The organism is Kitasatospora sp. NPDC001603, assembly GCF_040298365.1.
Lineage (GTDB): Bacteria > Actinomycetota > Actinomycetes > Streptomycetales > Streptomycetaceae > Kitasatospora.
Genome location: NZ_JBEPAA010000021.1, coordinates 1 through 112,573, shown reverse-complemented (window position 1 = coordinate 112,573; position 112,573 = coordinate 1). Strand labels below are relative to the sequence as shown.

The window sequence follows — 112,573 nt, the reverse complement described above, 5'->3', positions numbered from 1 at the left end:
CCGTGTTCTCGGGGTAGCGCACCGGGTCGTACTGCGACGGGTTCTGCACCATGCCGGCCAGCGTGGCGGCCTCGGCGACGGTGAGGTCCTTGTTGTTCTTGCTGAAGTAGCGCTGGGCCGCGGCCTCGACCCCGTAGGCCTGGTGGCCGTAGAAGGTGATGTTGAGGTAGTTGGTGAGGATCTGGTCCTTGGTCAGGTCCTCCTCCAACTTGATCGCGACCTTCAGCTCCTGGACCTTGCGCCCGAGCGTCTTGCGCTGCGCGTCGAGGACGGCGGCCTGGTCGTCGCCGGCCTTCTCCACGTTGACGTTCTTCACGTACTGCTGGGTCAGCGTCGAGGCGCCCTGGGAGGCGGTGCCGCTCTCCGCGTTCTTGCTGACCGCGCGCAGCACGCCCTTGAGGTCGACGGCGCCGTGCTCGTAGAAGCGCGCGTCCTCGATGTCGACCTGCGCCTGGCGCATGTAGGGGGACATCTGGTCCGCCGTGAGCACCGTGCGGTCGCGCTCGTAGACCTTGGCGATCAGCCCGCCCTTGGCGTCGAAGATCTGCGTGGCCTGCGTCAGCGGCGGGGTCTTGAAGTCGTCGGGGATGTCGTCGAAGCTCTCCGCCGTGCTCTTGGCGGTCAGCCCGAGCGCGCCGACGGCGGGCAGGGCCATGCCGGCCAGCAGTACTCCGGAGAGCACGCTGACCCCCAGGAACTTCACTCCGTGTCCCGCGAAGTCGAGCGGTGACCCGCGGCGCCGGCCGCTCGGAGCTCCGGGGTTGCCTGGGGGCTGGGGTGCCTGGGGGCGCTTCGGTGCCATGGGGAGAACCCTACGTCGCCGAATCCCGTACATAGGGGCAGGTGTTCGCCTAGGCTTGTCACAAGCTTGCGACAGCTTCGGTGCGTCAGCATCACTCACTCTTGTGAGTGATGAGGATTGCCCGAATTGCCCCTCTCTGGCCGGTTTTTGAGGCAGCTGTTGGCAGCTGTCCACCCCCTTTTGGTGGCTCTCCGTAACGGCTCGCGTGGCGAGAGTTCCCCCGGGTTTCTTGGCAAGGCTTGCGACCTGCGATCACTCCAACGAGTGAGCTGACCGATACCCATAGTCCGATCGGGTCATTCGAGATTGAGCCCGAAGGGGCTGTTGCAAGCTGTCGTTCTTCCGTAACGTCCTCAACTGGCAACGGTGAATATGCCGTTGCCGCCGTGGGGGAGCCTCGATTCGGGAGAGGACGGCGCCGGCATGGGCTGGGTAGACGACTGGAGTGCGCAGGCCGCCTGCCGCACTAGTGATCCGGACGAACTGTTCGTCCAGGGGGCGGCGCAGAACCGCGCCAAGGCGGTGTGCAGCGGGTGTCCCGTTCGCACGGAGTGCCTGGCGGACGCACTGGACAACCGGGTGGAGTTCGGGGTCTGGGGCGGGATGACGGAGCGCGAGCGGCGGGCGCTGCTGCGCCGGCGGCCGACCGTGATGTCGTGGCGGCGGCTGCTGGAGACGGCCCGTACCGAGTACGAGGAGTCCCTCGCCACCGGTGTGATACTGACGGACTACGCCCAGGCGGGCTGAGCGACCTATCCGGCGCTGAGCGGCCCGCACGGCCGGGTACGGAGCCGGCGCCCCACGGGGGCCGGCAGGTTACGGAGCCGACGGGCGCGACAGCCACCCGACGGCGGTTCACGAGCTGGACGGCAACGGTCCGGGAGCGACGCCACGGGGGAGCGGCGTCGCGGGGGCCGGTGCCGGAGCGCTACACGGCGCCGCTGAGGCGGTCGCCGATCGCGCGCAGCCCGTCCAGGTCGTGCACGTCCCCGGGCAGCGCGGCGACCTCGACGATCGGCACGTCCGGGTAGACCGAGACGAAGCGGTCACGGGTGCGGCGCTCCCGCGACATGATCTGCATCCGCTCGGCGTGTAGCCGCAGCAGTCCGGCCGCGAGCAGCTCCGCCTCGGGTGACGTGTGCTCCGAGCCGTTCTCCTCCAGGGCCTCGGCCGCCGCCAGCGCACGTTCGGCGGTGAGCTGCGGGGCGCCCGTGCGGTGCACCCGGTTGAGGACCAGCCCGGCCAGCGGCATCCGGTCGGCGGCCAGCCGGTCGACGAAGTAGGCCGCCTCGCGCAGCGCGTCCCGCTCCGGCGCGGCCACCACCAGGAACGCCGTCCCCGGTGCCTTGAGCAGCTGGTACGTCCGGTCGGCGCGCTCGCGGAAGCCGCCGAACATCGAGTCCATCGCACTGACGAAGGTCTGTACGTCGGTCAGCAGCTGGGCACCGAAGATCTTGCCCAGGGTGCCGGTGAGCAGGCCCATCCCGACGTTGAGGAACTTCATCGCGCTGCGCCCGCCGACCTTGGCCGGGGCGGTCAGGATCCGGATCACCTTGCCGTCGAGGAAGGACCCGAGCCGGTTCGGCGCGTCCAGGAAGTCCAGCGCGGAGCGGGACGGCGGGGTGTCGACGATGATGAGGTCCCACTCCTCGGCAGCGCGGAGCTGGCCGAGCTTCTCCATCGCCATGTACTCCTGCGTACCCGCGAAGCCGGCCGACAGGGACTGGTAGAACGGGTTCTCCATGATCGCCCGGGCCCGCTCGGGCTCGGCGTGGGCCAGCACGACCTCGTCGAAGGTCCGCTTCATGTCGAGCATCATGGCCTGGAGTTCGCCCTCGCCCGTGACGCCCTTGACGACGCGGGGGGTGTTGTCCAGCTCGGTCAGGCCCATCGACTGGGCCAGCCGGCGGGCCGGGTCGATGGTCAGCACGACGACCTTGCGGCCGCGCTCGGCCGCCCGCAGTCCGAGCGCCGCGGCGGTGGTGGTCTTGCCGACGCCGCCCGAGCCGCAGCAGACGATGATCCTGGTCCCCGGGTCGTCGATCAGCCGGTCCATGTCGAGGTGGCTGCCCCGCTCGGTGCCGGTGTCCTGCCCGCTGCCCGCGCCCTGCTTGTCACCCACGCCCTGCCCGTCCTGCCCGCCGTTCCCGCTCGCACCGCCGCTCGCGCTCCCGCTCGCACCACCGCTCGCACCACCGCTCGCACTCCCGCTCCCGCTCCCGCTCGCACTCCCGCTCACGCCGCCCCCTGACGCTTCAGTTCGCCCGCCAGCCGGTACAGCCCGGCGAGGTCCACACCCTCGCCCAGCAGCGGGAGTTCGTAGCTCGGGAGCTTCAGCTGCTGCAGGTCGGCGCGCTGCTCGCGCTCCAGCTCCACCCGCTCGGCGTGCTCCCGGGCCTGTTCCAGCAGCGGGTCGAGCAGCGGGTCGACCGCCGCCCGGACGGTGTCCGGCTTGCGCGAGCGCCCGCCGAGGCCCGCCTCGCCGAGGGCCAGCGCGACCTCCTCGCGGTGGTCCCCGTCCACCGCGGCCACGGCCGCCGCGTCCAGCACCGGTGGCCGGACCATGTTCACCATCACCCCGCCGACCGGGAGGCCGGCCTCGCGCAGCTCGGTGAAGCCGTCGACGGTCTCCTGCACCGGCATCTCCTCCAGCAGGGTGACCAGGTGCACCGCGGTCTCCGGCGACTTCAGCACCCGCATCACGGCCTGCGCCTGGGTGTGGATCGGCCCGAACCGGGCCAGCCCGGCGACCTCGGAGTTCACGTTCAGGAAGCGGGTGAGCCGGCCGGTCGGCGGCGCGTCCATCACCACCGCGTCGTACGTGCGGCGCCCGTCCGGTGCCTTGCGCCGGGCCGCCTCGCAGGCCTTGCCGGTGAGCAGCACGTCCCGGACGCCGGGGGCGACGGTGGTGGCGAAGTCGACGAAGCCGACCTTCTGGAGCGCCTTCCCGGCCCGTCCGAGCTTGTAGAACATGTCGAGGTACTCCAGCAGCGCCTGCTCGGTGTCGATGGCCAGCGCGTACACCTCGCCGCTGCCGGACCCGTCGCCGCCGCCCCTGCCGGGCAGCCCCAGCTGGGCGCGCGTGACGGACGCGATCCGGCGTTCCTCGTACGGCAGTGCGGCGATCCCGAACAGTTCGGCGATCCCCTGCCGGCCCTCCACTTCGATCAGCAGCGTCCGCCGCCCCTCGGCCGCGAGGGCCAGCGCCAACGCCGCGGCGAGGCTGGTCTTCCCGGTGCCGCCCTTGCCGCTGACCACGTGCAGCCGGACGCCCTCCCAGTCGGGATCACGCCGGGCCGCCTGGCCGGGGGTGCGTGCCACGCTCCGTCTCCGTCCGTCTCCGAGGGCCGAGGGGCCGTTCCGAGGGCCGCCACCGCGCAGGTGCCCTCCCGCGAGGGTAACCAGGGACCGCGCCGGATGCCGGGAGCATCGGGGAGGCCGGGCCTGAATCATGCCCGGATTGTGGGCCACCTCACACGCCGGTCCGCAGGCCGCCCCGTTCGCCCCCGCCGCTCGTCTAGAGTCTGGCCATGACCAAGTGGGAATACATGACGGCGCCCCTGCTCGTGCACGCCACCAAGCAGATCCTGGACAACTTCGGCGAGGACGGCTGGGAGCTCGTCCAGGTCGTGCCCGGCCCGAACCCGGAGCAGCTGGTGGCCTACTTCAAGCGGGAGAAGAACGCATGAGCAAGGTCGAGGAGAAGCTCGCCGAGCTCGGTCTGACCCTGCCGCCGGTGGCCGCGCCGGTCGCCGCCTACGTGCCGGCCCTGCGCTCGGGCGAGTTCGTCTTCACCTCCGGCCAGCTGCCGATGGTGGGCGGCAAGCTGCCGACCACCGGCAAGGTCGGCGCCGAGGTCACCCCGGAGGAGGCCAAGGAGCTCGCGCAGATCTGCGCGCTCAACGCGCTGGCCGCGGTGAAGTCGGTGGTCGGTGACCTGGACCTGATCGAGCGGGTCGTGAAGGTGGTCGGCTTCGTCGCCTCCGCCGCCGACTTCACCGGTCAGCCCGGCGTCATCAACGGCGCCAGCGAGCTGCTCGGCCAGGTGCTCGGCGAGGCCGGTGTGCACGCCCGCAGCGCGGTCGGCGTCACCGTCCTGCCGCTGGACGCCCCGGTCGAGGTCGAGCTGCAGGTCCGGGTCAAGGCCTGAGACCGATCACGAGGGTGGGGTCGGCCCTGTCCAACCCCGCCCTCGTGCGCTTAGCATCCGGGCATGGACCAGCGAGCAACGACGCTCCCGATGCCGCCCGGCTGGCCTGCCCGGATCCGGGCGGTCGAGTCCGGCGAGGTGATCCCGCCGGAGCCCCGGCCCTCCGCCACCGTGGTGCTGCTGAGGGACACGGCGACCGGGCCGGAGGCCTATCTGCTGCGCAGGCGCAGCTCGATGGCGTTCGCGGCGGGCATGTACGCCTATCCGGGTGGCGGGGTGGACCCGCGCGACGCCGAGGCCGAGCTCGGCTGGGCCGGGCCCGGCCTGCGGGAGTGGGCCGAGCGGCTCGGTGTGGACGCCCGGACCGCGCAGGCGGTGGTCTGCGCCGCCGTCCGCGAGACGTTCGAGGAGGCCGGCGTCCTGCTGGCCGGCCCGGACGCCGACAGCACCGCCGAACCCCGGGACTGGAGCGCGGAGCGCGCCGCGCTGGAGGCCCACGAGCTCTCCTTCGCCGACTTCCTCCGTGAGCACGGCCTGCTGCTCCGCAGCGACCTGCTGGCCGGCTGGGCCCGCTGGGTCACCCCGGCGTTCGAGGAGCGCCGGTACGACACCTGGTTCTTCGTCGCGGCCCTGCCGCCCGGTCAGCGGGCCGCGCTGGAGGTCGGCGAGGCCGACCGGGTCGCCTGGCTCTCTCCGGCCGAGGCCGTCCGGGGCCACGAGGACGGCGTGTTCGGGATGCTGCCGCCCACCGTGACCGTGCTGCGGGAGCTGCTGCCGGTGCGCAGCGCCGCGCAGGCGCTGGAGGCCGCGGCGGGGCGTTCGCTGCACCCGATCCTCGGCACCGCCGAGGTCCGGGGGGATCGAATGACGGTTCGATGGTCGGGGTATGAAGAGCTGACCATCGATGGAGACTTTCCCGAAGACCGCTGAGGACCCGGCCTCGGGGCACCCGGGGCCCGGCCCCCGGATCCCCGGCCTCCGGAACCTCCGAGCCGATGAACCGATGAACCGATACATCCGATGAACCGACACCGCCCGAGGAAGGATCGACGCCCGATGACCCACAACGACGTGGCTCGCCGGACGGCGCGCGCGATGCCCGCCCGCAGCCTGACCCCCCGCCCGCTCGCCTGCGAGGGCGCAGTCGTCGACGACGGCATACCGGGGCTGCGCGCCCTCGTCCGGGCACTGCCCGGACGCGTGCTCGACCGGATCTGCGAGGGCGGCCGACTCGGCGGGAGCGGCCGGTGAGCGGAATCCTCCCGGGTGACCCCGCCGCCGGCATCGGCGGCGAGGCCACCCCCCGGGCAGTCTGCGTGCTGGCGCCCAACCCGTCGCCGATGACGCTGGACGGCACCAACACCTGGCTGCTCTCCGAGCCCGGCTCGGACCTCGCGGTGGTCGTCGACCCGGGCCCGCTACACGAGGGGCACCTGCGCCGGGTGATCGACACCGTCGAGCAGCAGGGCAAGCGCGTCGCGCTCACCCTGCTCACCCACGGCCACGCCGACCACTCCGAGGGCGCCGCGCGGTTCGCCGAGCTGACCGGTACCGACGTCCGCGCCCTGGACCCGGCGTACCGGCTCGGCTCCGAGGGCCTGACGCACGGCCAGCGGCTGGAGGTCGGCGGCCTCGACCTGCGGGTGGTCGCCACCCCCGGGCACACCTCGGACTCGCTGACCTTCCACCTGCCGGCCGACGGCGCGGTCCTCACCGGCGACACCGTCCTCGGCCGGGGCACCACGATGGTGGCCCACCCCGACGGCAGGCTCGGCGACTACCTGGACTCGCTGCGCCACCTGCAGAACATGGCGACCGAGCACGGCGTGCGCACGGTGCTGCCCGGCCACGGGCCGGTGCTCGCGGACGCGCTCGGCGCCGTCGAGTACTACCTGGCGCACCGGGCCGGGCGGCTCGCCCAGGTGGAGACCGCGGTCGAGGCCGGCTGCCGGACGGCGGACGAGGTGGTGGCCCGGGTCTACGCGGACGTGGACCGCGCGCTCTGGCCCGCGGCCGAGCTGTCGGTCCGGGCCCAGCTCCAGTACCTGGAGGACCACGGGCTGATCTGACCGCCGGCCGGGCCGACCGCCCGGAGCCGCACCGGACACGCGCGAGGGCCCGTCCACCGCATCGGTGGACGGGCCCTCGTCGTCGGTGGGACCGATGGCGCGCCGGGCGGGCCGGAGCGGAGGCCCCGGCCGGCCGGGTCAGCGCGAGCGGCGGGAGAGCCGCTCGACGTCCATCAGGACCACGGCGCGGGCCTCCAGCTTCAGCCAGCCGCGGCCGGCGAAGTCGGCGAGCGCCTTGTTGACCGTCTCGCGGGAGGCGCCGACCAGCTGGGCCAGCTCCTCCTGGGTGAGGTCGTGGGCGACGTGGATGCCCTCGTCGGACTGCACGCCGAAGCGGCGCGAGAGGTCCAGCAGGGCCTTGGCGACGCGCCCGGGCACGTCGGAGAAGACCAGGTCGGACATCACGTCGTTGGTCCGGCGCAGTCGGCGGGCGATGGCGCGCAGGAGTGCGATCGAGACCTCGGGGCGGGCGTGCAGCCAGGGCTGGAGGTCGCCGTGGCCGAGGCCCAGCAGCTTGACCTCGGTCAGCGCGCTCGCGGTGGCGGTGCGCGGGCCCGGGTCGAAGAGCGACAGCTCGCCGATCATCTCGCTGGGGCCGAGGACGGCGAGCATGTTCTCGCGGCCGTCCGGCGAGGCGCGGTGTAGCTTGACCTTGCCCTCGGCGACGACGTACAGCCGGTCGCCCGGGTCGCCCTCGTGGAACAGCGACTCACCGCGGGCGAGGGTCACCTCGGTCATGGAAGCGCGCAGCTCGCCGGCCTGTTCGTCGTCGAGTGCCGCGAAGAGTGCGGCGCGCCGCAGAACGTCGTCCACGTGCTTCCTCCTTCTCGGCCGCCCGGCGATCAAGCCGGTCGGCGCAAGTTCCGTACAGTGCTCTGCATCACCAAGCATGGCGCATGTCGCTCCGATCATATGAGGAGGGGGTGCGCCGAGGTGTGCTGCGCGGGGCCATTCGTACCGCCGGAGCGGCCTGCGGGCGGCTCGTGCGGGCGTGTGGAGCGGCGTGGCGGGCGGTGCCGGTGACGCGTGCGGCCGGTGTCCGGGGCCGGCGCGGTGTTCCCGCGGTGTTCGCAGGTCGGCCGGGGCGCGCGCGGTCCGGTGCGCGGGGGCGCCCGGGACGGGGGGCGCCGAGGTCCATCAGGGGGTCGGGGCGGTCGCGGGCCGCCAGGATTCGGCTCCGGCTTAATCAGTGGAGCACGGGCGGCCGGGCGCGCAGGATCCGGTCCTGACGAGTCCATGAGTCCACGAGTCCACGGCCCGAAAGACGGTGACCCCGCATGTCCGCCTCCCAGTCCACCGGCACCACCACCCCCGAGCTTCGCGAGCGGGCCCTGCGGCTGCGGGCGCTCGTGGCCGACGGGGTGCTCGTCCTGCCGAACGCGTGGGACGCCGGCAGCGCCGCCGTGATCGCCTCCGCCGGGGCCGCGGCGATCGCCACCACCAGCGGCGGCGTCTCCTGGTCGCTCGGTCGCGGCGACGGCCAGCAGCTCGGCCGGGCGGACATGGCCGAGGCCGCCCGCCGGATCGCCTCCGTGGTCGACCTGCCGGTCACGGTCGATGCCGAGGGCGGCTACGGGGCGGCCCCCGCCGAGGTGGCCGAAACCGTGCGGGCGCTGGTCGGGGCCGGCGCGGCCGGGGTCAACCTGGAGGACTCGGCGGCGGCCGGCGGCCCGCTCTTCCCGGTGGCCGAGCAGGCCGCGCGGCTGGCCGCCGCCCGGGCGGCGGCCGCGGCGGCGGGCCTGCCCGAGCTGCTGGTCAACGCCCGGACGGACGTCTTCCTGTTCGGGATCGGCCCGGAGGAGGGCCGGCTGGACGAGGTGCTGGTTCGCGCGGCGGCGTACGCGCGGGCGGGTGCGGACGGCCTCTTCGTCCCCGGCCTGCTGGACCTCGACGTGCTGGCCCGGCTCTGCGCCGCGTCCCCGCTGCCGGTGAACGCGATGACGGGGCCGGGCGGGCCGACGGTCGCCGAGCTCGCCGCCACCGGCGTCCGGCGGATCAGCGTCGGCACCGGGCTGGCCGAGGCCGCGTACAGCGCCGCCCACCGCGCCGCCGCCGAACTGCTCGGCACGGGCGCCGTGACCGGGGCGCCCGGCGCGCTGGGCTACGGGGAGCTGGACGCGCTGTACCAGCGCTGACCGGCAGGAGCTCACCGGCACGCACAGGGGAGGTGCCGGTGGCCCGGGCCGGGCGGCCTCAGTGGTCGTCCGGCTCCGGGAGCGGGGCCAGCTCGGGCGGCCCGTCGACCGCGGCGGGCAGCCCGAGCAGGCGCCGCATCGCCCGCCGGGTGCGGGCGGCCGCGGCCGCGTCCCGGTAGAGCCGGCGGGCGTGGTTGAGCGCCAGGACCTGCCCGGTCAGTTCGAAGACCACCTGCTCGGCGTCCGGCTCGGCGGGCAGCTGGCCGGCGGCGATCGCCAGCTCGGTCTGCCGGCGCAGCTCGCGCTGCCAGACGGCGTTCCGGGCGGCCACCGCCGACCGGACCGGCCCGCGCTCCCGGTCGTCGAACTCGGAGGTCACGGCGGTGAAGAAGCACCCGCCGGGCAGCAGGTCGCGTTCCAGGTAGGAGACCCAGGCCTCGCACTGGACGAGCAGCCGCGGCAGCCCGGGCTGCGCGCCGGCGGCCGCCGCGCGCTGCACCACCTCGCGGACGAACAGGGCGACGGCCTCGTCGACCACGGCGAGCTGCAGGGCCTCCTTGGTGCCGAAGTGGCCGAGGACGCCGGACTTGCTCATCGACAGGTCGGTGGCGAGCCGGCCGATGGTCAGCCCCTCCAGGCCCTCGACCGAGGCGAGGTCCAGCCCCCGGCGCAGGATCGCGGTGCGGGTCCGGCGGGCGTCGGCGACGGATCTTCTCGGGCTCACCGGGCCAGTGTAGCCAGCCTCGGGCCTATAGAGTCCGACCGTTCGGACGCTATAGGCCCGGCGTGACACCCCCTCACGGAGGAGCAGACATGTCGGGATCCCGGATCGCGGCCCTGGGCCACCACCAGCCCGCCCGAGTCCTCACCAACGACGACCTCGCCCGGCTGGTCGACACCAGCGACGCATGGATCCGGCAGCGCACCGGCATCGTCACCCGGCGCATCGCCGACACGGAGTCCGTCACCGACCTCGCCTCCGCCGCCGCCGGCAAGGCCCTCGCCTCGGCGGGCCTGGCGCCGGAGGAGATCGACATGGTGGTGGTCGCCACCTGCTCGGCCAGGGACCGCTGCCCGAGCATCGCCACCCAGGTCGCCGGCCGGCTGGGCATTCCCTCGGCCGTCGGCTTCGACGTCAACAACGGCTGCGCGGGCTTCTGCACCGCGCTGGCCACCGCCGACCACGCCGTCCGGGCCGGGGCCGCCCGGCACGCCCTGGTGATCGGCGCCGAGCGGATGAGCGACGTCACCGACTGGACGGACCGCTCCAACTGCGTCCTGCTCGGTGACGGCGCCGGTGCGGCGGTCCTCAGCCACGATCCGACCGGGCGGGGCGTCGGGCCGGTGGTCTGGGGCTCCGACCCGACCCGGGGCCACGCCGTCCGGCTGGACGACGGCTGGCAGCCGAAGTTCCGTCAGGAGGGCCAGACCGTCTACCGCTGGGCCACCACCGCGCTGGCCCCGATCGCCGAGGAGGCCTGCCGGCGGGCCGGGATCACCCCCGCGGACCTCGGCGCGGTGGTCACCCACCAGGCCAACCTGCGCATCATCGAGGCGGTGGTGGACCGGCTCGGCGTGCCCGGCGCGGTGGTCGCCCGCGATGTCGTCGAGTCCGGCAACACCTCGGCCGCCTCCGTCCCGCTCGCGCTGTCCAAGCTGGTCGAGCGCGGCGAGGTGCCCGCGGGCACCCCCACCCTGCTGCTCGGTTTCGGCGGCGGCCTCTCCTGGGCCGGCCAGGTCGTCGGCTGCCCCTGACCGCGATGGTGGCGGCCGTCCGGAGCGGCCGGTACGGATCTTACGAACCGGCCGGTTCGGGCCTACGGTCCGTCATATGACCTCGACGGCACCCTCCCGGACCGCGCCCGGCACCCGCCCCCGGCTGGTCACCCGGCCGCTGCTGCTGCGCTTCGTGTCGATCCTCGGCGCTTCGACCGGGTTCAACCTGCTGCTCTCCGTCGTCCCGCTCTACGCCGAGGAGTCCACCGGGGGCGGCAACGCGGCCGGGCTCGCGACCGGCGCGCTGATGCTGACGACCGTCCTGGGCGAACTGGCCACACCCCGGCTGGTGGTCCGCTTCGGCTACCGCTCGGTGCTGGCGGTCGGCCTGTTGCTGCTCGGGGCGCCCGCGTTGGTGCTGACCGCCGTCGACGGCGGCCTCGTCTGGATCACGGCGGTCTGCCTGGTGCGCGGGCTGGGCTTCGCCTTCACCATCGTCGCCGGCGGCGCGCTGACGGCGGCCCTGATCCCGGCCGAGCGGCGCGGCGAGGGGCTGGCGCTGGTCGGCGTGGTCTCGGGCGTGCCCTCGCTGCTGGGCCTGCCGCTGGGCGTCTGGCTGGCGGCCCACGTGGGCTACACCCCGGTGGCCGTGACCGCCGGCGCCGTGGCGCTGGCCGCGATCGCCGCCGTCCCCGGGCTGCCGGACCGCGAACCGTCCGCCGAGCCGGCGGTGGGGGTGGTGGCCGGCTTCCGGTCGGCCGGGCTGCGCCGCCCGACCGTGGTCTTCGGCGCCACCGCGCTGGCCGCCGGGATCATCGTGACCTTCCTGCCGCTGGCCGTCCCGACCGGGTCCGCGGGCCTCGCCGCGGTGGCCCTGTTCGTCCAGCCGGCCTCGGCGACGGCGGCCCGCTGGGCGGCGGGCCGGTACGGCGACCGGCACGGACCGGAGCGGCTCGTGCTGCCCGCGCTGCTGCTCTGCGCCGCGGGCACCCTGCTGATCGCGCTGACCGGCAGCGCGGTCGCCGTGGTGGCCGGCGCGGCGGTGTTCGGCATCGGCTTCGGCGCGGCCCAGAACGCCACCCTGACCCTGATGTACGCGAGGGTCTCCAAGGCCGGCTTCGGCGCCGTCACGGCGTTGTGGAACGTCGCCTTCGACGCGGGGATGGGCGTCGGCGCGGTGGCCTTCGGCGTCCTCGCCGGTCCGCTGGGCTACCCGTCCGCCTTCGCCGTGACGGCCGCGGTGATGCTCGGCGCCCTCGCCCCCGCCCGCCGCGACCGCCGCGCCGCACCGGCCGTGGCGGCCGCACCGGCGGGGCCCGCGGTGCCTCCCGCGCCCACGGCGCCGCCGGCGCCGCGCACGCCGGCGGACCAGCCCTGCGGGCCGTCCTGACCGGGCGCCGCGCAGGGGGCGTCCGAACCGTCCGCGGCCCCGCGTCGAGGGCTGATCGCCCGCGGGGTCAGGGCTGTTCGGCGTAGCCTTCCTGCATGGCAGAGAGCAAGGTCCGGAAGGCCGCAGCCAAGCCGGCGGTGAAGGTGGCTGTGAAGCCGAGGAAGCCGGAGTCGCGGCTGGCGATGGTGCGGCGGGCCCGGAGGATCAACCGGGAACTGGCGGAGCTGTACCCCTACGCGCACCCCGAGCTGGACTTCGACAACCCGTTCGAGCTGCTGGTGGCCACCGTGCTGTCGGCGCAGACGACGGACCTGCGGGTGAACCAGACGACGCCCGCGCTGTTCGCGAAGTACCCGACGCCGGAGGACATGGCGGCGGCGGTGCCGGAGGAGCTGGAGGAGGTCATCCGGCCGACCGGGTTCTTCCGCAACAAGGCGAAGTCGCTGATCGGGCTCTCGATCGCGCTGCGGGACGAGTTCGGCGGCGAGGTCCCGGGCCGGCTGGCCGACCTGGTCACCCTCCCCGGGGTGGGGCGCAAGACGGCGAACGTGGTGCTCGGCAACGCGTTCGGCGTGCCCGGGATCACCGTGGACACCCACTTCGGGCGGCTGGCCCGGCGGTTCGGGTGGACGGCGGAGGAGGACCCGGTCAAGGTCGAGGCGGCCGTCGCGGAGATCTTCCCGAAGTCGGAGTGGACGATGCTCTCGCACCGGGTGGTCTTCCACGGGCGGCGGATCTGCCACTCCCAGAAGCCGGCCTGCGGGGCCTGCCCGATCGCGCCGCTCTGCCCCTCCTACGGGGAGGGCGAGACGGATCCGGAGAAGGCGAAGAAGCTGCTCAAGTACGAGATGGGCGGCCACCCCGGCCAGCGGCTGAGGCCGCCCGCGGACTACCCGGGCGAGGCGGCGGCACGGGCCGACGCCGCCGCCCACCAGGGCGAGGTCGCGGACCTGGCGGTGGCCGAGTGACGGCGCACGGCCACGACCGGGGGCCCGGGCAGGCCCTGCCGGGACGGATCGAGCGGGACGGCCTGCCGTCCTGGCTGGAGCCGGTCCGGGACGCCGCCGAGCGGGTGCTGCCCGAGCAGCTGAGCCGCTTCCTGCCGCCCGCCGAGGGCGGTCGCGCCGCGGCCGTCCTGATGCTCTTCGGCGAGGGCGGGACCGGCCCCGACGTGCTGCTGATCGAACGGGCCCGGTCGCTGCGCTCGCACGCCGGGCAGCCCTCCTTCCCCGGGGGCGCGCTGGATCCGGAGGACGGCGACCCCGAGGGCTCCGGCCCGGTCGTGGCGGCGCTGCGGGAGGCCTGGGAGGAGACCGGCCTGGACCCGTCCGGGGTGCAGGTCTTCGCCGCCCTGCCCGCCCTCTACATCCCGGTCAGCCGCTTCGTGGTCACCCCCGTGCTCGGCTGGTGGCGCGAGGAGTCACCGGTCCGTCCGGTGGACGCGGGCGAGACCGGCGCGGTGTTCCGGGTGCCGATCGCCGAGCTGACCGACCCGGCCAACCGGGTCCGGCTGCGCCACCCGTCCGGACACCTGGGGCCGGCCTTCGCGGTCGGCGGCCGGCTGGTCTGGGGCTTCACCGCCGGGGTGATCGACCGGGTGCTGCACCACAGCGGCCTGGAGCTGCCCTGGGACCAGACCCGGATCGTCGACCTCTCGGACGAGGCGCTGGCGCTGGTGCAGGGTGACCGCGACCGCTCCCGGGCGCTGCTGAGCGGCGACGCCAGGACCACGTGAACGCCCGACTGTGTGGCCCCGGCGCCCGCCGTGGGAGGGTGTCGGAGTGAACGTCCTGGATCTGCTGCTGATCGCCGCCGCCGTGGGATTCGCCGTGTCGGGCTACCGGCAGGGCTTCGTGGTCGGCGTGATGTCGGTCCTCGGCTTCCTCGGCGGCGGCCTGATCGCCGTCCAGCTGCTCCCGCTGCTGCTCGACCACCTCAGCCCCGGCACCACCGCCTCGGTGGTGGCCGTCGTGGTGGTCATCGTGCTCGCGGCGGTCGGCCAGGCGGTCACCACCCACTTCGGCTGGAAGCTGCGCGGCCACATCGACCGCCGGCCGGCGAAGGCGCTGGACGCCGCCGGCGGCGCGGTGGTCAACGTGATCTCGATGCTGCTGGTGGCCTGGCTGATCGGCTCGGCGCTCGCCGGCACCTCCCTGCCCACGGTCTCCAAGCAGGTCCGCACCTCGGCGATCCTCGGCGGCGTCCAGGACACGCTGCCCTCGGACGCGCCGAACTGGTTCTCCGACTTCTCCAAGGTGCTCGCCCGCAACGGCTTCCCGCAGGTCTTCAACCCCTTCGAGCACGAGCCGATCACCCAGGTCGACACCCCCGATCCGGCGCTGGCCGCCAGCCCGGCCGTGGCCAAGGCCAAGCAGAGCCTGGTCAAGGTGGTCGGCACCGCCACCGCCTGCAGCAAGACGCTGGAGGGCAGCGGCTTCGTGTTCGCGCCGCACCGGGTGATGACCAACGCCCACGTGGTCGGCGGGGTCGACGAGCCCACCGTGCAGATCGGCGGCGTCGGCCAGCTCTACGACGCCACCGTCGTCCGCTACGACTGGCAGCGCGACATCGCGATCCTGGACGTGCCGAAGCTGAACGCCCCCGCGCTCTCCTTCGCGGGCGAGGCGAAGACCAACGACAGCGCGATCGTGGCCGGCTTCCCCGAGAACGGCGCCTTCAACGTCCAGCCGGCCCGTATCCGCGGCCGGATCCAGGCCAACGGCCCGGACATCTACCACCGCGGCCAGGTCGTCCGCGACGTCTACTCGGTGCGCTCGCTGGTCCGCCAGGGCAACAGCGGCGGCCCGCTGCTCACCCCGGACGGCCAGGTCTTCGGCGTGGTCTTCGCCAAGTCGCTGGACAGCGCGGACACCGGGTACGTGCTGACCGCGGCCGAGGTGCGCGAGGACGCCGAGAAGGGCAGCACCGCGGCGACCCGGGTGGACACGCAGGGCTGCGCGCTCTGACGCGGCCGGCCGTCGCTCTCGTGTCGGCCGGCCAGGACCTGCCCGCTCCGATCCGGCCGCTGCGACCCGGCCGCGCGGATTTGGCTGGACCGCCCGACCCGCCCGACCCGCCCGATCCGACCTGGCCGTGGGCCACCGGTGTGTCCGATGTCCGCCGCGTTGTCGGCCCCGGCTGGTAGCGTCGGCCGCGCTCACCCGTTCGGCTCAACCGGGGGCCGTCCCGGGGTGGGCCGAGCGGAGGTCGGCGGCGTCCGATGATGGGTCACTCGCACGCGGTCAGCGGGGCGATGCTGTACGCGGCCTCGGCACCGTTCCTGCCGCCACTGCTGCTCGACACCACCCTGCAGCCGGCGGACATCCTGATGGGCACGGTGCTCTGCGCCGGCGCCGCCCTGCTCCCGGACCTCGACCACCACGACGGGACGATCGCCAACTTCCTCGGTCCGGTCTCCCGGCTGCTCTGCCGCCTGGTGTCCTGGATCTCCGGCGGACACCGGCACGCCACCCACTCGCTGCTGTTCGTCGCGCTGATGGGGGGCGGCACCTGGGCCGGCGTCACCTACCTGGGCCGGAACTTCACCCTGGGCATGACGTTCTTCCTCCTGGCGCTCGCGATCCGCGCCCTGCGGCTGCACCCGCCGGGCGACGGCCCGACGGCGTGGATCACCATCATCGGCCTCGCCGCGCTGGGCACCGCCGGGATGAACAGCTGGATGCCGAACGCCCCCGGCTGGCTGCCGTACGCGGTGGCGCTGGGCGCGCTGGCGCACCTGCTGGGCGACTGCCTGACGAAGAAGGGCGCGCCGCTGCTCTGGCCGCACAAGGAGCGCTACGAGGTGGTGCTGATCAAGCGCAGCGGCAACAGCGTCGAGACGAAGGTGCTGGTGCCGATCATGTCGGTGGCGACCTTCGTGCTGCTCTGGTTCACCGCGGTGTCACCGACGTGGGTGAACTGACCCGGGCGGGCCGACCGCCGCGCCGGTCCGGTCGCTGAACCGGACCGGCCGCGGGGTCGCCGGTCGCTCGGACTGTCGGGTCGGGCCGGGCCGCGCCCGGCCCCGGTTCTCGTTCGCGCCGCCCCGGCGCGGAGGCTCAGCTCTCGCGCCGTAGCCGCGCGCCCACCCAGCGGGCGCGGCGGCCGAGGATGCGCGGGATGCCGAGCTGCCGCTGCGCCGTGCTCCGGCGGCGGTCGGTGCCGTCGTGACCCAGGTCGTCCGCCCAGTCGGGGCGGTGGCCGGACCTCTGCGAGCTGTTGTGGCGTCGGCTGCGCGGAGCGCTGCCGTGATCGGGCATCCAGGTCATACCGCAATGGATGCCCCTGGGTCGGCCGGGATAACCGCCCGGGGTGTCGTCAACATGGCCTATGCGTTTGTCATATGAGCGCAATATGAAGGGAGTTGGGCTCCGCTTCCGTGCCCGGATGCGGAGGCTCTCAGTCCTTGTGGCGGCCGATCCAGTCCAGCAGCTCGGCGGTGAACTGCTCCGGCGCCTCCTCGTGCGGGAAGTGCCCGATCCCGGGCAGCAGCCGCCACCGGTACGGAGCGGCCACGTACTCGCCGCCGCCCAGCGCGGTGTGCGACAGCAGCACCGGGTCGGCGGCGCCCTGGACGTGCAGGGTGGGCGCGGTGATCGGCTTCTTCATCCGGCGGGCGAACTGGATGCCGTCCGGGCGGGCCATCGACCGCAGCAGCCAGCGGTACGGCTCGATCGAGCAGTGCGCGGTGCTGGGGATCTGGATCGCCTGCCGGTACGCGGCCACCGCCGCCCGGTCCAGCTGGTTCGGTCCCGTCCAGGCGTCCAGGTAGCGGCCCACCAGCGCGGCGTCGTCGGCGACCAGGCGGCGTTCCGGTATCCACGGCCGCTGGAAGCCCAGCACGTGCTCGAAGGCGGCCATCTGGCGGCGGTCCGTCAGCAGCGCCCGGCGGAGGTCCCGGGGGTGCGCGGCGGAGACCACGGTGAGGCTCTGGATCACCGACGGCCGCATCACCGCCGCCACCCAGGACAGCGTGCCGCCGGAGGCGTGGCCCACCAGGTGCGCTCGGCGCTCGCCTAGCGAGCGGATCACGCCGGTGATGTCCAGCGCGAGGTTGCCCGGGTCGTAGCCGCGGGGGGTGCGGTCGCTGCCGCCGATGCCCCGCAGGTCCAGCGCGACGGCCCGGTAGCCGGCCTCGGCGAGCGCGGTCAGCTGGTGGCGCCAGGCCCACCAGTACTCGGGCCAGCCGTGCACCAGCAGGACCAGCGGGCCCTCGCCCAGCTCGGCGATGTGGAACCGGGCACCGTTGGCCGCCAGGTCGCGGTGCTTCCACGGACCCGCCTGCCGGACGTCCCAGGGCGCCGCGGGCACGACCCCGGTGGAGCCGTCCTCGCCCGCCCCTGGCGCCTCGACGGCCCCCTCGGCGGCGTCCTGACCGTGGTCGACGCCGTCCTGACCGGGCGTGCGGTCGGGGCCGGAGCTGGCGGACGGCTGCGCGGGCACGGGCTTCTGGTCGAGCGGCATACCGAGAGCGTGTCACATCGGCGCGCCGGGTACGTGCTCGGCACTCGCTCCCGGGGCGTCCCGACCGCACCGGACGGGACCGGAGCGGACCGCACCGGACGCGCCCCGGCCACCGGGCGCGGGGTGGATGAGCGCGAGGTGGCCGGGGGCGTGGGGCGTTTCGGTCGGTGCCTACGGGATGCGGCCGAGGGCCCGGTCGATCTCCTCCTGGGTGGCCGGGCGGGGGCGGGCGTTCTTGAGCACGTCCGCGGTCTTCTGGGCGCCCTCGATGGTGCGGTGCGGCTTCTCGATCCGCTTGAACGAACGCAGCGCCAGCAGCCCGAGCAGCAGCGCCAGCAGCAGGTACGCGCCGGCCACGATCAGGAACGACCAGCCGAGCGACAGGCCCAGGGCGTGGATCCCGTACGCCGCCGCCGCGCTCAGCATCGGCACCGCGGCCAGCGCCACCACGCCGGCGACCGTCAGCGACACACCCCCGGAGACGCCGCGCTTGACGTCCGCGCGGAGCTCCGCTTTCGCGAGCGCGATCTCGTCGTGGACCAGGGCGGACAGGTCGGTGGTGGCCGCCGCGAACAGCTGCCCCACCGAACGCTCGCCCTCGTAGGGCGCCCGGCCGTTGCTGGACGGGTCTGCGGCTCCTGCGGGCATCAGCGGTTCTCCTCTGCGGCTGTGCGGCACGACGCCGCCGGGCGGTGCGGCTCCCGGTCGTTCCGGGGGCCGTCATCGGGGACCGCTCCGGGGATCGGGGCGGCCGGCGGCGTCTGTGGACTGTCGACAGCTCAGAATCATGCCCCTACCGGTCAGTCGCACACCACTCCGGGGCCCCGCCCGGGGTACGTGTCCCGTTCGGGGGGAGCGCGCCCGGCCGTGGCGGGCGCGCTCCGTCGGGCGGGGCGGGCCGCCGGGGGTGATGCCGGGGGCCGCCGCCTTCGGCCGCCCGCCGCCTCGTACCCGCCGGCGGGCCGTCAGCGGGCGGCGCCGGAGCCGGGTCCCGGTCCGGTGCCGCCGGGGCCGCCGGGGTCGCTCTCGGCCGACCGGCGGGCCGCCTCCGCCACCCGGGCCTGCCAGGCCGGATCGTCCTGCTGGTAGACGTCGGGGATGCCGTCGCCGTCCACGTCGCGGTCCTCCTCCTCGCAGAGCTCCCGGTAGTGCCGGTTGCGCAGCTTCAGCAGCACGGTGGCGACCAGCGCGCAGAGCAGCGAGCCCACCAGCACGGCGGCCTTGGAGAGGTCGGCGAGGTCGGCGTCGTCGGGGAAGGCCAACTCGCTGATCAGCAGGGACACGGTGAAGCCGATCCCCGCGAGCACCGAGACCGCGAACATGTCGGCCCACTTGAGCTGCGGATTCAGCTCGGCGCGGGTGAAGCGGGCGGCCAGCCAGGTGCCGCCGAAGATGCCGACGGTCTTGCCGACCAGCAGACCGAGGACGATCCCGAGCGGGGTGGCCTGCGTGAACACGTCGGCGAGCGCCGACCCGGAGATCGCCACCCCGGCCGCGAACAGCGCGAACACGGGGACGGCGAACCCGGCCGAGAGCGGTCGGACGAGGTGCTCGATGTGCTCGCCGGGGGAGTACTTCTCGTCGCCCACCCGGTGGCAGCGCAGGATCAGGCCCATCGCGACGCCCGCCACCGTGGCGTGCACGCCGCTCTCGTGCATCAGCGCCCAGATCACGAAGGCGAGCGGGACGAACAGGTACCAGCCGTGCACACCGCGCCGGTGCAGGAACCAGAACAGGACCAGGCCGGCGAAGGCCAGCCCCAGCGCCCAGAACTTGATGCCGGAGCTGTAGAAGACGGCGATGATCAGGATCGCGATCAGGTCGTCCACCACGGCGAGGGTGAGCAGGAAGGCCCGCAGCGCGGAGGGCAGATGGGTGCCGACCACGGCCAGCACGCCGAGTGCGAAGGCGATGTCGGTCGCGGTCGGGATCGCCCAGCCGCCCGGGTGGCCGCCACTGCCGGAGTTGGCGAGGGCGAAGATGATCGCGGGCAGGGCGACGCCGCAGACCGCGGCTATGACCGGCAGCATCGCGGCACTGGGACTGCGCAGCTCGCCCGCCACGAACTCGCGCTTGAGCTCGATGCCGGCGACGAAGAAGAAGATGGTCAGCAGACCGTCCTTGGCCCAGGAACCCAGGCTGAGGTCCAGGTGGAGCGGCGTGGACGGCCCGATCGTGTAGTCGAGGACGCTCTCGTACGCGGCCGGCCAGACGTTGGCCCAGATCAGTGCGACGACGGCAGCGATCAGCAGCAGCACGCCACCGACGGTCTCGGTGCGCAGGGCGTCGGCTATGTAGGTCCGCTCGGGGAGGGGAAGTCTGCCGAGGAACTGGCGTCGCCGGGTCGGCTCGTTGACGGGCTGCTGGTCGGTCACGCGGGGACCTCCTCGGGCGGGGGAACGGTGTACGGATGCACCTGTGGTGCAGTGCCGACCAGACTTCCCGGCGCGCCCTGTGACGCGACCGATTCCCGGAGGAGATCTTGTTGCGTCTTTGACAGTCTAGCCGGAACCGGAGTGGGATATCCGCATTGTCATAATTCAGGACGTACGCCTTGGTGTCCCGTGCTGCACTCGGCCGCGGCACCCGAATGGAGTCGGCCGCGTGCAGACGGGTGAACGCCTCCCTATCGTCGATCGCAGTGCCACCCGATCGGGTGGCGCGATTCCCCGTTGCCCTCCTGTGGAGACCTGACGATGCCCAGACCGCCCCTCTTACTGGCCCCTGCCGTCCGACCGACCGCTCCGCAGGAGCGCTGACCGGTGAACGGCTCCACGTACGCCCCCGCCGCCGCCGACCCCGTTGTCGCCGCCGCTGCTCCGGCCACCGCCACCGCCACCGCCACCGCCACCGCGACCGCGACCGCCACCGAGCCCGGCCCCGAACTCGGTCGTCTGCTCCGCCCGTTGTTCCGTGCCGCCGCTCCGGGCAGCGGCTCCGCCGTCGTGGTGATCCGCGGCGATGAACGGACCGTCGCCTGCCGCGGCCACTCCGACCGCTCCAGCGAGCGCCCCGTCCGCGCCGACACCCGGTTCGCGCTCGGCTCCGTCACCAAGACCTTCACCGGACTGCTGCTCGCCGAGATGGCCGCCCGCGGCGAGGTCGGCTACGACGACCCGATCGACCGTTACCTCCCCGCCGGCGCCGCGCCCGGGTACCCGCGCGAGCGGCCGATCACCCTGCTCCACCTGGCCACCCACACCTCGGGACTGCCCCGGCTGCCGGTCGGACTGCTGCCGGCGATGGCCCCCCGGTGGTTCACCAGCCCCTACGCCACGTTCGGCCCGGCCCACCTGCTCGGGGCGCTGCCCCGCACCCCGGTCCGCGGTACTCCGGGCACGCAGGTGCGCTACTCGAACCTCGGCTTCGGGCTGCTCGGACTGCTGCTGGCCAACGCGGCCGGGCAGCGCTACGAGGACTTGCTGGAGGCCAGGGTCTGCGGGCCGCTCGGCCTGGTGGACACCTCCTGCGGCCCGGGCCGCGAGGACGCCGCCGGATACCGGCGCGGCCGGCGCGTCCCGTCCTTCCGGCTGCCCGCGCTGCCCGGCGCCTCGGCGCTGCGCTCCACGGCGGACGACATACTCCGCTATCTGCAGGCGCATCTGGCGCTGGACGCCGTCCCGCTGCCCGCCCGGGCCGACGCTTCGGTGCTGCGGACGGCGCTGGGCGAGGTCCGGCGCCCGCGAGTGGATCGGCGGCGGGGAGGGGCACGGATCTGCCTGGGCTGGAACCACCGCTCGGTCCCGACGGCTCCGGAAGCGGGCCGCCCGGCGGCCGAACCGGCCGGCAGCCCGCTGGGCGACGACCCACGTGGCGGTTCGGGCGACGACCTGCGTGACGGTCCGCGCGGCGTCACGGGTGGTGGCGTCGGTGGTGTCGGTGGTGGCGTCGGTGGTGTCGGTGGTGTCGGTGGTGGTGTCGGTGGTGTCGGTGGTGTCGGCGACGGTATCGGTGCCATGGTGGCCGCTGCCTCGGGTGGCACCGACCGGGAGTTCGACGACGAGGTGGTCTACCACGCCGGATTCACCCGGGGGTTCACCACCTTCGTCGGATTCAGCCCGCGTGCGCAGGTGGGGCTGGCGGTGATGGCCGGCACGCTGCCGCTGCGCAGCCGGAGCTTCGCCCAGAGCGCGTACGACACCCTGCGCACGCTGGTCACCGAGCGCCGGTCGCAGGGGGAGTGATCATGCCGAAGCGGATCCGCGCGAAGCGCCGTGAGGTGCGGGGGGTTCCACGCCGCCGGTAGCGGACAGCGGTGCCCCGGGCGGTCACGACCGCCCGGGGCACCGCGTCGTTCGACGGGGTGTCAGCCCTCGCTGCCCGCGGGCGGCAGCTGGGACTGGATCAGGCTCATCACCGAGCTGTCGGCCAGCGTGGTGGTGTCGCCGACCTCGCGGCCCTCGGCGATGTCGCGCAGCAGGCGGCGCATGATCTTGCCGGAGCGGGTCTTCGGCAGCTCGCCGACGACCTTGATCTGCTTCGGCTTGGCGATCGGGCCGAGCGTGCGGCCGACGTGCGCGCGCAGTTCCTCGACCAGTTCGGGGCTGTCGGTGGCGGTGCCGCGCAGGATGACGAAGGCGACGATGGCCTGGCCGGTGGTGGCGTCGGCGGCGCCGACCACGGCGGACTCGGCAACGGCCGGGTGGCCGACCAGGGCCGACTCGACCTCGGTGGTCGAGATGTTGTGGCCGGAGACGAGCATGACGTCGTCGACCCGGCCGAGCAGCCAGATGTCGCCGTCCTCGTCCTTCTTGGCACCGTCACCGGCGAAGTACCGGCCCTGGAAGCGCGACCAGTAGGTGTCGATGTAGCGCTGGTCGTCGCCCCAGATGGTGCGCAGCATGGACGGCCACGGCTCGGTGAGCACCAGGTAGCCGCCGGAGCCGTTGGGGACCTCGTTGGCCTCGTCGTCGACGACGGTGGCGGCGATGCCCGGCAGGGCGCGCTGGGCGGAGCCCGGCTTGGTCTCGGTGACGCCCGGCAGCGGGCTGATCATCATGGCGCCGGTCTCGGTCTGCCACCAGGTGTCCACGATGGGGGCCTTGCCGCCGCCGATGTGCTCGCGGTACCAGACCCACGCCTCGGGGTTGATCGGCTCGCCGACGCTGCCCAGCACCCGCAGCGAGGAGAGGTCGAACTTCGCGGGGATGTCGTCGCCCCACTTCATGAAGGTCCGGATCGCGGTGGGCGCGGTGTAGAGGATGGTCACGCCGTACTTCTGGACGATCTCCCAGAACCGGCCCTGGTGGGGGGTGTCCGGGGTGCCCTCGTAGATGACCTGGGTGGCGCCGTTGGAGAGCGGGCCGTAGACGATGTAGGAGTGTCCGGTGACCCAGCCGATGTCGGCGGTGCACCAGTAGACGTCGGTCTCCGGCTTGAGGTCGAAGACGGCGTGGTGGGTGTAGCTGGCCTGGGTGAGGTAGCCGCCCGAGGTGTGCAGGATGCCCTTGGGCTTCCCGGTGGTGCCCGAGGTGTAGAGGATGAAGAGCGGGTGCTCGGCGTCGTGCGCCTCGGGGGTGTGCTCGGTGGACTGACGCCCGGTGATCTCGTGCCACCAGACGTCGCGGCCCTCGGTCCAGGAGACCTCCTGGCCGGTGCGGCGGATCACCAGGACGTGCTCGACGCCGTCGGCCTTGGTCAGCGCCTCGTCGATGGCGGGCTTGAGCGCGGACGGCTTGCCGCGGCGGTAGCCGCCGTCGGCGGTGATGACCAGCTTGGCCTGGGCGTCCTGGATCCGGGAGGCGACGGCGTCGGCCGAGAAGCCGCCGAAGACCACGGAGTGGGTGGCGCCGATCCGGGCGCAGGCCAGGATCGCGACGACCGCCTCGGCGATCATCGGCAGGTAGATCGCCACCCGGTCGCCCTTGGCGACGCCGAGCTCCAGCAGCGCGTTGGCGGCCTGCGAGACCTCGTCCTTGAGCTGGGCGTAGGTGATCGAGCGGCTGTCGCCGGGCTCGCCCTCGAAGTGGATCGCGACCCGGTCGCCGTTGCCCGCCTCGACGTGACGGTCGACGCAGTTGTACGCGACGTTGAGCTTGCCGTCCGCGAACCACTTGGCGAACGGCGGGTTGGACCAGTCGAGCGTCTCGGTGGGCTCCACGGCCCAGGTGAGGCGGCGGGCCTGCTCGGCCCAGAAGCCCAGGCGGTCCTCGGAGGCCTGCGCGTACGCGGCCGCGGTGACGTTGGCGGCTGCGGCGAGCTCTGCCGGCGGGGCGAAGCGCCGCTCCTCCTTGAGCAGGTTGGCCAGGCTCTCGTTGCTCAACGCGCACTCCTCATCGAGTCATGATCGGGGTCAATCCCGTGCGTGGGGATTGTCCCGTGTGTCCCAGCGCACAGCTCACCAGGCGAAGTGGTCGGTTGACAAGAGGCGCCGGGTAATTGGTGTAGACCTTTGACCGAGAGTCGAACGGCAGGCCGAGGGAGGAGAGCCTCGGTGGCGGTACGGAGAACCGGGCCCGTGCCCCGGCCCGCCCCGGCGGGACACGGGCCCGGCTCTCAGGCGGCCAGCCGGGGGTCGCCCCCGGTGGCGGCTGCCGTGGCGAGGTCCGCGCCGGCGGCGGAGACCTCTTCGATTTCACTCATTCGCCCGGGCGTGTCGCAGGGTGCCGGGCCCGCCGTGCCGCCCAGCGCCTCGACCGGACTGAACCGGCCGCTCTCCCGGTCGAGCACGTAGGCCTGGGCGGTGGCGAAGTCGAAGTACATCCCCACCAGCCGCAGGCTCCCCTCGGTGACCCGGCGCTCCACGGCGGGGTTCGCCATCAGCTGGTCCAGCTGCTGGACCACGTTGGTGATGCAGAGCTGCTCCACCACGTCGGCCGCCGGGCGGGTGGCGAACTCGGCGGGCACGCGGCGCAGCCGGTCGAGCGAGCCGCGGCCGTTGCGCAGCCAGCGGGTGAGCGCGGTCGGCGGCCCGGGGCGGTCGTGGACGCCGTCCAGCAGGGCCTTCATGGCCCCGCAGCCGGAGTGCCCGCAGATCGTGATGGAGCGCACCTCCAGTACCTCGACGGCGTACTGCACCGCGGCGGCCACCGAGTCGTCGGCGGCGCCCGGCTCGAACGGCGCCGGTACGAGGTTGCCCACGTTGCGAACGGTGAACAGGTCGCCCGGCCCACTGTTGGTGATCATGCTGGTGACCAGGCGCGAGTCGGAGCAGGTCAGGAACAGCTGGGAGGGCGTCTGCCCCTCCCGGGCGAGCCGGGCGAGCTCGGGGCGGACCAGCGGAGCGGTGTGCAGCTGGAACACCCGGACGCCGTCCAGGAGCCGGCCGTGCGGATCCTCCTGCTGGTCGATGCAGTGGTGGCCGACCCAGGGCGTCCAGGCGCGGCAGCGGTGCGGGCCGGAGGAACTGCCCGCCCGGACGGTGCCGTCGGGATCGAGGACCTCGTCGTCCTGGCGCCGCGTCACCATGGACACCTGGCCGCCGGCCGCCTGGCGGCCCGTCCGCCAGCTGTGCAGCGTCTCGTACGCGGCGTGGTCCAGGAAGGAGCCGTCGTGGACGACCGCCACGTCGGCGGCGGCGGGGATGCCGGCCAGCGCGCGGCTCAGCCGGGGCACGGCGGTGAAGGTGAGCGGCCCGTGCGTCTGCACCGTGAAGGAGCCGTCGGGGCCGGCCAGGACGTCCACATGGGCGCGGGTCAGGCGGTAGAGCGCGAGCAGGACGGCCGTCGCGGCGCCCAGCGCCACCCCGAGCAGGACGCCGAGCAGCACCACGCCGAGCACGGTGGCGAGGTAGACCGGGAACTCGCGGTGCCGGTGCACCTTGCGGATGTGCGCGAAGCTGACCATCTGCAGACCGACCACCAGCACGAGCGCGGCCAGCGCGGCGAGCGGGATCCGGCGGAGCCCGCCGGTGAGCGCCAGCGCGGCCGCGAGCACCCAGACGCCGTGCAGGATCGAGGACCACCTGGTCTGGGCGCCGGCCCGGACGTTGGCCGTGCTGCGCACCGCGCCGCCGGCGATCGGCAGCCCGCCGAGCAGGCCGCTGATCATGTTGGCGAGGCCCTGGCCCCGCAGCTCGCGGTCGAGGTCCCCGGTGCGGTGGGCCATCCGGTCGATGGCGACGGCGGAGAGCAGCGACTCGACGCTCGCCACGGCGGTGACGGTCAGCACGGCGGCCAGGATCGCGGCGAGCGGCCCGTGCGGCAGGTCGGGGACGAGATCGTGCGGCTCCCAGGCGGGCAGTTCGACCCGGGCGAGCTGCAGTCCGAGGGTCATCGCGAGCGCGGTGGCGGCGCCGACGGCGACCAGCGGGCCCGGCACCTTGGTCAGCCGGGAACCGAACGCCCCGGCCCTGCCGGGGAGTCGGCCGAGCCTGGGCCAGCCGAGCAGGACGGCGGCGGTGACCGTGCCGACGACCAGCGCGGACGGGTGCGGGCCGGCCAACTGGCTCGGCAGCGCGCGCAGATTGGCCAGTGCGGAGCTCTGCGGGGATCCCCCGAGGACGACGTGCAACTGGGCGATGGCGATGGTGAGGCCGACGCCGGCCAGCATGCCGTGCACGATGGCGGGCGAGACGGCGAGCGCCGTCCGGGCCACCCGGCGGACGCCGAGCAGGAGCTGGAGCAGCCCGGCGGCGAGCGTGATGGCGCAGGTGGCCTGCCAGCCGTACTGGGTGATCAGCCCGGCGGTGATCACGGTCAGCGCCGCGGAGGGGCCGCTGACCTGGAGGGGAGTGCCACCGAAGAAGCCGACCACGATACCGCCGACGGCGGCCGCGGCGAGCCCGGCGGTGAGCGGGGCGCCGGTGGCCAGGGCGATGCCGAGGGAGAACGGCACCGCGATCAGGAAGACCACCAGGGAGGCGGAGAGGTCCTGCACCCAGTGACCGCGAGAGGGGCGTCCGGGCGGGGCGTGGTCGTTGGTGTCGGAGGCGATGGGTGCGCTGGAGATGTCGAGGGTCATTGTCTTCCCGTCTGTCCGGGGGAACGAACGCAGTCAGGTCCGGTGGTGAGTCCGGTTGTGGGGGCTCGGGGAGTCGGATCGGCTGTCGTGGGTCGCGACGGTGTGGCGGGATGGCGTGGGGCGCGGCGGGGATTGCGGGTGTCACCGGCCGGGCCGTGGACCATCAAGGGGCCTCGAAGAAGCCGGGGAGGACCGGGCCGCAGAGAGGACCATCAAGACTCGGTAAACCGAGGGTAATGAAAGCTTTGCACAGCGTCATCTCGGGCGGTAGGTCCAACGCCCTCGATTCACCCCATTGGGTGGTGTTCGAACGGATGGAAATCTGCTGGTGGCACCCGTGGCGGCGTCGAACACGCGCAAATGGGCCGTGGCTTCCCCGGAGCGGGGAAGCCACGGCCCATGGGCGGCGGCGGGGCGGGCGTGCGACCGGGAGGCGCTCCGGCGCGGCGTCCGGGGGTGGGCGATCGGCCGTCAGGCGTGGGCGCCGGCCGGGGCGGGCCGCTGGCCGCCGAGCACGAAGGCGCGGTCCACCTGGGTGGCGAGGTCGATGCCGACCTTGGCGTTGGCCCAGCTCTCCGCGTTGCGGAGGTGGAAGAGGACGGCCTGCTCGGTGTAGCGGAGGGCGTCCCGCCGCTCGTGGGCGGCGTCGGCCTCGGCGCGCAGCTGCTCCAGCACGGCGCGGTTGCCCGGTTCCAGGGCGCGCAGCGGAGGCTCGGCGCCGCGCTCCAGCCGGCGCACCCAGTCGGACTGCCCGAAGGTGGTCAGCAGGTCGTCGCCGACCTCGGCGCGCAGGAACTCCAGGTCCTCGGCGCTCTGCACCTTGTTGCCGACCACGCGCAGCCGGACGCCGAAGTCCCGGGCGTAGTCCTTGTACTGGCGGTACACCGAGACGCCCTTGCGGGTCGGCTCGGCCACCAGGAAGGTCAGGTCGAAGCGGGTGAACAGCCCGGAGGCGAACGAGTCCGAGCCCGCCGTCATATCGGTGACCAGGTACTCGTCCCGGCCGTCCACCAGGTGGTTGAGCAGCAGCTCGACCGCGCCGACCTTGGAGTGGTAGCAGGCCACCCCGAGGTCCTCCTCCGTGAAGGCGCCGGTGGCCAGCAGTCGTACGGACCCCTCGTCGAGCGCGATCGGACGGGCGCAGGCCGCGTACACCGGGTTCTCCTCGACGATCCGCAGCAGGCGCGAACCGCGGCCGGGCGGCGTGGTTTTGATCATCTCCTCGGCGGACCGGATCAGCGGATTGTCGCCGCGCAGGTACTCCTTGATCTCCGGCAGGTGGGCGCCGAGCGACGGCAGCTCCGCCGCCTGAGCGTCCGTCAGTCCGAGGGCCGGCCCGAGGTGCTGGTTGATGTCGGCGTCGACGGCGATGACCGGGCGCCCCGCGGCGGCCAAGTGGCGGATGAACAGCGAGGACAGCGTGGTCTTGCCGCTGCCGCCCTTGCCGACGAAGGCGATCTTCAACTGGGACTCCCGCTCTCGCTCTGGGGCCCGATCTCGGGGCCGCCTGCTCGGGGCCTCTGCCGGGCCGCTCCGCGCACCCCTTCCGGGTCGCGTCCGCGCTGCGCCGAGGCCGACGATCTCCTGAATTGGAAATCGTTATCGTCTCCGATAGTGGCCATGCTATCCGTGGTTTCGGGTTCACCGGGGGAGGGAAGTGAGGATTGCCTCTAACGGGTGATGCGGGGTTGCTGTTCCGGGAGGGGGCCCTCGTTCATTACTCTCGGGTAGGTGAGCACAGGAACAGATCCCCTCGCCCCGCTGGCCCAGCTCCCCGGGGTGCCCGACGCGGTGGCCGAGGTGCGCAAGGCCGTCGACCGGCTCTACGGCCACCGGGTGATGCGCCGCCGCGCGGCCGAGGTCACCTCCGAAGCCGCGCTGCGCGGGGCCCGCGCCTCGGCGGCGCTGGCCGGGGCGGACTGGCCGCTGGAGGAGGTCCGGCGCCGCAGCGACTTCAGCGCCGACGAGGAGTCCCGCACCGTCGGCGCCGCGCTGCGGATCGCGGCCGAGGCCGGTCAGCTGCTGAGCATCTGGCGGCACTCGCCGCTCCAGGTGCTGGCCCGGCTGCACCTGCTGGCGGTCGGGGACGCCGACCCCGCGGCTGGTCGGCCGAGGCGGGCCGGGGAGGGTGTGGAAGACCTGTTCCCGCTGGAACTCAAGCCGGTGGAGAGCGTCGAGGTGGAGGCGGCTCCGGCCGGGCCGGCGGTCGAACCGCCACCGGCACCCGGGGCCGAGGAGGTCGCCGCCCGGCTGGACCAGCTCTCCCGGCTGCTGATCGCCCGCGCCGAGGGCCAGGGCGTCGGGACGCCGGCCCTGGTGGTGGCCTCGGTGGTGCACGGGGAGCTGTTGGCGCTGCGTCCGTTCGGCTCGCACAACGGTGTGATCGCGCGTGCCGCGCAGCGGATCGTCCTGATCGCCGAGGGGCTCGACCCGAAGTCGATCTGCCCTGCCGAGGTCGGTTTCGCGGAACTCGGCACGGACACCTACCGGCGCGCGCTGGCCGGCTACCTGGCGGGCACGCCGGACGGCCTGGCGGCCTGGATCGGCCACTGCGGCCGGGCGCTGCGGCTGGGCGTGCGGGAGAGCACGGCGGTCTGCGAGGCGATGCAGCGCGGCATGGTCTGACCGGTCCGGGGGCGCGGTCCGGCCGGGCGCGCGTCCTGGGCCGGACCCGGCGGGGTCGGGCGGCTTCGGCGACGCGGGCGGTTCGGCGGGCGGTGAGAGCAAGGATGCGGCGGCACCCGATCCTGCCTGGGTGCCGCCGCTGGTACAGGTGCCGGGTGACCATGCATGCACCGGAAGTGCCCATCAGACGGGGATCCTGCCCGTTCGTCTGGTGCGGCGGCCCGACAGCGGGTCGGCTGCATGTGGGTGCCCGACTATCTGTACGTGCGGTCCGTGGGGCCTGAACTGCGTTGTCGGTTTGACCTCTTCGGTCCTGTACCGGGTCTCGCGGGCCGTGCTTCCTTTGTATCGCGTTTCGGGGGAAAGGGGAACCCGAATCGAGAAGTCTTCGGCTTTTGCCCGTTCTATCCGAAGGGCCCGGTTAAGTACCTCTTTGGGGGGAGCTGCCTTCGGCAGGCCAAGGGACGGCGCGAGCGGCAGGCGCCCGGCGCAAGGGCCGAGTGTCAGCCCACCCGGTGCGCCGGCCGCCGGCCACGCGCCCTCAGGCTGCCGGACGGCGGCGGCGCGCCACGTACCAGATCACACCTGCGGTCAGTGCCGCGGCGCCGACCGCCACCGCCGTCAGCACCGAGCCGCTGGGGGCGGAGAATTCCGGGAGCCGGCGCCGCAGTTCCACCGGACGGTCGAAGACCAGCACCGGCCACTCGCGGGCCACCGCCTCCTTGCGCAGTGCCCGGTCCGGGTTGACGGCGGACGGGTGGCCCACGGCCTCCAAAAGCGGCAGGTCCGTCGAGGAGTCGCTGTAGGCGTAGCACTGGGCGAGGTCGTACCCCTCGACCTCGGCCAACTCCCGGATGGCGGCGGCCTTGTTCTCGGCATAGGCGTAGTAGTCGATCTCGCCGGTGTACCGGCCGTCCTCGATCTTCAGCCGGGTGGCGATCACGTGGTCCGCGCCGAGCAGTGCGCCGATCGGCTCGACCACCTCGGAGCCGGAGCTGCTGACGATGACCACGTCGCGCCCGGCGGCATGGTGCTGCTCGATCAGCGAGGCGGCCTCGTCGTAGATGATCGGATCGATGAGGTTGTGCAGGGTCTCGGCGACGATCTCGCGGACCTGCTGGACGTTCCAGCCCCGGGTGAGCGCGGAGAGGTACTCGCGCATCTTCTCCATCTGGTCGTGGTCCGCGCCGCCGACCAGGAAGACGAACTGGGCGTAAGCACTGCGCAGGACGGCCCGACGGTTGATCAGACCGCCCTGGTAGAAGGGCCGGCTGAAGGCCAGGGCGCTCGACTTGGCGATGATGGTCTTGTCGAGGTCGAAGAAGGCGGCAGTCCTGGGGCCTGCCGGGCGCGTGCGGTTGACCGGCAGGCCGGTCGCCGCGGGAGTGCCGGGCTCCTCGGCCGCGGTGGCGCCGTCCTGCTCGGCCGCCGCGGAATCCGGGAGGGCGCCGGAGTTCCCGCGATTCCCCTCCGCCGCCTTCCCGTCCGCCGCGGGGTTGTCGCTGCTCTCGACAGCCGCCCCCTTGGTCCCGGTGGCCGCCGACGACTTCGAGGACGCCGCGGTCCCGGTCGTCCCGGCGGACTCCGCGGTCTCGATGGTCTCGGCGATCTCGGCGATCTCGGCAGTCTCGGCAGTCTCGGCGGTGGAGTCCGGGGACTCGTCGGCGTACTCGTCGGCGTTCTCGGTGGTGTCCACGGGAACCGAGGATAGAGGGCGCTGGAAAACAGCCCGCCATTCGGCGTACGCATGGCCGCGCGGGTTTGTGTTTCTGGCCGCTCGGGTACACCATGGAAGTCACGGATCGTTCGCGACCGTGCTAACCCGGTCCGGCTCCTCCCCCCCGAGTCGGGCTGTGGATAGACGACCCCCGCTCTCCCCCCCGGCGGGGGTCGTCGCACGTCCGGGGCCATTTTCAGGGCTTGAACGGCTGCTGCGGAGGATTCCGCGCCCGGCCCGGTGGCGATCTACAAGGGGTGTCGGATCGAGGATGCACCGGTCCGCTCTCATCACTCCCGGTAGTCAGTTGCTCAGGGTTGCCATGAGCTGGCCCTGCCTCTGAAGACGCCCTCGGGACGCTTCGAAGAGCGCGCGAAGAACCCCGGAGCGTGTTCGGGAGGCCTCGGTGGAGGCCGGGTCGATCAGCCTCGGCGTGATGTCCCGACTCTTCTCGGTGAGCCCGTTTCGTCAATTCATTGCTCAATACCCCCCTGTCCGAGTGAACGAAGTTATCCACAGCCCCGAGTTGTCCACAGGGAATCGGAACGGGGCTGACGGAATCCGGATCACCCCCCACCGTGATGCACGGCAGCGGTTGCCGGTCGGGCCCCACGGGGCCGGCCGCGCGGTCGCCCGCCGCGTCCATCCGGATGCGCGCCCGTACCGCTCAGCGCGAGCGGTACGGGCGCCGTAGAGGGGAGACCGTCATGTCGACACCACTCACCGACCACGCCGCCGCGGACGGCCCGGCGACCACCGGCCCGCTCGTCGTCACCGAGGACGACGGCCTGGCCGAGCACCTGCTGCGGCTGTGCGCGGCCGCCGGTACCGAGCCGCAGCTGATCCGGGGTGCCCCGCCGACGCGCGGGCTCTGGGAGAGCACACCGCTCGTACTCGTCGGGGACGACCAGGCCGAGCGCTGTGCCGGGCTCCCCCGCCGCACCGGGGTACTGCTGCTCGGGCTCGACCTGGACGACCCGGGCATCTGGGTCAGGGCCGTCCAACTCGGCGCCGAGCACGTGCTGTTCCTGCCGGACGCCGAGGCCTGGCTGCTCGACCGGATCGCGGACGCCACCGAGGGCATCGGCACCTCGGCGCTCACCGTCGCCGTCCTCGGCGGCCGGGGTGGGGCCGGTGCCTCCACCCTGGCCTGCGCGCTCGCGGTCACGGCCGCCCGCACGGGCCGGCGGACCATACTCGTCGACGGCGATCCGCTGGGCGGAGGGCTCGACATCCTGCTCGGCGGTGAGACGGCCGGCGGCCTGCGCTGGCCCGACCTGGCCGGTTCGCGGGGCCGGGTCAGCGGCGCCGAACTCGCGAAGGCGCTTCCGGTGCTCAAACGGCTGACCTCGCTCTCCTGCCTGTCCTGGGACCGCGGCGACACGCTCGCCGTGCCACCCGAGGCCATGCGCAGCGTGCTGGCCGCCGCCCGGCGCAGGGGCGGACTGGTCGTGGTCGACGTGCCGCGCCGGCTCGACCCGGCCGCCGGTCAGGCGCTGGAGCAGTCCGACCTGGCGCTCCTGGTGGTGCCGGCCGAACTGCGCGCGGTCGCGGCCGCCGACCGGGTCGCGGCATCCGTTCGGATGCGCCTCCACGACGTACGGGCCGTGGTGCGCCCGCTGCGGCCCTTCGGGCTCCCGGCCCACCGGATCGCGCAGGGGCTGCGGCTCCACCTGGCGGGGGAGTTGGAGCCGGAGCACGGGCTGGCCGCCGACGCCGAGCAGGGCGTACCGCCGGGGATCCGTACGGAGGGCCCGCTGGCGCGTTTCTGCGAGACCTTCCTGGACGAGGTGCTGCCGCCCGTGCCGGCGGTGGGCGGAGGTGTGTACTGATGGTTCGTCTCGGAGGTACGGGAAGGGCGAACGCCACCGGGCGGATCCTCGGTGCGCGGGAGCGCCGGCCGCTGCGCAGCGTGGTGACGGCGGCCGGGCCGGCGGAGACCGGCCGGCAGCCCGAGCCGCCCCCCTACGGGCGGACGGCTCGGGAGGAGCGGACGGCGGCGCTGGTCGACGCGGTGCGGCTCAGGTTGGCCGAGTCGGGCGCCGCGCCGACCGCCGGGTCCGTCGCGGCGGTGCTCCGGGCGACCCGGCCGCCGCTCGGCGGCGACGAAGTCCTCGACACCGTGCGCTCGCTGCGCGCCGAGCTGGTGGGTGCGGGCCCGCTGGACCGGCTGCTGTCGGCGCCCGATGTCACGGACGTACTCGTCAACGGGCCGGACGAGGTCTGGGTCGACCGGGGCGGCGGTCTGCGCAGGGCCACCGGTGTCCGCTTCGCCGACGCCGAAGCGGTCCGTCGGCTGGCCCACCGGCTCGCCACGGCGGCCGGGCGCAGGCTCGACGACGCGCGGCCCTGGGTGGACGCCCGCTTGCCGGACGGCACCCGGTTGCACGCGGTGCTGCCGCCGATCGCGGCCGGGTGCACCCACATCTCGCTGCGGGTCTGCCGGCCCCGCCCGTTCACGCTCGACGAGTTGGTGGCCGGTGGCGCGCTTCCCGCCGCCGGGGCCGAACTGCTGGCAGGCATCCTGCGGGCCCGGCTCTCCCTGCTGATCAGCGGCGGAACCGGCACGGGCAAGACCACGCTGCTGGCGGCGTTGCTCGGGCTGGCGGGGCCCGGCGAGCGCATCGTCGTCGTCGAGGACTCCGCCGAGCTGCGACCGGCCCATCCCCATGTGGTCCGGCTGCAGAGCCGGCCGCCCAACCAGGAGGGGCTCGGTGAGCTGACCCTGCGGGATCTGGTCCGCCAGGCGTTGCGGATGCGGCCCGACCGACTGGTGGTGGGGGAGGTGCGCGGAGCCGAAGTGTCCGACCTGCTGGCCGCCTTGAACACCGGACACGAAGGCGGCTGCGGCACTGTGCACGCGAACGCCGCGGCGGACGTCCCGGTCAGGCTGGAGGCGCTCGGCTCGCTCGCGGGGCTGGACCGGGCGGCGCTGCACAGCCAACTCCGGGCCGCGCTGGACGTGGTGGTGCACCTGGTGCGGGAGCCGGCCTCCGGGAGGCGCCGGGTCGCCGAGATCCACACGCTGTCCGGTGACCGCGACGGGCTGGCCGTCACGACTGCGGCGGTGGCGTTCACGGCGGGCGGGGCCACCGTGCCCGGGGCCGGCTGGGACCGGCTTCTGCGGCTGCTCGCGGCCCGCGGGGTGGCGGTGGGCGCGGCGCTCCCGGGAGGACCGTCGTGATCCCGGGGGCGGTCGAGGTGGCGTTCGGCCTGTTGGTCTGCGGCTGCGCGGTGGGTGCGGCCGGGCTGCTGGGGTTGTGGCGCGGCAAGGGCGAACGGCGAAAGGGGTGAGCGGGATGACGAGAGATCAGGTCGAGCTGTGCTGGGTGGCGATGCTCTGTGTGGTGGCCACGGTGGGGTGGAGCGCTCTCCAGCGCCAGGTGGTGGGAGTCAGACGGTCCAGGCTCCTGTTCGTCGGTGGGACGGGTGGGGGAGGGGGTGGGAGCGATGGCGTGCCGATGCCCCGGTGGCGGTGGCCCTGGTCGAGCCCCGAGGCGGTCGGATCCGGTTCGGCCGCGCGGCCGCGACGGCCGGAGTGGCTGACGCCGGAGTTGCTCCTCCTGCCCGGCGGGCTGGGAGTCGCCCAGGTGTCGGCTTCGCCCGTGCCGGTGCTGGCCGCGGGCTTGGCCTTCCTTCCCTTGCGGCGCCGACGGCTGCGTCGCGCGGTGGAGGCGGAGGCCGGTCGGCGGGCCGCCGCAGTGGTGGACCTCTGCGCGGCACTGGCCGGGGAGTTGCGCAGCGGCGCCACGCCCGAGCAGGCGCTCCACCTGGTGACCACGCGTTTCGCCGAGGACGGCGAGGCCCTGCGCCGGATCGGCCTGGAGCCGGTGGCCCGGCTCGCGGCCGGCCGGTACGGCGGAGATGTGCCCGGTGCCTTCGAGTCGCTGGCGGAGTTGCCGGGGGGCCGCGGGGCGACCGCGATCGCCGCCTGCTGGCGCGTCACGTCCGACGGCGGCGCGGGGCTGGCCGCCGGGCTGGACGGGGTCGCCGAGGCACTGCGGGCCGAACGGGCGCTGGCGGAGGAGATCGCGGCCGAGCTGGCCGCGCCGAGGACGACGATCGCCGTCCTGGCGGCGCTGCCCGTCGCCGGGCTGCTGCTCGGCGCGGCGCTCGGGGCCCGGCCGCTGACCGTCCTGCTGCACACTCCGGCCGGGCTCGCCTGCCTGGCGGGCGGAGCGGCGCTGGAGGGGCTCGGCGCGGCCTGGACGGCCCGGATCGTCCGGGCTGCCTCCCGGGGTGCCCTGGAGGGTCCTCTGGGCGGCGGAGGCTCGGCCGCCGGGGCCACGGTCGGGTCCGGGGTCGTGGCCGAGCCCGGAGGCGGCGGCGCAGTCGGCGACCGGTCGGACGGTGGGTGGCGGTGCGGCATCTCCCGTACGCGGGCCCGGCCCGGTCGGCCGAGCGGTTCGTTCCGTGCCGAGGCGGCTTCGGCGTGACGCCCGGTACCGAGCGGCTCGCTCTCCTGGCAGGGCTGGGAGCGGGAGCGCTGCTCCTGCGGCGGTGGTCGAGGGGCCGGACCGGCCGCCGGAGGGCGGTCGCGCTGCTCCGTTCCTGCGGCTTCCGGTCCAGTGCTCGCTCCCGGCCCCGTCGACCGGGCCGGCCCACGGCGCTGGGGCGTCGGCCGACCTTGCCCGGGCGCCCGGCCGACGGGGGAGAGGGCCACCTCCGGAGCGCCGGGTCCGCCGCACCGGGCATCGCCGCACCGGGCATCGCCGCGATGGGGCGTGCGCAACGGGCCGTGGTGGCGGCCTGCGCCGGGGCGGCCATGGCCGCCGTGCTCGGCGGTGGGCCAGGCCTGGGGGCGGGCGTCCTGCTGGCCGTGGGTCTGCACCGGTGGCTGACCAGGGCGCGGTCCCCGGCGGAGCGGCGGTCCGCGTGGGAGGAGGACCAGCTCGCCCGGCAACTCCCGTTCGCCGCAGAGCTGCTCGCGGCATGCCTCGGGTCGGCCGCCTCGCCCGCCGCGGCGGTGGCGGCGGTCGGCCGGAGCGTCGCCGCGCCGATGGGGCCACGACTGGTGACGATCGCGGCCGAACTGGCTCTGGGGGCACCGCCGGAGCTCTGCTGGAGACGATTGGGTGAGGAGCACCCGGCCCTGGCGCCGCTGGCGCGCTGCCTGATCCGGACGAGTCTGAGCGGGACCCCGGCGGCCGGTCCGCTGGTCGGGCTGGCGCAGGCCCGTCGGACCGCCGCCGCCCGCACGGCGCACGCCCGCGTCCGCCGTGCCGGAGTGCTCGCCACGGCGCCGCTGGGGCTCTGCTTCCTCCCCGCGTTCGTACTGATCAGCGTCGTCCCGGTGGTCATGGGGCTCACCGCCGGCTTCGCTCGGTCGATCTGAATCGACGACCTCAAAACCTCCGCTGTCGAACTCGAAGCACCGCCCGGGCCGCGAGTCGGTCCTGAGCGGCAAGGAACCCAAGGAGAGAACCCATGACTGCAGTGATCGCGCACCGGCCCGCCGACAACGGCCGACCGTACCGGCGCCTGCTCGGGGTGTGTCGCCGGCGGAGTCGCTGGGCGGCCGTCCGGATCCGACGCGCAGCTCGCGCCCGGGGCAGGTCGGACGCCGGAATGACCACCGCCGAATACGCCGTGGGCACGGTCGCCGCGTGCGCGCTGGCCGCCGTGCTGTACAAGGTGGTGACCAGCACGGCCATCGTCGAAGCGCTGACCGAGGTCATCACCCGGGCGCTCCATGCGTCGTGACGGCCGGTGGGCCGTCAGCCTGCCCGGGGCATTCGGGGCAGCCAGGGCATTCGGGGCAGCCGGGGCAGCCGGGGTGACCCGGCTCCGTCGCCGGGACGCGGGCTTCGTCACCGCCGAGACGGCGGTGGCGATGCCGGCCCTGGTCCTGCTCGCCGTGATGCTGATCTGGGGAGTGCTCGCGGCGGCCGCGCAGATCCGCTGCGTCGACGCGGCGCGGGTGGGTGCCCGGGCGGCCGCGCGTGGCGAGGTGGACGCTGCCGCGATCGCCCAGGCGGCGGCCCCGCCCGGGGCGGCTGTACGGGTGGCCGTCGAGGCGGACACGGTTCGGGTCACGGTGGACGCGCCCTCGGCGGCCCCGGGCCGGCTCGCCGGCCTGCTCTCGGTACGGCTCGGCGCGGCCGCGGTGGCGGCGCGGGAGGACACCCTGACGGGCGGCGGGGGTGCGGGTCCATGGCCCTCCTGATCCCCGGGGCGGCCGTGATGGGCAGGGTGGCCAGGGCCCGGGGCGCCCGTGCGGCGGTCGGGCGCCCGACCGACGGCGGATCCGCGACGGTCTGGCTGGTCGCGTTCGCGGTGCTCGGCTGCACGACGTTCGCCGCGGTCCTCTCGGTCGGCGCGGTGGTGGGCGCCCGCCACCGCGCCGAGTCCGCCGCCGACCTGGCGGCCCTCGCGGCGGCCGACCGGCTGCTGCTGGACCTGGACGGCGGCTGCGCCCGGGCCGCCGGGATCGCACGGGCACAGGCGGCCGCCCTGGTGTCCTGCACGGTGGACCGGGAGGCGGACACCGTCGAGGTGGTGGCGGAGGTGTCGATCGGCCGCCTTCCGGTGGATCTGCCGATCGGGCCGGCGCGGGCCCGTTCCCGAGCCGGGCCGATCCGTGCCGCGGCTGCTGCTACGGCTGCTGCCGCGGACGAGGGCGTCAGTGCGACGGCAGGCGGCTCATGAGCCTTCGGCGGAGGGCTCGGCCGTCCCGGCCCCGGCCCCCGGGCCGCCGTCGCCCTGAGGCTCGTGAGGCGTCCGGCCCCCGTCCCCGTCCCCGTCCCCGTCTCCGTCCCCGCTCGGGGCCTCGGCCCCGGCCCCGGCCTCGGCCCCGTCGGCCGCCGGTGCTCCGGCGAGCAGGATGTCCAGCAGTCGGACGGCGGCCCCCTTGTCCAGCGGTTCGTTGCCGTTGCCGCACTTGGGCGACTGCACGCAGGACGGGCAGCCGCGTTCGCACTCGCAGGCGGCGATCGCCTCCCGGGTGGCCGTCAGCCACTGGACGGCGCGCTGGAAGCCGCGTTCGGCGAACCCGGCCCCGCCCGGGTGGCCGTCGTAGACGAAGACCGTCGGCAGCTCGGTGTCGGGGTGCAGCGGCACCGAGACACCGCCGATGTCCCAGCGGTCGCAGGTGGCGAAGAGCGGCAGCAGGCCGATGGAGGCGTGTTCGGCGGCGTGGGCGGCCCCGGGCAACTGGTCGAGCGGGATGTCCGCGTCGAGCAGCTGGTCCTCGGTGACGGACCACCAGACCGCCCGGGTCCGCAGGGTCCGGGGCGGCAGGTCGAGTTTGGTCTCGCCCATGATCTCCCCGGTGGAGATCCGTTTGCGGAGGTAGCCGACCACCTGGTTGACGACCTCCACCGAACCGAAGCTGAGCCGGCCCTCGCCCCAGGCGAGGGAGGTGTCGGTGGAGAGCACCGAGATGGAGGTGATGTCCCGGGCGGCCGTCGTGTACGGCGGGTCGGCCGGCTCGACCAGGGCGACGGAGCTCTCCAGGTCGAAGTCCCGGACGAGGTAGCTGCGTCCCCGGTGGATGTGGACGGCCCCGGTGTGGACGGTGGTGTGGGCGGCGGAGGCGTCCACGGTGCCCAGCAGCCGGCCGGTCGGGGCCTCGACGATCTGCACCGGGCTGCCACCGCTGCCACGCAGGTCGACGGCGTCGGCGGCGCGTTCGCGGCGGGTCCAGTACCAGCCGCCACCGCGGCGGCGGAGCAGCCCGCGCCGCTCCAGGACGGGCAGCAGCGGGCCCGCGGAGGGGCCGAACAGGTCCAGGTCGCTGTCCGTGAGTGGGAGTTCGGCGGCCGCCGCGCACAGGTGCGGGGCGAGGACATGCGGATTGTCGGGGTCGAGCACGGTGGCTTCGACGGGCGTGGCGAAGAGCGCCTCCGGGTGGTGCACCAGGTAGGTGTCCAGCGGGTCGTCGCGGGCGATCAGGACGGCCAGGGCGCCCTGGGCCTCGCGCCCGGCCCGCCCGGCCTGCTGCCAGAGCGAGGCCCGGGTGCCGGGGTACCCGGCCATCAGGACGGCGTCCAGACCCGAGATGTCGACGCCCAGTTCGAGAGCGGAGGTGGAGGCGACGCCGAGCAGCCGGCCGGACTGCAGATCGCGTTCGAGGGCCCGGCGCTCGTCGGCGAGGTAGCCGCCGCGGTAGGCGGCGACCCGGTCGGCGAGCGGTCGGCCGAGCTGGTCCTGGGCCTGGAGCGCGACGAGTTCGGCCGCCCGGCGGGAGCGGACGAACACGACGGTGCGGGTCTGCCGTTCGACGAGGTCGGTCAGCAGGTGGGCGGCCTCGGCGGTGGCCGTCCTGCGGACTGGGGCCCCGTGCTCGCCGACGTTCTCGGTGAGCGGCGGTTCCCAGAGCCCGAACACCATCGGACCGCGCGGCGAGGCGTCCTCGGTGACGGCCTCGGCGGGCAGCCCGGTGAGCAGCCGGGCGGTGGCGGCCGGGTCGGCGGTGGTGGCCGAGGCGAGCAGGAAGGTCGGCGAGGAGCCGTACCGGGCACAGATCCGGCGCAGCCGGCGCAGCACCTGGGCGACGTGCGAGCCGAACACGCCCCGGTAGCTGTGGCACTCGTCGACCACCACGTAGCGCAGCGTCTTGAGGAAGGAGGACCAGCGCGCGTGTGCGGGCAGGATGCCGCGGTGCAGCATGTCGGGATTGGTGAGCACGTAGGAGGCGTACTGGCGGACCCACTCGCGTTCCTCGGGCGGCGTGTCGCCGTCGTAGAGGGCGGGCCGGACCCTGGGCGGGGCGAGTTCGGCGGCCCGTCGCCGCTGGTCGGCGGCGAGCGCCTTGGTCGGGGCCAGGTAGAGCGCGGTGGCGCCACGGCCGTTGCGGGCCTCGGTCCCGTCCAGCAGGTCGCTGAGCACCGGCGCCAGATAGCCGAGCGACTTGCCCGAGGCGGTTCCTGTGGCGATCACCACAGTATGGCCGCTTTTGGCCAGGTTCATCGCTTCTGCCTGATGGGCCCAGGGACGTTCCACGCCCAGCTCCCGGGCGGAGGCGACGATCTCGGGTCGGATCGAGTCGGGCCAGGGTGAATAACGTGCTGGTCGGGCGGGAAGGTGCTCCGTATGGGTGAGCCGGTCCGACCGCCCCCGGGTGGTGGACAGGGTCGTGAGCAGTGCCTCGGGCAGGCTGTGACGGGGCGGCATGAGGACCCAGTGTGTCACCGGCGTGACGGAGAATCGTCGTAAGCCATCGTGCGGTCATGGTCGCAGGTGGTTGAATGTGGCCGTGACGGCCGTACGGCCGGGGGTCGCAGCGCTGAGGCTCGCCACGCGTGATGGGGCGCGTCCGGGGTACGCGACCATGCGGTGACGGCCGTCCGGCCGAAGATCGCAATGACGTAGCAAGGCAAGGTGCTGGAGGTTCCGTGGACCTGTCCCTGTCGACCCGTACAGTCGGCGATCGCACGGTCGTCGAGGTTGGCGGCGAGATCGATGTGTACACCGCCCCGAAGCTGCGTGAGCAGTTGGTCGAGCTCGTCAACGACGGCAACTACCACCTCGTCGTCGACATGGAGGGCGTGGACTTCCTCGACTCGACCGGTCTGGGCGTGCTGGTGGGCGGTCTGAAGCGAGTGCGGGCCCATGAGGGTTCGCTGCGCCTGGTGTGCAACCAGGAGCGCATTCTGAAGATCTTCCGTATCACCGGCCTGACCAAGGTCTTCCCGATCCACACCTCGGTGGACGACGCGGTCAACTCGACCGACTGACCAGGCCGGGCCGGCCTCGTGTCGACCCGTCCGATCCACGTGTCCGGCGTGCCGGGGCCCCTGTGGCCCCGGCCCGTCCGGCCCGCCCCGGAGCCGGTGGGACCGGTTCGCAGGGGCCCGCATGCCCGGCCCCGGCCGGACACCCCGAGGGGGAGAGATGGCAACCGTCGAACTTCGATTCAGCGCGCTTCCCGAGCATGTCCGTACGGCCCGGCTGGTCGCCGCGGCTGTGGCAAGACGAGCCGGGGTCGACGAGTCGGTGCTCGACGAAGTCCGGCTCGCCGTGGGTGAGGCGTGCTCCCGTGCGGTCGGCCTGCACCAGCGCGGTGGCATCACCGGTGCGGTCCGGGTCGCTCTCACGGACCAGGAGAAGCGTTTCCTCATCGAGGTCGAGGACGAGGCGGGCCCCGCCACCGTGCCGGCCCCGGGTGCTGCCGAAGGCGATCCGGACGAGGACACCCTGGGTCTCGCCGTGATCACCGGACTGGTGGAGGAGCTGGAGGTCACCAGCGGAGCGAGCGGTGGCCTGATCCGGATGAGCTGGCCGGTCTCGGTCGACGCGATGGCGCTCTGACCGGCGACTGCCGACGGCCGACCGGCCTTTCCCGTCCGGCCGGTTCCTGCTGCCCGCCGACTACGGCGGTGGCCGCTCTCGTCGTGGTCACTCGCGCGCCGTTGCGGCCGCGCCGCCGTCGTGACGGCCGAGCGGTTGCCGCACACGTCCCTCGCGCCACACCACGGCCGCAGCCGGGGAGTCCACCTGGCGGGAGCGCATTGACAAGTTGTTGAATCCAGCGGTTCCCTGCTCTCGGCACGACCGGCCCCGATCGGTGATCGGGTCTGTCGTAGAAGAGGGAACCCATGCGGATTCGCATCCTGTGGCCCGCCGGTCAGGCGCTCGCCACGCTCACGGCCACCCCCACCGCCCAGGCGCTCTGGGGTGCGTTGCCGATCAGCTCGTCGGCCAGTACCTGGGGCGAGGAGGTGTACTTCGGGACGCCGGTCAGCGTGCCCAGGGAGGACGACGCCCGGCAGGTCGTCGAGCCGGGCACCGTGGCGTTCTGGACGGACGGTGACAGCCTCGCGCTGCCCTTCGGGCCGACGCCGATCTCCCGGGACGGCGAGTGCCGGCTGGCCAGCCCCTGCAACATCCTCGGCTCCCTGGACGGGGATCCCGAAGTGCTGCGCACCGTCCGCCCGAACGACCCGGTCAGGGTCGAGCGGGCCTGAACCCGGTCGGCCTGAGTCCATATCCCGGGCCAGGTACGCCTCCCGCCGTGAGGGACCTCCCGGAGGCCGGGGAAGGCCGTCCGGAGGAGGGGAGCGACCGATCCAGGCTGGGGGAGACCGGTCGGAGCCGGTACGGGCGGGAACCAGGGGCCGGGTGGCGGCCGTGTAGGTTCGCAGTTCGACGACCGAAACCGAAAGGGCTTCTCCCGGTGAACAAGCGACTGCTGGCCGTACCCGCGCTCGGCGCGCTGCTGGCGTTCGGCGCCGTCGGCTGCGGCGACGACAACAGCAAGCAGCTGGAGTCCTGGGCGGCGAACGTCTGCGGCGCGGCCAAGGACCCGATCGCCCAGGCGCAGACCGCTCTGGCGGACACCGGCCAGGTGAAGACCGGTGAGGCCCCGGCCGATCTGCAGAAGCGCCTCTCCGCCGACATCGGGCGGCTGGCCAAGACCAACCAGGAGATCGCCGCCGCCATCGACTCCGCCGGTGCGCCCAAGGTCGACGAGGGCGGGAACCTCCAGAAGGACACCGTCTCCGAGCTCAACAAGGCGGCCGACCTGTACCTCGACGTCCAGAAGAAGCTGGACGCGCTGCCCAACGACGAACAGGCGAAGTTCGCCGACGGGCTGCGCAGCGTCGCCGACCAGGTGCAGAAGCTGGCCTCGCTCTCCACCCAGGCACAGGCCAAGCTGCAGCGCGGCGACCTCGGTGCCGCGATGGCCAAGCAGGAGGGCTGCAAGCCGGGCTCGGCCGCCGCGGCGCCCACCGCCGGAGCGAGCGGGACGCCGACGGCCGGTGGCAGCACCGGCACCCCCGCGCCCGGCGCGACCGACGGCGCGAGCCCGGCGGGCAGCCAGGCCGCGACGGACCCGGCGGCGACCTCGGCCCCGCCCGCCCCCGCCGCGTCCAGCCCCGCGCCCTCGGCGAGCTGACCCGACCGGTCCGGAGCCGACCCCGTCCGGAGCCGACCCCGTCCGGAGCCTCGTCCCCGTCCGGAGCCGACCCCGTCCGGAGCCTCGTCCCCGTCCGGAGCCGGTCCCGCCCGGCCGTGCCCGGCGCGGGCGGGTCGGCGGCCTGGCCCCGGCGCGGGCGGCCCCGGCGGGGAAGCGGGCCCGGCGGCCGGGGGGACAATGGCGGGGTGATCAGTAGCCCCGTTCTCGACCCGACCCGCCTCCCCAAGTTCCGTGAGGCGCTGCTCGCCGCCGCGTACACCGCCGACGGCTGCCTCGACCTGCTCGGGCCCACCGGCTACGCGGCGCTGGCGCGCAGCGAGGCCGTCCCGGCGCTGCGCGCCACCCGTGGCGGCAGCCCGCTGGAGACGCTGGTGCGGCTGTTCCTACTGCAGCAGCCCGTGCCGTACAAGGCGGCCGCCGCCGCGCTGCCGGTCGAGGACTGTCTGACCGACGGCTGGCTGCGCGCGGACGGGGACCAGGTGCGCGCCACCGTGGACGTCCGCCCGTACGCCAACGAGGTCTCCGGTCTTCCCAGTTCGGACGCCTGGGTGGTCTCCGACCTGGGCTGCGCGGTCGGCGGGGCGGGCGGGATCGGCTCCGGCGAGACCGCGCACGGCGTGGCCCGCAAGGACCTGGTGCTCGGGGTGGGGGGCGCCTCCACGACGCTGGCCAACATCACCGTGCGCCGCCCGGTCCGGGCCGCCCTGGACCTCGGCTCGGGCTCCGGGGTGCAGGCCCTGCACGCCGCCCGGCACGCGCAGCGGGTCACCGCCACCGACCTCAATCCGCGTGCGCTGCGGTTCACCGAACTGACGCTCGCGCTCTCCGGCTTCGACAACACCGACGCCGCCGCCGGCAGCCTCTTCGAGCCGGTCGGGGAGCGGAAGTTCGACCTGATCGTCTCCAACCCGCCGTTCGTGATCTCGCCCACCGGCCGCTTCACCTACCGCGACGGCGGCATGGCCGGCGACGACCTCTGCCGCAGCCTGGTCCGCTCCGCCGCCGCGCACCTGGAGCCGGGCGGCTACTGCCAGTTGCTCGCCAACTGGCAGCACGTCAAGGGCGAGGACTGGCACGACCGGCTGGCCGGCTGGGTGGCGGGCACCGGCCTGGACGCCTGGGTCGTCCAGCGGGAGGTCCAGGACGTCGCCCAGTACGCCGAGTTGTGGCTGCGTGACGGCGGTGACCACCGCGGCGCCGGCGGTGACTACCAGGCCCGGTACGGCGAGTGGCTGGACGCCTTCGAGGCGGGCCGGGTCGAGGGCATCGGCTTCGGCTGGATCACGCTGCGGGCGAGCGGCGCCGAGCGGCCGACCGTCCGGGTGGAGGAGTGGCCGCACCCGGTCGAGCAGCCGCTCGGCCCGCACATCGAGGAGTGGTTCGACCGGCAGGACTACCTGCGCACGCACGACGACGCGGGGCTGCTCGCGGCCCGGTACGTGCTGGCCGACGAGGTGGTCCAGGAGCAGGTCGGCGCACCCGGGGCGGAGGACCCGGAGCACGTGATCCTGCGCCACAACCGCGGCATGCGGCGGGCCACCAAGGTGGACACGGTGGGAGCCGGGTTCGCCGGGGTCTGCGACGGGACGCTGTCGGCCGGCGAGATCGTGGACGCCATCGCGCAACTGCTCGGCGAGGACCGGGTGGTCCTGCGGGACCGGGTGCCGGAGTCGTTGCGGCTCCTCACCGAGCAGGGGTTCATCCGACCGGTCGAGTAACGGCCCCGGAGCTGCCCCGCGGGCCCCTCGCCCCGCGGGCCCCTCGCCCCGCGGGCCCGCTGCCCTGCGGGCCGGCCACCCTGCGGGTCCGCCACCCTGCGGGTCCGCCGCCCCCGGCGCCCGGTCGGCCGCCCACCCGCGGCCGACACCCGGTGTCCCTCCGCCACCCGCCGGTGCCCTCGTTCGTTCGGCTCGCGTCGAAGCCCGAAGGCGGCCCCGCCGCGACCTGCCGTGGCTCGAAACGGCCTGCCGTGACCCGGTACGGCCCGGCGCGGTCCGACGGCCCGCCACGGCTCGGCGCGGCACGACCCGATTCGGTCCGAACGGGCCGGGTCGGGCTCCTGCCGGTTCATCTCCCGGTGCCTCCTGGTTCGCCCGCCGGTCGCTGAACGGCTGTCCCGCGTTGGCCCCGGACTGTGAAGCTCTGTCCACAGGCTGTGGACAGAGCTGGGGGCAAGGGGTGGACACGACGACGGCCACGGCGGGCGGCGCGGTGCTCGCGCTCTTCGGCGGCGCACTGCTGCTCTGGTGCGCGTCCGAAGTGCGCCTTCGCCACCTGGTGCGGCGCCGTGGCGTGCCGGCGGTGGCCACGGTGGTCGCCGAGGCCGACGCCCACGGTGAGCTGGACAGCGCACCGCTGCTCTCCTTCTCCGCACCGGCCGTGACGGGCGCCGCCGGCCCGGGGCGATGCGCCGAGCTGGTGATCACCCGCCCGCGCGGCCACACCCCGCTGCGCCGGCCGGCCCGCTTCGCGCCCGGGGCGTCCGTCCGTATCTCCTACGATCCTCGGCGGCCGAGCCGCGCGGTCCTGGCGGCGACGGAAACCGGCCGGGCGGCGGTGGCCGATCTGCTCTGGACCTCGCTCGGCACCGGCTGCGTGGCCGCGGGGGCGGTACTGATCGCCGCCGGCCTCGCGGGCTGAGCCCCGTCCCACCGCCGCTCCGCCCGCCGCGCGGTGTCGATTTTCCGTTGACAGATTTCGAAATCCGTCATTCCATCCTTCGAAACCCGCCGAAGCCCCCCTCCACGGGGCGCGATCCTCCATCATCGGGTTACCGTTCGAGTGGCGTCGGTCGGCCTTGCCGGTGAAAAAGCAGGATCCTTCCGTTTGACAAGGGTGGCCGGGGTACGGTCACACTCCGCTGGTGGGGTCGTCGTGCAGCGGCGCCCCCGGGACGGTGGAGGGGTCGGGCGGAGCGCAGCCTGTGCTGCCGGCGCCGACCAGCTCACGTAACGACCGGGAGAGAAGAGCGAAGGTGTCCCCGAGCAGCGAGACCGCGCACGGACAGCGACTCGTCATTGTCGAGTCGCCGGCCAAGGCGAAGACGATCAAGGGCTACCTTGGCCCCGGCTACATCGTCGAGGCGAGCGTCGGGCACATCCGGGACCTGCCCAGCACAGCGGCCGAGGTCCCGGACAAGTACACCGGCGAGGTGCGCCGCCTCGGCGTCGATGTCGACCACGACTTCGCGCCCATCTACGTGGTGAACGCGGACAAGAAGTCGCAGGTCAGCAAGTTGAAGTCGCTGCTGGCCGAGTCCGACGAACTCTTCCTCGCCACCGATGAGGACCGCGAGGGCGAGGCCATCGCGTGGCACCTCCAGCAGGTCCTGAAGCCCAAGGTGCCGGTGCACCGGATGGTGTTCCACGAGATCACCAAGACCGCGATCCAGGAGGCGGTGGCCAACCCGCGCGAGCTGAACCAGCGCCTGGTCGACGCCCAGGAGACCCGCCGCATCCTCGACCGCCTCTACGGCTTCGAGGTCTCGCCGGTGCTCTGGAAGAAGGTCATGCCGAAGCTGTCGGCCGGCCGCGTCCAGTCCGTCGCGACCCGCCTGGTGGTCGAGCGGGAGCGCGAGCGGATCGCCTTCCGCAGCGCCTCCTACTGGGACCTGGTCGCCACCTTCGGCACCGGCCGCACCCCGGCCGACGCCGCCAACCCGGAGACCTTCGGCGCCCGGCTCTCGGCCGTCGACGGCAAGCGGATCGCCAGCGGCCGCGACTTCGGTTCGGACGGCCGGCTGAAGGCCGGCAGCGTCAACACCCTGCACCTGGACGAGCAGGCCGCCCGCGCGCTGGCCGCCGCCCTGGAGCAGACCTCGTTCGGTGTCCGCAGCGTCGAGTCCAAGCCGTACCGTCGCTCGCCGTACGCGCCGTTCCGCACCACCACGCTCCAGCAGGAGGCCAGCCGCAAGCTGGGCTTCGGTGCCAAGCGGACCATGCAGGTGGCCCAGAAGCTGTACGAGAACGGCTTCATCACCTATATGCGTACCGACTCCACCACGCTGTCGGAGACCGCGATCTCGGCCGCCCGGGCGCAGGTCACCCAGCTCTACGGGGCCGACTACCTGCCGGACGCGCCGCGCACGTACGCCAGCAAGGTCAAGAACGCCCAGGAGGCGCACGAGGCCGTCCGCCCCTCCGGCGACCGCTTCCGCACCCCGGCCGAGACCGGCCTGAGCGGCGACGACTTCCGGCTCTACGAGCTGATCTGGATGCGCACCGTCGCCTCCCAGATGAAGGACGCGGTCGGCCAGTCGGTGACCGTGAAGGTCGGCGGCCGCTCCGCGGACGGCCGGGACGCCGAGTTCTCCGCCTCGGGCAAGATCATCACCTTCCACGGCTTCCTCAAGGCCTACGTCGAGGGCGCCGACGACCCGAACGCCGAGCTGGACGACCGCGAGCGCCGGCTGCCGCAGGTGACCGAGGGCGACCCGCTGTCCGCCGAGCAGCTCACCCCGGAGGGCCACGCCACCAAGCCGCCGGCCCGCTACACCGAGGCCTCGCTGGTCAAGGAGCTGGAGGACCGGGAGATCGGCCGCCCGTCCACCTACGCCTCGATCATCGACACCATCATCGGGCGCCGCTACGTCTTCAAGAAGGGGACGGCGCTGGTGCCGTCGTTCCTCTCCTTCGCCGTGGTGAACCTGCTGGAGAAGCACTTCGGCCGGCTGGTCGACTACGACTTCACCGCGCGGATGGAGGACGACCTCGACCGCATCGCCGCGGGCGAGGCGCAGTCCGTGCCGTGGCTGAAGCGCTTCTACTTCGGTGAGGGCGAGGGCCACGCCACCGGCGGCGCCGCCGAGGCGGGCAACGGCGACGGCGACCACCTGGGCGGTCTGAAGGAACTGGTCACCGACCTCGGCGCGATCGACGCCCGGGAGATCAGCTCGTTCCGGATCAGCGACGACCTGACCCTGCGGGTCGGCCGCTACGGCCCGTACGTCGAGCGCGCCTCCACCGTGGAGGGCGAGCCCGGCCGGCGCGCCGACATCCCGGACGAGCTGCCGCCGGACGAGCTCACCGTCGAGCTGGCCGAGGAGCTGCTGGCCAAGCCCAGCGGTGACTTCGAGCTCGGCCAGGACCCGGTCAGCGGCAACCAGCTGGTCGCCAAGGACGGCCGGTACGGCCCCTACGTGACCGAGATCCTGCCCGAGGGCACGCCGAAGACCGGCAAGAACGCCGTGAAGCCGCGGACCGCGTCGCTGCTCCAGTCGATGTCGCTGGACACCGTCACGCTCGACGACGCGCTGAAGCTGCTGTCCCTGCCGCGCGTGGTCGGTGTCGATGAGGAGGGCGTGGAGATCACCGCGCAGAACGGCCGCTACGGGCCGTACCTCAAGCGCGGCACCGACTCCCGCTCGCTCACCAGCGAGGAGCAGATGTTCACGGTCACCCTGGAGGAGGCCCTGGCCATCTACGCCCAGCCCAAGCAGCGCGGCCGGGCCGCGGCCGCGCCGCCGCTCAAGGAGCTGGGCACCGACCCGGTCAGCGAGCGTCCGGTGGTGGTCAAGGACGGCCGGTTCGGTCCGTACGTCACCGACGGCGAGACCAACGCGACGCTGCGCAAGGACGACGAGGTCGAGACCATCACTCCCGAGCGCGGCTACGAGCTGCTGGCGGAGAAGCGGGCCCGCGGGCCGGTGAAGAAGACGGCCAAGAAGGCCCCGGCGAAGAAGGCGGCGGCCAAGAAGACCGCCACCAAGAAGACCACCACCACCAAGACGGCCGCGGCCAAGACCACGGCCAAGAAGACGACGACCAAGGCCGCCGCGAAGAAGACGGCGACCAAGAAGGCCGCCGCGAGCAAGACCGCCGCCGTCGACGAGGGCTGACCCTCCACCAGCGGCACCGGGCCCGCGCCCTCTTCGGAGGCGCGGGCCCGAGGTCTGTGGACGACCGGTGCGCGGCACGGCGCGCGAGCACCTCCGGCGCGGGGTGGCGAGCGTGTGCGCGGCGCGTCACAACCCTGCAATGACGGGCATCCGGAAGCCCGCACCCCTCTTTTCCGACCGGTGCCGACCGCTACGCTGACCGTATGACGAGCGAGGAGCAGCCCACCCCCGGCACCGGCGGTGCCGCCAGAGCCGGCACGCCCGACCTGCCGGAGGTCGCGCCCGCCGGAACCCCCGGAGAGCGCGCCCGGGCACTGTTGCGGCTGCGCCCCTACCGCCGCCTCTGGACCACCCAGCTGATCGGCGGCACCGCCGACCGGCTCGGGCTGCTGGTGCTGCTCGCGCTGACGGTGATCGCGGCCGCCCTCGGCGGGCAGTTCGGCGACCTGCCGCGCAGCCTCGCCTTCGCCGTCGCCGCGGTCTTCGCGGCCCGGCTGGCCGCCACCCTGCTGGTCGGCGCCGCCCTGCTCGGCCCGGTGCACGGGCTGCTCAGCGGCCGCCTGGACCGGCGCTGGACGCTGCTCGGCGCCGACGCGCTGCGGGCCGTGCTGATCGGCGTCGCGCCCTGGTGGATCGTCTGGCTGGGCTCCGACTCCGGGCCCTCCGGCGCCGCGACCTACGTACTGCTCGCCACCGTCTTCGTGACCGGTGCGGCCGAGCGGGTCTGGGCTATCGCCAAGGGCGCCGCCGTACCCGGCCTGCTGCCGCCGGCCAACCCCTTCGCGCCCCCCGGGGAGCAGCGTCCGTCCGCGGCCAACCTGGAGAGCGTGCGGACGCTGGACCGCCGCACCGGCTGGGCCACCGTGCCGCTCGCGGCAGCCGCGCTGGTCGCGCTCACCCTGGTCAACAACGTCTTCGCGGCCCTCGGCTCGGACTGGCTGCGCGTCCACCAGACCACCTTCGCGGCGCTCGGCGCGGCCGCCCTGTTCACGGTCTCGGCCGTCCGGGCGTACCTCCAGCAGCTGCCCGGCGGTCCGACGGTGGCCCCTCCGCACTCCCCGCTGCGGAGCCTGCGCGCGCCGACCGACGCCACGCCCGGTCCCGCGCTGAGCAAGGGCCGCACCGGCGCCGCCCCCTACTTCACCTTCTCGGTCGCCGCCGCCTTCGCCTCGATGGCGGGCGTCGCGGCGCTCGCGCTGCTGACCGCCGCCGAGCACCGGGCCGGGCCGATCGGCTACGGCCTGCTGGTGCTCGCCGCCGTCGGCACCCCGGCGCTCGGCTCCCGGCTCACCCGGGCCACCCTGCCCGCGCTCTCCCGCCGCCGGCTGCTCGCACTGGCGCTGCTGACCGAGGGCGTCGCGCTGATCCTGGCCGGTCTGGTGCTGGACTTCGTCCTGGTGCTGCTGCTGACCGTGCTGGCCGGCCTGGCCGCCGGGATCGTCGTCTCGGCCGGGCGCTCGCTGCTCGCCCAGGAGGTCGAGGAGGCGCGGCTCCCGACGGTCGACGAGCACCTGTACGCGGTGCTGCGGGCCGTGGTGGGCGGCGCGCTGATCGTCGTCCCGCTGATCGCCGCTGCCTACGGCGAGGTCGAGTACGGCACGGTCGAGCCCGGCTCGTTCACCTTCATCCACGGCGGCGCGGCCCTCGCGGTGGCCACCGCCGGGCTGCTGACGCTGGTGCTCGCGGCCGTCGTGCTGCTCAAGACCGACGACCGGCGGGGCACCGCCCCGTTCGGCCGGGACCTCGTCGACGCCGTGCGCGGCGCCGCCGGGCCGGCCCCGCACCGCACCACCGGTACCGGCTTCTTCATCGCCCTGGAGGGCGGCGACGGCGCCGGCAAGTCCACCCAGGCCCAGGCGCTCGCCGAGTGGATCCGGGGCAAGGGCCACGAGGTGGTGCTCACCCGTGAGCCCGGCGGCAGCCCGGTCGGGCAGCGGCTGCGCGGCCTCGTCCTGGACGTCGGCAACACCGGTCTGTCGCACCGCGCCGAGGCGCTGATCTACGCCGCCGACCGGGCCGAGCACGTCGAGAACGTCATCCGCCCGGCGCTGGCCCGCGGCGCGGTGGTCATCACCGACCGCTACATGGACTCCTCGATCGCCTACCAGGGCGCCGGGCGCGACCTGGCCGCCGCCGAGGTGGCCCGGATCTCGCGCTGGGCGACCGGCGGGCTGGTGCCCGACCTGACCGTCGTCCTCGACGTCGACCCGACCAGGGCCCGGGAGCGGTTCACCGAGGCGCTGGACCGGCTGGAGTCCGAGCCGACCGAGTTCCACCAGCGGGTCCGGTCCGGCTTCCTCTCGCTGGCCGCCGCCGACCCGGCCCGGTACCTGGTCGTGGACGGCAGCCAGCAGCCCGGCTTCGTCACCACCGCGATCCGCCACCGGCTCGACCGCGAGCTGCCGCTCTCCGAGCAGGAGAAGGCCGCCCGGGCCGAGCAGGAGCGGCTTGCCCGCGAGGAGGCCGAGCGCCGCGCCGCCGAGGAGGCCCGCCGGCGCGCGGCCGAGGCGGAGGCCGAGCGCAAGCGGTTGGAGCTGCTGGAGCAGCTCCGCGCCGAACAGGCGGAGAAGGAGCGGCTGGCCAAGGAGGAGGCCGAGCGGGTCGCCGCCGAGGCGGCGCGCAAGGCGGCCGAGGAGGCCCGGCGCAAGGCGGAGGAGGAAGCCCGCCGGCGGGCCGAGGAGGAGGCCAGGCAGCGTGCGGCCGAGGAGGCCCGGCTCGCCGCCGAGGCCGCCGAGCGTCGGCGGCTCGCCGAGGAGGCGGCCGCCCAGGCGGAGCTCCAGCGGCAGCGTGAGCTGCAGCGCGAGGAGCAGCGCCGGCGCGCGGAGGAGGCGCTGCAGCGGGCCGAGGAGGCCCGGCTGGCGCAGGCCGCCGCGCTCGCCGCGGCCGCTGCCGCCGCCGAGAGCGCGGCGGACCGGGCGGACCGGCCCGCTCCGCCGGCCGACGACGTGACCACCGAGCTGCGGATCGTGCCGGAGCCCGAGGACGCGACCCAGGAGATCTCCGAGCGGGACCGCCGGGCGGCCGTCCGGGCGGCCGAGGCGGCCGGCGCCGCGGGAGCCGGTGACGCTCCGGCGTCCCGGGCTCCGGAGGCCGACGCGACGGCGAAGCTGCCGGTCGTCCCCACCGCTCCGGCGGACGAGACGGCGGTGCTGCCCCGAGTCCCTTCGGCGGACCCCGACCGCTCGGGTGCCGGGCGGCGCGACCACGCCGACCGGACGGAGGTGCTGCCGCGGGTGGAGCCGACCCGTCCGGCGGACCGGACGGAGGTGCTGCCGCGGGTGGAGCCGACCCGTCCGGCGGACCGGACCGAGGTGCTGCCGCGGGTCGAGCCGACCCGTCCGGCCGGCCCGGCCGGGCGGGAGACGCCGGTCGACAGCACCCGCGAGCTCCCGGCGGTGGAGGAGCAGCCCGCCGCCGAACCGCGCCCCCGGCCCTCCTGGGCCGAGGAGACGCCGATGGACGACCTGCCGAGCCTCACCGACACCCTGCTGGGCTCGCGCGACGAGTGGGCCCGCTGGGAGCAGGGCGGCCCCGCCGACCCGGCGCCGCAGGACCCGCGCGGTGGCGCGGCCGCTCCTCCGGCCGGCCCCGGCGGGCCGGAGAGCCGTGGCAGGACGGACGCCCAAGGCGGGTCGGACGACCGGGGCGACCGCAAGGGCAAGGGCCGGCGCTGGGGGCGCCGGAGCTGACCCGGTCCCGGCCCGCGCGGTCCCACTTGGTCCACGCGGTCCACATGGCCCACGCGGCCCACTCGGCCTGGTGGGCCGACTGGGCAGGGGCGGGGCAGGGGCGGGGCAGGGGCCTGAGGGACGGTGGGCGGTGCGGCCGGGGCGGTGCTCCGGCGGCACCGCCCACCGTCGTACCGGCCACGTATGCTCGACTCCGGGAAACCGTGCCCGGAGCGCCGTCCGCCGCCCGGGTGACGGGCGCCGGCGCAGTCCGTACCGAGCTTGGGAGCAGCAGTGGCCGTCTGGGACGACCTGGTGGGCCAGGAGCGGGTGGTCGAGCAGCTGAGCGCCGCGGCCCGGGCGGCGTGGGCGACGGCCGCCGCCGGCCGCGGGGCCGCGCCGGAGCCGGGCGGCAACGCCTCGCTGATGACGCACGCCTGGCTGTTCACCGGCCCCCCCGGAGCCGGCCAGATCACCGCGGCCCGCGCCTTCGCCGCCGCCCTCCAGTGCACCAGCCCGGATCTCGCGCTCGGCGGTACGCCGGGCTGCGGGTTCTGCGACGGCTGCCACACCGTGCTCGCGGGCAGCCACGCGGATGTGAAGTACGTGCGCACCGACGGCCTGTCGATCGGCGTCGGCGACATGCGCGCCCTCGTGCTGCGGGCGTCCAGCTACCCGACCGGCGGCCGCTGGTCGGTGATCCTGGTCGACGCCGCCCACCGGCTCACCGAGGCCGCCGCCAACGCCCTGCTCAAGGGGGTGGAGGAGCCCTCCCCGCGCACCGTCTGGCTGCTCTGCGCGCCCTCCGTGCAGGACGTCCTGCCCACCATCCGCTCGCGCTGCCGCCTGCTGGTGCTGCGCCAGCCCGCCGCCGAGGCCGTCGCCGACATGCTGGTGAACCGCGACGGTGTCGACCCCACGACGGCCCGGATGGCCGCGCTCGCCGGCCAGGGGGACATCGAGCGCTCCCGCCGGCTGGCCGTCGACGACCAGGCCCGCACCCGGCGCACGGACGTGCTGCGGATCCCGCTGGAGGTCGGTGACATCGGTGGTTGCCTGGCCGCCGCCCAGCGGCTGGTCGACACCGCGAAGGCCGATGCCGAGGCGCTCGCCGAGACCCAGGACGCCAAGGAGACCGGCGACCTCAGGGCCGCGTACGGCGCGGCCGAGGGCAGCAAGGCTCCGCGGGGCATGGCCGGCGCGGTCAAGGAACTGGAGAAGCGGCAGAAGAGCCGGGCCACCCGGACCCGCCGGGAGACGCTCGGCGTCGCCCTGCTCGACCTGCTGAGCTTCTACCGGGACGTGCTCGCCCTCCAGCTGGGCTCCACCGGCGCGCTCTCCAACGAGGACCAGCGGCAGGCCCTGAACCGGGTCGCCCAGGCCGGCCCGCCGGAGGGCACGCTGCGGCGGATCGAGGCGGTGCTCGCCTGCCGGCAGGCGCTGGACCGCAACGTCGACCCGCTGCTCGCCGTCGAGGCGATGACCGTCGCCCTGCGCGCGGGCTGAGTCGGCGGACGCGGACGGCGGCCGGGGCGGGGCCGTCACCGGTGGGACCGCCGGTGGGACCGCCGGTGGGGCCGCTGGTAGGGCCTCCGGTAGGGCCTCCCGCGCTACCCGGGTGTCCCACCTTCGAGTGAACGGGCCGTACGCGCCGGGGACACCTGCGTGTGACGGCCGGATCGCCCTGCACGCTGGGGCCGACTGCGCCCCGACGCCGGGGCCGTCGCGTCCCGTCCGGCACCGGCCCCCACCGGTCGTCCGGCCCTCCTCCCGAGGCGGTGCGTCCCATGGTCCGTTCGCTCCTCGTCGTCCCCCTGCTGGCAGCCGCCTCGGGCGGGATCTGGCTCGCCCGAGGCGCCCTGCTGCGCTGGCGCGACCTGCGGTCCGCCGAGACCTACGAGCTGACCGGTGATCAGCGGCCGATGCTGCTGCGCGCGGCCGGCGCGATGGTCTGCGGCATCTGCGTGACGGCACTGACCGTGTTGACGGCCCTGGGCACCTTCGGCACCTTCGGCGGACCGGCCTCGCGGTCCGACTCCGCGGAGCTCACCGCCGACAGCACGGGCCAGGGCGGGAGCCGGCAGGCCGCGCCGCCCGCCGACGAGGCACCCGCTCCGGTCGCCCCGGCTGTCGCGCCCGCGCCCGCTTCTGCTCCCGCCCCCGCGCCGGCACCGGCCGCCAGCCGGTTCGACAGCGTCGGCCACCCGGGCGGTGGCGAGCTGCTGCAGTCCGCCGTCCCCGGCCCGGACGGCCACCCCCGCAACGTGCGGGTCTGGCTGCCCGCCCAGTACGCCAAGGACCCGAACGCCCGCTTCCCGGTGGTCGTGATGCACGCGGCCACTCCCCGGATGACCGCCGACACCGAAGTCCCGGACGTCTTCGAGGGCCTCGGCTCCGCCGTCCAGACCGGCAAGGCCCGCCCGTTCATCCTGGTGGCCCCCGAGGCGCCGAACGGCACCGCGCACCCGTGCGAGCTGGTCGCCGCCGCCCCCCAGGCCATCGCCGACGACGCCGCGCTGCGCACCACCATCGCGGCCACCTTCCGCACCCTGCCGCCCGGCCCGGCCTCCTGGGGCACGCTCGGCGTCGAGGCGGGCGCGCCCTGCGCGGTGGCCGCCGGGCTGGCCCGCCCCGACCTGTACGGCGCGGCCGCCGCGGTCTCCGGCCGGTACGACACCGTCGCGCTGACCCGGACGGGGGCCGAGGCCCCCGCCAACGCCGCCCCGAAGCTGCTCCTGGCCGCGGCCAAGGCCGACGCCGCGGGCCTGGACGCGGCCCGCAAGCTGCAGACCGCGCTGCACGGCGGCGCCGGCGCGTCGGCCCGTGCCGACGTCCGGATCTCCGAGAACGTGCAGGACTACACGGCCGACCGGGAGCGGCTGCGGCTGGTCCGCCAGGCGGTCCAGTACCTGGCCGAGACGCTGGCGAAGGCGTCCTGACCAGGGTGTCCGCGGAGGCTACGCTTCGCGGTACCCAGGGCGCCGGCAGCGGCCGCGCCCCAGCACCTGAGAGGGACCGGATGAGGTCGGAGCGGGGCATGCGGGCGCGGGCGGTGGCCGCGGCACTGGCGGTCGCGGGGTTGTTGGTCGGCGGGTGCAGCTCCTCCTCGTCCACCCCCGGGGCGGCCTCCTCGGACACCGCCGCGCCCGGCGCCGCCCCGTCCGGGGCCCTCGCCTCCGGGGGGCCGGCGGCGGCCGACGCCCGTCCCGGTGTCACACCGCTGGAGCCGCTCCCCGCCGCCGTTCCCGCCGCGCTGGCGCCGTACTACGGCCAGCGGCCCGCCTGGCAGCCCTGCGACGACGGCTTCGAGTGCACCACCTTCACGGTGCCGCTGGACTACGACCGCCCGGGTGGCGGCGACCTCACCCTCTCGGCGGTCCGGGCCGTCGCCGTCCCGGCGGACCCGGACCAGGGCGGGGCCCCCGGCGCGGCCGGCGGCCGGCTCGGGTCGCTGCTGCTCAACCCCGGCGGCCCCGGCGGCTCGGCGATCGAGTACGTGGAGGCCGTCGCCAAGACCTACGACAGCGCCGTGCGCGCCCGGTACGACCTGGTCGGGCTCGACCCGCGCGGCGTCGGCCGCAGCAGCCCGGTGACCTGTCTGACCGGCGAGCGGATGGACGCGTACACCGCCGCCGACATCACCCCCGACGACCAGGCCGAGATCGACGCCCTGGTGGCCGCGGACCGGGAGTTCGCGGAGGGCTGCCGGCAGCAGGCCGGCGACCGGCTCGGCCACCTCGGCACCGTCGAGGCGGCCCGCGACATGGACGTCCTGCGGGCGCTGCTCGGCGACGAACGGCTCAACTACGTGGGCAAGTCCTACGGCACCTTCCTCGGCGCCACCTACGCCGGTCTCTTCCCCGGCCGGACCGGCCGGATCGTGCTGGACGGCGCGATGGACCCGTCGCTCGACTCGATCAGCGGCAACCGCACCCAGGCCGGCGGCTTCGAAACCGCCTGGGCGGCCTTCGCCAAGGACTGCGTCAAGCGCGAGGACTGCCCGCTCGGCCGCACCGAGCAGCAGGCGGGCGAGCAGCTCAGCGCCCTGTTCGCGGCCATCGACGCCAAGCCGCTGACCACCGTCGACGGCGCCCGCCGGCTCACCGAGTCCCAGGCGACGACCGGCGTCATCCAGGCCATGTACGCCGACTTCCTCTGGCCCAAGCTGCGCACCTCGCTCGCCGACGCCAAGGCCGGTGACGGCACCGGCCTGCTCAAGCTGTCGGACTCGTACTACGAACGCGGTCCGGACGGCTCGTACCCCAACCTCATGTTCGCCAACATGGCGGTGAACTGCCTGGACCTGCCCGCGCCGTTCACCGGCCCGGCCGACGTCCAGCGGGCCGTGCCGGACTTCGAGCGGACCTCGCCCCGGTTCGGCCGCGACATGGCCTGGATGGCGCTGACCTGCAGCTACTGGCCGGTCCGGGCCACCGGCGCCGCGCACACCGTCCGGGCCGCCGGCGCCGCTCCGATCGTGGTCATCGGCACCACCCGCGATCCGGCCACCCCGTACGCCTGGGCGCGGTCCCTCGCCGGGCAGCTGGAGTCCGGGCGGCTGCTGACCTTCGACGGCGACGGCCACACCGCGTACGGACGGCACGACGAGTGCGTCGACGGGGCGGTCAACGGGTACCTGCTGGGTGGTCCGGCGCCGGAGCAGGGCAAGCGCTGCGGCGCGTAGAGGGGGAGGGGCTCGGCGGGTAATTTCGGCTTCAACCGCCGACCGGTGCGACGTTACGATGAGCGCCCCGCAGCCCCTGCCACCCCCATCGGAGCCCACCGTGCTCGGAGTCAACGACCTGGCGACGTACATCCTCGGCGCCCTCGTGATCATCCTCCTCCCCGGCCCCAACTCCCTGTACGTGCTGTCCGTCGCCGCCCGCAAGGGCGTCCGGACTGGCTACACCGCCGCCGCCGGCGTCTTCGTCGGTGACTTCACCCTGATCAGCCTCACCTCGCTGGGCGCCGCCTCGCTACTGGAGGCCAACCCTGCGGTCTTCGCCGTGGTGAAGTTCGGCGGCGCCGCCTACCTGCTCTGGATCGGCGTCGGCATGCTCCGCGCCGCCCGCCAGCTCTGGCGCGAGCACCGCGCCGCCGCGGCCGCCCCCGACACCGCCGCGGCCGCCGTCCCGGACTCCACCGAGCGCCCGTTCCGCCGCGCCCTGGTGATCAGCCTGCTGAACCCGAAGGCGATCCTCTTCCTGCTCTCCTTCTTCACCCAGTTCGTGGACCCGTCCTACGGACAGCCGGCCCTCTCCTTCGCCCTCCTCGGCGGCATCCTGCAGACCTTCAGCCTGCTCTACCTCTCCATGCTGATCTTCGCGGGCACCACCCTCGCCACCGCCTTCCGCCGCCGCAAGCGCCTCTCCGCCGGCCTCACCAGCGGCGTCGCCGTCCTCTTCGCCGGCTTCGCCGCCAAACTGGCCGTCTCCTCCGCCTGACCCACCGCCGCGGAACCCCGTTACGGATCACCCGCGAACCTGTGTAGACTGGCCCGCGTTGCCACCACGTGCGGCAACGGTGCCGCCTTAGCTCAGTTGGCCAGAGCAACGCACTCGTAATGCGTAGGTCATGGGTTCGAATCCCATAGGCGGCTCTGTAGAAGCCCCAGGACTCACTCGCCGTGACCTGGGGCTTTTGCTGTTTTCGGCATGTGGGCGGGCGTCAGCGACGCGCTGCGGGACCACGTGCGTGAGCGATGGAACAGGCCAGTTGCGAGTGGCTCCAGGACCGCATCCGCGTTGCCAACCGACCCAGCTACTCGTTGAGGCCACCGCCCGCCGCGAACTCGGCAGCGCCCGCCTGCCCGCCAAGGTCCTCATCGCCCGTATCCAGCACACCAGCTACAACCCCGCACCCAACCGCACCGTCGAGGCGGCACTCCTGCGCTCGTCTGCCGCCCCGCTCGTCCGACAGGCCACGACCAACCCGTCAATCACCACGACCGCCCTGCAGCGCCCCGGTACCCAGCCCCGACACCGCTGACCAACAGGGACCGGATTCTGCTTCGGCTTTGGGCGACCACCAGCTGGTGGCCGCCCACCACTGTTCGCTCAGTCCTTGAGCGCGATATCCAGGTATGCCTGCACTGGCTCGAAGATCCCGTACGGGACGTATTCGGGGATCTCCGCAAGCGCCACCCACGCCAGTGCGTCCAGTTCTCGTGGGTCACCGACGGCAGCGGTGCCGCTGACGATCTCGCAGACCATGTACGACAGCCATCGGCCAGTCTCCGGGTGGACGCGCTCGCCGAGAACCTTGATGACGGCCACGTTCAGCCCCGTCTCCTCTGCGGTCTCGCGGACAGCCGCATGCTCGGGAGACTCGCCGGCCTCGATCTTGCCTGCCGGGAACTGCCACAAGAGCCGGCCCTCGCTGACCCGGCGCCGGACCATCAGCACCCGACCCTCTCGGATCACGATCGCGGCAGCGACACCTGGCGGCCCCTCTGAAGGCGGGAGCATCGGCTAATCCCTCTCCGCCACTGAGGCCGCCACGGGGCGGAGCAGGTCGAGGACGTGGGTCCAGCTGTACTTGTCGCGGCCCCCGCCGGCCTTGGGCTTGTGGGGGACGTAGTCGCCGAGCAGGACGCCCATCGACCGGAGCCGGGCCAGGCTCTCCGCGTACGCCGGGTGGGCAGCCTGGGCGGAGTTGACGTAGGGCTGGACGGCCACGGGGATGCCGAGGCCGTACGCCTCGCAGAGGATGCCGAGGGCGAGGGTGTCGGAGATGCCGGCGGCCCACTTGTTGATGGTGTTGAAGGTGGCCGGCGCGACGGCGATCGCGTCGGCCGGGGGCAGGGGTTGGGGGATGCTCGGCGTGCGCCAGGCGGAGCGGATCGGGTAGCCGGTCTGGGCTTCGACGGCTTCCTGGTCTATGAATCCGAGCCCGTTCGGGGTCGCGATCACGCCGACTCCCCAGCCCTCGGTATGGGCGGCAGTGATCAGTTCGCCCACGCCGTCGGCGATGCCCGACGCGCAGACGACGACGTAGAGGAACGGCTCGCGGTGCTCGGTCAAACCTGGACTCCCAACTCCTGGCAGAAACGGCGAAGCTCCGGGACGGCGCCGCGCCGGTCGCGAGCGGCCATGTCACCGGCCAGCTCGAGCACGCTGGGTCGTCGGCGGATGTCCTCCGAGGCACAGCTCTCCGCGATCCTGAGCGCTTTGTATCCCTCGGCCAGTCTGCCCTGCTGGCTGTAGGCCCGTGCAGCCTCCACCCACAGTGCCGCCCGGCGTTCGGGGACCGGGATGCGCCTGCGCATCAGCGGCTGGGCGGCTTCCAGCGCCGCTCCTGCGTCGCCCAGGACGACCGAGGCGCTCACCGAGTGGAGCGCGACGTTGGTCGGACTGAAGTTCGCCCAGGCCTCGGGGCTGTCCAGGTCGACGTAGCGCGCGACCTCCTGGGCCTCGCCGAGGAGCTCGGCGGTCGTGGCACGGTCGCCGCCGGCGCTTGCGGCCGTCACCCCGCGAAGGAGCATGAGCCCCAGCGCGGCGAGGTACTCGGGTGGGCGCCGGTCGTAGCTGCCGGAGAGCTGGTCGGCGGTGTGCCGGATGAGGGTGACGGCGGGCGCGGTGTGCCGGTCGCGCGCGAGGACGTGCGCCTGGACTCGGACGCTGGAGGCCATCACGACGGGGTCGGCGCTCCGTTCGGCCTCGGCCATGGCACGGCCGACCGCCAGCCAGGCGTTGCCGTGGTCGCCGAGCTTGAGCAGCAGGCTCACCGCGGTCTGGTACGCCGTCGCGAGGAGCCCGGACAGGACCTGATCGCCGCCGCGGGAGGCGTCCTGGGCCTGGCGAAGGTCGGCGATCAGCGACGGCAGCGCGCCTTCGAGTTCGGCATACCGGCAGGTGTAGAAGAGCCTCCGGGCCTGGGAGAGCCGGGCCGCGAGTGCGGCCTGGGGTTGTGGCGCGTGATCGGCTGGAACAGGTCCAGGCAGCAGCGCCTGGACCAGCTCTATCCCCACGCGGGGACGGGGCGTCGGGGTCGCGAGCGCGGCGACGCTCGCGGCCAGGAAGTTGCGACGGTGCATGTCGTCCGTCCTGCTGTCCGCACTGGTATGGGAGGACAGGCCGAGGCTCCCCAGCGGGATGTCGAGCACGGCTGCGACAGCGCGCAGGACGTCGATGTCCTGCGTCCCCTTGCCGCTCTCCAACCGGCTGATCTTCGACTGGTGGTAGCCCAGTTCGGTGGCCACGTCCGCCTGCGACCGCCCGCTCAACACCCTTGCACGGCGGATTACTTCTCCGATCCAGCCCGCTGCGGAGTGTCCTTTGGCCGTCTGCGACATGGCTTCTCCTGCCAATGCTGATCCTGCCCTGGTGAGCCGAGCGTAGCCGTACCGGGGCAACCCGTCATGCACGATCTGCATCGATCACGCACGCGGAGCCCATGCCCTAACCGTGGTGCGTCGAGATGGAGTTGTCTGTGCGTCAGCAGCTCGACCACCCTCGCAGCTTGCCGTTCCCCGCTCCCGCATGACCGAGGCCCATCTGCGGTCTCTCGCATGCGCGGCTTTACCCAGTGGCTAAGGAGAAGCGCCGATGACCCTCCGCTCGGACGCCCAGAGAGGCGCTACCACGCATCAGCGGGAAGCGGACGCGGTGGCCGTTCCTCTCGCTTCGGAAGACGGCCGGGCGTCGAACGCAACCGCGAGCCCCTCAGACCGTGCGGCCGCGCGTCGCGAGCGCCTCGCCACCGCCGGCACCCACGCCCGAGAGGTCCTCGACCGCCACCAGTTCGAGGACGGCCGGTGCAGCGACGGCTGCGGCCCCTGGCCGTGCAACAGCGTTGTCGACGCGCTCCAAGCCTGCGATGGTGACCAGTGATCGCCTCCACTCACGCCCGACGTATCTCGTTCATCGGTACCAGGCGCGACCACGTACCGCCGGCCCGAGACGCCGTCGTCCGAGTCGCCCGCTCGTGGGGGATCGACCCGACCTCGCTGGGCGACATCGCGCTGGTCGCCGACGAACTGCTCGCCAACGCGGTCATTCACGCGCCAGGAAGACTGCTGGTCGGCATCCACCTCTCCCCGGACGGTGACCGGGTGGTGATCGAGGTGTACGACCCGTCGCGCCGGATGCCCACCGGCGCCGCGAACTTCGGCAACGACGAACTGACCACCGGTCGAGGCATGCTGCTGATCGAGGGCCTATCGGAGACCTGGGGCGCGGAACCGACGACCCATGGCAAGAAGGTCTGGGCCGAACTGGCGGTGCCCGCTGTCGCGGTACCCGAGTACCCTCGCTCGGCCCGCCGGGCGGCACTCATCGCCAGCCTCGTCCGCACCGACCGTCCCAGGCCCCGTCCCCACGCGCCCACCTGGCCAAGCGCTCGCGCGTACAGGTGGTTCTCGCGGCACCGCTCGCCGCGTGCCTACCGACTCCGCCCGTGCTGGTCCAGGCGCACCGGCCGGGCGGTGACGGGGGCCGGTCGCTCTTTCCCCCGGGAGCGGCCGGCCCCACCCCGTCCGACTCGCGCGGAGCAGCCGTGCTCCACCCGAACTCTGCTCTACGGAAGGATGGATAGATGAGTGACTGGGAGTTCGTGAAGGACAGAACGGCCACGCAGGGCGCGGTGTGGAGGTCCACCGACGGCCTGCTCTACAAGCGGACCGGCGGCGAGGATCTGCGGGTTGAGGCCGAGTTCCAGCAGCTGGCCGCCGGCCTTGGTTACCCGGTGCCGGAGATCGTCGACAGCGGTTCGGAGAACGAGGGCTACTTCGTCATCGAGCGCGCCATCGGCGACAGCTCGCTGCACGAGGAGGCGTTGGCCGACGCCAGGCAGGACGGTCAGGTCAGCTACCAGGTGATCAGCACGGCGGCGGCCGTCGCATCGAAGCTCCTGCAGGCCCAGGCGAGGCACCCCCTTCCCGCCACGCCGTGGTTCGAGAAGGCGGCGTTCGCGGCAGAGGTCTTCGAGGAGAACCCGGACCTCGACAGCCCGCGCGTCCACGAGGCGGTCGAGCACGCCCTCGACCGGTTGGCCCGGCTCCCGATGGTGCACGGACATCTCGACTACGGCCTGCCCAACGTCCTCCAGGCCGGCGTCATCGACTGGCAGCACCACGGACCGGTCCCGCTCGGCTACGACGTCTACCCCGCGCTCGACATCGTGGCCTTCAAGGGTGGCGGCAAGGGCTACAGCATCACCCCGGAACAGCGCGCCGCTTACACCGGCGCGCTCGACGAGACCACCGCATCCCTGACCGGGCAACGGGTGAGCGAGCACCTGGGCGACTTCCTGCTCGTCAAGTGCTTCTTCTTCCTCGCCCTCATGCGGCCCACCGACCCCACACGGCACGACAAGCACATCAAGTGGCAGTACCGCCGCACCCTCTTCATGATGGGACTTGATCAGTATGAGTCGTCCAACACGATCGACACCGGCACCTTCCCCACTCTGGAACGGTTCACCGCTGAACACCGGTAGGCCGGTTCCCACCGTTCGCGACCGCGACTACCTGATGGACCACCACGGAGTCGTCTTCAAGGTCATCGGCGACAGCCACCCCGGCAGCCACTACCTCGGCTACGTCAAGTACCACCCTGACGAGAAGGGCGACCGTCGGCTCTTCGACCGGACCTACCGGCAGAACAGCGTCGTGTCGAAGTCCTTCGGCATCCTCGCCGGCAGGCCGGAGTGCTACGTCTTCTCCGACACCCTCGGCTGCGTCATCACCGGCATCCCGCGCGAGGACGTGGCCGTCCACTACTCCTGCCGCCAGGCCCTCGCCGCCATCCACGAGGACCCCGGCGCGGTCGCCGACAACCCGGCAGGCAAGGACCTCCTGGCGATCACCGAGTGGATCACCGCGAACGACGCCCAGGGCCTGATCGGCGTCACCGGCTCCTTCCTCGTCGGCTGCTTCAACGAGCGCTCCGACATCGACCTCGTCTGCTACGGACCCGAGGGCTACCAGGCCGCACAGGAGCTCTTCCAGCAGACCGAGCTGATCCGGCCGTACGACGGACACGACCTCACCCGGCTGTACATCCGCCGGGCCAAGTACATGGAGGGCAGCTCGTTCGACGCCCTCATCAAGCAGGAACGCCGCAAGCTCCAAGGACTCACTGCCAACGCCGGCGCGCACATCAACTGCGAACCCATCCGCTCCGACCGCGACAAGACCTTCGCCCGGATCTCCTCCAAGGAGATCGGCGAGATCTCGCTCCTCGCCAAGATCACCGACCACGCCGAGGGTCTCACCACCCCGGCCGTCTACGGGATCAAGGTCAAGACCATCCTCAGCTCGACCATCGACGAGGCCGACTCCTTCGCCCGCCGGATCACCCACATGCGCTCGTACCTCGGCGCCTACACCGGTGCCTTCCGGTCCGGCGACACCGTGCACCTGTCCGGCAAGCTCGTCCACACCCAGGATGGCGAACACAGCGGCTTCGGCATCGAACTCACCCCCTGGACCGTCAGCGGCTCCTACGTCGCCAACCTCGCCGGATAGGACCGCACCGTGACCCTGCTCGTCATCCGGCACGCCGAATCCGTCGAGAACGCCGACAAGTACAACGGCTTCTACCAGGACCCCCGCCCCTACAGCGGAACCGCCGCGCACGCCATCTCCCGCACCATCGTCGGCCTGACCCCGCGAGGCTTCCGGCAGGCCCAGTGGCTCGCCGAGGTCCTCCCGCAGCTCGCGAGCTCCGACCTGCACGTCTACACCTCGACCTACCGCAGGGCGATCGACACCGCCGCGATCGCCCTGCCGACCCTCCCCGATGGTTGGCCCCGGCAGACCGCGCTCCTGGACGAGCAGCACTACGGCGACGCCACCTACATGACCAAGCGCGAGCTCTACGACAGCTACCCCGCACTCGCCGAGGACCGCCGCCGGCGCAAGCACATCTGGACCGCGCCGGGCGGCGGAGAGTCGCTCGCCGAGGGCGTGCTCAAGCGGGCCGCCGAGTTCGCCGCCCTCGCCCAGGCCGAACTTCAGGAATCGCGGACCGTTGTCGCCTTCACCCACCAGACCGCCGCGGTGGCGCTGCAATCCCTGCTCGAAGCCCGCACCTTGCCCGAGATCCTCGCCGAGGAGCGGAAGGGCAAGATGCCCAACGCCGCGATCCTCCATTACGAACTGCGAGACGGCCGGTTCACCCGGACGGGAACGACCATCCCGCCGATCTAGGAGGAGCCCGTGCGACACCTGTTCCTCAACGGGCCCGTCCAGAACGGGCCCTTCACCCTCGCCACCCGGCCCGGCAAGGCCGTCGGCATCCGCCTCGCCGCCGCCCTCAACGCCATCCTCGGCTCACCGCCCGCACCCCACCTGTGGAACACCGTCACCCTCGCCGGAGACCTCCGTCACCGCCAGGCTGAGGGCCCGACGATCCCCCGCCAGCGGTTCGAGGCCGACCTGATTGCCGCCAAGTACACGTCCGGACAGTTCCCGGTGGGCGGCATCCTGACCGACACCGACGCGGAGGTCGCCAACCTCGCGCTGGAGATGATCGAGAACAACCTCCGTGCCGGCACCCTCAGCATCAGCCGCGAGACCGTCCCCACCTGCCGGGCCTGCGGTCACATGACCGGCACCGGCAACCACCCCTGCAACGCCTGCGGCAGCACCGAAACCCGGGAGCGCACCGGCCTCCACCTCGTCGCCGAACTCGCGAAGGACCGCCCCGTCCTCGACCGCTCGGACATCCACGCCAGCCACCGCCAGCAGCCCAAGCACCTCCAGCACACCGCTGCCAACGTTGCCCAGCGCCTGATCCTCTCCCGAACCCGCGACCACGGCATCGACCTCTCGCCCATCGGCCTCAGCGGCCTCGTCCTCGACCCACGCGTCGGTATCCACGCCACCGTCCTCGCCGCAGCGCGCCGGCACGAGGCGGACACGGCCGTCATGACCATCACCGAGAACGCGGCCAACCACATCGCCGCCCACGGCCAGCACTTCCGTGAACACGGCGGCACCCGGCTTCAGTACGCCCTGCACGGTCACCTCCCCTACGATGACACGGCCAGCCTGCAGCCGCTGCACGAGGCGTACCGAGCCACCCAGGAGGTCAAGGACGGCTTCGAGCAGTGGTTCCTCCCCGTCTTCTCCCTGAAGGCCAAGACGGCTACTCGGCCGGACCAGCTGCCCGTGCTTTTCAAGCACTACATGCGGGCACATCTGGCCCGGCCGGCCGAGGCCAACGAGGCCGTTCTCAAGGCGGTGCAGCACGCGGTCGCCGCCGGTGACACGGACTGGATCACGAGCAAGCAGACACTGGCCAACGTGATGGCGGGCGTGTAGGCGAATCTCCTGCAAGGGCGCGTTCAGCGCTCTACGCTCGGCAGCGAGATGCCGCTGTGTTCATGTTCACCGGTTACTACAGGTACCGCGAGCGCAGCTACTTCCTCCAGCAGACCGCCGACGCGATCGAGGAAGAAGCAAACGCGGTCGCCCTTGGCGTTGGCGCCTACCAGGAGTTCGGACTCGACCAGGGGGCCAGGCGCTGGCGAAGTTCACCCAGCGAGTCGAGGACCTGCGCAACGAACAACGGCGCCGCCAGCAGCAGCTGGATCAGCCTGCCGAACAGACAGGCCCCTCTGGCCAGCCGCAGTCCTGAGTCGCAGCGCCCCGTTGCCCTCGGCTGTCATCGGTCCGCAGTTGGGTAGCCCGCCGGGACCGGCATCTGGAGTGGAATGTGCGGCAGGGGTTCCATGGCACTCCCCGCCAACCGTGGGAGAACGGTCTCGGAGCTCTCATCTCCCATCGCTGTCCTGCCAAGTTCGGTCGAACCCTCGGTAGAGTCTGTCGCTTCCTGGTCGATTGGTACATCTCTGCCAATCACGGTGGCGGCCTGCCCAAGTTGCTCTGAGTGGCCTGAACAAGGAGGCGTAAATGCGGCAGGGTCATGGCGAAACTGACGGAGGAGCAACGGCAGCAACGGGCCGCAGCGCGGGCCCGTCGCGAGGCCTTGGCCCGTGAGGAACGGCACCAGCGGGACGAGGAACGTCGCAAGCAAGCGGTGGCGACGCGAGGGCAAATACCTCAGCTGGGAGGAGTACAAGGCCGGCGTGCCATGTCGCGGCTGAGGGCAACCCCTTCTTGGCCGAGCAGGCGACAGGCCTGCCCGGTCGCCAATGACAGATCAGGAGCGTCAGGAACGCGACGTCGCCGAGAAGCAGTTCCAGGAGCGGCACGGCGAGTGCCACGAGGGGCGCTGGGGCATTTCGGGCTCTCCGGTATTGCACTGCTTCGGCTGCTGTCCTACGCCGCCGATGGGTCCGAAGCAGGCCGAAGAGATCGCGAAGATCCTCTTCTCCTCGCGGTCCGAGGACCGGAAGAAGGAGTTGGATGTCTGGAAGCTGACGCTGACCTGCGACCACGTCAAGGAGACGACACAACACCGCGACCATAGCTACTACTCGATGGGGATCGCTCGTTGCCCGGAGTGTGAGGCTGACCGGGGAGTGGTGTCCAGCGAGCGGATCGGGCCGCTCTGCGACAATGGCGTCGTGCGCGTGCCGGGCACGCCTGGTCCGGTTGAGCGGGAGCGTCTTGCCGCCGAGCTGACGTCAGTGGAAGCGAGGCTCAAACGTCAGCAGAAGAGCGCCGCTGCCACGCAGAGCCGCATCAACGAGATCAGGGCACAGCTCGCTGCGGGTGCTGACGGCGGGGACCGAACATGACTGTCGCAGATCGAACCGATGGGACCCACGTGGGGTCGCCGGTCCTGACGCTGGCGGAGGCTGCGGCCTATGTGCGCAGGACGCCGAAGGCCATGTACGGACTGCGTGACCGAAGGTCGGGGCCGCCGAGCTTCCGGCTAGCCGGCCGCGTGTACTACCGGCGGACAGCGCTCGACGCCTGGCTTGCAGAAGGTGAGGCCGACGATTCTCGCTCCAACCTGAAGCTCGACCCGACGCGTAAGCCGCCCGAGCTGCGCCGCAGCCGTTCAACATGACTGGATCGCCAGGCCTTTCACAAGGTACCGACCATCGCGGCCATGCGCGATTAGAGTGCTTTGCGGCGTGACGATGTGAGCAACTCACTGGAGTAGACATGGATATGACGTCCACCGAGCTTGCGCTGGCGGCTTTGAGTGGCGCCAGTGGAAGCCTTAGCGAGGCGGTCGTGACGGATCTGTGGCGTCGCCTTCGGAGCCGCTTCTCTAGCGACAGCCAGGCCGTTGCCGCACTGGATGGGCGGGACAGTAGCGATCCGGATGCGGTCGCCGTGCTGAGCGAGGCGCTGCGTCGTGAGGCCGCAGCGGACCCGAACTTCCGAAGCGAGATGGAGGAGTGGCTGTCTCGCCTGGTCTTGCCAGCCAGTGGCACAGTCAACACTGTGCGGGACTCCCACGGCCTGAACGCGCCGGGTGCTACGTTCAATGGCACGGTTAACATGTCCTTTGGTCAGGGCGAGCAGGCGCGATGATGGCGATCCCGCCCCAGCCAGATCGAGGCGCAACAGCGAACACTGTCGTCGGTTCGACGGGCTTCAACGCCCCAGGGGCGGTCTTCCAAGCTGCCGTCAACATCAACTTGGCAACGGGACTCGCCAATCCGACTCCATCGGTCGAGGAACTGCTCGCGTTGGCATCAGTGGAGGCGCCGTACGGCAGGCTGCCGGAGGCCGTTCTGGGCCGGGACGGGATCCTCACAGTCCTTACAGTGCTCGTGCCGACCGGAACGGAGGATCATCCACGCATCCAAGTCCTCTCCGGAATGGGCGGGGTGGGCAAGACTACGGTGGCCCTGTCTGTGGCAGACCGGGCTAGGGAGACCGGGGTCGAGGTCTTTTGGATCCAGGCCGGATCCGCAGCGTCCGTGGCCGACGGGATGCGACACACGGCCCTCCTGGCTGGCGCTCCGACCGAGCACGTGACCCATGCCTGGGAAAAGGGCGGGCGGCCCGCCGCCGATCTGCTCTGGCGCCATCTGGCGACCCTGGATCGCCCTTGGCTGCTCATCTTCGACGATGCCGATGATCTCGATGTGCTTTCGTGTCCAGGAACGGCACTGGCAGACGGCACGGGCTGGGTCAGGCCCCCAGTTGGCAAGTCACAAGGGGTCCTGGTCACCACCCGCGACAGCAACAACCGATCCTGGGGCAACCGGGTCGCAAGCTTCCACCGCCTCGAGGTGCTTGAACTCGAATTTGCAGGCCAGGTTCTCCAGGAACTGGCGCCCGCAGCGGGGGACATCGACTCCGCCGTGGCGCTGGCCGATCGCCTCGGCTCTCTGCCGCTCGCGTTGCACTTGGCGGGCACTTACCTGGCTATGGCACAAGGCGACCCGCTGGCTGAAGCCGAGACCTTTGCCGAGTACGTCGATGCTCTTGACGATTCCCCACTGTTCCTCGACGACGTACACGAGGGTGTGCACGGGGATCTGCGAAGCGAGGAGGAACGTGCCCGCCGGACGATCGCTGGTACCTGGGAGTTGTCCCTCGCCCTGCTCGAACGTCAGGGGACGGCATCGGCACGTGGCTTGTTGCAGTTGTTGTCCTGTTTCGCGCCTGCCGCGCCCTTGCCGAAGGTCTTGATCAATCCGTCCACGATTGCCGCCTTGGGGATGTGGCCCGAGGACCTACCGCCCAGGGCAATCAGAGCGGCGATGGGCGGCCTGAGCCGCTTTGGCCTTATCGGACTCAATGTGCGCTCGGCGGAGCCTGTGTACCAGATCCATCGACTGGTGGCCGAGGTGTCGGTTGCCCCGCTCCTATCGGCCCCTCTGGACTACCGAGAGGTATGGGATTCGGCTGCCGACCTACTTGTAGCGGCCACTCCGTACCTGGCGAATACACGGGACCCGAGTTCCTGGCCAACCTGGCAGGGGCTCATCCCACACTGGCTAGTCGTGATCGATCGGTTGCCAGAATGGGGCAGCACCGCTGCCAATGAGCGTCTCGGCAATGTGTTGCTCTGCGCTGGGGTTGCCGTGGCCTATCTGAGCGTCCGGGGCGACTACGAGGCGGCGTGCCGATTGGCAGACGAAGCGCTGGCGCGAGCCGAATCCGAGAGAGTAAGCCCCTGGATCGGCGTCAACATCCGTCGGCACAGGGCGATCGCGGTTAAGGAGATGGGTGATCTAAAGGCGGCCGAGGCCGAACTCGACCGCATCGTGGAGGAGTGCGTCAGGTACTTCGGGGAGGCTGACCCCACGACCCTTACCGTGCGATACGAACGGGCAAGGGCCGCATCGCAGCGAGGGAAGCTTGAGGAGGCGGAGCAGGAGTACGACGAGGTGATTCGCCATGAAACCCGGCTGTACGGCGCAAACGCAGCGAATACACTTCGATCGCGACACGGCCGCGCGATCTGTATCAGAAGCATGGGGCGCTTTGAAGAAGCGGCGGACGAGGGGCGCCAAGTACTAGAAGGGCTGCGGACTGAGTTGGGCGAAACGCACCCAGATGTCCTCGAGGCCCACCACGAGTTCGCGATCTCCCTTCGAGATCAGGGAGAGAACGATCGCGCAGCGCAGGAATTCCGCCGGGTACTTGAACTGGAGGAGGAAACACTCGGAGTCGATCACTCGTCCACGCTAATCACCCGCTCCAACCTTGCAACCACGCTTCTCCTGCGTCAGGAGTTCAGTGAGGCGGAGGCCGAGATCAGGGCTGTGCTGGACGCACGGACCCGCATCCTGGGCCCTGATCATCCCGACACGCTCGACTCACGCCACAGCCTCGCCGTACTGCTCATGCGGCGAGGCGAACTCGATGCGAAAAGCGCCTCGGCGGTCTTCGAGCAGCTGATCGAGGCGCAGAAGAAGCAGCTCGTTGACGACCATCCCAACGTGCTGGCAGGCCGCAGTAGTCACGCTGCGGCACTGCGATTCATCGGCGACATGGTGGAGGCAGAGTCGGAATTCAGGTCAATCCTGGCCGCGGCGACCGCGCGACATGGAAGGAATCACCCAGTCACACTCAATGCTCGCTTTGAGTGGGTGATGGCCTTGGGCCGCATGGGGCGAACGGATGACGCGGTATCCGAGATGCGTCAGGTCCTGACGCTTCAGGAGCAAGTCCTCGGCGGCTCCCACCGGAACGTCGCCAACGTCCGCGCGTCGCTGGGCACGCTCCTGCTCCAGCAGGGAAGCCTTGCCGAGGCGGAGGAGCAACTACGTCAGGCGCTGAACGCCCTGGCAGAGGACGACGGTGGCCGATTGGATGTCCGACACGATCTCGTGGCGGTGCTACACGCACGTGGTGAGCTAAGAGAAGCGATTAGTCAGCTTCGAGAAATCGCGGACGACGAACAGCGGAGGTCTGGGCCCGCGCATCCCGACACAATCACTGCCCGTAATAGTCTCGGGGTCGCTTTGAAGGATTTCGGTGAATTAGAGGAGGCGGCGAGCGTCTACCGTGAAGCCCTCGCGGACGCGGCGGATACGCATTTGGAAGACCAGCCTGCAGTCCTGATGCTGCGCCATAATCTCGCCGTTGTGATGCGCATTCAGGGCGACCTAGATGGGGCTGAGAAGGAGCAGACGTCTATCCTGCAGGTGCAGGAACGTCGACTCGGAGCTGAGCACCCAGAGACCCTAGCCACGCGGCTGTCCCTCGCCCGTATTCTCGATGACAGGGGGATCACTGCCGAAGCCGAGGACGCTTACCGGGAGATCCGCTCAGTGTGCGCTCGTGTTCTTGGTCCCAATCACCGTCAGACTCTTTCTGTCCAGGGAAACCTGGCCTTCCTGCTGCTTGGCCAAGAGCGGGTCCCCGAGGCAGAGGGTGAGTATCGAGATGGGCTGGAGAGATGTCGGAGCACCCTAGGGGAAGATCATCCAGCGACCCTGAGGATGGGACACAATCTCGCTATTGCCGAGGCAATCCAGGGGAAACTTGCAGAGGCTACTTCCCGGCTCCGCGGGGTCGTTGAGCGTCGCGGTCGCACACTGGGGATGGACCATTCCGATACTCTGGCAGCACGGGAGGACCTCGGTAAGACCCTGTACCGGGCAGGGCAGCCGGCGGCGGCTGCTGAACTGCTCAAGGAAGTGGCAGAGGGCTGGTCTCGGGCGCGTGGCGCGGACCACGACGAGGTCTGGGAGGCGCGCTACCGACGAGCCCAGTTGCTCTGGGAGGCAGGACACCCTCGCGTGGCGCAAGAGGAACTGGAAGCGCTACTGCTCCGTACCTTGGAGACCCGGCCCGATGGGGATCGGCGCATCACGGCGCTGCAACGGGTGCTGATGGCCGTGAGGGCCGATGACGGAAGTTGCTAGGTCGGGGCAGTGCCGTGTTGGTACAGGCAGGTCTGCGTGAGCGATGCGTGAGCGGACGGCACAACACGTGCCAGCTCGGACCAGATCGTGGATCACGGCGCAACCTCCTGACCTGCGGGTTCATCACCAAGTGATCGGTGCTGGCAGCAGCCATCATGATCACTCTCGGGCTCGTAATGCGTAGGTCATGGGTTCGAATCCCATAGGCGGCTCTGTAGAAGCCCCAGGACTCACTCGCCGTGTTGCGTAGGCGGATGCCCTCGCGTCGACGGATGTCCGCGATCGGGTGTGCTGTGGTCCCGGGTCGGAGGTGTCGGCTGGCGCCCGCCGGGTGTGGGTTCGGATTCCATGGGGTGAACGTTGTGGTGGGGGCCCGGTTGCTTGGAGCGGCCGGGTCCTTTGTGTTGGCCTGGGGGTGGCGGTAGGGGGTGGGTAGGGGTGGGGTGGGGGTGCGAGAGGGGGGACGGGCATCTGGTCGTGGTGGGGCGGCGGGGCTTGAATGGCAGCCAGGGTGGGCCGTCGTGGGTGGCCCCGGGGAGGGGGAGGGGATGGGAATGCCACGGTACGCAGCAGCGCCGGAGCGGAGCAGTCTCTGGATCCGGCGGTTCCAGCCGGCGCCCGCCGCGCCGGCGCAGTTGGTCTGCTTTCCGCACGCCGGGGGGTCGGCGGGGTACTTCCTGCCGGTGGCGCGGGCGATGCCCACCTCGGTGGACGTGCTCGCGGTGCAGTACCCGGGGCGGCAGGACCGGGCCGGGGAGGCCTGTGTCGAGGACGTGCACGTGCTCGCGGACCACGTGGTGCGGGAGTTGCTGGTGTGGGCGGACCGGCCGTTCACGCTGTTCGGGCACAGCCTCGGGGCGTCGGTGGCGTTCGAGGTGGCGGTCCGGATGGAGCGGGCCGGGATGGCGTTGCAGGGGGTGGTGGTCTCCGGGCGGCGGGCGCCGTCGCGGCCGCGGGACACGGCGCAGGACGTGCACCGGTCGGACGACCGGGCGCTGATCCGGTCCCTGGAGCGGTTGAGCGGGACGGATCCGTTGATGCTGCGGGACCCGGAGTTCCTGGAGATGGTGCTGCCGTCGGTCCGCAGCGACTACAAGGCCGCCGAGACGTACCGCAGCCGGCCCGGCCGGGACCGCATCGGGCAGCCCGTCCTGGTGCTGACCGGGGACGCGGATCCGCAGGTCACCGCGGCGGAGGCGGAGGCCTGGGCCGAGCACACCACGGCGGGCTGTTCGGTGCGGACCTTCTCGGGCGGGCACTTCTTCCTCGACGACCACGCGCTGTCGGTGATCTCGGCGATCAGCGGATTCGCCGCCGGTCGGCACCTTCCGGCCCGGCTCGGTTGACCGGGGCCGTGGGCCACTGATCGTCCGCCCGCCCGTCCCTCTCCGGAGGGGCGGGCGGTTCGCATTTCCGGGATCTTTATGACGGACGGAAGAATCGTTTGGCCATCTATTATCTGACAAATTGCGGCGCTTGTGATTCTTTCCAAAAATGCCTCGCATCCCCTTCCGTGCACCGTTAGTATCGGAACGAATGCTTTCGGTGATCGTTCGAGCCGGCTCGCGAAGGGGGTAGCCATGGGTGAGCGGTTGCGCTCCGCGCTGCGTCACGTCGCCTACCCGTTCCTGCTGGTCACGCTCGTGTCGATAGCGGTCGCGGCCCTGCGTTGGCGCTGGGACCTCGGGCGGGTGAGCCAGTTCTTCCTGCTCGGCACGATCGGCTATCTGACGGTGCTGGAATGGCTGATCCCCTACGAACCGGAATGGCGGCCGAGCGCCGGCGAGTGGGGCTGGTACGGCGCCTATTTCGTGCTGACGATGATCGGTGGGGCACTGTCGCAGGTGCCGGTGTCGGCCATGGTCGGGTGGGCGGCGCCGCCGCATCCGGTGCTGGCGCTCTGGGTGGAGATCCCGGCGGCGCTGCTGCTCGGCTCGCTGGCCAACTACCTGATGCACCGCTGGAGCCACACCAATCGCTGGCTCTGGCGCCTGCACGGGGTGCACCACGTGCCCGACAAGGTCAATGTCGCCAACAACGGGGTCAACCACATCGTCGACGTGGTGCTCACCCAGGGCGCCGTGCAGCTCTCGCTCGCGTTGGCGGGGTTCTCGGCCGAATCGGTGTTCGTGGTGGGCCTGTTCGTGGTCGCTCAGGGCTATTTCGTGCACGCGAACGTCGATGTCCGGATCGGTGCGCTCAACCACGTCTTCGCCGGCCCGGAGCAACACCGGCTGCACCACAGCGTCGATCTGGCGGAGGCCGGTCACTACGGGTCCGACCTCTCGATCTGGGACCACGCCTTCGGGAGTTTCACCTGGCAACCGGGCCGCCGGCCGGCCGCGGTGGGGCTGCTGCGCCCGTCCGACTTCCCCCGGACGCGCGAGGTGCTCGCCAGTCATCTCCAGCCCTGGCGCAGGCCGGTGCGGGCCGACGACTTCCCGGCCTGACGCCTCGCCGACCCGGCCGGTCCGCCCGCCCGGCGCCCCCTGTCCGTCCGTTCCGACTCCTCGCCGACCGCTGCCTCCTCTTGTCCGCTGCGATCCCGAACCCGTTCCGGTGGCGTTGCCCTGCGACCCCGTCGTCCCTTGCTTCGCGCCCACTGCCCGCCGCCCATTCCCCGCTCGCACTCCTCGCCGGCCCTCGGCCTGTCCCCTTCGGCCGGTCCGGTCTCCGGCCTGCCTGGAACCGGTCCGCAGCCGCCGTCCCCACGCCCGTGCGGTGCTCCCACGCCCGTGCCGCGCGCGCGAACGCAGCGACACAAGGACTCGACCATGACGGATTCATGCCTCGCCGCAGTTCCCGATCCCTCTGATTCCCCGACCGCCTCCGACACCCGCTACGCCACCGCCGCCGCTACCGCCGCCTCCGTGCCCGCCGCCGCTTCGGCCCCGACCGCCGTCGTGCCCGCTCCCGCCGGGCCCGCCGACGGTCCGGAGCGGATCGACGGACCGGAGCGGATCGCGATCATCGGGATCGGCTGCCGGTTCCCGGGCGGTGCCAGTGACCACCGGTCGTTCTGGCAGAACCTGGTCGACGGCAAGGACTGCATCACGCCGACGCCGCGCAGCCGGTACGACGTGGCCACTCTCGGCAGCCGGGACAAGGCCAAGCCGGGCCGACTGGTCGGCGGCCGGGGCGGCTACATCGACGGCTTCGACGAGTTCGACCCGGCGTTCTTCGGGATCAGCGGCCGGGAGGCCGACCACATGGACCCGCAGCAGCGGAAGCTGCTGGAGGTGGCCTGGGAGGCGCTGGAGGACGGCGGGCAGAAGCCGGGTGAGCTGGCGGGGCGTGACGTCGGGGTCTACGTCGGCGCGTTCACCCTGGACTACAAGATCGTCCAGTTCTCGGACCTCTCCTTCGAGACCCTGGCCGCGCACACCGCCACCGGCACCATGATGACGATGGTGTCGAACCGGATCTCGCACTGCTTCGACTTCCGGGGGCCCAGCGTCTCGCTGGACACCGCCTGCAGTTCCTCGCTGGTCGCCGTCCACCTCGCCGCCCAGAGCCTGCTGCGCGGCGAGACCGACCTCGCGCTGGCCGGCGGCACCCTGCTGCACATCGCGCCGCAGTACACCATCGCCGAGACCAAGGGCGGCTTCCTCTCGCCGGAGGGCCGCTCGCGCACCTTCGACGCCTCGGCGGACGGCTACGTCCGGGCCGAGGGGGTCGCGGTCGTCGCGCTCAAGCGGCTCTCCGACGCCGTGCGCGACGGCGACCCGATCCACGCCGTGATCATCGGCAGCGGGGTCAACCAGGACGGCCGCACCAACGGGATCACGGTGCCCAACCCGGACGCCCAGGTGAGCCTGATCGAGCGGGTCTGCGCCGAGGCCGGCATCACGCCCGGCAGCCTCCAGTACGTCGAGGCGCACGGCACCTCCACCCCGGTCGGCGACCCGATCGAGGCGAACGCCCTGGCGCGGGCGCTGGCGGTCGGCCGCCGCCCCGGCGACAGGTGCTACGTGGGCTCGGTCAAGACCAACATCGGGCACACCGAATCCGCCTCGGGCCTGGCCGGGCTGATCAAGTCGGCGCTGGCGCTGAAGCACCGCCTGATCCCGCCGCACATCAACCTGGAGCGGCTCAACCCGGCGATCGACCCGGCCACCCTGCCGTTCGAGATCCCGTCCGAGCCGACCCCCTGGCCGGACCATCAGGGCCCGGCCAGGGCCGGGGTCAACTCCTTCGGCTTCGGCGGCACCAACGCCCACGTCCTGCTGGAGGCCGCTCCCGAGCCGGCGCCGGCCGAGGAGCCGTCCGAGCCGCCGGAGGGCCCGGCCGTCCTCCCGCTCACCGTCCTGCCGCTCACCGCCCGCGACGCCGCCGCCCTGCCCGAGCTGGCCGCCGGGATCCAGGGCGAGCTGGCCGGTGCGCGCGGCGGCGCCCCCGCCCGACCGGCCGACCTCGGGCACACCCTGGCCCACCGCCGCCAGCACCTCGACTCCCGGCTCTCCGTGGTCTACGACTCGCACGAATCGCTGGACGAGGCGCTCACCGCGTACCTGCGGGGCGAACCGCACCCCCGGGTGCTGACCGGCCAGCGGCGCGAGGCTCGGCACCGCCGGCTGGCCTGGGTCTTCACCGGCATGGGTCCGCAGTGGTGGGGGATGGGCCGCCGGCTCTTCGCGACCGAGCCGGTCTACCGCGAGGCCGTCGAGCGCTGCGCCGAGCACCTCGCCGAGCTCACCGGCTGGTCGCTGACCGACGAGCTGGCCGCCGACGAGGCGCACTCCCGGATGGCCGAGACCTGGCTCGCCCAGCCCGCCAACTTCGCCGTCCAGATCGGCCTCGCCGCGCTCTGGCGCAGCCGCGGGGTGCGTCCGGACGCCGTGGTCGGCCACAGCACCGGGGAGGTGGCCGCCTTCCACGAGGCCGGGGTCTACGACCTGGCCGACGCGGTCAAGGTGGTGGTGCACCGCAGCCGGCTCCAGCAGCGGCTGGCCGGTACCGGCGGCATGCTGGCGGTCTCCCTCACGGAGGCCGAGGCGGTCCGCCGGATCCGCCCGTACGGTGACGCGGTGTCGGTGGCCGCCATCAACAGTCCGACCTCGCTCACCCTCGCCGGGGACGAGAGGGTGCTCGCCGAGCTGGCCGCCGCGCTCACCGCGGAGCAGGTCTTCGCCCGCCCGCTGACCGTCGAAGTGCCGTACCACAGCGCCCGGATGGAGTTGATCAAGGACGAGCTGCTGGAGTCGCTCGCCGACCTCGAGGCCCGCCCCGCCCAGGTGCCGCTCTACCTCACCGGCCGGGAGGGCACCGCGCACGGCACCGAGCTGGACGCCGGCTACTGGTGGCACAACGTCCGCGACAGTGTCCGCTTCCAGCAGGCCGTGCAGCGGCTCGGGGACGACGGGTACAGCCTCTTCCTGGAGGTCGGACCGCACCCGGTGCTGGGCCGCTCGATCCAGGAGACGCTGGAGGCCCGGCCCGGCGGCGCCGAGCGCCCCGAGGTCCGGACGCTGCCCTCGATCCGCCGCCAGGAGGACGAGCGGACCACCTTCACCGCCTCGCTGGCCGCCCTGCACAACCTCGGGGTCGAGGTCGACTGGTCGGTGCTGCAGCCGACCGGGCGCCCGGTCCCGCTACCGCGCTACCCGTTCAAGCGGGACCGGCACTGGGTCGAGCCCCGGGCGGTGGAGCAGGTCCGCCGGGGCCGGCAGGACCACCCGCTGCTCGGCCGCCGCCTCGCGGGGGGCGAGCCCGCCTGGGAGGCCCGGCTGGACGCCGAGGTGCTGCCGTACCTGGAGGACCACCGGATCCAGGGCCGGGTGCTCTTCCCGGCCGCCGGGTACCTGGAGATGGCCGTCCAGGCGGTCCGCGCGCTGACCGGCGGGGCGGACGCGGCGCTGGCCGGGATCGAGCTGCGCAAGGCGCTCTTCCTGCCCGACGAGGAGAGCCGCGCCGTCCAGCTCACCCTCTCCGCCGAGAACGGCTCGTTCACGATCACCACCGGCACGGCCGCCACCACCGGCCCGTCCGGGACGGACGGCGACGGCGACGGCGCCGGCGCCGGAGGCGGGGCCGGGGCCGGGCCGGACCGCACCGTCCACGCCGTCGGCACCGTCCGCCCCGGCCAGCGCCGGCGGCCCGGCCACCGGCTGGACGCCGAGCCGATCCGCGAGCGCGCCGCCCGCCACCTGGCCGGCCCCGACTGCTACCGCGAGCTGGCCGGTCTCGGCTACCACTACGGGCCGGCGTTCCAGGGCATCGACGAGGTCTGGATCGGCCCCGGCGAGGCGCTGGCCGTCGTCCGGCCGACGGCCGCGATCGCCGGGCAGGGCGCCGGCCACCAGGTGCACCCGGTGCTGATGGACGCCTTCTTCCAGACCCTGCTGACCCCCCAGCTCCTGGTGGCGGCCGGCCCTGCCGGTACCGGCATCAAGCTGCCGCTCGCCATCGACGAGGTCCGGCTGGACCCGGTCGGGGAGCAGCCGCTCTGGGTGCACGCCACGGTGACCCGGGACGGCGGCGACGAGCTCGTCGGGGACATCGCCGTCTACGACGGGAGCGGCACCCCGCTCGGCGGGATCACCGGGTTCCGGGCCGCCGACGTGGAGAAGGCCTCCACCGCGGTCGGCCTCGCCACCATCGACGGCTGGCTGGTGGAGCCCTCCTGGTCGGAGCTGCCGGGCGCCTCGGACGCCCCCGACCTGCTGGCCGAGCACCCGGACCACTGGCTGCTGTTCGCCGATGCCGGTGGCGTCGCCGAGGAGCTGGCCGACCGGATCACCGGGCGCGGTGGCAGCTGCCACCTCGTCCGCCCGGGCAGCGGCTACCGGACCGCCGCGGACGGGCGGGAGTCCACCGTGGATCCCGGCTCCGCCGCGGACCTCGGCCGGCTGCTGGCCGACCGGCGGGCCGCCGGGGCCGCCGATCCGGCCGCCGTCGTCCACCTGTGGAACCTCGACCGGCCCGCGCTGGCGGGCGCCGACCACGCCACGGTGGCGGGTCACACCGGCGCCGGCGCCTACAGCCTGGTCACGCTGGCCGCCCTGCTCTCCGCCGAACTGCCCGACTGCAGACTGCACATCGTCACCCGGGCCGCCCAGGCCACCGCCCCCGACGAGCCGGTCGAGCCGCTCGGCGCGCCTGCCTGGGGGATCGGCCGGGTGCTGCGCCACCAGGAGCTGCCCGGCCACCCCGGCAAGCTGATCGACCTCGGTCCGGCCGGCCCGGCCGGAGCGGAGGCGGCCGCGCTGCTGCGGGAGTTCGCGCTGGCCGACGAGGACGAGATCGCGCTGCGAGCCGGGCGCCGGCTGACCAACCGGCTGCGCCCCGCCGAAGGGCTGACCGGTCCGCTGCCGCCCAGCCTGCGCGCGGACGGCAGCTACCTGGTGACCGGAGCGTTCGGGGCCCTCGGCCGGCTGCTCTGCCGCACCCTGGTCCGTCGTGGCGCCCGCCGGCTGATCCTGGTCGGCCGCAGCCCGCTGCCCCCGCGCGAGCGGTGGCGCGGCCTCGACCCGGAGAGCCGGGCCGGTCGCGGTGTCGCCTTCCTGCGCGAGCTGGAGTCGCTCGGCGCCCAGCCCGTTCCGGTGTCGCTGGACATCACCGACGAACGCGCCCTCGCGGACTGGCTCGCGGAGTACCGGGCGCTGGAGTCGCCGCCCGTCCGGGGCGTCTTCCACCTGGCCGGGCAGGTCCGCGACACCCTGGTGGCGGAGCTGGACCGCGAGGTGTTCGACGCCGTCCACGGCCCCAAGGTGCTGGGGGCCTTCGCCCTGCACCGGCAGCTGGCCGGTGAGCCGCTCGACCACTTCGTGCTGTTCGCCTCGATCGCCTCGTTGCTGACCACCGCCGGCCAGACCAACTACGCGGCCGGGAACGCCTTCCTGGACGCACTGGCGCACCACCGCCGCGCCCTCGGCCTGCCCGCCCTCAGCCTGGACTGGGGCCCCTGGGCGACCGGCATGATCGAGGAGCTCGGCCTGGTCGAGCACTACCGCAACAGCCGCGGCATGAGCTCCCTCGCGCCCGAGAGCGGGATGGCCGTGCTGGAGCGGGTACTGGGTCAGGACCGCGCCCAGTTGCTGGTCGCCACCGTGGTCGACTGGCCGGTCTTCCTGTCCTGGTACCCGGCCCCGCCGCCGCTGGTCGCCGGTCTGGCCGCCGCAGCCCGGGAGAACGCGCCGGCGCCGCGGCGGAGCAGCCTGCTGGAGGTGCTGCGGGCGGCCGGCGAGGAGGAGCGCCGGGGGCTGCTCACCGAGCGCTTCGTCGCGCTCGCCGCCACCGTGCTCCGGGTGCCGGCGGAGCAGATCGAGCCCGGTGCCGGCCTGAGCGGGCTCGGGCTGGACTCGCTGCTCGCGATGGAGCTGCGGGCCCGGCTCAACACCGAGCTGGGCACCGCCCTCCCGGTGGTGGCGCTGCTCTCCAACGCCCCGGTGGCCGAGCTGGTCGCCCAGCTGTACGCCGGTCTGGCCGAGTTGATCGAGGACGACGGCACCGGCGCCGGGGCGGCCGAGGTCGAGCGGTACGAGGACGAGTCGCAGCACCCGCTGACGCAGAACCAGAAGGCGCTCTGGTTCCTCAAGCAGCTCAACCCGGACGGCTTCGCCTACAACATCGGCGGTGCGGTCGAGGTCCGGGTGGAGCTGGAGCCGGAGCTGATGGCCGCCGCCTTCCGGACGATGGTCGGGCGCCACCCCAGCCTGCGGGCCAACTTCGTGCTGGACGGCGGCCACGCCGTGCAGCGGGTCCGCGCCGAGGTCGAGCCGGACTTCGGGGTCTTCGACGTCCAGGGGCTGGAGTGGGCGGAGGTCCACGACCTGATCGTCCGCGAGTACCGCAAGCCGTACGACCTGGAGCGCGATCCGCTGGTGCGGTTCCGGCTGTTCAAGCGCGGGCCGGAGCAGTGGGTGATCATGAAGGCCGTCCACCACATCATCTCGGACGCGATCTCCACCTTCACCTTCATCGAGGAACTGCTCGCCGTCTACGAGGGGCTGCGGCAGGGCCGGGCGCCGGAACTGCCGCCGGTCACGGCCCGCTACCTGGACTTCCTCAACCGGCAGAACGAGTTCCTGGCCGGCCGCGAGGCGCCGCGGATGCTCGACTACTGGCGCTCGCACCTGCCCGCCGAGGTGCCGATCCTCAGCCTGCCCACCGACAAGCCGCGCCCGGCGGTGCAGACGCACAACGGCGCCTCCGAGTTCTTCGTGCTGGACGAGCGGCTCAGCGCCCGGGTGCACGCGCTGGCCCGGGAGCACAACGTCACCGTCTTCATGGTGCTGCTCAGCGCCTACTACCTGCTGCTGCACGCCTATTCGGGCCAGGACGACATCATCGTGGGCAGCCCGGTGACCGGCCGCACCGACGAGGAGTTCGGCTCGGTCTACGGCTACTTCGTCAATCCGCTGCCGTTGCACGTCTCGCTGGCCGGGGCGCCGACCGTGGCGGAGCTGCTGGCCCAGGTGCGCACCACCGTGCTGGGCGGGCTGGACAACCAGGAGTACCCGTTCGTGCTGCTGGTGGAGAAGCTCGGACTGCAGCACGACCCGAGCCGCTCGGCCGTCTTCCAGGCGATGTTCATCCTGCTGCACCACAAGGTGGCCACCGAGAAGTACGGATACCACCTGGAGTACATCGAACTCCCGGAGGAGGAAGGGCAGTTCGACCTCACGCTGTCCGCCTACGAGGACGAGGCGGAGCGTCGCTTCCACTGCGTCTTCAAGTACAACACCGACCTCTTCCTGCCGGAGACGATGGCCCGCCTCGCCGGGCACTACACCAACCTGCTGGAGGGGCTGACCGGGGCCGGCGCGGAGCAGCCGGCCACCGGGCTGGAGCTGCTCGGTCCGGTGGAGCGGGCCCGGGTGATCCAGCGGTGGAGCGGTGCCGAGCGGCGGGTGGCCCACGAGGAGCCGGTGCACGAGCTGATCCTCCGAGCGGCCGCCGCCGATCCGGACGCCCCGGCGGTGGCCGCTCCGGCGGAGTCCGGCCCGACCGCCCGGCTGAGCTACGGCGAGCTGGCGCGCCGTTCCCGGAGCGCGGCGGCCCGGCTGAGGGCCCTCGGCACCGGGCCGGGCTCGGTGGTGGCGCTCTGCCTGGACAAGTCGCCGGAGCTGGTCGTCGCCCTGCTGGCGGTGCTCCGCACCGGGGCGGCCTACCTCCCGCTGGATCCGGGTCACCCGGCCGACCGGCTGGCGTACATGATCGAGCACGCCGGCGCCGGGCTGCTGGTCGGTGACCCGGAGCGGCTCGGCGGGCTGCCGGTCCGGATCGTCGCACCGGCGGAGCTCACCGGAGCGGACGAGCCGGGCGGGACCGGCAGCACCGGCAGTAGCGGCGGGTCCGCGGCAGCCGCAGCAGCCGCAGGGTCCGCGGGCTGGTTCACCGACGAGCCGGTGGACCTCGACAGCCCCGCGTACGTCATCTACACCTCCGGCTCCACCGGCCGGCCCAAGGCCGTCCGGGTCTCGCACCGCAACCTCGCCTCGGCCTACCAGGCCTGGCGCGCCGAGTACCGGCTGGACACCGACGCCAGGGTCCACCTCCAGATGGCCGGCCCGTCCTTCGACGTCTTCACCGGGGACTACGTCCGCGCGCTCTGCTCGGGGGCCACGCTGGTGCTGGTCGGCCGGGAGCTGCTGTTCAACACCGCGCGGCTCTACGAGGTGATGCGGACCGAGCGGGTGGACGCCGGGGAGTTCGTGCCCGCGGTGGTCCGGACCGTGATCGGCCACTGCGAGCGGTCCGGCCTGCGGCTGGACTTCATGCGGCTGCTGGTGGTCGGCTCGGACGTCTGGAAGGTCGAGGAGTACGAGCGGCTGCGCGCGCTGTGCGGTCCGCGGACCCGCCTGATCAACTCCTACGGCCTCACCGAGGCCACCATCGACAGCGCCTACTTCGAGGGCCCGGCGGACGGTCTGGAGCCCAGTCGGATGGTCCCGATCGGGCGGCCGTTCCCGAACAGCGCCTTCTACCTGCTGGACGAGCAGGGCCGGCCCGTTCCGCCCGGGGTGCCGGCGGAGCTGTGGATCGGGGGCTCCGGAGTGGCCCTCGGCTACGTCGGCGACGAGGAGCAGACCGCGCGCCGCTTCGCCACCCTGCCGCTCGGCGGGGCGGACGGTACCGAGCCGGTCCGGCTCTACCGCACCGGCGACCTCGCCCGCTGGGACGCCGACGGCGGGGTGCACCTGCTCGGCCGGGCCGACTCGCAGATCAAGGTGCGCGGTCACCGGATCGAGCTGGGCGAGATCGAGACCCAGCTCGCCGAGTGGCCCGAGCTGGCCCAGGCGGTGGTGACCGTCCGGCCGGACCGCAGCGGCGAGAACGTGCTCTGCGCCTACTGCGTCCCCGCCCCCGGGCGGACGGTCGACCGCCGGGAGCTCCGTCGCCACCTGGCGGGCTACCTGCCGACCTTCATGATCCCGACGTACTTCGCCGAGCTGCCCGCGCTGCCGCTCACCGCCAACGGCAAGGTGGACGTCGCCGCCCTGCCCGCGCCCCGTGCGGAGGCCGAGGACCGGGCCGCCGAACCGCCGGTCACCCTCTACGAGGTCCGGATGGCCGAGCACTGGCGGGCGCTGCTCGGCGTCGAGGGGCTCGGCCTGGAGCACGACTTCTTCGAGTGCGGGGGCAGTTCGATCAAGCTGATCGAGCTGATCCACGGGCTGCAGGGCGAGTTCAACATCAGGATCCCGGTCAGCCAGCTGTTCAAGGTCACCACCCTGCACGGGATGGCCAGGACGCTGGAGCACATCATCACCGGCCGGCTGGAAGGCGCCCAGCCGTACCTCTGGTTCAACCAGGAGCAGCAGCAGACCGTCTTCTGCTTCCCGCCGGCCGGTGGCCACGGCCTGGTCTACCGGCAGTTCGCGGCGCACCTGCCGGAGTACCGGATGGTCGCGTTCAACTACGTCGCGGGGGACGACAAGGTCACCCGCTACGCCGATCTGATCGACACCATCCAGCCGGACGGACCGTGCGCGCTGCTCGGCTACTCGCTCGGCGGGAACCTCGCCTTCGAGGTCGCCAAGGAGCTGGAGCGGCGCGGCCGGGCGGTGCCCAATGTGGTGATCATGGACTCGCACCGGATCCCGGAGTCCTTCACGCTCGGCGACGAGCACGTCCAGGCCTTCGAGCAGGAGCTGGCCGAGCACCTGCAGCGGCACACCGGTTCGGAGATCGTCGCCCAGGAGACCCGCGAACAGGCCAGGGACTACCTGCAGTTCTGCAGCCGTACGCCCAACCTGGGGGTGATCGCCGCACCGGTCAGCGTGATCTCCGACGACGTGAAGGTGGCCCTCTACGCGGCGGGCGAGCACGGTGCCTGGCACGGCAGTTCGGCCACCGGTACGGCGGTGTTCCGCGGCTTCGGCACCCACGCCGAGATGCTCGGCCACGAGTACATCGCGCGCAACGCCGGGCTGGCCAGGGAGATCCTCACCGGGGCGGCCGCCGATGCGTCCTGAGCCGTGCACCTCCCCGCGGTCCGGGTCCGGCGACCCGGGCCGCCGCCCCGGCAGTCCCAGTAGCCCCCATGGCCATGGAAGTCCCTCACGAGAGGTGGACCACCTCATGCTCAGGCAGCAGCCGCCGCTGTCCTACCCGTTCGCGTCGCTCGGCCTCGACCTCCACCCCCGGTACGCCGAGTTGCGCGAGCAGCCGCTGGCCCGGATCCGGCTGCCCTACGGTGACGGCGCCTGGCTGGTCACCCGCTACGAGGACGTCCGGACGGTGCTGGCCGACCCGCGCTTCAGCCTCGCCGAGGCGATGGGCCACGACCAGCCCCGGATGCGTCCGGTCGCCCGCAGCGGCGCCGGGCTGTTCTCCACCGAGCCGCCGGAGCACACCCGGCTGCGCTCGCTGGTGGCCAAGGAGTTCAGCGCCCGACGGGTCGAGCGGTTGCGCGTCCGGGCCAGGGAGCTGGCCGGCGAGCTGGTCGACGGCCTGCTGGCGGCGGGTGCGCCGGCCGACCTGGTCGAGGACTTCGCGATCCCGATGCCGACCACCATCATCTGCGAGGTCCTCGGCATCCCCGCCGAGGACCACCGGATGCTCTGGCAGTGGGCGGAGACGGTGCTCTCCGCCGTCACCCCCGGCGAGGTGCTCGCCGTCGAGGGCCAGGCCTTCATCGAGTACATGGCCGGCGTGCTGGACCTGCGCGGCCGCGAGCCCGGCGAGGACCTGCTGACCGTCCTGGTCCGGGCCTGCCGCGAGCAGGGGCTGATCAGCGAGGACGAGCTGCTCTCGATCGCCTGTGACCTGCTGATCGCCGGCTTCGTCTCCACCACCAACCAGATCGGCAACTTCTTCCACCAACTCCTGGTCAATCCAGAGGAGTTGCGCCGTCTCCGGGCGAAGCCCGAACTGATCCCGAAGGCCGTCGAGGAGCTGATGCGGTACGTGCCGCTGCTCACCGGCTTCAGCCTGCCGCGCTACGCCACGGCCGACGTCGAGCTGGGCGGGGTGACGATCCGGGCCGGGGACGCGGTGATGATCGCCACCGCCGCGGCCAACCGCGATCCGGAGGTCTTCGAGGAGCCGGAGCGCCTCGTACTGGACCGCCAGGGCAATCCGCACATCGGCTTCGGCCACGGCGTGCACTACTGCATCGGCGCCCATCTGGCCCGGCTGGAGCTCCAGGTGGCGATCGAGACCGTGCTGGACCGCCTGCCCGGCCTGCGGCTGGCCGTCCCCGAGGACGAACTGCGCTGGAAGGCGGACGCGATGGTGAACGGACTGCAGGCGCTCCCGATCGCCTGGTGACACAGCGCCCGGCACACAGCGCACAGCGAGCAGCGAGCAGCGAACAAGTACGCGGCACACGGCACACGGCACTCGGCACACGGCACTCGGCACACGGCACGACCACGAGGAAGGCCAGGGAATTGGCACGGCACAAGGCGCCAGCGCGCAGACGAGAAACGATGATCATCGTGGGCGGAGGCCTCGGCGGCCTCTCCACCGGGTGCTACGCCCAGATGAACGGGTACCGCACCCAGGTCTTCGAGATGCACGAGATCCCCGGCGGCTCCTGCACCGGCTGGGACCGCAGCGACTTCACCTTCGACTGGTGCATCAGCTGGCTGCTCGGCAACGGGCCGGGCAACGAGATGTACCAGATCTGGCTGGAGCTCGGCGCCCTCCAGGGCAAGGAGATGCGGCACTTCGACGTGTTCAACATCGTCCGCGGCCGGGACGGCCGGGCGGTGCACTTCTACTCCGACCCGGACCGGCTGGAGGCCCATCTGCTGGGCATCTCGCCGGCCGACGCGAAGCCGGTCCGGGAGTTCTGCGACGGCATCCGGACGTTCCGCAAGGCGCTGGCGGTCTACCCGTTCCTCAAGCCGGTCGGGCTGATGGGACGGATCGAGCGCTGGCGGATGCTGGCCTCCTTCCTCCCGTACTTCACCACCATCCGGAAGTCGATCACCGTCCTGATGACCGACTACTCGCAGCGCTTCCAGGACCCGCTGCTGCGCGAGGCGTTCAACTTCATCCTCTACGAGAAGCACCCGGCCTTCCCGGTGCTGCCCTTCTACTTCCAGCTGGCCTCGCACGCCAACCAGGCCGCCGGGGTGCCGGAGGGCGGTTCGCTCGCGCTGGCCCGCTCGATCGAGCAGCGGTACCGGAAGCTCGGCGGCGAGGTGACGTACAACGCCAAGGTCGAGGAGATCCTGGTCGAGGACGACCGGGCGGTGGGCGTCCGGCTGAGCGACGGGCGGGAGTTCCGCTCCGACATCGTGGTCTCCGCCGCCGACGGCCACACCACGGTGATGAAGCTGCTCAAGGGCCGCTATCTGAACGACACCTACCGCAGGCTCTACACCTCGCTGATCGACGAGCCGGGCCAGTTGTCGCCCGGCTACGTCGCGCTCTTCCTGGGCCTGCGCCGGCCCTTCCCGGAGGGCGACCCGTGCACCACCTACCTGCTGGACGAGCAGCGGGCCGCCGAGCTCACCGGCATCCGCTGCCCGAGCATGAACGTGCAGTTCCGCACCCGGCACTACCCGGAGCTGGCGCCGCGGGAGTCCACCGTGGTGTTCGCCACCTACTTCTCCGACATCGACCCCTGGCGGGCGCTGCACGACGGTCCGGAGCAGTCCTCCCGGGTGCGGCGCGGCGAGGAGCTGCACACCCTGCCGGTCAAGCACGGCCGGGAGTACATGGCGGCCAAGCGCAAGGTCCGCAACGGCATCGTGTCGTTCCTGGACGAGCGCTTCCCCGGTTTCAAGAGCGCCGTCGCGGTGGCGGACGTCTCGACCCCGCTCACCCAGGTCCGCTACACCGGGGTCTACGACGGGACGTTCCCGGGCTGGAACCCCTTCGTCGAGGGCAGCGAGACGGTGGAGGAGGAGATCAAGAAGAACGGTCCGGTGCTCCCCGGGCTCTCCGACTTCTACCTCTCCGGCGTCTGGGCCACCATCGGCGGCCTGATCCGGGCGGCCGCCGCCGGCCGGCACGTGATGCAGTTCATCTGCCGGGACGACGGGCGGGAGTTCCGCGCCGAGATCGACCTGAGCGCGCCGCCGCCCACCCATCTGATCCTCCCCGTCGGCCGGCCGCCGAAGCAGCAGACCGGGCCGGTCGAGGAGATCCCGTCCACCAGTACCGTTTCGACAGGGGCCCTGGCATGAAGATCGAGAAGTGGGTGGTCCGCGAGCACCTCGACGGGGTGCCGGACGTCAACCGGATCTACCGGAAGGTGGTCGAGGAGGTCGACGTCACCCTCCGGCCCGACGAGATGCTCTTCCGGACCAGGTACGTCTCGGTCGACCCGTACCAGAACGGCCTCGCGCTGGAGACGCCGATCGGCCACCACATGGGCGCGGACTCGATCATGGAGGTGCTGGAGGCCGGTCCGGAGGCGGCCTTCCAGGTCGGCGACCTCGTCCAGGGCTTCGGCGGCTGGCGCAGCCACGTCGTCCACAACGGCGCCGAGGAGCTGTGGAAGACCGGCGTCTTCCCGATGCTCTTCCCCGCCTACCGCCGACTCGACCCGGCCCGGTACGACGAGCGGCTGCCGCTCTCCACGGCGCTCGGCGTCATGGGCGCGCCCGGGATGACGGCCTGGGGCACGCTGACGAAGTTCCTGGAGGTGCGGCCGGGCGACACCGTGGTGATCAGCGGTGCCTCCGGCGCGATCGGCACCCTGGTGGGCCAGTTGGCCAGGCGCGCGGGCGCCGGCCGGGTGGTCGGCACCACCGCCTCGGCGGGCAAGGCCGCGTACCTGAAGGAGCTCGGCTTCGACGACGTGGTGCTCTACGACCAGGCGGACGACGCCGAGAAGGTCCGCGCGGCGCTGCTGCTCGCCGCCCCGGACGGGGTCGACCGCTACTTCGACAACCTCGGCGGCAGCGTCACCGACGCGGTGTTCACCATGCTCAACGTGGACAGCCGGGTGGCGGTCTGCTGGCAGTGGGCGACCACGGTGAACGGTGAGCTGACCGGGCCCCGGCTGCTGCCGTACATCATGTTCCCGCGCACCACCATCCGCGGGATCTTCGCCCAGGAGTGGTTCGACGAGACGCAGTTGGCGGCGATGCACGCGGACCTCGGCGAGCTGGTCCGGCGCGGCGAGATCCGCTACCACGAGACCGTGCACAAGGGCTTCGACGAGATCCCGAAGGCCTACCGGAGCCTCTACGTCGACCGGGAGGCGAACCGGGGCAAGGTGCTGGTCGAGGTGTGAGGGCCCCGGCCGGGTGAGCCCCGCCGGGTGAGCCCCGCCGGGGCTCACCCGGCGGTCACTCCGGGGTCACTCGTCGTCGAGGTCCGGGCCGCCCGGGTCGCTGCCGTCCGGGGTGCCGCTGAGCGCGTACCCCTGGCGGCGCGCCTCGTAGCAGGCCACCGTGGCGGCGGCGGAGACGTTGAGCGAGCCGACGCGGCCGAGCTGCGGGACGAACACCACCTGGTCGCAGAGCGCGAGCGCGTCGGGGGTGATGCCGCGGTCCTCGTGGCCCAGCACGAAGGCCACGGCCGGGGTCAGCTCGGCGGCGAACATCGGCACCGCCTCGTCCGCCAGCTCCAGGCCGACCACCTTGAAGCCGTCCGCCTTGGCGGCGGCGACGGCCTCGGCGACGGTGGGGAAGTGCTCCACCTTGAGGTACTTGTCGGTGCCCATCGCGGCCTTCTGGGCGCCGGAGGAGCGGACCGACGGGGTGTCGCCGGTGAGGTACAGCTTCTCCGCGCCCATCGCGGCACCGGTCCGGACGACCGAGCCGACGTTGAACGGCGACTGGAGGTTCTCCAGGATCAGCGCGAGCCGGAACTCGTTGCTGCGCCGCCACTGGCGGTGCAAGCGCTTCAGTTCGGTCCCGCGGAGCTGCTTCACGACGTCGTACCTCGTCCACTCTCGGGGCCCTCGCCCTCCGGGCGGGGCCGCGCTTCCAGAATTCGGAACCCGTTGACCGACGTCACGCGGGTGGTCGGGTAGCCCTGGTCGTTCAGCCACTTCTGCAGCGAGTCCGAGCCCAGGTGCTTCTGGACCACCAGGAACGCCGAGCCGTCCGGGGTGAGCCGGCCGAGCCACTGGTGCAGCAGCCGGCGCAGTTCGCCCTTGCCGACCCGGATCGGCGGGTTGGAGTAGATCGCCGCGAACCGCTGGTCCTCGGGGACGTCCTCCGGCAGCGCGGCCTGCACGTTGCCCAGGCCGAGCGCCTCCGCGTTGAGCCGGACCAGCTCCAGCGCGCGGGTGTTCACGTCCACCGCCCAGACCGGCAGCCGCTTGCGCCTGGTCGCCCAGGTCAGCGCGATCGGGCCGTAGCCGCAGCCGACGTCCAGGATCGGGCCGCGGACCCGGGGCGGCGGCGCGTGCTCCAGCAGGATCCGGGTGCCCGGGTCGAGCCGGCTGCGGGAGAACACACCGGCGTCGGTGGTCAGTTCCAGGGTGACGTCCGGCAGGCTGACCGTGATCGGACGGCGCTCGCTGGCGACCTCGGGTGCACCGGTGAAGTAGTGCGAGCCGGACATGATTTCCCCGTCGTTCGTAAGGGCTTCGGGGCCACCGGGTGGGTGAGGGTAAGCCCTGCTGGTACGGCACTGATCGTACCCCCGGCGGCCGGGCACCCGTTTTGCGCGCCGGTGGCCGGGCAGGCGGGAGGCCGGTCCGCAGGCCGCGGACCGGGACCGGACAACACGCCGAAGGCCCGGTGGCGCATCGCGTCCGGGCGGCCCTCGGCGGATACTTCCAGTACCCCAACGGGCCCCGTGGGAGCCTCCGAGCAGCAAGGACGGACGCCATGCCGCAGAATCACGAGGACTACCTGGACGAGGTCGCCGAGGCGGTCGAGCCGGACGACGAGGCGGACGAGGGCGACGAGTACGACGAGCTGGCCGAGCGGCGGGCGCTCGGCGCCGATCCGGCCACCGAGGTCGCGGACGTCGCCGAGCAGAGCCGGGTCGTCGAGCTCGACGAGGACGAGTACCGGGAGTAGCGGCACCGCGCCACTGCCCGCACCGCGCTCCTGCCGGCGCCACTGCCCCGCCGCCACAGCGCTCCGCCGCCACGGCGCTTACGGCGCTCCCCGCCGCTACGGCGGCTACAGCGCCCCGCGCCGTTGCAGCCAGGCGAAGGCCGCCCAGCCCGGCAGCACCGGCAGCACCAGGGTGAGCAGGCGGTAGAGCGCGACGGCCGCCAGCGCGCCGCCCTCCTCCATCGAGGCGGTGTGCTCCAGCAGCGTCACCAGCGCGCTGTCCACGGCGCCGGCCCCGCCCGGGGTCGGCGCCGCGTTGCCGACCGCGTTGCCGATCAGGAAGACCACCGCGACCGAGGCGAAGGCCGGCTCCCGGCCGACCGCCCGGACGCAGCAGTACAGGCAGGCGACCAGACAGAGCGAGACCAGCAGCTGCCCGGTCACGCCGACGGCCAGCCGGCCCGGGCTGCGCAGCAGCTCCAGCAGCCGGGGCAGCACCTCGGAGGTCAGCGGCCGCAGCCGGGCGGCCAGCCAGCGGCGGGCCGGCGGTACGGCGGAGACCCCGGCCAGCAGCACCGCCGCGCCGGCCAGGCCGCTCACCACGGCCGGCAGCGCGTCCAGCTCGGAGCCGCCGGGCTCCAGGTCCAGCAGGTAGACGAAGGCACCGAGCTGGAGCAGGTGCAGCACCAGGCCGAAGAGCTGGCCGACGCCGACGCTGGACAGCGCCTGGGCGGTCGGGATGCCGGCCCGCTGGAGGAAGCGGGTGTTCAGGGCGACCCCGCCGACGCCGCCCGGCGAGACCAGCTTGACGAAGGAGCCGGCCAGCTGGGCGAGCACGGCGTTGCGGAAGTCCAGCCGCTCGGGGACGAAGCCGACGAAGCCCATCGCGGCGGTGAAGTGGCTGGCGGTCGCGGTCAGCACGGCGAGGGCCAGCCAGAGCGGGTCGGCGTCGCCCAGCGCGGCGATCGGGTTCTGCTCGGAGGCGAAGAGCTGCGGCAGCAGCAGCCAGCCGGCGACCACGCCGCCGCCCACGGCCAGCAGCGTCCGGGGCCGCAGGCGCTCCACCTTCACCGCCCGGACGGGTGCCTGCGGCTGGGTCCGCAGGACTTCGGCGCGGATCGCGTCCAGCAGCTCGCCGGGCGGCGCGGGCGCGGCCGCCCGGCCGGCGGCGGGAGCCCCGGGAGCCCCGGGAGCCCCGGGAGCGCTGGGAGCGCTGGGAGCGCCGGGGGCCGCCGGGGCGAGGGCGGCGCAGTGCGCCCGGGCGGTCTGCTTGAGCGCGGCCCGGGTGGTGCGGGCCAGGGCGATCGGCTGCAGCAGCGGCAGGGCCGCGCCGACGGCGTCCGGCCCGAGCACCGCCACCGCGCTGCGCACCGACCGCTCGGCACCGACCCGCAGGGCGAGCGTGGTGAGCAGCTGGGCGATGTCGCAGCGCAGCACCAGCTCGCTCGCCGCGATGTCGCCGTCCGCGAGGTCCACCAGGTGCACCGCGCCGGCCCGGTCGACCAGGAGCGAGGAGGGGACGAGGGCCCGGTGCGAGATCTCCCGCCGCTGGAGCAGGGCGAGCTGGGACCAGGCGTCGGCGAGCAGCGGGTCGGTCAGCTCGTCGGTGGCGAGCTGGTCCAGGGTGCGGCCGGGCAGGTACTCGTACGCGACCAGGGCGCTGTCCCGGCCGAGCCCGGCGGTGGCGGCGATCCGGCGGGTGCGGACGCCGGCGGCGACGGCGGCGTAGGAGACCAGTGCCTCGTGCTCCAGCCCGGTGCGCAGCGAGCGCAGCGCGCGGGGGTGCGGGGCGGTGCGCAGCCGCAGCCGGCGCCAGGCGCGCTGGACCAGGGCGGCGGTGACGGCCTGCCGGTCGAGCAGCTGGACGTCGAGGTCGGGGCGGCCGGCCTCCTGGCGGACCAGGTAGCGGTCCGGCCCGGCGGGGTGGGCGGCGACGGGGCGCAGGCCCGCCTCGCGCAGGCTCTGCAGGAGCTGGGCGGGCCGGGGCCGGGGGTCGGGGGTGCCGACGGCGTAGAGGGTGCCGTGCGCGGCCGTCCAGCCGAGCAGCAGGCCGAGCAGCAGGGCGGTCGGCGTGGCGTACCCGGCGGCCAGTCCGGCGAGGGCGGAGACCGACAGGACGATCCGGGGGACCCGGTGCTCGCGGGCGGCCGAGGCGGTCATGAAGGCGAAGACGGGGGCGAGGTAGCCGTAGACCGGTTCGGTGTGGGCGAGGCCGGCGCCGGGCAGCGGCTGGGTGAGGGCGGCGACCAGCGAGGCGGGGGCGAGCTCGTCGAGCCCGAGGTCCATGGCGACGCAGGCGCCGTAGGCGAGGACGGCGGCCAGCAGTCCGTCCGAGAGGTGCTGGAGGATGCGCCGGCGGTCGGGCACCGCCGAGAGCAGCCGGCGGACCGCCGACCAGACCGGTACCAGCAGCAGGGCGGCGGTGGAGAGCCCGCCCGCCAGCGCGGCCAGCGGGCGGGGCACCAGCCGGGCGGCCTGGGCGACGTCGGCGGCGATGCCGCTGGTGGTGGCGCGGGCGTAGTCGGCGAGCAGCAGGGTCAGCGCGATCGTGGCGAGGCCGACGAGCAACCGGATCAGCGCCACCGGCTGGCGGACCCGGCCGGCGGCGGCGGGGCCGGGCGTGCCGGGCCGGGCCGCCGGTATGTCCGGCGGGAACGCGGGACCGGCCGGGCCGGGCGCGGTGGCCTGCCCGGGTGCGCCGGGGCGTTCGGGGGTGCCGGCGTGGCGGGGGGCGTCGGCCGGGCCGGGCGCGGTGGCCTGCTCGGGGAGAGCGGTCGGTCCGGGGACGGCGGGCTCGGTGACCCCGGCCCGCCCCGGAGCACGGTCCGGCCCCGGCGTACCGGTCGGCCCGGGCGGGCCGCCCGCCCGGGCACCGCCGGTGTCGCTGTTCGTACTCCCCGCCACGATCGCCACGGTTGGCATGCTCCCACGACGGCCCGCCGCCCGGTGGGGGAACCCGGGCGGGGCCGCCGACGGCTCAGGCCTGCCGGGTCGGCAGGGCGACCAGGTGGCGGAGGTTGACGTGCCGGGGGCGGGTGACGGTGTAGGCGATCAGGTCGGCGATGTCCTCGGAGGTCATCGCCGGGATCGCGGCGAACATCCCGCCCAGCTGCTCGCGCAGCGCCGGGTTGTCGATGTGCCCGGCCAGCTCGGTGTCGGTCAGCCCGGGCTCGACGGTGCTGACCCGGACGTCGCGCGGGCCCAGCTCGGTGCGGAGCGCGGCGGAGAGCTGGGTGACGGCGGCCTTGGTGGCCCCGTACACGGCGTAGTCGGGGAAGACGACGTGCGAGGCGATGGAGGAGACGTTGACGAGGTCGGCGGTGCGGCCCTCGCCGGCGGCCGCGGTGAGGTCCGCGGTGAAGGCGCGCAGGATCCGCAGCACACCGGTGAGGTTGGTGTCGATCATGCGGGTCCACTCGTCGAGCCGGCCGTCGGCGACGGGGTTGGGCAGCATCACGCCCGCGTTGTTGACGACCAGGTCGACCGCGCCGTAGGCGTCGTGGACGGCCTTGACGGCGGCGTCCACCGAGGCCTGGTCGGTGAGGTCGGTGGTGACGGCGAGCGCCTGGCCGCCGGCCGAGGCGATCTCGGCGGCGAGCGCGTCCAGCCGCTCCGTGCGGCGGGCCAGCAGGGCGACCCGGGCGCCGCCCCCGGCGAGCAGGCGGGCGGTGGCCTCACCGATGCCGCTGGCGGCTCCGGTGACGACGGCGGTACGGGTGGCCAGGGCGGCGTAGCTCATGAGGTCCTGCCTTCGTGGTCCTTGCGGTCGGGCTGACGGGACCACTCTGCGCGGGCCCGGGCGGGCCATCCAGGGCCACCGATGTCCTGGGAAAGCGCAGCCCGGGGACAGCCTTTCCCGGGACCACGGTTCCTGGTACCGCCTTTCCTGGGTAAGGCCGTACCACCCTCGCGGCGCGCGGCCGCGGCTACGCTGCGGGCATGGAGAACACCGTCGGGGACTTCCTCCGCTCGCGCCGGGCCCGGATCCAGCCCGAGGAGGTGGGCCTGCCCTCGCACGGCCGCCGCCGGGTGCAGGGCCTGCGCCGCGAGGAGGTCGCGCAGCTCGCCGGGGTCAGCGTCGACTACTACGTCCGGCTGGAGCAGGGCCGGGGCGGCAGCGCCTCCGACGCGGTACTGGCCGCAGTGGCCCGGGTGTTGCGGCTGGACGAGGTGGAGGCCGCGCACCTGCGCGCTCTGGCCCGCCCGGCCACGACGGCCGGCGGCGGGCGGGTGGTCCGCGAGGGCACCCGGCTGCTGCTGGACCTGATGGCCGGGGTGCCGGCCTTCGTCCTCGGCCGCCGGATGGACGTGCTCGCCTGGAACGCCCTCGGTGACGCGGTGCAGGGCTACTCGGCCACCCCGCCGGACCGGCGCAACGCCGCCCGGTACGCCTTCCTCGATCCGGCGGCGCGGGAGTTCTACCCGCAGTGGGACGCGGTGGCGGCCGAGACGGTCGCCTATCTGCGGCTGGACGCCGGCCGGCACCCCGAGGACGCCAAGCTGGCCGCACTGGTGGGCGAACTCTCCGTGCGCAGCGAGGAGTTCCGTCGGCTCTGGGCGGACCACCTGGTGAAGCAGAAGACCCACGGCGTCAAACTGATCCACCATCCGCTGGTCGGCGAACTCGACTTCGGCTACGAGACCTTGAGCGTGAACGGCTCGCCCGACCAGCTGCTGGTCGCCTACACCGCCCCGCCGGGCTCGCCGACCGCGCAGAAGCTCGCGATGCTGGCGAGCTGGACGGCCCCGGGGGCGCAGGTCCCCGCGGAGTGAGCCCGCCGTGTGACGCGGGCCAGCGTCACACGGCGTGGCCGCCGCACGGCCGGGCGGCAGACGGCCGGGCGGGAGACGGCCGGGTGCGGCCCGGCTCGGGCGTGTCTTGGGCGCCCGCCCGGGGCTGCCGTCACTACTCTGCGTGCATGAGCTCCTGCGAAGACCTCGCCGCGGCACCCCAGGACATCGCGCCCCTGCCGCCGCCCGACGGCTGCGCCGACTGCCTGGCCGCGGGCCACCGGGACTGGGTGCACCTGCGGCTCTGCCTGGACTGCGGGCACATCGGCTGCTGCGACTTCTCCCCGGGGAAGCACGCCACCGCGCACTTCCACAACAGCTCCCATCCGGTGATCCGCTCGTACGAGCCGGGGGAGGACTGGCGCTGGTGCTTCGTCCACGAGGTCATGGGCTGAGCCCCACCGCTCCGCCCCGTCCGTACCGGCACCGTCCCGCCCGTACCGGCGCCGCCCCGCCGCTCAACCGTCCCGCCGCTCAACCGCCCCGCCGGCACCGGCTCGCGCGGACGTCGCCGGCCGCCCGGAGGTGTAATCCTCCCCAATCCCGGACATAACGCCCGTGCGGCCCTCCCGGTCGACGCCCCTCGTGGGCCGGTGACCGCCGAAGGGAGGTCGATGATGACCAAGCGAACGCCGAGCGGCACCGACAAGCTCCGCCGGGGCACCCACGAGCTGCTGGAGCGCCGGGGCATGGCGATGACCCCGAAGCCGCTCCCCCCGAGGCTAGGCACCCGTACCCCGTCCGCCGCCGGGTCCGGCTCCGACGGGGCCTTCCGGCACGGCGGCCGGGACGTCGGGACGACGGCCATGCACTCCGCCCCCGCGATGCACGCCGAACTCAAGGGCCACCGCCACCGCGGGGCGGAGAAGCACTCCGCGCACTGAGCGGGACGCCTTTCGTCAGGGGGCGGGCGCCGAATGCGGCGCCCGCCCCCTGACGTGTGCCCGGGAGCGTCCCCGAACCGTCTCGGGGTCGCCTCAGGGGCAGCTGGGGGCCCGTCCCGGATGGCCGGTGCGCCGCGCTCCCGAAGACTCGTTCCCGGGTGGACCGCCACCCGCTGGGAGAGCGTCACCCGCCGGACGAGCCGCACTTGGAGCGCAAGCCGATGAAGACCCCCGTACGCGACCGCCGTTGGAACACCCTCGCCGTCTCCGGCGCGCTGCTGGTGGCCGCCGTCGCGGGCATCGCGACGCCCGCCCTGGCGGCCGACCGTCCGACGGACAGCGCGAGTTCGGCCGCCGCCGTCCGTCTGGCCGGGCCGCCGGACGGCGCGGCACTGGCGCGGACGCTCGCCGACCTGCCGACCGGGGGCGTCACCGGCGCGCTGGTCCGGGTCGGCGGCCGGGGCGGCCAGTGGTCCGGCACGGCGGGGGCCGGGGTGTCGGCGGACGCCCGCTTCCGGATCGGCAGCATCTCCAAGGTCTTCACCGCCACCGTGGTGCTCCAGCTCGCCGCCGAGCGGCGGATCGACCTGGACGGCACCGTCCAGCACTACCTGCCGGGGCTGCTGCCGGCCTCCTACCCGCCGGTCACCGTGGGCCAGTTGCTCGACCACACCAGCGGGCTGCCGGGCGGCGGCGGTCTGACCTCTGGGGACGGCACGGAGAGCTGGTTCGCCGCGCACAGGGCCGACTCCTGGACGCCCGCCCAGGTGGTCGCGGACGCCGTCGCGCAGCCGATGGGCTTCGCGCCGGGCACCGCGCAGCAGTACAACGGCATCAACACCTTCATCGCCGGGATGCTGGTCGAGAAGGTCACCGGCCGGACCTTCGCCCGCGAGGTGCAGACCAGGATCGCCCGGCCGCTGGGCCTGCGCGACACCGTCGTCCCGGACCGCGACGACCTCGCGCTGCCCGCCCCGCACGCTCCCGCGTGGGTGGACGTCACCGGCCCGGACGGCGTCCGGCAGCGGGTGGACGTGACCGAGCAGAGCCCCTGGCCGTGGGCGGAGGGCGGCATGGTCTCCTCGGCCGCCGACCTGGACCGCTTCATGACGGCGCTGCTGCGCGGCCGGCTGCTGCCGCCCACCCAGCAGGCCGAGCTGTTCGACGTGCCGGACGTGCCCAACCACCGGAACAAGAACTGCGAGATCGGTCCGACCGCCGGTCACGCCTGCTTCAGCAAGGGCCTGATGAGCGCCACCCTGCCCAACGGCGTCCAGGTCTGGGGCAAGACCGGCTCCCGGCCCGGGTACACCAGCGGGGTGTTCGCCACCAAGGACCTCGGCCGCAAGGTGGTCTACTCGATCAACCCCACCGGTCTGTCCGGTGCGGAGTTCCCGAAGGTCTGGCAGATCGTGACCACCTCCTTCGACTCGGCCCAGGAGTACCCGAAGGCGGGGTGACCGGAAGGGGGCGGCCCGGGTTGTCGGTCCCCTGCGGTACGTTCACCGTGATCTCTGGCGAGGCGAGGACACGGGGGCGCGCGATGGCCGACCTGATGACGGACGAGCCGGTCGAGCCGGTCGAGCTCCAGCTGGAGCGGTACCGGAGGGAGCTGACCGGCTACTGCTACCGCATGCTCGGCTCGGTCTTCGAGGCCGAGGACGCGGTGCAGGAGACGATGGTCCGCGCCTGGCGCGGCCACCGGGGCTTCGAGGGCCGGTCCGCGCTGCGCTCCTGGCTGTACCGGATCGCCACCAATGTCTGCCTGGACGCGCTGAACGGCCGCAACGGCCGGGCCCGTCCGATGGACCTCACCGGGCCGTCCACCGTGGCCACCGCCACCGAGGCGCAACTGCCCGAGGTGACGTGGATCGGGCCGGCGCCGGACGGCCGGATCCTGCCCGAGACGGGGGACCCGGCCGAGGTGGCCGCCCAGCGCGACTCCGTGCGGCTGGCGTTCGTGTCGGTGCTGCAGCGGCTCGCGCCCCGGCAGCGGGCGGTGCTGATCCTGCGGGAGGTGCTGGGCTGGAAGGCGGCCGAGGTCGCCGAGCTGCTCGGGGTCACCGTCGCCTCGGTCAACAGCGCGCTCCAGCGGGCCCGGGCGGTGCTCGCGGCGGACGCCTCGGCCGCCCGTCCGGCGCCCGCCCTGGACGACGACCACCGCGCGCTGCTGGCCCGCTACGTCAGCGCCTTCGAGGCGTACGACATGGACGGGCTGGCCGCGCTGCTGCACGAGGACGTCACGCTCAACATGCCGCCGTACGAGCTGTGGCTGACCGGGCACGCCGACATCCGCGAGTGGATGCTGGGCCCCGGCCACGGGTGCCGGGGTTCGCGGCTCGTTCCGGTGGAGGCCAACGGCAGTCCGGCGTTCGGCCAGTACCGGCCGACCCCGGCGGGCGGGCACGAGCCGTGGGCGCTGATCGTGCTGGAGGTGTCAGCGGGCCGGATCACCGGTCTCACCAACTTCCTGGACACCGACACGCTCTTCCCGCTCTTCGGTCTCCCGCCCCGGCTGGAGGGGTAGCACCCCGGCGACCGGCAGGGCGCCGGCCAGGCCGCTGAACGCGAGCAGCTCCCGCAGGGGGCCGCTCGCGTTCAGCAGTACCACCCGCACACCGTGGCGCCCGGCGGCGAGCCGGAGCCGGGCGAGGGCGTCGACCACCGCCAGGTCGGGGGTGGTGACGGCGCCGACGTCGCAGGTCAGCGTCGGGCGGGTGGGGGGTTCGCGGTGGGTGTGGTGAGGGCTGTTCGGGCGAGTGTCCATGCAGGGCAGACCGTGCGGGCGGTCCCGGCTCATCGGCCTGCGGCGAGGTTCCTGGAGCAGGCGGCGGCGGAGTCTCTCGGAGAAGTTCGGAAAGTCTCCGGTGGAGCGATGAGTTCCGCGGCCGGCCCCGGTCTACCCCTGTGAAAGCGACGCACCGCGGAAAACCCGCACCGCGGAAGCCCCGCACCGCGGAAGCCCCGCACCGCACCACGACCACGACCACGGAGGACACACCATGAGCGAGAACCTCGGCGAGCTGACCATCACCCGCGAGCTGCCCGCCACCCCGGCGGTCGTCTTCCGGGCGTACACCGAGCCGGAGCGGTTCGTCCGCTTCTGGGGCCCGGTCGGCACCCACGTCCCGCTGGACACCGTGACCATCGAGCCGAAGGTCGGCGGACGCTACGACAGCACCATGGTCATCGACGCGACCGGGGACCGCTACCCGCTGCGGGGCGAGATCACCGACATCCGGCCCGGAGAGCTGCTGGCCTTCCAGGAGGAGGGCGTCGGGCTGCGCTCCAGCCTCACCCTCAAGGACCTCGGTGACGGCCGGACCGAGGCCGTCCTGCACCAGACCGACGCGCCGGACTTCTACTGCGGTCCGGAGGCGCGGGCCGGCCTCAACTCCAGCTTCGACCGCCTGGTCGAGTACCTCCTGGACGGGTCCTGACCGGCCGGGCGCGGGGAGCGGCAGTGGTGGCAGAGTGGGGCGCAGTGATCCCCGCGCCGTAGGAGGCCCTCTGTGTCGGCTGAGCCCTTGAAGTCCCGCGAAGAGTGGCTGGCGTCGCTGCCGCGGATCTACGCGGCAGCCGGCTGCGTGCTGCGGGACGAGTCCGGCCGGATCCTGATCGTGAAGGCCGGGTACCGGGAGCACTGGCAGTTCCCGGGCGGCACGATCGACCGCGGCGAGGGTCCGGTCGCGTGCGCCGAGCGGGAGCTGACCGAGGAGACCGGGCTGGTCCGCCCGGCCGGCGAGCTGCTCGTCATCTCCTGGACCCACCCCTCGGACGAACTCGACCACCCGGCCGAGCACTTCCTGTTCGACTTCGGCACCGTCCCGGACGGCACCCCCGTGACCGTCCCGGCCGGCGAACTGGACGACCACCGCTGGGCGACCGATCAGGAGGCGCTCGAACTCCTCGGTCCGGCCCGTTCGTTGCGCCTTCGGGCGGCGATGGAGGCGGCCGCCGACGGGCGGGTGCGGATCATCTCCACGCACATCTCCGGCTTCTGAGCGGTCGGGGGCCCCGGCGGGCCGGAGCCCCCGACGGGCGGGTCACTCCGGCGAGCCGGTGGTCGCCGCGATGAGGGCCGTGACGGCCTCCGAGGTGAAGTTCTCGACCTCGGCCTTGTCCACGCCGAGGTCGGCCAGCGGTCCGGTGCCGTCGGCCTGCTCCAGCAGCGCCAGCAGGATGTGCTCCGTGCCGACGTAGTTGTGGCCCAGCTTGAGCGCCTCCCGGAAGGTCAGCTCCAGCACCTTCTTGCCCTCGGTGTCGTAGGGGATGAGCCCGGGCACCTCCTCGACGGCGGCCGGCAGGGCGGCGGTGGACGCCTCCCGGACGGCTGCCGGGGTGACGCCCTGGGCGGCCAGCGCCTTGACCGCCAGGCCCTCCGGCTCGACCAGCAGGCCGAGCAGCAGGTGCACGGTGCCGATCTCGGCGTTGCCCGCCGTCCGGGCCTCCTCCTGGGAGGCCATCACGACGTGCCGGGCCCGGGGGGTGAAGCGGCTGAAGCCCTGGCTCGGGTCGAGGTCCGAGGGCGCGCCCGGGTCCTTGGGGACGAACCGCTTCTGGGCGGCCTGCTTGCTGACGCCCATGCTGCGGCCGATGTCGGTCCAGGACGCGCCGGAGCGGCGGGCCTGGTCGACGAAGTGGCCGATGAGGTGGTCGGCCAGCTCACCGAGGGCGTCGGCGGCGATGACCGCGTCGGAGAGCTGGTCCAGCGCGTCGGAGTGGACCTTCTTGATCGCGTCGATCAGGTCGTCGAGGCGCATCGGTGTGGTCTTGGGAACAACGGGATTCTCCATGCGTCAACCGTAGGTTGTCGACCCGGAGGTCGTCAACCATCGGTTGACGATTGAGCGAGTTGGCCCCGACCGGCCCCGCTCAGCCGGTCTTCTCCCAGACGTACGCGGCCGAGACCGGGTGGCTGCGGTACTTCTCCCACTTGGGCTTCAGGGCGATCCACGCGTCGTCGACCACCGCCTCGGCCATCTCGGCCAGCCGCCAGCCGGCCGCCAGTCCGGCGCTCAGGTGGTCGGAGACCAGGTGGACGTGGGTGGTGATGGCGACGTCGGCACCGGCGGCGCTCGTGAAGTGGGTCGGCATGCCGGCCGCCATGATGAAGTACGGGTGCAGACCGACCAGGACGCAGCGCCCGCCCGGGCGGGCCAGCCGGAAGGCCTCCCGGTAGAGCGGGCCGAGGTCGGCCAGGTGCTCGTCGATCAGCGAGGAGATCACCAGGTCGTAGCCGCCGCCGGGCAGTCCGGTGGCGGCGACGTCGGCCTCGGTCAGGGTGTCGTGGACGGCCTTGCCCTTGGCGACCGCCAGCATCTCGGGGGTGAGGTCCACGCCGTCCAGGACCAGGCCGTCGGCGGCCTTCCCGCGCAGCCAGGCGCCGGTGCGGCCGGTGCCGCAGCCGAGGTCGGCCGCGCGGGTCACCTCCGCCCAGTCGGGGGTCGCGAGCCGCTCCAGCACCGCGAGGTCCATGGCGTCCTCGACCGTTCTCTCGTACGTCTCCACCCACTGGGCGTAGCCCGTACGGACGTCCACGGTCGGGTAGTTGCGGGTGTCGAAGTCTGAGAAGTGCACCATGGCGCGAGTATGTCCGGCGGTCGCGAACGAGCGCGAACGATTTACCGCACCCGGCCCGCGCGTCCGGGGCAAGTCCGCGGCGACCGCGCCCGCCCCGAGCGACCGCGCCCGCCCCGAGCGACCGCGCCCGCCCCGCGCGTTCAGAGGGACAGCTTGAACCCGTCGTGGCTGCGCGCGAAGCCGAGCGAGGCGTAGAAGCGGTGCGCCTCGGTGCGGCGCTTGTGGCTGGTGAGCTGGACCAGCGTGCAGCCGCGCCCGCGCGCCCGCTCGACGGCCCGGGTCAGCAGGTCCCGCCCGAGGCCGCCGCCCCGGCGGTCCGCGCGCACCCGGACGGCCTCGATCAGGGCGCGCTCCTCGCCGCGGCGCCCGAGACCGGGGATGTAGGTGAGCTGGAGGCAGCCGAGCACCGTCCCGTCGCCCTCGTCGAGCACCAGCAACTCGTTGCGGGCGTCCGTGTCCACCGCGGCGAACGCGCGGGCGTAGGCTTCGTCGACCTGCACGGTGGCGGGGTCGGTCACCCCGTCCTCGTCGGTGAGCAGCGCGATGACGGCGGGCAGGTCCTGGCGGGTCGCGGTTCGGAGGATCACGCCCGGAGTCTGCCAGACCGGGCGGCGGCGACGACCCTGGGAGGGGCATGCGCATAGTCACGCTTCCGGAGACCGCCGTGCCGGACGAACTCAAGCTCCAGGTGGCCGGGTTGCAGGAGCAGGCCTGGCCAGGGCCGCCGGCGCCGTCCACCGCTCCGGTGCACGACCCGGCGCTGCGCCCGGTGTCGATGCTGCTGCTGGACGGCGGCCGGGTGGTCGCCGCGCTGGACGTGCTCTCCAAGCGGCTGGAGCACGCCGGGCGGACGTACGCGGCGTGCGGGCTGAGCGCCGTGGTCACCGACCGGGTGGAGCGCGGCCGCGGGTACGGGCGCCGGCTGGTCGCGGCCGCCCGCGCCCTCGTCGAGGAGGGCGGCGCGGACCTCGGGCTCTTCACCTGCGACCGGGTGCTCCGGCACTTCTACGAAGGGGCCGGCTGGGAGTTGCTGCCGGGCGCGGTGCTGGTCGGCGGGACGCCCGAACTGCCTTTCCCCAGCGACCGGGAGGGCTTCGACAAGGTGACCATGGCGGGCTTCTTCACGGAGCGCGCCCGCCGGCACCGGGCGGACTTCCCGGGCAGCCGGATCGCCCTCCACCCGGGTGAGATCGACCGGCTCTGGTAGCGGAGCGGACGTAGCGGGCGGAGCGTCAGCTCGTGCGGTCGGGGCGGGAGTCGAGCAGGCGGGAGCGGACGGCGGCGAGGTCCGCCGGGTCGACGCCGGCGGCGAGCAGGTAGCGGGCCGGGTCGAAGCCGTCCAGGGTGGCGTGGAGGGCGGCCTCGGCGGTGGTGCCGGCCTCGGCGAGCACCGTGTCGATCCGGCGGTACTGGTCCGGCAGGCCGAGCATGCCGTACAGCGGGCGGACGTTGGCCGCGCTGAGCAGGTAGTCGGCGACGATCTCGGACGGCTCGACGCCCGCGAGGGCGAGCAGCAGCAGGGCGGCGAGGCCGGTGCGGTCACGACCGGCGCCGCAGTGCACGACCAGCCCGCCGGGCCGGGCGCCCGCCACGGTGGCGACCAGTTCGGCGGCGGCGCGCGGGCAGTGGTCGAGGTAGGGGCGGAGGGCGAGCGGGGTGCCGTCCAGTCGGCCGTACCGCTCCCACCAGGCGGGGCCGGCGAGTTCGTCCAGTGGGACGCGGACCAGCTGGACGTCCTCGGGGAGCGGGAGGAGCGGGCGGTACTCCTCGATGTTGCGCAGGTCGACGACGGTGCGTATGCCGTGGTCGAGCAGGGTGTCCCAGCCCTCGGCGGTGAGGCGGTCGAGGTTGTCGGCCCGGACGATCGCGCGGTGGGCGGTGCGGGTGCCGTCGCCGGTGCGCAGGCCGCCGAGGTCGCGGACGTTGAGGCAGCCGTCCCAGTCGAGCGTGCGGTCCTCGGTGGTGGTCAGCGCGTGCGTCCGGCTCATCAGGATCCCCGTTTCCTCGCCGGGGGTCCGTTACCCCCTCGTTATATGGACTCCGGAGCCGCCCCGATGGTTCCTCTGCTGTGCGGCGGGCCGTCGGGGGCGGGCGGGGTGGAGCGGGTCGGGCGGGTGGTGCGGGTGCGGTGAATCAGGTGGGTCAACGTGCCTGCGGTGAGCGGCGGTTGGTGGTTCAGAGGCCGGTCGGCTCGGCGGCCTCGGTGCGGACCAGCTTCTCCATCGGGTCGGCGGCACGGTGGCCGAGCACCGAGCCGGCCGCGATCGCGCCGATCAGGAAAGCGGTGGACAGCCAGGCCATGGTCGAGACCGGCAGGGTGAAGGCGCCGACCACCCGGGCCACGCACTCGGTCAGCAGGGCGGTGCCCCAGATGCCGGAGAAGAGCCGCTCGTAGCGGCGGAAGGAGCGCGAGCGGGCCGCCCGGCCGTCGGCCAGCCGCTGCCAGGCGGCGGAGCGGGCCCGGTCGCCCTTGGTCAGGAAGGGCATCAGCATCGGCGACATCATCGGCCGGCCGAGGAAGACGGAGACCAGGATCGCCAGCGCGAGGGAGCCGCTGAGCGCGCCGTCCTTGGCGAGCATCAGCCGCGCGTCGCCGGTCACGGTGGTGAGCGCCAGACCGATCACGTTCACGCCGAGCATCATCGAGGCCCACAGGTTGACCTTCCGCTCGCGGACCAGTCCGACGACCGTCCGGACGGCCGGGACGGCGCCGCTCCAGGCGAGGGCGGCGAACTGGCTCATCCCGAACGCGGAGTGCAGCAGGTAGTAGCCGGCCAGCGGGGTCACGACGTCCAGCGCGAGCGGGCGGAGCGTGGCGACCAGCGGGTTCGGAGCCTTGGCGGCGGCGGTCCCGGCGGTCCCGGCGGTCCCGGCGGTGGTGGCGGTGGTGGTGGCGGTCTGGCTCATGGTGGGCTCTCCCCTGGCTGGTGCTCGGCCTGCGGGCCGGTGCCCGCGTCGTGCCTCCAGTCTCCCGAGCCGACCCTGCGTCAGAGCAGTGTCGTCCGTTGCGGGATCCGCATGACAGTTGTCACGACGCGCACCATGACAGCGCCGTTGACCTGCGCGTTCAGCCGGTGGTCGGGTCGATGCGCCAGAGCGGTCGGCCGAGCCTGTCCACGCAGCGCACCGCGCGGAAGCGCTCGTCCCCGACGGATGAGGAACCCGCGGGCGACGCCCTGGAGGACGGTCCGCGCCACCGCGGCCGCCCCGGTCCGCGCGACCGCGTCCGCCCCGGTCCACGCGCCGGTCAGGACGAGCTCCTTGTCGACCAGCTCGGCGCGCCGGATCCGCGCCACCGAGACGGCCGGCAGGACGGCGTTGACCTGCTTCGGCCCGGCGGTGTCCAGATAGGTCTCGCCGGTGCCGTCGCGGTCCCGCTCGGCCCGGCGCCGCAGCTCGGGCAGGCCGTAGTGGTCGACGGCGGCGATCGAGTCGTCCAGCGCGACCCGCCGGCGCGGTCCCGGCCGCACCTCCCACCAGAGGTCCTCGCCGACCGGCAGCACCTCGCCGATCCGGGCCCGCCAGATCTCGATGCCGTAGGCGGCGCGCGGGTCGGGTCGGGGCGCGGCGCGTTCCGGGCGGGGCACGGCGCGCGGCGCGGGGGTGTGGGCGCAGGCGGGCCCGCCCCGGCCGGCACGGATCCGGCCGGGGCGTGACAGGGGCAGGCGGTCGCGGCGGGGTCGGTCCGGGACCGCCGTGCCCACCTCCCACGCTCGCGGGCGGGCCCCGGTCGGTCCGCGGGCGAAGGGCAGCGACCGGCGGGCCTTCGGGCCCCGGCGCCCTGCGCCCTTGGTCGGTACGGCCCTACCGGGCTCCGACCGGCTCCGCCCGGTCCGGCTCCGTTCCAACCGACCTGGCGGGATCCCGACCGCGCCTGCGCCGCGCCGGCCGGCCTCGGTCGGCGCGGTTCCGGGCGCCCCGCTCCGGGCGCGCCGGGGGCCCGGGGGCGCGGGCGGCCGCCCCGCGAGCGGGGGCCATGGAAGCGCGTGGCCGCGTCCAGGAGCCCCCGGAGGGTCGGGCGCGCGGCGTACATGGCGCATGATGTGGCGGGTGCAGAGTGCAGAGCGCCCCGGAGCGGGCACCGACAACCCCGTCGGCCGGTCCGGTCCGGCGGCACGGACGTCCGGCCCACCACCGCCTCCGTCCGGGGGTGCGGCCCCGGCACCGGTCGACCTGTCGGAGGCCGTCCGGGCGGCCCAGGCCGGTGACGAGGAGGCGTTCCGCCTGCTGTTCCGGAGCGTCCAGCCGGGACTGCTCCGCTACCTCCGGGTGCTGGTCGGCGGCCGGCCCGAGGACGTCCAGGACGCCGAGGACATCGCCTCCGAGGCCTGGCTGCAGATCGCCCGGGACCTGGGCGGGTTCTCCGGCGACGGCGACGGCTTCCGGGGCTGGGCCGCCACCATCGCCCGCAACCGCGCGCTGGACCACCTGCGCGCCCGCCGTCGTCGCCCGGTCGCCGACCTGCCCTTCGAGTACCTGGCCGAGCTGGCCGCCGGGGACGACACGGCGGGGTCGGCGCTGGCCGCCGTCGGCACGGCGGACGCGCTGGCCCTGATCTCCCGGCTGCCGCGCGACCAGGCCGAGGCCGTCCTGCTGCGGGTGGTGATGGAGCTGGACGCGGAGAGCGCCGCCCGGGTGCTCGGCAAGAAGTCCGGCAGCGTCCGGATGGCGGCGCACCGGGGGCTGCGCCGACTCGGCAAGCTGCTGGAGCAGCCGTTCGCACCGGGGTCGGGGATCCCGGCGCAGCAGGCCGTGCCGAGGGACGTCGGACCGGCCGGAAAAGAAATTCCTCCGCAGGGTGTGACAGAACGCCGGGCCGCGACGCTGAAGGACATGAGATGAGCACCAACCGATCCCGCCGGATCGACCAGGACACGGCCGAGCACCTGCTCGGCGGTGCCGTGGGCGGACCGTCGGCCGGGCGGGACGCCTCCCTCACCGGAGCGGACGCCGGCCCCGGGCGCACCGAGCCCCACCTGCCCGAGGACGGGCCGGCCGGGCAGGTGGCCCGCGTGCTGGCCGCTGCCGCCGCCCCGGCGACGGCGGGCGAACTCGCCGGGGAGGAGGCGGCCCTGGCCGCGTTCCGGGAGGCCCGTCTCGCGCCCGCCCCCGCCGTACCCGCCGTACCCGCACCCGTCCGGAGACGATCGATGGCAACCGCCGCGCTGGCCAGGGCCTTCAGCACGAAGGCCGTCGCCGTCGTGCTCGGCGCCACCGCGCTCGGCGGGGTGGCGGTCGCGGCCGGCACCGGCAATCTGCCGTCCCCGCTCGGTGGGTCCGGTGAGCTCCGGCGCGGGCTGCCGGCCCCCCTCACCGCCACCTCCGCCCCGGGGGCCGCCCAGGGCGCGCCGGACGCCGACCCGTCCGCGCGCCGGACCGCCGGCGCTCCCACCGGTGCGCCGTCCGGCGCGGCCTCCGCGGGCGGTGCGTCGTCCGTCCCCGGTCCGTCCACCGGGGCGGCGACGCCGTCCCCGGGCGCGCCGTCCTCGCCCCCGGCGTCCGCGGACGCCAGGGGCCCGCAGACCAGGGCCGCGCTGGTGGCCCTCTGCCAGGGCTACACCGACCGCGCCGGCAAGGGCGAGCGCCCGCGCTTGCTGGTCGCGGACCCCCAGTTCGGCACGCTGGTCGCGGCGGCCGGCGGTCCGGACAAGGTGGCGGAGTACTGCGGGGACGTCCTGCGGCACAAGGACGACGACGGGCAGGGCGCCACGTCGCCGACCCGCCCGGCGACCGGCAGCGGCAACGGCGGCAACGGCGATGGCGGCGCCAAGAAGGACGACGGGAAGAAGGACGACGGCAAGAAGGACGACGACGGGAAGAGCGGCTCCGGCGGCAAGGGCGCGGTCCCGCTGCCGACCGCCCTGCCGACGCTCCCGGGCGTCGTGCCGAAGCCCGACCGCTCCGGCCCGCTCGCCGACCCCTCCTCCCGGAGGTAAACCCCAGAACTCCGGATGGGCGGCGGGCGAACACCCCCCGGGCCCGCCGCTCATCCGGATCGCACCACCCGCTCCACCGCAGGACCGCTCCACCCTCACCACCCGAAGACTCCGGGTGGCCGGTCGGCCCCCCGTGCCCGCCGTCCACCCGGCCGGCCCCGGCCGGACCGGACGGCGCACCCCGGACGCGCCGCCGGCCCGGTCAGGGCCGAAACCGCGTCGGCCCGCCCGACCCGCATCGGGCAGGCCGCACCGGCCCACCAGGCCCCGCCGGGCCCCGTCGCGACCGCGACCGGCACCCGGTACGGCCCACGAGCCGGCGGCCGGGGAACCGCTGCCCGGTTCCCCGGCCGCCACCCTTCCCGGACGGCCCGCCTTCTCCCGGCGGTCCGTCCGGTCTGGTCGGTCTGTCCGGTGCCTCCGGTGCGGCGGCGACCCCGGGCGCCCACGGGCACCGGGCCGGCCTGGGGGCGGCGGACCACGGGGGGCGGTCGGCGTCGGCGGCTATCGTGCACTCGTGCACGAGGCGGTCCGTGGCCGCGGGCAGGGCACGCGAGGGGAGCGGTTCCAGGTGATCGGACGGGCGCTGAACGGGCGTTACGAACTCGTCGAGATACTCGGCGTCGGCGGGATGGCCACCGTCTGGCGGGGCGTGGACCACGTGCTGGGCCGCCAGGTGGCCGTCAAGGTCCTCAACGGAGGCCTCGCCGACGACCCGCGCTTCGCCGAGCGGTTCAGCCGCGAGGCGCAGCACGCGGCGATGCTGGTGCACCCGCGGATCGTCATGGTCTTCGACTCCGGCGTGGACCAGGGCTCGCCGTACATCGTCATGGAGCTGGTGCACGGCCTCTCGCTGGCCACCCTGCTCGCCCAGCAGCCCGGGCTCCCGGTGGAACGCGCGGTCGGCATCGCGGCGGCGGTGTGCGAGGCGCTGGAGGTCGCGCACGGCGCAGGCCTCGTGCACCGGGACATCAAGCCCGGCAACATCATGATCACCAACGACGGCGGGGTGAAGGTCGTCGACTTCGGCATCGCCCGGGCCGGGTCGTCCAGCAACCTCACCCAGGCGGCGATGGTGCTCGGCACGGCCGCCTACCTGTCGCCCGAGCAGGCCACCGCCGCCGAGCTGGACGGGCGCACCGACCTGTACGCGGTCGGCTGCGTGCTGACCGAGATGCTCACCGGCGCACCGCCGTTCACCGCCGAGACGCCGGTGGCGATCGCGTTCAAGCACGTCACCGAGCAGCCGCTGGCGCCGTCCGCGCGGCGGGCCGGGGTGCCGGCGGCGCTGGACGCGGCGGTGCTGCGGCTGCTCGCCAAGGACCCGGCCGACCGGCCCGGCACCGGCGCGGCCGCGCGCGCCGAGCTGCTGGCGACGATTCCGGGGCTGGCCTTCTCGGACCCGACCAGCGAGCTGCTCGCCACCGGTGCGGCCGGTCAGGCCACCCAGCTGCTGCCGCCGGTCCCGTTCCGGCCCGCGCCCGCCGCGACCTCGGTGATGGCGCCGGTGCCGACGATGCCCCCCGTGCCGGACGACGAGGGGCCCGTCCGGGAGAGCCGCCGCAAGCCGCTGCTGTTCGGCGCGCTGGGCCTGGTGGGGGTCGCGGGCGCCGCGATGCTCGCGATCACCGCCTTCGACGACCCGGCCACGCCCACCGCCGCGCCGCCGCCCAAGCCGACCCGGTCGGTCTCGGCCGCCGCGACGCCCACGCCGACCACGGCCGCGCCCACCGCCCCGACGGCGCTCCCGACCCCGTCGGCCACGCCCACCGCCGCCCCCACCCCGCCGCGCGGTCAGGCCCCGGCCGTCCAGCTCAACGCCCTTCGCGGGGCGGTGGCGCAGACCCAGATGACCAAGGAGCGCGACCGCCAGCTCGATCTGCTGCACACCCTCGACGGCGCCGCCGCCCGCCTCAACCAGGGCAAGGAGGAGGACGCCGCACAGGAGCTGAAGAACGCCCAGCGGACCGTCCGGGAGCTCGCCAAGAAGCACGCGATCGACGCCCAGACGGCCCAGAACTGGAACACCCGCCTCAGCACGCTGATCACCGCCCTCAACGGCTCCGACGAGCACGACCAGGACGACTGACCCGGCGGCCGGGGCCGTGCCCGGTCCGTCGCTCCGGACCCCCTCCCCTTCCGTGACGGGGCCACCGGCTCCCGGCTCCCGGTCCAAGATCGCCCAGCGGTAGGCTCGTTTCGCAACACGACGCGAAGGGGAGCTCAGTGGCGCGGGTTGCAGTGATCGGTGGAGGCATCAGCGGGCTGGGGACGGCGCTGATGCTGGGTCGGCGGGGTCACACGGTCACCTTGTACGAACAGGACGCGCGGGAGGCCGGCGCGGACCTGGAGCAGGACTTCTTCGGGTGGGGCAGGCCGCGGGTCCCGCAGGCCGTCCAGCCGCACTCGCTGCTCGCACCGGTGCGCACCGTGCTGCGGGCCGAGGCGCCCGACGTCTACGAGGACCTGTTGGCGCGCGGGGCCCGGGAGTTCCACGATTTCGACTGGTTCGACGAGCACCCGCCGCACCGGGACGGTGACGAGGACCTGGTGACCCTGCGCACCCGCCGGATCGTGCTGGAGGCCGCCCTGACCGCGGCCGTGCGGCGGGAGGCCGCCGTGGAGGTGCGGCGGGGGCGCCGTGTGAGCGGCCTCGCTGTCGGGGAGGGGCGGCCCGTCCGGGTCACCGGCGTGCGGGTCGGCGCGGAGACCTTCGGGGCGGACCTCGTCGTCGACGCGGCCGGCCGGCGCTCGCCGGTGCCCGACTGGCTGGTGGAGGCGGGCTGCCGGCCGCCGGTGGTCGAGAGCCACCGCACCGGGATCGCCTACCTGTGCCGCTGGTACCGCCTGCGGGCGGACGGCCCGCGCGACCCGGGGCGGGGGGTGAAGACCGGCTCGGCCGCGTCGTTCGCGCTGGCCGGGGTCTTCCCCTCCGACAACGACGCCTTCGCGGTGAACCTGCTGCTCTCCACGGCGGATCCGACCCGGGGCGCGCTCACCGACCCCGAGGTGTTCGAGGCCGTGGCGCGCCGCTTCCCCGCCTGCGCCGCCTGGCTCGACCTGGACGCCGAGCCGCAGTCGGCCGTGCTGGCGATGGCCGGCCTGGACAACCGCTGGACGGCGCTCGCCGACGCGGAGGGACCGGTCGTCACGGGTCTGGTCAACGCGGGGGACAGCCTCATCCACACCAACCCCACCTCGGGCCACGGGGTGTCCCTGGGCCTGCGTGCCGCCCAGTACCTCGCCGGACACGTCGACGAGGTCGTCGCGGACCCCACCGGCTACCACGCGTGGACGGTGGAGGCCCTCCGCCCGTGGTTCGACGCGCAGGTGGCGTCCGACCGCGCCAACGAGCAGCGGCTCGCCGAGAGCGCGCCGCCCCCGGAGCGGCGGGCGGCGGCCGTGGCCACCTGCGCCTTCGAGGACCCGGTCGTCATGCGGGCCCGCGCCAAGGTGCGGCACCTGGTGGCGCGACCGGACGAGGCCTACGCCACCGAGGAGGTGGACCGCCACGTCACCGCCTGGCTGGCCGCCCACCCCGACTTCGAGCCGGAACACGACGGCCCGACCCGCGACCAGTGGGACGCGCTCATAGCGGGCTGAACGCGGGGCCGGGCGCCCCCTACGGCTGCCGGTCGTCCAGGGGTACGCCGAGACGGACCCCGAGGACGTGACGCAACTCAAGTACGTGAGGGACGATGAGGGCTTCGTCGTCGTCCCCCGCGAGCCGCTCGTGAGGTTCGCACCGAAGGAGGCCACGTCAGTGCCGGAGTTCGTGCCTCAACAGAAGATCACCGAGTTCATCAACGACGGATTCGAGCACACCGCGTGGCGACTGGAGACGCGGACCGGCTACCTCTCCGACAAGCAGATGCCCTCCTACGACGAGTTCCTTCGTACCGGTGACACGGCGGGTGAGGTCGGGCACCCCTGGTTCGAGAACGTGCGCCGCATGGTGGGCAAGGGCAAGAGGTTCGAGCGGGTCCGTCTGGTGGATGATCCGCCGACCGAGGGGCAGCGGTACCTGTTGGCGTGCGCCCGGACCAACGTGGCGGCCGGCGAAGACATCCGGTACATGTGGCGCTCGGACGCGGCGGCGGCGGGATTGGCAGGGCTGTCGGATTTCTGGCTCTTCGACTCCCGCACGGTTGCGCGCTTCCACTTCGAAGGAGAGCGCACCGTGGGGATGGAGCTGGTCACCGACCCGCTGGAGGTCCTGCGAGCCTGCCAGGCTCGCGATGCCGCCTGGCACCACGCAACGCGCTACGCGCGGTTCCGGGCTCAGGTGCCTTCCGGCATGTGAGCACCGACTATCAGCAGGCACGGCTCGCTCTCGGTGTCCGGGCGTGAACTCCGCACCGGGAGTGGCCGGTCGGGACGCGCCTTGGCCGCACGACCGGGCTGGACCGAGGGCCGCCGATGGGGTCAGGTCGTGGGCGGTGAGGTGGTCGAACTCGCCGGCCTTGACGCCCTGGAGGAACTTGGCGAACTTGAGGGGGTGCGGACGATGATGTTGCCGTCGTCGGACTCGCGGAGTTCGACCAGTCCGTCGACTGCGCGGGCTTCGACACAGTCGGCATTAGCGCCGGAATAGCTGAACGCTTGCCAAGCGAAGCTATCCATGTTTGCTCTCATTCACAACGGGTCGGAGAAGTCCCTTGGGCCTTCCTCCGAAAGGAGGGCCACGGATGCCATACGGGCAAAGATCTCCCGGTAGCTTGCCGGCTTTCGAGCCGGTTGAAATCCGGTGCTCACTCGCCGTACGGTACCCCGGCGCTGAACTCGCGGTGTGGAGTGGCGAAACGCCAGGCGGAATCCCGCGCCTGGCAGGCGCGGGCGACCTGAACAGGGTCATTGATCAGTTCGACGCCGATGAGGTCGTCATCGGCGTCGAACCGCAGCAGCGCGATCGCACGGGAGTCGAACAGCCACGTGTCCTCGTTCGGAAGGCTCAGGCGGTCGGCGTCGGCGCGCCAGAGGTAGCGGATGTCCTCGCCGACGGCGCCGTTCCGTTCGGCGTTGTCGAGGAGGTACCGCTGCCCGAAGGTCGGCGGGTTGTCCATGATCCTCACGAGCTCGAAACGCTTGCCCAGGGCCACCTGTTCGCGGCGCGAACGGCACCAGGGGTCCTCCAGGTCCCAGCCGGGCGCCTGTCCGGCGGCGAAACGCCGGTAGGTCTCGGTCTGCTCGTCCGAGCGGTACCGGCGGCGGGTCTCCAGCCGGAAGGTGGTGTGTTGAAAGCTCTCAAACATGCCGTCGAACTCTTCGAAGCCGATCAGCACTCCCACAACACGCTCCCCTCGTCGTCGGACCGACGGGATCAGAATGCCTTCGAAGTGCGCCTCGGTGAGGACTGATTCGCGAAGTTGGGCATAAGTGTGGATCGGCGGGGGGCCGCGCGGGGGGGGGGGGGGGCCCCCGGGGGGGGGGGGGGGGGGGGGGTGGGGTGTTGTGAGACGACGCCCCAGAAGCCCGCGGGGTAAATGTG

93 protein-coding genes, 1 tRNA gene and 1 pseudogene are annotated in these 112,573 nt (G+C 73.4%); 64 read left to right on the top strand and 31 right to left on the bottom strand.

Going from position 1 to position 112,573, the window contains the following annotated elements; translation table 11 throughout:
• The coding region (locus ABT263_RS16190) for a transglycosylase domain-containing protein (protein WP_502885807.1) at positions 1-802 on the bottom strand (802 nt) is incomplete at its 3' end.
• 423 nt (positions 803-1,225) lie between these two features.
• On the opposite strand from ABT263_RS16190, the gene ABT263_RS16185 reads away from it, so the two are divergent.
• A complete protein-coding gene (locus tag ABT263_RS16185; protein WP_033333275.1) occupies positions 1,226-1,549 on the top strand; it encodes a WhiB family transcriptional regulator in 324 nt (107 codons plus the stop codon).
• Positions 1,550-1,730: 181 nt separating this feature from the next.
• On the opposite strand, the gene bagB is transcribed toward ABT263_RS16185, so the two are convergent.
• Positions 1,731-2,858 carry an ATPase BagB gene (gene bagB / locus ABT263_RS16180; RefSeq protein ID WP_329492159.1) on the bottom strand — a complete coding sequence of 376 codons (1,128 nt, stop codon included), beginning with the start codon at positions 2,856-2,858 and terminating at the stop codon, positions 1,731-1,733.
• A gap of 179 nt (positions 2,859-3,037) precedes the next feature.
• Positions 3,038-4,123, bottom strand: a complete 1,086-nt coding sequence (bagA, locus tag ABT263_RS16175) for an ATPase BagA (protein WP_352291073.1) — start codon at positions 4,121-4,123, stop codon at positions 3,038-3,040.
• A gap of 209 nt (positions 4,124-4,332) precedes the next feature.
• On the opposite strand from bagA, the gene sp36 reads away from it, so the two are divergent.
• The 5 genes from sp36 to ABT263_RS16150 all read left to right on the top strand — a co-directional run bounded on the left by sp36 (position 4,333) and on the right by ABT263_RS16150 (position 7,021).
• On the top strand, positions 4,333-4,491 hold the full coding sequence (gene sp36 / locus ABT263_RS16170; RefSeq protein WP_094743074.1) for a Sp36 family protein: 159 nt from the start codon (positions 4,333-4,335) through the stop codon (positions 4,489-4,491).
• Entirely contained in the window at positions 4,488-4,952 is a 465-nt protein-coding gene (locus tag ABT263_RS16165) for a RidA family protein (RefSeq protein WP_329488529.1), read from the top strand. Before sp36 ends, ABT263_RS16165 begins: the two co-directional genes overlap by 4 nt.
• 63 nt (positions 4,953-5,015) lie before the next feature.
• Positions 5,016-5,882, top strand: a complete 867-nt coding sequence (locus tag ABT263_RS16160; RefSeq protein ID WP_352291072.1) for an NUDIX hydrolase — start codon at positions 5,016-5,018, stop codon at positions 5,880-5,882.
• A gap of 126 nt (positions 5,883-6,008) precedes the next feature.
• Positions 6,009-6,203 (top strand): hypothetical protein, encoded by a 195-nt coding sequence (locus tag ABT263_RS16155; protein ID WP_352291071.1) that lies wholly within the window; start codon positions 6,009-6,011, stop codon positions 6,201-6,203.
• Entirely contained in the window at positions 6,200-7,021 is an 822-nt protein-coding gene (locus ABT263_RS16150; RefSeq protein ID WP_352291070.1) for an MBL fold metallo-hydrolase, read from the top strand. The genes ABT263_RS16155 and ABT263_RS16150 overlap by 4 nt, the downstream gene beginning before the upstream one ends.
• A gap of 138 nt (positions 7,022-7,159) precedes the next feature.
• On the opposite strand, the gene ABT263_RS16145 is transcribed toward ABT263_RS16150, so the two are convergent.
• Positions 7,160-7,834 (bottom strand): Crp/Fnr family transcriptional regulator, encoded by a 675-nt coding sequence (locus ABT263_RS16145; RefSeq protein ID WP_030392646.1) that lies wholly within the window; start codon positions 7,832-7,834, stop codon positions 7,160-7,162.
• Positions 7,835-8,298: 464 nt separating this feature from the next.
• Here ABT263_RS16145 and ABT263_RS16140 point away from each other — a divergent pair, with 464 nt between their 5' ends.
• Positions 8,299-9,156 carry an isocitrate lyase/PEP mutase family protein gene (locus tag ABT263_RS16140; protein ID WP_352291069.1) on the top strand — a complete coding sequence of 286 codons (858 nt, stop codon included), beginning with the start codon at positions 8,299-8,301 and terminating at the stop codon, positions 9,154-9,156.
• A gap of 58 nt (positions 9,157-9,214) precedes the next feature.
• Here ABT263_RS16140 and ABT263_RS16135 read toward each other — a convergent pair whose 3' ends face one another.
• Positions 9,215-9,880: a TetR/AcrR family transcriptional regulator gene (locus ABT263_RS16135; RefSeq protein WP_352291068.1), complete on the bottom strand. Its 666-nt coding sequence runs from the start codon at positions 9,878-9,880 to the stop codon at positions 9,215-9,217.
• Positions 9,881-9,969: 89 nt separating this feature from the next.
• On the opposite strand from ABT263_RS16135, the gene ABT263_RS16130 reads away from it, so the two are divergent.
• From ABT263_RS16130 to ABT263_RS16105, 6 genes are all read left to right on the top strand, one after another.
• A complete protein-coding gene (locus ABT263_RS16130) occupies positions 9,970-10,911 on the top strand; it encodes a beta-ketoacyl-ACP synthase III (protein ID WP_352291067.1) in 942 nt (313 codons plus the stop codon).
• Between the two features lie 76 nt (positions 10,912-10,987).
• Positions 10,988-12,262, top strand: coding sequence for an MFS transporter (locus ABT263_RS16125; RefSeq protein WP_352291066.1), 1,275 nt, complete (start codon positions 10,988-10,990; stop codon positions 12,260-12,262).
• A 95-nt stretch (positions 12,263-12,357) separates the two neighbouring features.
• On the top strand, positions 12,358-13,230 hold the full coding sequence (gene nth, locus ABT263_RS16120; protein ID WP_352291065.1) for an endonuclease III: 873 nt from the start codon (positions 12,358-12,360) through the stop codon (positions 13,228-13,230).
• Positions 13,227-13,997 carry an NUDIX hydrolase gene (locus ABT263_RS16115; protein ID WP_352291064.1) on the top strand — a complete coding sequence of 257 codons (771 nt, stop codon included), beginning with the start codon at positions 13,227-13,229 and terminating at the stop codon, positions 13,995-13,997. Before nth ends, ABT263_RS16115 begins: the two co-directional genes overlap by 4 nt.
• Positions 13,998-14,043: 46 nt before the next feature.
• Positions 14,044-15,228: a MarP family serine protease gene (locus ABT263_RS16110; protein ID WP_352291063.1), complete on the top strand. Its 1,185-nt coding sequence runs from the start codon at positions 14,044-14,046 to the stop codon at positions 15,226-15,228.
• Positions 15,229-15,482: 254 nt separating this feature from the next.
• Positions 15,483-16,184: a metal-dependent hydrolase gene (locus tag ABT263_RS16105; protein ID WP_352291062.1), complete on the top strand. Its 702-nt coding sequence runs from the start codon at positions 15,483-15,485 to the stop codon at positions 16,182-16,184.
• Positions 16,185-16,320: 136 nt separating this feature from the next.
• Here the strand turns inward: ABT263_RS16105 and ABT263_RS16100 are convergent, their stop codons facing one another.
• The 4 genes from ABT263_RS16100 to nhaA form a co-directional block, all read right to left on the bottom strand.
• Positions 16,321-16,530 (bottom strand): hypothetical protein, encoded by a 210-nt coding sequence (locus ABT263_RS16100; protein WP_329488515.1) that lies wholly within the window; start codon positions 16,528-16,530, stop codon positions 16,321-16,323.
• Positions 16,531-16,660: 130 nt separating this feature from the next.
• Positions 16,661-17,725: an alpha/beta fold hydrolase gene (locus ABT263_RS16095; protein ID WP_352291061.1), complete on the bottom strand. Its 1,065-nt coding sequence runs from the start codon at positions 17,723-17,725 to the stop codon at positions 16,661-16,663.
• Positions 17,726-17,896: 171 nt separating this feature from the next.
• Positions 17,897-18,373, bottom strand: a complete 477-nt coding sequence (locus ABT263_RS16090; RefSeq protein WP_329488513.1) for a phage holin family protein — start codon at positions 18,371-18,373, stop codon at positions 17,897-17,899.
• Positions 18,374-18,690: 317 nt separating this feature from the next.
• On the bottom strand, positions 18,691-20,100 hold the full coding sequence (gene nhaA / locus ABT263_RS16085) for a Na+/H+ antiporter NhaA (protein WP_352291060.1): 1,410 nt from the start codon (positions 20,098-20,100) through the stop codon (positions 18,691-18,693).
• Positions 20,101-20,487: 387 nt separating this feature from the next.
• Here nhaA and ABT263_RS16080 point away from each other — a divergent pair, with 387 nt between their 5' ends.
• The gene (locus ABT263_RS16080) at positions 20,488-21,909 is read left to right on the top strand and encodes a serine hydrolase domain-containing protein (protein WP_352291059.1); all 1,422 of its coding nucleotides are present in this window, start codon (positions 20,488-20,490) and stop codon (positions 21,907-21,909) included.
• Between the two features lie 122 nt (positions 21,910-22,031).
• On the opposite strand, the gene acs is transcribed toward ABT263_RS16080, so the two are convergent.
• The 3 genes from acs to ABT263_RS16065 form a co-directional block, all read right to left on the bottom strand.
• A complete protein-coding gene (acs, locus tag ABT263_RS16075; RefSeq protein ID WP_352291058.1) occupies positions 22,032-23,987 on the bottom strand; it encodes an acetate--CoA ligase in 1,956 nt (651 codons plus the stop codon).
• 233 nt (positions 23,988-24,220) lie between these two features.
• Positions 24,221-26,626 (bottom strand): SulP family inorganic anion transporter, encoded by a 2,406-nt coding sequence (locus ABT263_RS16070; protein ID WP_352291057.1) that lies wholly within the window; start codon positions 26,624-26,626, stop codon positions 24,221-24,223.
• Positions 26,627-27,097: 471 nt separating this feature from the next.
• Complete coding sequence (locus tag ABT263_RS16065) at positions 27,098-28,090, bottom strand: ATP-binding protein (RefSeq protein ID WP_352291056.1); 993 nt, start codon at positions 28,088-28,090, stop codon at positions 27,098-27,100.
• A gap of 267 nt (positions 28,091-28,357) precedes the next feature.
• On the opposite strand from ABT263_RS16065, the gene ABT263_RS16060 reads away from it, so the two are divergent.
• Positions 28,358-29,251 (top strand): Fic family protein, encoded by an 894-nt coding sequence (locus ABT263_RS16060; RefSeq protein WP_352291055.1) that lies wholly within the window; start codon positions 28,358-28,360, stop codon positions 29,249-29,251.
• Positions 29,252-29,792: 541 nt separating this feature from the next.
• Here the strand turns inward: ABT263_RS16060 and ABT263_RS16055 are convergent.
• Complete coding sequence (locus tag ABT263_RS16055; protein ID WP_352291075.1) at positions 29,793-30,620, bottom strand: HAD family hydrolase; 828 nt, start codon at positions 30,618-30,620, stop codon at positions 29,793-29,795.
• A gap of 1,055 nt (positions 30,621-31,675) precedes the next feature.
• Here ABT263_RS16055 and ssd point away from each other — a divergent pair.
• The 7 genes from ssd (at position 31,676) to ABT263_RS16020 (ending at position 37,616) form a co-directional block, all read left to right on the top strand.
• The gene (ssd, locus tag ABT263_RS16050) at positions 31,676-32,800 is read left to right on the top strand and encodes a septum site-determining protein Ssd (protein ID WP_352291054.1); all 1,125 of its coding nucleotides are present in this window, start codon (positions 31,676-31,678) and stop codon (positions 32,798-32,800) included.
• Positions 32,800-34,152: a TadA family conjugal transfer-associated ATPase gene (locus ABT263_RS16045; protein ID WP_352291053.1), complete on the top strand. Its 1,353-nt coding sequence runs from the start codon at positions 32,800-32,802 to the stop codon at positions 34,150-34,152. The genes ssd and ABT263_RS16045 overlap by 1 nt, the downstream gene beginning before the upstream one ends.
• A 406-nt stretch (positions 34,153-34,558) precedes the next feature.
• Entirely contained in the window at positions 34,559-35,404 is an 846-nt protein-coding gene (locus tag ABT263_RS16040) for a type II secretion system F family protein (protein ID WP_352291052.1), read from the top strand.
• Between the two features lie 281 nt (positions 35,405-35,685).
• Entirely contained in the window at positions 35,686-36,303 is a 618-nt protein-coding gene (locus ABT263_RS16035) for a type II secretion system F family protein (RefSeq protein WP_352291051.1), read from the top strand.
• Positions 36,304-36,395: 92 nt separating this feature from the next.
• Positions 36,396-36,671 (top strand): DUF4244 domain-containing protein, encoded by a 276-nt coding sequence (locus ABT263_RS38900; protein ID WP_380382468.1) that lies wholly within the window; start codon positions 36,396-36,398, stop codon positions 36,669-36,671.
• Positions 36,672-36,744: 73 nt separating this feature from the next.
• Positions 36,745-37,134: a TadE family type IV pilus minor pilin gene (locus ABT263_RS16025; RefSeq protein WP_329488501.1), complete on the top strand. Its 390-nt coding sequence runs from the start codon at positions 36,745-36,747 to the stop codon at positions 37,132-37,134.
• Positions 37,122-37,616, top strand: coding sequence for an Rv3654c family TadE-like protein (locus ABT263_RS16020; RefSeq protein WP_352291050.1), 495 nt, complete (start codon positions 37,122-37,124; stop codon positions 37,614-37,616). Before ABT263_RS16025 ends, ABT263_RS16020 begins: the two co-directional genes overlap by 13 nt.
• Here the strand turns inward: ABT263_RS16020 and ABT263_RS16015 are convergent.
• A complete protein-coding gene (locus ABT263_RS16015; protein WP_352291049.1) occupies positions 37,611-40,082 on the bottom strand; it encodes a DEAD/DEAH box helicase in 2,472 nt (823 codons plus the stop codon). The two genes, ABT263_RS16020 and ABT263_RS16015, sit on opposite strands and share 6 nt — an antisense overlap.
• Positions 40,083-40,303: 221 nt before the next feature.
• On the opposite strand from ABT263_RS16015, the gene bldG reads away from it, so the two are divergent.
• From bldG to ABT263_RS15950, 13 genes are all read left to right on the top strand, one after another.
• Positions 40,304-40,645 (top strand): anti-sigma factor antagonist BldG, encoded by a 342-nt coding sequence (bldG, locus tag ABT263_RS16010; protein ID WP_148644090.1) that lies wholly within the window; start codon positions 40,304-40,306, stop codon positions 40,643-40,645.
• 157 nt (positions 40,646-40,802) lie between these two features.
• Positions 40,803-41,219 (top strand): ATP-binding protein, encoded by a 417-nt coding sequence (locus tag ABT263_RS16005; protein WP_329488498.1) that lies wholly within the window; start codon positions 40,803-40,805, stop codon positions 41,217-41,219.
• 287 nt (positions 41,220-41,506) lie between these two features.
• On the top strand, positions 41,507-41,875 hold the full coding sequence (locus ABT263_RS16000) for a cyclophilin-like fold protein (protein WP_352291048.1): 369 nt from the start codon (positions 41,507-41,509) through the stop codon (positions 41,873-41,875).
• A 209-nt stretch (positions 41,876-42,084) separates the two neighbouring features.
• A complete protein-coding gene (locus ABT263_RS15995) occupies positions 42,085-42,807 on the top strand; it encodes a hypothetical protein (protein WP_329488496.1) in 723 nt (240 codons plus the stop codon).
• 206 nt (positions 42,808-43,013) lie between these two features.
• Complete coding sequence (locus tag ABT263_RS15990) at positions 43,014-44,546, top strand: DUF7059 domain-containing protein (RefSeq protein ID WP_352291047.1); 1,533 nt, start codon at positions 43,014-43,016, stop codon at positions 44,544-44,546.
• A 460-nt stretch (positions 44,547-45,006) separates the two neighbouring features.
• The gene (locus ABT263_RS15985; protein ID WP_352291046.1) at positions 45,007-45,468 is read left to right on the top strand and encodes a DUF3592 domain-containing protein; all 462 of its coding nucleotides are present in this window, start codon (positions 45,007-45,009) and stop codon (positions 45,466-45,468) included.
• A gap of 334 nt (positions 45,469-45,802) precedes the next feature.
• Positions 45,803-48,664: a type I DNA topoisomerase gene (gene topA, locus ABT263_RS15980; RefSeq protein WP_352291045.1), complete on the top strand. Its 2,862-nt coding sequence runs from the start codon at positions 45,803-45,805 to the stop codon at positions 48,662-48,664.
• Positions 48,665-48,867: 203 nt separating this feature from the next.
• A complete protein-coding gene (tmk, locus tag ABT263_RS15975; RefSeq protein WP_352291044.1) occupies positions 48,868-52,353 on the top strand; it encodes a dTMP kinase in 3,486 nt (1,161 codons plus the stop codon).
• 273 nt (positions 52,354-52,626) lie between these two features.
• On the top strand, positions 52,627-53,838 hold the full coding sequence (locus tag ABT263_RS15970; protein ID WP_329492156.1) for a DNA polymerase III subunit delta': 1,212 nt from the start codon (positions 52,627-52,629) through the stop codon (positions 53,836-53,838).
• A gap of 281 nt (positions 53,839-54,119) precedes the next feature.
• A complete protein-coding gene (locus ABT263_RS15965; RefSeq protein WP_352291043.1) occupies positions 54,120-55,271 on the top strand; it encodes an alpha/beta hydrolase in 1,152 nt (383 codons plus the stop codon).
• A gap of 80 nt (positions 55,272-55,351) precedes the next feature.
• On the top strand, positions 55,352-57,016 hold the full coding sequence (locus ABT263_RS15960; protein WP_352291042.1) for an alpha/beta hydrolase: 1,665 nt from the start codon (positions 55,352-55,354) through the stop codon (positions 57,014-57,016).
• Between the two features lie 100 nt (positions 57,017-57,116).
• On the top strand, positions 57,117-57,776 hold the full coding sequence (gene leuE / locus ABT263_RS15955; RefSeq protein WP_329488488.1) for a leucine efflux protein LeuE: 660 nt from the start codon (positions 57,117-57,119) through the stop codon (positions 57,774-57,776).
• An 81-nt stretch (positions 57,777-57,857) separates the two neighbouring features.
• Positions 57,858-57,931: transfer RNA gene (locus ABT263_RS15950), tRNA-Thr, on the top strand.
• Positions 57,932-58,388: 457 nt separating this feature from the next.
• On the opposite strand, the gene ABT263_RS15940 is transcribed toward ABT263_RS15950, so the two are convergent.
• From ABT263_RS15940 to ABT263_RS15925, 4 genes are all read right to left on the bottom strand, one after another.
• A complete protein-coding gene (locus ABT263_RS15940; protein ID WP_352291041.1) occupies positions 58,389-58,799 on the bottom strand; it encodes an NUDIX hydrolase in 411 nt (136 codons plus the stop codon).
• A 3-nt stretch (positions 58,800-58,802) separates the two neighbouring features.
• A complete protein-coding gene (locus ABT263_RS15935) occupies positions 58,803-59,354 on the bottom strand; it encodes a flavoprotein (RefSeq protein ID WP_352291040.1) in 552 nt (183 codons plus the stop codon).
• On the bottom strand, positions 59,351-60,625 hold the full coding sequence (locus ABT263_RS15930; protein WP_352291039.1) for a helix-turn-helix domain-containing protein: 1,275 nt from the start codon (positions 60,623-60,625) through the stop codon (positions 59,351-59,353). Before ABT263_RS15930 ends, ABT263_RS15935 begins: the two co-directional genes overlap by 4 nt.
• 370 nt (positions 60,626-60,995) lie before the next feature.
• A complete protein-coding gene (locus tag ABT263_RS15925; protein WP_352291038.1) occupies positions 60,996-61,142 on the bottom strand; it encodes a hypothetical protein in 147 nt (48 codons plus the stop codon).
• Between the two features lie 17 nt (positions 61,143-61,159).
• Here ABT263_RS15925 and ABT263_RS15920 point away from each other — a divergent pair, with 17 nt between their 5' ends.
• The 15 genes from ABT263_RS15920 to ABT263_RS15850 all read left to right on the top strand — a co-directional run bounded on the left by ABT263_RS15920 (position 61,160) and on the right by ABT263_RS15850 (position 88,168).
• On the top strand, positions 61,160-61,870 hold the full coding sequence (locus ABT263_RS15920; RefSeq protein ID WP_352291037.1) for an ATP-binding protein: 711 nt from the start codon (positions 61,160-61,162) through the stop codon (positions 61,868-61,870).
• A complete protein-coding gene (locus ABT263_RS15915) occupies positions 61,867-62,769 on the top strand; it encodes a phosphotransferase (protein WP_352291036.1) in 903 nt (300 codons plus the stop codon). The genes ABT263_RS15920 and ABT263_RS15915 overlap by 4 nt, the downstream gene beginning before the upstream one ends.
• Positions 62,770-62,803: 34 nt before the next feature.
• A complete protein-coding gene (locus ABT263_RS15910; RefSeq protein ID WP_352291035.1) occupies positions 62,804-63,799 on the top strand; it encodes a nucleotidyltransferase domain-containing protein in 996 nt (331 codons plus the stop codon).
• 9 nt (positions 63,800-63,808) lie between these two features.
• Positions 63,809-64,483, top strand: a complete 675-nt coding sequence (locus ABT263_RS15905) for a histidine phosphatase family protein (RefSeq protein ID WP_352291034.1) — start codon at positions 63,809-63,811, stop codon at positions 64,481-64,483.
• Between the two features lie 9 nt (positions 64,484-64,492).
• Positions 64,493-65,599 carry a hypothetical protein gene (locus tag ABT263_RS15900; protein ID WP_352291033.1) on the top strand — a complete coding sequence of 369 codons (1,107 nt, stop codon included), beginning with the start codon at positions 64,493-64,495 and terminating at the stop codon, positions 65,597-65,599.
• Positions 65,600-66,432: 833 nt separating this feature from the next.
• Positions 66,433-66,981, top strand: coding sequence for a hypothetical protein (locus ABT263_RS15895; protein ID WP_352291032.1), 549 nt, complete (start codon positions 66,433-66,435; stop codon positions 66,979-66,981).
• Positions 66,978-67,256, top strand: coding sequence for a helix-turn-helix domain-containing protein (locus ABT263_RS15890; protein WP_352291031.1), 279 nt, complete (start codon positions 66,978-66,980; stop codon positions 67,254-67,256). Before ABT263_RS15895 ends, ABT263_RS15890 begins: the two co-directional genes overlap by 4 nt.
• 104 nt (positions 67,257-67,360) lie before the next feature.
• Positions 67,361-67,729 (top strand): hypothetical protein, encoded by a 369-nt coding sequence (locus ABT263_RS15885; RefSeq protein WP_352291030.1) that lies wholly within the window; start codon positions 67,361-67,363, stop codon positions 67,727-67,729.
• The gene (locus tag ABT263_RS15880; RefSeq protein WP_352291029.1) at positions 67,726-71,526 is read left to right on the top strand and encodes a tetratricopeptide repeat protein; all 3,801 of its coding nucleotides are present in this window, start codon (positions 67,726-67,728) and stop codon (positions 71,524-71,526) included. Before ABT263_RS15885 ends, ABT263_RS15880 begins: the two co-directional genes overlap by 4 nt.
• Before the next feature lie 554 nt (positions 71,527-72,080).
• Positions 72,081-72,872 carry a thioesterase II family protein gene (locus ABT263_RS15875; RefSeq protein WP_352291028.1) on the top strand — a complete coding sequence of 264 codons (792 nt, stop codon included), beginning with the start codon at positions 72,081-72,083 and terminating at the stop codon, positions 72,870-72,872.
• A gap of 234 nt (positions 72,873-73,106) precedes the next feature.
• Entirely contained in the window at positions 73,107-73,976 is an 870-nt protein-coding gene (locus ABT263_RS15870; protein WP_352291027.1) for a sterol desaturase family protein, read from the top strand.
• Between the two features lie 324 nt (positions 73,977-74,300).
• The gene (locus ABT263_RS15865; protein ID WP_352291026.1) at positions 74,301-83,945 is read left to right on the top strand and encodes a non-ribosomal peptide synthetase/type I polyketide synthase; all 9,645 of its coding nucleotides are present in this window, start codon (positions 74,301-74,303) and stop codon (positions 83,943-83,945) included.
• Between the two features lie 106 nt (positions 83,946-84,051).
• Positions 84,052-85,242 (top strand): cytochrome P450, encoded by a 1,191-nt coding sequence (locus tag ABT263_RS15860; protein WP_352291025.1) that lies wholly within the window; start codon positions 84,052-84,054, stop codon positions 85,240-85,242.
• 161 nt (positions 85,243-85,403) lie between these two features.
• Positions 85,404-87,113: a phytoene desaturase family protein gene (locus ABT263_RS15855; RefSeq protein ID WP_352291024.1), complete on the top strand. Its 1,710-nt coding sequence runs from the start codon at positions 85,404-85,406 to the stop codon at positions 87,111-87,113.
• Positions 87,110-88,168 carry an MDR family NADP-dependent oxidoreductase gene (locus tag ABT263_RS15850; RefSeq protein ID WP_352291023.1) on the top strand — a complete coding sequence of 353 codons (1,059 nt, stop codon included), beginning with the start codon at positions 87,110-87,112 and terminating at the stop codon, positions 88,166-88,168. Before ABT263_RS15855 ends, ABT263_RS15850 begins: the two co-directional genes overlap by 4 nt.
• A 66-nt stretch (positions 88,169-88,234) precedes the next feature.
• Here the strand turns inward: ABT263_RS15850 and ABT263_RS15845 are convergent, their stop codons facing one another.
• Complete coding sequence (locus tag ABT263_RS15845; protein ID WP_352291022.1) at positions 88,235-88,810, bottom strand: TrmH family RNA methyltransferase; 576 nt, start codon at positions 88,808-88,810, stop codon at positions 88,235-88,237.
• Positions 88,807-89,448, bottom strand: coding sequence for a class I SAM-dependent methyltransferase (locus tag ABT263_RS15840; protein WP_329488478.1), 642 nt, complete (start codon positions 89,446-89,448; stop codon positions 88,807-88,809). The genes ABT263_RS15845 and ABT263_RS15840 overlap by 4 nt, the downstream gene beginning before the upstream one ends.
• A gap of 269 nt (positions 89,449-89,717) precedes the next feature.
• On the opposite strand from ABT263_RS15840, the gene ABT263_RS15835 reads away from it, so the two are divergent.
• Positions 89,718-89,912: a hypothetical protein gene (locus ABT263_RS15835; protein WP_329488477.1), complete on the top strand. Its 195-nt coding sequence runs from the start codon at positions 89,718-89,720 to the stop codon at positions 89,910-89,912.
• 105 nt (positions 89,913-90,017) lie between these two features.
• Here ABT263_RS15835 and ABT263_RS15830 read toward each other — a convergent pair whose 3' ends face one another.
• Together ABT263_RS15830 and ABT263_RS15825 are read right to left on the bottom strand one after the other, a co-directional pair.
• Positions 90,018-92,795: a lysylphosphatidylglycerol synthase domain-containing protein gene (locus tag ABT263_RS15830; RefSeq protein WP_352291021.1), complete on the bottom strand. Its 2,778-nt coding sequence runs from the start codon at positions 92,793-92,795 to the stop codon at positions 90,018-90,020.
• A gap of 73 nt (positions 92,796-92,868) precedes the next feature.
• On the bottom strand, positions 92,869-93,630 hold the full coding sequence (locus ABT263_RS15825) for an SDR family oxidoreductase (RefSeq protein ID WP_352291020.1): 762 nt from the start codon (positions 93,628-93,630) through the stop codon (positions 92,869-92,871).
• Positions 93,631-93,830: 200 nt separating this feature from the next.
• Between ABT263_RS15825 and ABT263_RS15820 the strand changes: the two genes are divergently transcribed.
• The 5 genes from ABT263_RS15820 (at position 93,831) to ABT263_RS15800 (ending at position 98,093) form a co-directional block, all read left to right on the top strand.
• Positions 93,831-94,664, top strand: coding sequence for a helix-turn-helix transcriptional regulator (locus ABT263_RS15820; RefSeq protein WP_352291019.1), 834 nt, complete (start codon positions 93,831-93,833; stop codon positions 94,662-94,664).
• 146 nt (positions 94,665-94,810) lie between these two features.
• Complete coding sequence (locus ABT263_RS15815; protein WP_352291018.1) at positions 94,811-95,077, top strand: UBP-type zinc finger domain-containing protein; 267 nt, start codon at positions 94,811-94,813, stop codon at positions 95,075-95,077.
• A 222-nt stretch (positions 95,078-95,299) separates the two neighbouring features.
• Entirely contained in the window at positions 95,300-95,566 is a 267-nt protein-coding gene (locus ABT263_RS15810) for a hypothetical protein (RefSeq protein ID WP_352291017.1), read from the top strand.
• A gap of 221 nt (positions 95,567-95,787) precedes the next feature.
• Entirely contained in the window at positions 95,788-97,026 is a 1,239-nt protein-coding gene (locus tag ABT263_RS15805; protein WP_352291016.1) for a serine hydrolase domain-containing protein, read from the top strand.
• Positions 97,027-97,109: 83 nt separating this feature from the next.
• Positions 97,110-98,093 (top strand): sigma-70 family RNA polymerase sigma factor, encoded by a 984-nt coding sequence (locus ABT263_RS15800; RefSeq protein ID WP_352291015.1) that lies wholly within the window; start codon positions 97,110-97,112, stop codon positions 98,091-98,093.
• On the opposite strand, the pseudogene ABT263_RS15795 reads toward ABT263_RS15800, so the two are convergent.
• Positions 98,004-98,411: pseudogene (locus ABT263_RS15795) on the bottom strand (STAS domain-containing protein); the annotation flags it as partial. The gene ABT263_RS15800 and the pseudogene ABT263_RS15795 overlap by 90 nt on opposite strands.
• 157 nt (positions 98,412-98,568) lie before the next feature.
• On the opposite strand from ABT263_RS15795, the gene ABT263_RS15790 reads away from it, so the two are divergent.
• On the top strand, positions 98,569-99,006 hold the full coding sequence (locus ABT263_RS15790) for an SRPBCC family protein (protein WP_352291014.1): 438 nt from the start codon (positions 98,569-98,571) through the stop codon (positions 99,004-99,006).
• Positions 99,007-99,093: 87 nt separating this feature from the next.
• A complete protein-coding gene (locus ABT263_RS15785) occupies positions 99,094-99,570 on the top strand; it encodes an NUDIX domain-containing protein (RefSeq protein WP_352291013.1) in 477 nt (158 codons plus the stop codon).
• 42 nt (positions 99,571-99,612) lie between these two features.
• On the opposite strand, the gene ABT263_RS15780 is transcribed toward ABT263_RS15785, so the two are convergent.
• The 3 genes from ABT263_RS15780 to ABT263_RS15770 all read right to left on the bottom strand — a co-directional run bounded on the left by ABT263_RS15780 (position 99,613) and on the right by ABT263_RS15770 (position 101,736).
• A complete protein-coding gene (locus ABT263_RS15780) occupies positions 99,613-100,362 on the bottom strand; it encodes a Clp protease N-terminal domain-containing protein (RefSeq protein ID WP_329488464.1) in 750 nt (249 codons plus the stop codon).
• A gap of 79 nt (positions 100,363-100,441) precedes the next feature.
• Complete coding sequence (locus ABT263_RS15775) at positions 100,442-101,149, bottom strand: class I SAM-dependent DNA methyltransferase (RefSeq protein WP_352291012.1); 708 nt, start codon at positions 101,147-101,149, stop codon at positions 100,442-100,444.
• Between the two features lie 140 nt (positions 101,150-101,289).
• Entirely contained in the window at positions 101,290-101,736 is a 447-nt protein-coding gene (locus tag ABT263_RS15770) for a GNAT family N-acetyltransferase (RefSeq protein ID WP_352291011.1), read from the bottom strand.
• A 47-nt stretch (positions 101,737-101,783) separates the two neighbouring features.
• On the opposite strand from ABT263_RS15770, the gene ABT263_RS15765 reads away from it, so the two are divergent.
• Complete coding sequence (locus ABT263_RS15765) at positions 101,784-102,356, top strand: GNAT family N-acetyltransferase (RefSeq protein ID WP_329488461.1); 573 nt, start codon at positions 101,784-101,786, stop codon at positions 102,354-102,356.
• Between the two features lie 25 nt (positions 102,357-102,381).
• Here ABT263_RS15765 and ABT263_RS15760 read toward each other — a convergent pair whose 3' ends face one another.
• The 3 genes from ABT263_RS15760 to ABT263_RS15750 all read right to left on the bottom strand — a co-directional run bounded on the left by ABT263_RS15760 (position 102,382) and on the right by ABT263_RS15750 (position 104,736).
• Positions 102,382-103,137 carry a tyrosine-protein phosphatase gene (locus ABT263_RS15760; RefSeq protein ID WP_352291010.1) on the bottom strand — a complete coding sequence of 252 codons (756 nt, stop codon included), beginning with the start codon at positions 103,135-103,137 and terminating at the stop codon, positions 102,382-102,384.
• A 187-nt stretch (positions 103,138-103,324) separates the two neighbouring features.
• Entirely contained in the window at positions 103,325-104,056 is a 732-nt protein-coding gene (locus ABT263_RS15755; protein WP_352291009.1) for a VC0807 family protein, read from the bottom strand.
• Between the two features lie 80 nt (positions 104,057-104,136).
• Positions 104,137-104,736 (bottom strand): hypothetical protein, encoded by a 600-nt coding sequence (locus ABT263_RS15750; protein ID WP_352291008.1) that lies wholly within the window; start codon positions 104,734-104,736, stop codon positions 104,137-104,139.
• Between the two features lie 454 nt (positions 104,737-105,190).
• Between ABT263_RS15750 and ABT263_RS15745 the strand changes: the two genes are divergently transcribed.
• The 5 genes from ABT263_RS15745 to ABT263_RS15725 all read left to right on the top strand — a co-directional run bounded on the left by ABT263_RS15745 (position 105,191) and on the right by ABT263_RS15725 (position 111,388).
• A complete protein-coding gene (locus ABT263_RS15745) occupies positions 105,191-105,991 on the top strand; it encodes an RNA polymerase sigma factor (protein WP_352291074.1) in 801 nt (266 codons plus the stop codon).
• On the top strand, positions 105,988-107,085 hold the full coding sequence (locus tag ABT263_RS15740; protein WP_352291007.1) for a hypothetical protein: 1,098 nt from the start codon (positions 105,988-105,990) through the stop codon (positions 107,083-107,085). The genes ABT263_RS15745 and ABT263_RS15740 overlap by 4 nt, the downstream gene beginning before the upstream one ends.
• 517 nt (positions 107,086-107,602) lie before the next feature.
• Positions 107,603-109,174, top strand: coding sequence for a protein kinase domain-containing protein (locus ABT263_RS15735; protein ID WP_352291006.1), 1,572 nt, complete (start codon positions 107,603-107,605; stop codon positions 109,172-109,174).
• A 137-nt stretch (positions 109,175-109,311) separates the two neighbouring features.
• Positions 109,312-110,688: an FAD-dependent oxidoreductase gene (locus tag ABT263_RS15730; protein ID WP_352291005.1), complete on the top strand. Its 1,377-nt coding sequence runs from the start codon at positions 109,312-109,314 to the stop codon at positions 110,686-110,688.
• 67 nt (positions 110,689-110,755) lie between these two features.
• Positions 110,756-111,388 carry a DUF6879 family protein gene (locus ABT263_RS15725; protein ID WP_352291004.1) on the top strand — a complete coding sequence of 211 codons (633 nt, stop codon included), beginning with the start codon at positions 110,756-110,758 and terminating at the stop codon, positions 111,386-111,388.
• Positions 111,389-111,510: 122 nt separating this feature from the next.
• Here ABT263_RS15725 and ABT263_RS15720 read toward each other — a convergent pair whose 3' ends face one another.
• Together ABT263_RS15720 and ABT263_RS15715 are read right to left on the bottom strand one after the other, a co-directional pair.
• Positions 111,511-111,708, bottom strand: a complete 198-nt coding sequence (locus ABT263_RS15720) for a DUF397 domain-containing protein (RefSeq protein WP_352291003.1) — start codon at positions 111,706-111,708, stop codon at positions 111,511-111,513.
• Positions 111,709-111,836: 128 nt separating this feature from the next.
• A complete protein-coding gene (locus ABT263_RS15715; protein WP_352291002.1) occupies positions 111,837-112,373 on the bottom strand; it encodes a DUF6879 family protein in 537 nt (178 codons plus the stop codon).
• Positions 112,374-112,573: the final 200 nt, after the last annotated feature.

Coding starts and splice junctions, on each gene's coding strand:
- ABT263_RS16185 (WP_033333275.1), top strand. CDS start 1,226: ATGGGCTGGGTAGACGACTGGAGTGCGCAGGCCGCCTGCCGCACTAGT.
- bagB (WP_329492159.1), bottom strand. CDS start 2,858: ATGGACCGGCTGATCGACGACCCGGGGACCAGGATCATCGTCTGCTGC.
- sp36 (WP_094743074.1), top strand. CDS start 4,333: ATGACCAAGTGGGAATACATGACGGCGCCCCTGCTCGTGCACGCCACC.
- ABT263_RS16165 (WP_329488529.1), top strand. CDS start 4,488: ATGAGCAAGGTCGAGGAGAAGCTCGCCGAGCTCGGTCTGACCCTGCCG.
- ABT263_RS16160 (WP_352291072.1), top strand. CDS start 5,016: ATGGACCAGCGAGCAACGACGCTCCCGATGCCGCCCGGCTGGCCTGCC.
- ABT263_RS16155 (WP_352291071.1), top strand. CDS start 6,009: ATGACCCACAACGACGTGGCTCGCCGGACGGCGCGCGCGATGCCCGCC.
- ABT263_RS16140 (WP_352291069.1), top strand. CDS start 8,299: ATGTCCGCCTCCCAGTCCACCGGCACCACCACCCCCGAGCTTCGCGAG.
- ABT263_RS16130 (WP_352291067.1), top strand. CDS start 9,970: ATGTCGGGATCCCGGATCGCGGCCCTGGGCCACCACCAGCCCGCCCGA.
- ABT263_RS16125 (WP_352291066.1), top strand. CDS start 10,988: ATGACCTCGACGGCACCCTCCCGGACCGCGCCCGGCACCCGCCCCCGG.
- nth (WP_352291065.1), top strand. CDS start 12,358: ATGGCAGAGAGCAAGGTCCGGAAGGCCGCAGCCAAGCCGGCGGTGAAG.
- ABT263_RS16105 (WP_352291062.1), top strand. CDS start 15,483: ATGATGGGTCACTCGCACGCGGTCAGCGGGGCGATGCTGTACGCGGCC.
- ABT263_RS16100 (WP_329488515.1), bottom strand. CDS start 16,530: ATGACCTGGATGCCCGATCACGGCAGCGCTCCGCGCAGCCGACGCCAC.
- ABT263_RS16095 (WP_352291061.1), bottom strand. CDS start 17,725: ATGCCGCTCGACCAGAAGCCCGTGCCCGCGCAGCCGTCCGCCAGCTCC.
- ABT263_RS16090 (WP_329488513.1), bottom strand. CDS start 18,373: ATGCCCGCAGGAGCCGCAGACCCGTCCAGCAACGGCCGGGCGCCCTAC.
- ABT263_RS16070 (WP_352291057.1), bottom strand. CDS start 26,626: ATGACCCTCGACATCTCCAGCGCACCCATCGCCTCCGACACCAACGAC.
- ssd (WP_352291054.1), top strand. CDS start 31,676: ATGTCGACACCACTCACCGACCACGCCGCCGCGGACGGCCCGGCGACC.
- ABT263_RS16045 (WP_352291053.1), top strand. CDS start 32,800: ATGGTTCGTCTCGGAGGTACGGGAAGGGCGAACGCCACCGGGCGGATC.
- ABT263_RS16035 (WP_352291051.1), top strand. CDS start 35,686: ATGGGGCGTGCGCAACGGGCCGTGGTGGCGGCCTGCGCCGGGGCGGCC.
- ABT263_RS38900 (WP_380382468.1), top strand. CDS start 36,396: ATGACTGCAGTGATCGCGCACCGGCCCGCCGACAACGGCCGACCGTAC.
- ABT263_RS16020 (WP_352291050.1), top strand. CDS start 37,122: ATGGCCCTCCTGATCCCCGGGGCGGCCGTGATGGGCAGGGTGGCCAGG.
- ABT263_RS16015 (WP_352291049.1), bottom strand. CDS start 40,082: ATGCCGCCCCGTCACAGCCTGCCCGAGGCACTGCTCACGACCCTGTCC.
- ABT263_RS16005 (WP_329488498.1), top strand. CDS start 40,803: ATGGCAACCGTCGAACTTCGATTCAGCGCGCTTCCCGAGCATGTCCGT.
- ABT263_RS16000 (WP_352291048.1), top strand. CDS start 41,507: ATGCGGATTCGCATCCTGTGGCCCGCCGGTCAGGCGCTCGCCACGCTC.
- tmk (WP_352291044.1), top strand. CDS start 48,868: ATGACGAGCGAGGAGCAGCCCACCCCCGGCACCGGCGGTGCCGCCAGA.
- ABT263_RS15965 (WP_352291043.1), top strand. CDS start 54,120: ATGGTCCGTTCGCTCCTCGTCGTCCCCCTGCTGGCAGCCGCCTCGGGC.
- ABT263_RS15960 (WP_352291042.1), top strand. CDS start 55,352: ATGAGGTCGGAGCGGGGCATGCGGGCGCGGGCGGTGGCCGCGGCACTG.
- ABT263_RS15940 (WP_352291041.1), bottom strand. CDS start 58,799: ATGCTCCCGCCTTCAGAGGGGCCGCCAGGTGTCGCTGCCGCGATCGTG.
- ABT263_RS15930 (WP_352291039.1), bottom strand. CDS start 60,625: ATGTCGCAGACGGCCAAAGGACACTCCGCAGCGGGCTGGATCGGAGAA.
- ABT263_RS15915 (WP_352291036.1), top strand. CDS start 61,867: ATGAGTGACTGGGAGTTCGTGAAGGACAGAACGGCCACGCAGGGCGCG.
- ABT263_RS15910 (WP_352291035.1), top strand. CDS start 62,804: ATGGACCACCACGGAGTCGTCTTCAAGGTCATCGGCGACAGCCACCCC.
- ABT263_RS15895 (WP_352291032.1), top strand. CDS start 66,433: ATGACAGATCAGGAGCGTCAGGAACGCGACGTCGCCGAGAAGCAGTTC.
- ABT263_RS15890 (WP_352291031.1), top strand. CDS start 66,978: ATGACTGTCGCAGATCGAACCGATGGGACCCACGTGGGGTCGCCGGTC.
- ABT263_RS15885 (WP_352291030.1), top strand. CDS start 67,361: ATGACGTCCACCGAGCTTGCGCTGGCGGCTTTGAGTGGCGCCAGTGGA.
- ABT263_RS15880 (WP_352291029.1), top strand. CDS start 67,726: ATGATGGCGATCCCGCCCCAGCCAGATCGAGGCGCAACAGCGAACACT.
- ABT263_RS15875 (WP_352291028.1), top strand. CDS start 72,081: ATGCCACGGTACGCAGCAGCGCCGGAGCGGAGCAGTCTCTGGATCCGG.
- ABT263_RS15870 (WP_352291027.1), top strand. CDS start 73,107: ATGGGTGAGCGGTTGCGCTCCGCGCTGCGTCACGTCGCCTACCCGTTC.
- ABT263_RS15865 (WP_352291026.1), top strand. CDS start 74,301: ATGACGGATTCATGCCTCGCCGCAGTTCCCGATCCCTCTGATTCCCCG.
- ABT263_RS15860 (WP_352291025.1), top strand. CDS start 84,052: ATGCTCAGGCAGCAGCCGCCGCTGTCCTACCCGTTCGCGTCGCTCGGC.
- ABT263_RS15855 (WP_352291024.1), top strand. CDS start 85,404: ATGATCATCGTGGGCGGAGGCCTCGGCGGCCTCTCCACCGGGTGCTAC.
- ABT263_RS15850 (WP_352291023.1), top strand. CDS start 87,110: ATGAAGATCGAGAAGTGGGTGGTCCGCGAGCACCTCGACGGGGTGCCG.
- ABT263_RS15840 (WP_329488478.1), bottom strand. CDS start 89,448: ATGTCCGGCTCGCACTACTTCACCGGTGCACCCGAGGTCGCCAGCGAG.
- ABT263_RS15835 (WP_329488477.1), top strand. CDS start 89,718: ATGCCGCAGAATCACGAGGACTACCTGGACGAGGTCGCCGAGGCGGTC.
- ABT263_RS15825 (WP_352291020.1), bottom strand. CDS start 93,630: ATGAGCTACGCCGCCCTGGCCACCCGTACCGCCGTCGTCACCGGAGCC.
- ABT263_RS15820 (WP_352291019.1), top strand. CDS start 93,831: ATGGAGAACACCGTCGGGGACTTCCTCCGCTCGCGCCGGGCCCGGATC.
- ABT263_RS15815 (WP_352291018.1), top strand. CDS start 94,811: ATGAGCTCCTGCGAAGACCTCGCCGCGGCACCCCAGGACATCGCGCCC.
- ABT263_RS15810 (WP_352291017.1), top strand. CDS start 95,300: ATGACCAAGCGAACGCCGAGCGGCACCGACAAGCTCCGCCGGGGCACC.
- ABT263_RS15805 (WP_352291016.1), top strand. CDS start 95,788: ATGAAGACCCCCGTACGCGACCGCCGTTGGAACACCCTCGCCGTCTCC.
- ABT263_RS15800 (WP_352291015.1), top strand. CDS start 97,110: ATGGCCGACCTGATGACGGACGAGCCGGTCGAGCCGGTCGAGCTCCAG.
- ABT263_RS15790 (WP_352291014.1), top strand. CDS start 98,569: ATGAGCGAGAACCTCGGCGAGCTGACCATCACCCGCGAGCTGCCCGCC.
- ABT263_RS15780 (WP_329488464.1), bottom strand. CDS start 100,362: ATGGAGAATCCCGTTGTTCCCAAGACCACACCGATGCGCCTCGACGAC.
- ABT263_RS15775 (WP_352291012.1), bottom strand. CDS start 101,149: ATGGTGCACTTCTCAGACTTCGACACCCGCAACTACCCGACCGTGGAC.
- ABT263_RS15765 (WP_329488461.1), top strand. CDS start 101,784: ATGCGCATAGTCACGCTTCCGGAGACCGCCGTGCCGGACGAACTCAAG.
- ABT263_RS15760 (WP_352291010.1), bottom strand. CDS start 103,137: ATGAGCCGGACGCACGCGCTGACCACCACCGAGGACCGCACGCTCGAC.
- ABT263_RS15755 (WP_352291009.1), bottom strand. CDS start 104,056: ATGAGCCAGACCGCCACCACCACCGCCACCACCGCCGGGACCGCCGGG.
- ABT263_RS15745 (WP_352291074.1), top strand. CDS start 105,191: ATGTGGCGGGTGCAGAGTGCAGAGCGCCCCGGAGCGGGCACCGACAAC.
- ABT263_RS15740 (WP_352291007.1), top strand. CDS start 105,988: ATGAGCACCAACCGATCCCGCCGGATCGACCAGGACACGGCCGAGCAC.
- ABT263_RS15720 (WP_352291003.1), bottom strand. CDS start 111,708: ATGGATAGCTTCGCTTGGCAAGCGTTCAGCTATTCCGGCGCTAATGCC.